We start from the raw sequence: 84,835 nt of genomic DNA, 5'->3' as shown, positions 1-84,835 counted from the left end.
GTTTCTGCCCTCTACCTTGTTACGCGCTGGGAAGCGCTCCGACCGTCCGGCCGGGAGGCACCGTTTTTCCTGGCGGGTAGGTGGGCGGCTGTTTCTGCCCTCTACCTTGTTACGCGCTGGGAAGCGCTCCGACCGTCCGGCCGGGAGGCACCGTTTTTCCTGGCGGGTAGGTGGGCGGCTGTTTCTGCCCTCTACCTTGTTACGCGCTGGGAAGCGCTCCGACCGTCCGGCCGGGAGGCACCGTTTTTCCTGGCGGGTAGGTGGGCGGCTGTTTCTGCCCTCTACCTTGTTACGCGCTGGGAAGCGCTCCGACCGTCCGGCGGGGAAAGCGGTACAGAAATGCGGAGAGGGTACCGGGGGAATCTCCCGGTACCCTCTCCGCGAGGACTTTCGGACCGTCAGCCTTCCTTGCCGTCCCGCGCAGCACGATAGGTGATTATTTCTCGCACTGAATCCGCCCGTTCGGACAGATCCCGGAGCTCTGCCAGGGCAGCGTCGCGGGTACGGATGATGGCGCGGCGGGAACCGTAGGCGCCCCCGTGGCGCTTCTGTGCCACGTTGGAAAGGATGCCTGTTCGTCCCAGGTCATCGGCCTTACTTCCTTCGCCGAGTATGTCCGCGAGGACAGGGAAGTCCCTGCCGTCACCGAACGCCAGTCCCCAGACAACTTCACTGTTGGTGGCAAGGTGCGTCGTTACGGCTACGAACTCCATACGGGAAATGGCCTTGATCTGCTGCGCCCCGGGCGTGGCGTCAATGTCATCGGGATTTTTGTCGATGCGGTATCCGTTGCGTCGGGCGGCATCCCGCACGGCGGTGTACTGGATACTGTCACGCGTGGCAATGAAGCTCCCGCCTTGCCTTGTGACGTAGAGCCACGAATCAGGCTCCCGCGTGGCCACGGAGTAGGTGACAGGCTCAAACTCGCGGATGATCTTCCCTAGAAGTTGGGCGAACAGCAATACGGCATCCTGCGTGACATCGTCGCGCACATCAGCCGTGCCGTACTTTCCGCCCGCAACGGTCGCGTTTCCATCCATCCGCTTGCGCGAGTAGATCGAGTCAACAACGCGGCAGAACTTGCCCGCCTTGGTTTGAATCGCACGCCAGTCGTCCGCCGTTACTCTCGCCATGTCCTCCGGCTGGACTCTCGCACTCGGGAGATCCGACGGTGTGTCCGAAGAAAAAGCGCCATTGGCCACGAGGTCTCTCCTTTGCTTTGGGAACTCCCGGGGGACACTTTCCCGCTCCCGGTGTCGATATCTAATTCTCTACCCATGCACGCCCGAACGCAACCCCCAATCGTCCGCTAAATCGTGATTCTTTGGAGAGCTAAATCACGATTCCTTGGACGACGGATCAATAACGGAAGCGACACCCGGAACTGCAGATTTGATAGCTAGGAACCAGAAACCGAAAAGAGAAGGAAGGGGAGGAGGACGGCTGGAAATTAAAAGGAAAGAGGAAATAGAAAACATGCAAGCCTGCCCGTATGGCAAACAATAAATTGCGGGATCAGGTAGACCACAGGCTCCACGCGAATGCAGTCGAGCGGCAACGACCCAACCCCCCATCGACTATCAGCTCGTAGCCTCGCTATTAAGTCGCGGAGTGCTTGGGTGGGCGTCACACCTCCCCTGACCTGCACCAGCGGCGCTTCGCTCGCCCACCCGTGTTTACAGGCCCGCCGGTGGGGGGTCCAGTGGGAGGTCCGGTGGGCTGTAGGGATCGCTGTAGGGATCGGATCTACATGGCCACTCGCCGGGCTACTTGGCCACTGCATGGCCAGAACCCGACCTACTTGGCCAATCCGCTGGTCAGGGCCTTGCTGTGCATCGCGCTGGCACCGCCAGCGCTGGCCAACACCGACGGTCGCCGGCGCACCGGCGCTGGCCAACCACCGTGTCCTGCCAGCTCGGAGTGGCCATCTCCAACCGATTCCTACAATCGCTGTAGGGGTCGGCTCAAGATGAACAGCGGCCACCGAAAATGAGCACTGCCTGAGCAGTGGTGGTCGGCTGTACTTGGGTAGGGCAGCTCTCTGGGTATCGCCGCAGCTGGCGGACGGGCTGGTCGAGCTGTCGTGCGGCCGGCTTGCAGCCTATGGGTTTGCTGCGCAGCGGCTTGCCGTTCATCCAGAAAGCCGTACCGACCAGGACGGTGTGGTGAATGCGGCGCCGAGGGCTGATGATAGTGCGCGGGAGCATGCGTTCCGGTTTGGAGCGAGGGGTGGACAGGCGGGTTAGGTCGGGCGGCTGCGCTGCTGAATCCGTGGCCGGAAGCGTTGTGGTCAGGCGGACTGAGTACTGGGTGGGGCGGACTGAGCGAGTTTCTGGAAGGCGTTCTGGGTGTCGGATGTGGGTCGTTCGCCGATTTCGGCCAGAGCGGTGATGAGGTGGTGGTAGGTGGCTGCGGCGGCGTGGTGCTGGCCGAGGCGGGTCTGGGCGTGGGCAAGGTCGAGGTGGAGCTGTTCGTTGTAGGGGTCGAGGCGGCGCAGAGTTTCGAGGAGTTGAAGGCGCTGGGGGCTGTCGTCCTGGATGGTGCTGGTGGTGCTGGCGAGTGCGTCGGCGACGCTGCGGCGTAGATGTTCGCGGTGGGTTTCGGCCCAGGCGTCGGTGAGGTCGTCGGTCAGGTGGCCGGTGTAAAGGGTGGTGAGCGGGAGGAGGGCGGCGAGCTGGTCGGTGGTGCTGGTTGCCTGTCGGTGGGCGTCGAGGGCCGCCTGGGCTTGCCAGAGGTCGACGGTGAGCAGGTCGTGCCGCAGCTGCCAGCGGCCGTCCTGCTGGGTGAGGACGTCCATGCCGCTGGCCGCGGCGACGATGCGGCGCAGCTGGCTGATTGCGGCGTAGAACCTGTTCTCTCGTTGACGTTGGGGTTTGCCGTCGTCGGGCCAGAGGGCGTCGATGATCGCCGTGCGGCTGGTGCCGTCGGGATGGGCGGCGAGGTAGGCGAGGATGGCCCGGCCTTTGGTGCCGATGCCGTCCACTGTCTGGTAGTCGCCGTCCGGTTCCGGCCGGTGCAGCAGCTGTAGTCGGCCGAGCAGGGTGAGTAGTAGCGGTGTGGTTGCCCGCGGTGGACGTTGCGGTTCTACCGGAGGATCGGCCGGCGGTGGCACCGCGCTGGTGGCTTCGCCCAGGGTCGGGGTGCTGCTGGTGTCCGGTGGCAGCCAGCCGGTGGCTGGCGGCTTGTCGGGTCCTGGCTGGTCAGCGGGTGGTGTCGCTGCGGGGCTGGGGGTGGGGCTAGCGGGGGGCGGCGCGGAGGTAGGGCGTGGGGGCGGGGGCCCCTGGGTAGGGTTTGCCTGCCGGTACGCCTCCTGGTTGCTGGCGGGGGCGTCGGCGTCGGCGAGCAGGTCGAGGAGGCCTGCGGTATCGGCGGCGGGCAGGGTGAACAGCCTGCTGCCGACCAGGGCAGCGGCGATGTCGGGGCTGGCGGCGCCGACCACCCCGTCGGGACGTATCCGGGCGGTGGCCCCGGGCCGCCACTGCCCGTAAAGGATCCCGAGCACATTGAAAGGGCTGCCGTTGTCGAGCACGGCTTGCAACCTGCGAGCGGAGGTCTGGTCGGGGGCGGCGATGAGGACCAGGGCGGAGCGGCCGGTGTCCTCACCGGCCGTGGCCAGGCGCGCCCGGGTGAGTACGTCGGCTTCCGCCCGGTTCAACAACGTGGACAGGTCCGCGACGATGTGCAGCCGCTGCGGTGGGTCGGCGGCAGCCTCCTCGCCGAGGAGCCGCCGTGCGTCCGTCACCGGAATGAGGATCTCCACGGGGGCCGTGTCGGGCTGGTGGCGGTCGGCGAGCAGAGCGAGGAGCAGGGCGCGGATCGCATCGTCGGCACCGGGGCCGATCAGGCCCAGGCCGTGGGCGGCAGCCAGGTCGAGGGCGAGGGGCTGACCGTCGGGGCTGGTTCCGACGTGCCGCCTGCCGGGCGGGGCGGCGTGGGTGGCGGCCGTGGCGGCGGCGTGGCGGCGACCGGTGACGTGCGGGTCGCCCGGAGGGCGCACGACGACCGAGTCGCCGACATCGTCGGACTGAGCGGTGGCGGCGTCGTAGGCGACGGCCAACTGGCGGATGACGGGGCCTTCGTCGAGGTCGTCGCGGACGCCGCTGCCGGGCACGTACTGCCGGCGGCGCCACAGCCGCGCGGAGAACACCGCGACCATCAGCAGAGCGACCGTGCCGACGCCGAGGTAGGCCCCGGAGGGCAGGTGGATTCCCGGCGGCTGTGCGGGAGCCGGAGCGGCCGGAGGTGTCGGCGGCGTGGCCGGTGAGGTCGGACGCACCCCTGTGGGTGTGGTCGGTCTGGCCGATGGGCGGCTGTCTGCTGACGGCGGGGTACTGGGGATGCCGGGCGGGCTGGTCGTGGGCGCCGGGCTGGCGGCCCGGCCTGGCTCGGGTGGGCTGGCGGTCGCGGGTGGGGGCGACGTGGTGGGGTGGGAGGGCGCTTGGCCGGTGGAAGGCGCGGTCAGGGTGGGCTGGGCGGGCAGGTGGAGCACCCAGCCGGGGCGGATCAGCGCGGGCTGGGTGAGCGCGCGTCCGTCGGCTTGGGTCACGCCGTGGTTGAGGGCCCAGATTTGCGGCCAGCGGGCACCGTCTCCCAGGGCGCGGTCGGCGATGCGCCACAGGCTGTCGTACACGCCGCCGTGCGGCAGTTGCACGACCACGGTCCCGGGCGCGGCGGCCGGCAGTGTCGTGCCGCCCGTGTCGAGCCTGGCGACGGTGATGAGCTGGGGGGCGGCGGGCGCGGTGGCGGTCGCTGGTGCGGCGGGGGGCCCGGCGGTCAGGGTGAGGGTGCTGCGGGAGTGCAGGGCGACGAGCAGCACGGTGCCCAGCAAGAAGGTGGCCAGCCCTCGCAGGCCGCCACTGGGCAGCAGAGGGCCGTGGCTGGGCCAGCGTGCTTCGCGCACAACGTCCGGTACCGCTGCGGCCACCGAGAGGGCGAACGCGGCCCACAGCGGCCACAGCAAGGTGGCGAGGATGTCCAGCAGGAGGCTGTCGTCCATCGGCCCGGTCAGCCGCGCCGAGATCTCCGACCAGGACGGCACATGATGGGGCAGGGGCCAGCCGATGAAATGCCACAGCCCCCAGGGCAGGCCGCCGACCAGCGCGATCAGCGCCACCAAGGCGACCAGGGCCCCCACCAGCCGACCCAGCATCTGCCCAGCGGTGGCAAGCCGGCGTCGGCGGGGACGGGCACTGGGCTCTCTCATGGGACCGCTTCCGTGGGCGGGGCGGGATGGGCGCTGCCGGTGGCGGTGACGGTGAGCGTGTCGAGCCCGAGGATGCCCAGCAGCTGGGTGTGATGGTCCGCTGTGACAGCGACCGTGATGGTGTTGTCCACGACGGTCGCGCTGCCGGTGGCGCCGGCCTGGGCGAGGTAGGCACGGGCGGCGGTGACCGCCTGATCAGGCAGGAGCCGGACCGTTCCGGTCTGGCGAAACAGGGTCAGGTCGAGTTGCTGGGCGCCTGTGCGGGCGGCTTCCTGCGCCACACCCATCGCGCTGATCTTGTCGGTGAGTGCGCCGCCGGCGTCGAGGATCAACCCGCCGAACATGATGAACGCGGCGAACAGCACCACGACAAACACCGTCACCGACCCCTCGTCGGTGGCGGTCCCCTCATCGGGTCTGTTCCGGGTGGCGCGCGTGTGTCTCATGGCGCTGCCTGTCCACGCAGGTCACCGAACTCGTCGACGGGTGAGGTGGAGGTGGCGTGCAGGGTGGCTGCGCCTGGGGTTCCGAGCAGTGCAAGGTCGTCGAGGTTGGCGGTGCAGGTCAGGGTCACCCGGACCAGAGCGCCTGGTGCGAGCCCGGCGGGATCGGTGGCGACGGTCAGCTGCTGGCAGGTCACCCCGGTGCCGGTCAGTGCACTCTGCGCGGTGGCACGGGCATCGGTGATGGCCTCGGCCGGGCTGGGGGCGATCGAGGCGGCGCGGGCGGCTTGGTGCGCGGCGTCGGCAAGCTGCAGCTTCGCGTCGCTGATCCGGTAGCACAAGACGAGGAACAGCAGCATCAGCACCAGAACCGGCATGATCAGGACCAGCTCGGTGGTGGCCGATCCGCGGTCACCATCACGGCTGGCCCCAGCGGGTGTTGTCTCGCCGGTCATGGTGCCTCGCCAGGGCGGTGCTCGACCGGGCCGGCTGCGGTGGCGTCCACCCCGATCTGAAGGCCAAACAGGACGCTCGCGGCGGTGCCGTGGACGTGGACGGTCGCCTGGTTGGCGCCGCGGGTGATGGTGATCTGGGGGTGGGTGAGGCTGCCCCGGCCGAGCTGGTCGAGGGTGGTGGTGGCTTCGGTCTGGCCGGCCGCGATGCTGCCGCCGTCGGCTCGGGCGGCGACCAGCGCGCGGGCGGCGGTGGCGTGCGCGACGTGGCGGGCGTGCGCCCAGACGGTGACCTGCGCGAGCAGCAGCACGATCGTGAACAGCAGCGGCAACACGAAAATCATCTCGACGGTCACCGCCCCGCTGTCCCTACGACCACCGGGCGATGCTGCGGCTAGGAGACGCGCGGACCGCCGCCTGAAGCGCCCCCGAGCGTGCCCGCACGGAAGACGCGGGTGCGGGCACACTTCGCCCACTGCAGCGGCCCGCCCCGCGGCTTCAGGGCGGTCGGAGGCAGCTCGCAGCCGCGCTCGGCTACAGGCTGGGAGGGCGGGGGGCGACATCGTCGAGATGACTATTTGAACGAGACACTTTTGGCCGCGTCCAAAATTTTCGGGCCGAAAATGCCGATCACGGTGAGGGTGAGCGCGGCGAAGAACGCGATCCAGAGGACGTTCTGCGTGGTGTCACCCCGGTCCCGTGCTGCGTCTGCGGGAGGTCTCGTTACCCAGATGACATAGCGAGCCCACCAGGCATGAAGAAAGGTGAACATGACGGTCCCTCCGCGATAATGAAGTTAAAGGGAGTGGGTTATCTGGGTCAGGGACGGATAGAAAATGAACAGGATGAACCCGGCTGCGATCAGCACGCCGGGGATGCTCATACGTTCGGTTGCGGCGTTCGCGTCGGCTTCGGCGTCCTGGGCCTGACGGGACCGCAGCGCGGCGGCCTTGGCATCGAGGGACTGGCGGACACGAGCGCCCTCGGTGCCGGCCAGGCCGACCGCGTCGGCGAGTTCGACGAGTTCGGAGATCTGCAGCTCCGCGCCGAGACGACCCAGCGCCACCCAGGGGCTTACGCGGGTTTCGCGGGCGGTCCGCAGTGTCCGGCGGATCGTGACGAACGGCCAGCCGGTGCCGATCTCGGCCGCGTCCGTCAGCGCGGTTTCCACCCCTGCGCCGCCGGCGAGCAGAACCTGGATCAGAGACAGGTAGGCGGACAGCGCATGGCGGAAGGCCCGGCGCTGCCGGTCGGCGTTGCTTTTCACGGTGAGGTCGGGCAGCAGAAACCCGAGGACCGCAAGGAGGAGCGCGAGCGTGACGGGGAGCGCCCACGGGAACGGCCGGCCCGCTCCTGCGAAGGCCAGTCCGATCATCGAGGGGAGAAACAGGCCTGCCAGCCCGGCCGTTGCCTTCTCGGCCAGGTAGGCATCGGTGGAGCGACCGAGTGCCACAAGGTCGTGGCGCAGGGCCGCGGTCGGCAGGCCCGCGGCGTGCAGCAAGCCGGTGAACGGGCGGCCTGCCCGCACCGCCCAGCCGTCCGGGTCGGCCGGCAGGACCGCCGGGGCGGCGGGTCGGGCCGGGGCGGGGTCGAGCCGGGCGAACACCTCCTCCAGCGAGGAGCGAGGCGGAACCAGCCACACGGCCAGGGCCCATAGGCCCACGCCGACTCCGGCGGCCAGCAGCATGAGCAGCACCGTCACGGCTTCACCCGTTCCGCCGCCGCGGGCGCCGGTGTTGCGGGTTCGTCGCCTACCAGGAACCGGGCCGGGGTGTTGATGTGGGACATCCGCTTGAGCCAGACGAATCCGGCGATGAAGATCGCGCCTACGCAGAGCAGGACCAGCTGGCCGGTAGCGCTGCTGTAGGGGGCCAAAAAGGCACGGTCGAACACGACAAGGCCGCCGGCGAACACCATCGAGGTGACGACGACGACCCGCATCGTCGTGCGCGTCCGGGCTCGTCCGACCTCGATGCGGCCGAGCATGTCGACCTGCGCGCGGGCTGTGGCCGCGAGCTGGCCGAGCAGCGCGGACAGCTGCCGGGCTTGATGTTCGCTGGCCAGGATCAGCGCGCCCAATACCAGGTCGGCCAGCGGGTCGTTCAGGTCGTCGGCAAGGCCGCGCAGGGCCGGAGCGAGACGCTCGCGGCGTTCGACGCGGGCGGCCAGCGCGGCGACGTCGACGCGGATCGCGGTCGGGGCGGCAGGCGCGGTCGCAAGGATCGCCTGTTCCAGACCGGCCGCAGCGGCGAGGGTGTCCCGTAGCTGTTCGGCCCACACGGCGATGCTTTGGGTGCGGGCGACGTGGCGGGCCTGCGCCCGGTCCGGTCCCAGCATGCGGGGCAGACCATAGACGGCCAAGGCGGTCAGCAGCCCGCCGACGATCCACCCGGTCACCATCCCGGCGACGATGCCGGCGACGATCGAGGCGGCGGCCCAGCGGCCGAACCGCGGATCCGTCCGCCACGGCAGGGGCAACGTCCGGACAGAGCGTGGGCGGACGTCGTCGTTGGCCACGCCCCGCCAGCCGTAGAAGATCAAGAAAAGGCCGGTGCCTATCCCAAGGCCGAACAGGCCGAACAGGCCGGTCATGCCCACCACCCCTGCGACAGCACGTCCGGGTCGAAGCCCACATCGATCAGGTCGTCCAGCAGCTCCCCGGTCGGCGGAGCCGCCGGCAGGCCCCGCCGGTCCGGGCCCGGCCGGTACAGCTCGTTGGTCACGATCTGCGTGCCGTCCGCGTCCACGACCTCCCGCACGGACGACACCACCCGCCGGCCGCGTTCCCCGCGGGGTTCCGCGAGATGCACGACCACGTGGATCGCCGAGGCGATCAGCAGGTTCGTTGCCTCAACCGGCAGCCGTTCGGGGCCCTGTACCGCGTAGGACGCCAACCGCGTGAACACGCCACGGCTCGTCGAGCTGTGGATCGTCGTCATGGACCCGTCATTGCCCTGCGACATAGCGTTGAGCATCGGGATCACCTCGGGCCCGCGGACCTCGCCGACGATCACCCGGTCCGGGCTCATCCGCAGCGCCGCACGCACCAGATCGGAAGCGGAGATCGCCCCCTCGCCCTCGGTGTTCGGTTCCCGGACCTGCAGCGTGACGACGTCGGGATGGGCCTGCTCGTCTGCGTCCAGGCCCAGCTCGAACACGTCCTCCACGGTGATCAGCCGCTCGGACTGCGGGATCTGGTCGGCCAACGCCAACAGCATCGTCGTTTTCCCCATCGCGGTGCCGCCGGCCACCACCACGTTCTTGCGCGCCCGCACCAACGCGCCGAGCAACGCTTCCAACCCGTAGTCGAGGGTGCCGTTCTCCCGCAACGCGGCCAGGGTGACGTGGCGGAAACGGTGCCGGCGGATACTCACCGATGGCCGCGGGGTCACCGCCATGACCGCGAACACCCGGCTCTTGTCCGCCAGGTGGAAATTCACCATCGGCGCGCCACGGTCCCAGCGCCGCTCTTCCACTCCGGCGTGCGCGGCCAGATCCCGAATCAGCCCGACCAGCTCGGCATCCGACCCGGTGATCGGCGGCATCCGGTAACGGCTGCCGTCCTCCCGGCGGACAAAAACCCGGTCGCCGGTGATGTTGATGTTCTCAACGGTGCTGTCGGTGAGCAGCGGTTCCAGACCGCCAACCCCCAGGACCTCGGCCAGGACCTCGGCGACGATCCGCTGCTCGTCCTCGGGTGACAGCAGCAGGGCACCCCGGGCTAGCTCCGCGGTGGTGTGTGCCTCAGCGAGATCGACCAGCACCGCGCGGGCGAACTCCTCCCGCCCCAGGCCGCTCAGCGGCGCAGAGCCGGCATCCTCGTCCGCGCGCAGCTGGGCGGCAAGCGCGGCCCGCAGTCCCTCCCGCAGCCGGTCACGCAGCGCCTGCGCAGCCGACCCCGACGGGCGCCCGGGAAGATCGGCCGGGGCGGGACGCCCGCCGGTCCACGCCTCCCACGGACCGCCAGGCATGCCCGTACCGTCGGGTACTGCGGGCACGCGGGCAGGGTCGTTCCACGCTGGCAGGCTCACCTCACGCCCCCGTCCACATCGGCGGCCCCGCATCCGGCCACACCGGATCGGGCGGCAATGGTGGCAACGCCTGTCGCGCCGGTGGCGCGGCCTTCGCCGGCGCCGTGGTCGCCAGAGCACCGGCGATCCCGGCGACCGTCCGGCCAAGCTTCGTGCGCCCGATGCCGGCCCGGGTGCGACGACGACCCGCGAGCACGCCTGCGGCGTCAGTGTCATAGGGCACCGGGCCCAGCACCCGCGGGCCCAGCACCCGGGAGATCTCGCGGACCCGATGGCCCTGCGACCGGCCCGGCTCGGCGACCACCACCACGTACCAGGCAGGCAGCCCCCAGCCCTGCACCACCGGCATCCGTGCCGCCAGATGCGACAGCTCGTCGTTACGGGCCCGCATTATCAGCAGCAGCACGTCCGCGGACCCCAGCAGCGGACCCGCTGGCGACAGCGGATCGAGACGCCCACAGTCCACGATCAGCGGCCGGTCCTGCGCCTGCGCTGCGGCCCGCAACAGCGACCAGCCGCCGCTGCCGAGTTCGCCCACTACCTGACGGGCCTGCTCCGCTCCCGCTGGCGCGCACAACACCTGAAGGCCGCCGGGAAGCTCCTGAAAATGCTCGTCGAGCGCACGCGGCGACTGCTCTCCGCGGCGGCCGGCGGCAGCCAGCGAGACCAATCCCCGTCCCGGTGCCAAGGTGAACCGCGCTCCCACGTCCCCACCCGCGGGGTCGGCCTCCACCACCACCGGATCCCCGCCGTCCAGCGGCCAGCGATCCGCCAGCGCGAGACTCAACGTCGTCGCACCCGGCGACCCCTTCAACGACCCCACCACAATGATCACAGGGCGGTCACCGGCCGGTTCCGTTGACCGTGACCACGCTGATCTGCCCCGCCGGCGCCGCCGCCAGCGCACGCGCATCGTCCTCGGCAAGCGTCAGCGACACCACCGTCGTCTGATCGCTGCCCGACGCCGCGACCGCGACAACCGTCGCCGACCACGAGCGGACACCATCCTCAGGCGCCGTCCCCACCGCGCTGGCAGCCGGAGCCACCACCACGCTGACCCGCGAACCGGACGCCAGACCGGTGGGGAACTGGCCGGCCTTCAACGCCACCGCGGCGATCGCCTCCCCGGCCGGGGGAACCTGGGCGTTGCCCACCATCGCCCGGCTAAGCAACATGCCCGCCGGCAAGCTGTACGCAACCGGCCGACCCAGCACACTGCCCTTCGACCCGGCGGGAACCGTATCCACCCCGTCAGCGGAAATCCGCGCCTCCCGTAGGTCCGCCGCCACCAGCACATGACCCACTGCCACCGGACGGGCCAGCACCAGCACCGGCTTCCGGGCCTCCACCCGCGCACCCGCCAGCAGACCAGCAGCCGCGCAGCCGACCACCAGAACCACCCCCAGCAGCAGATACGGCAACCGTCGACGCCGCCGCGCACCACCGGTCAGCCGCGCCGCCGGCGTCCCACCAGCACGCCGCACAGCGCGGTCCCCTCCCCCGATACGAGTAGACGGAGCCGTCACCACCACGCCACCCTGTCGCCCGTTCCCCGGGATGAACGGCCCGTACAGCCGTAACCCGCCGCACTGGTCATGGTCCTCATCAGCCGCCGCCCGTCGTCAACGCCGGAACGTCGATCACCCGGCTCGCCGTGGCCGAGACCGTCGTCAGCCCCGCGAACGCCCCCGCCTGGCCAGCGCCCGACCACGACACGTCCCAGCGCACCGTCGCTGTCACTGCGAACGTCCCGCCCGAGGCGTCCAGCGAACGATGACGGTAGGTGTAACCGCAGTCCGGTGACGCGCTCTTCGGATCGCCCCCGGACGGGAACGGCGTGCCCGGCCCGGTGCAGGTCGTCGTCCCGCCGTCCCCCAAGGACCACACGACCTGCACGGGTTTGGCGAGGGCGGTCACTGACACCCCACCCGCTGCCGCCGTCGCCGCCACCTGAGTCCACCCTGCCGGATCCAGCCAAAGCCACGTTGGCAGACCGACCAGTTGGTCACGTGTGGGACTCATATCGATCCGAGGCCCGGAAAGCTGCAACTGGGCACGTGCCTGCGCTGCCAAGGCCGCTGGGTCCGGTGCAGCCACGGCTTCCGGAGCCGCGTCCGCAATCCACACCGGCGCCCGGTACAGGGCGTCCTGCTCTCCGTTCGACGTGCACCGGTAGATGTACCAGGAACCGGCCTGTTGCCCAGCCAGCGCCGCCGACTGCATCGACAGCGACGATGACCTGAACCGTGCTGGCCGCACTATCAACCCACCGTCTTCCTGTGGCCGATACATCACCGGCTGCGGCGAGTCCGCAGGTGGCTGGTAGTCGCTACGCACATACGAGCAGTCGGCGGTCTTAGTATGCGGATCGTCCAAGGACCTGTCGCCTGGAGGAGGAACAGAAGACGCCGCGCGCCCACCACCACCACCACCTGTCGTGCCAGTGGAGGAAGCAGGGCCAGGGTTCGGTGCCGGTGGCGCCTGGCCGTTCTCTCCGGCCAGAAGGTGACAGCCTGGATAAGGATGCTGGCCGCATTCTGTCGACCCGTACTCATCGGCAAAGGCGGGATCGGCGAGCATGCCCACCGCCACAGCGATCAGTAGAAGCAGGCATCCGCGCTTTAGCATGACCCCACCGCTGCCACGCCGAACTGGGTGACACGCCAGAGCCCATCGGTATGCTTCCGCACCTCGGCGATGATTCTGCGACTACCACCCGGTGTGTCCGTGAAAGGAGAGCCGTCAGCTTTGTGCCGCAACCAGTTTCTACTATCACTACAGTCCGACACCATCACGCTGGTCGGCGAGTTCGTCGGGCTTACCGAGGTTACCGTCGGATTGTTTACTGGCTCCCCTTGCGCCACGAGCCCGTTAGCATGATCGGCGTAAAGTCCTCCCGTCAGGACCTGCAACGCCTCACCCGAGGCGTAACGCGACAGATATGACGCCCGCCAATCCGCGGTGTGGCTTGCCTGTGCATCCGCCTTCCACATGCCGAGATACGCCGCCACCGCATCCTGGCGTGCGGCCTCCGCGACAGAGGCCGGCGTGGCTGACGCCGGGCTGCTTGGCCGTGTCGAGAAAGAGGTAACCGTGGCACCCGGTGTCGGGGCCGGCGACGAATCACCACTCGAACCGCAGGCGGCAAGGGCCATCACGACGGCGATCATCATGTAGAGGCTGGCCGCTCGCAGCCAGGCGATGCATCGCCGGCCAGGTATACGGACTTCGGTCTCCACCGCGCCCACCTCGGATCCGCTGGTGGATCGGTTGCCCAAACCACCGTCGGCACGCATCACCGCAGCCTGCAGACCTGCGGGCAGCGGCACGCGTGACGATCCCGCTGGCGGCGCGGTCCCACGAGAGGCCGGGGACGGCAATCGTCGCGCGGCGTGTGACCATCCGCCGCGGCAGACGATCAAAAGACCGGCGGCAGGCAACGATTTCCCGATCCAGCCGCGAGCCGTCCACCCTGCCGATTGATCCACCTGGCCTGTTACCCGTCCATGACCCCATGCCATATTCCGACCGCTACGTTGTAACCCCGTGACCCCATGTCACCGCAAGCGCGAGAAAAGTCATAGCGAAAAATGGACGAATGATCTATATACTACCCGGACCGAACAAGATTGACTACAAACGGTGACTGTAGCCGAATTTGGCCTTATGTCACCGCACGGCCTACCTGTCGCCGCGTAACCGCGCAGGCACAGGTAGACCTGCTTGGTTGTGGCAGTGTGAACCCTGCCTGTCCCAGCGTGGCACTCCGGTCTTCTCCCCCCGGCCGCATACGGAGAGTCTCAAGCTGGGGGTCGACTCAGCTCTCGTTGTGACGCCAGGATTACGCAACAGACGAAAAATTTTTCGGCCGCGTTGGTGCTCTGACGGTGCATGGGACCGGGCGGCGCCCTGCCTCGCGCTGAGGTGCGCGGCCGTGCTGCCATCTCCCGATGCCGGAACGCTGTCCCTCTGCCGAGGTGCGACGGCAGGGAGGGGACGAGGCAGCTCGCCGCGGCGAAACAGAGGTGCGCCATATGCAGGGGAGGCGGGGTACAGGCCCGGGTCGTCGACAGAGGAAGATCAACAGCGGACGGCAGTGCACGACGCGGACGCCCGACTTCTCAGAGCTTCATAGGCCGGTCGGGTCCATGTGACGCTCCCAGCCTGTGGGGGTGCGTTCCAGGATGATCCATGCTGCGTTGTCGACGGGGCCGTGCTGACGCCAGTCGGAGACGGTAAGGCCTAGCAGCCTGCCGGTGACGGCGAGAATCGTGCCCGCATGGCTGGCCACAACGACTGTCGAGCCGGCCGGCAGGCCGGTGATGTGGTCAGCGAGCGCGGCGAGCGCACGGTCGGCAACCTGGCCGGGGCGTTCCCCACCACCGCGGGCGATGTCGTCGCCGTCTTGCCACCGGGCGAATTCGTCAGGGAAACGCGCGGCAATGTCGGACCGGGTCCGTCCCTCCCAGGCCCCCAGGTCCGCTTCACGGAGCCGGGCATCGACCTGCAGCGGTACGCCGGTACGGGTGCTCAGCGCGTCGGCGGTGTCGCGAGCGCGGCGGAGATCCGAGGTGATGATGAGGGCCGGGCGGAGCCGCACCAGTCGTTCTGCGGCGTTCTGCGCCTGCGCACGGCCGGCAGGACTCAGCGGTCCGTCGCCGTGCCCCTGGAACACCCTGGCCACATTGGCGATGCTCTCGCCGTGGCGCCACAGGACCAGGCGCACGCTGTTCTGCGCGAGCAGTCGGCTGCCGGGACGGTGATCCTCGCCGGCGGCACCGTCTGCCGCCGGCATGATCGCGGGAGCCAACAACGCACGCCCGATTGCAGCGATCTGCTCCTGGGACGGTGCGACATACGCGTAGTTGCGGTCGCGCAGATAGGCAACAAAATCCGGGTCGGGCGGGATGGCGTGCTGCTGCAGGTAGTAGAGCGTCTCCGTGGTCCATAGCCACTGGCCGTCGGTCAGGTAACCAATGCCGGGGTGCCCGGGACGTGCAGGGTCCAGCGCGTCCTCGACAATACTGCGAGTTGCAAATACCACCGCCCCGCGTTCTAGATATGCGACCAGCCGATCGAGTTCGTCGGGGGTCATGGAGTGCCTCCCCCTGATAGCAGGGTGCCCGTCATCCACGCCGCCGAAGAGTCCGACGACCCTGGCACCGCCGATTATTCTCGACATCTGCCTTCTCCGATTCTCCGAACCCGCGAAACAGTCATACAAGATCCCGCGGCATCGAGCGCGGCACGGATGGTGCGCCGCCCGCCTGAGGTCGGTGCACACGGCCGCCACAAGATTGTGGATCTTTGGAAAGTCAGGTAAAGCCAACCGAGGCTGACCGCGAGGGCGCCGGCCTGGAATCAGCTGCGAGCACGTAAACGGCCCACCAAGCTAGCGATCAGCCGATCGTCACTTCCGGAAAACTGGGGTGGGGGTGTAGCTGGCAGCGAGCATGCGGCATCAGGCTCCTCCTATCGGCATGGTCAGCAGCGCCGCGACCAGGACAAGGTTGCAGCCCAGCGCGATCCCGACCATGCCCAGCGAAAGCTTGCTGGGTGGCAGAGAGGCGACGGCGCAGGCCAGCAGGGTCGTGGAGACGATCCAGACGCCGGCTGCGCTAGCGAGTCCGGTCATCGCTGGGACGCGATCGGCCGGGTCCCGGTTGCAGCGGTGATGAGCCGCTCGTACATGGCGTGGCTCGTGGTCTCGGCACCGATCGGAATGGCGTCGTCGGCGCGGTGGCCGCGACTGCCACTGCCCCCGGTGACGATCAGATCGAGGATGGCGGCGATGCGGCGCAACGCCTCCCGTGCAGGTCGCGGGTTGGATGGGTGATCGACCTCAAGGCCGACGAGGCCGGCGGCCTGCAGGGTGGCGATCTGGCTGGCGGTGAGCTGGACGTGGTGGCGGCGCCGGGGTCGCCCCAGGACCGGCGCTCCGCCCGCGGCGCGGATCACCGCCAGGACCTGCTCCACTGGTGGCTGGCGTTTCGGCTCGAAATATCTTCCTTCGGCGCCGAGCCATTGTGGGCTGTAGGCCTCGCGCAGGCTGGTGACGAGACCCACCTGGACCAGCGCGCAGGCGATGTGTGGCCGGCCCGGTATCTGGCGGGGGGCGAGCTGGGCCACCCGATGCCAGGTGAGCGTCGGATAGTCCGAGGCCAGGCAGGAGACCATCCGCTGTGCCCGCTGTTCCCGGTGCCGGCGGGCCTCGGCAAGCAGATCCAGCAGCGGCCGGTCGCCGCTGTTGATCAGATAGCCGCGTAGGTCGATGGTGCGTTCCTGATCGGCGACCAGCACAGCGCAGGGCACCGTGACCGCAGGTATCAGGGTGAGTTCGGCGGGGAGCGCTCTGTGGGCGACGTCGATGCCGTCGACGGTGAGCCGGTCGGCGAGGCCAACCACGGTCGCGCCGGCTCGCGCGGCCCTGCCCATCAGCGCTGACGGGAACGCTCCCATGCCTGACAACGACGACTCGACGTGCAGGTCAATCATCGGTTGTTACCGCCGTACCGATAATGGGCATGGTGCCGTGGCCGGCCCGGACGATCTGCTGGTAGGCCTCGGGGGCGGTCGTCTCCGCGCCGAGCACAGGGCCGCCGGCCCCGTGATGGCCACTACCCCCGGTGACGATCAGACCGAGGTGACGGGCGATCGCCCGCAGCTCCCGACGATCGTCCTGGCGATGTGTGGGGTGGTCGACCTCAAGGCCGGCCAGACCGTCGTCGTGCAGGGCCGCGATGTCGTCGGCGGTGAGAGTCAGCCGGCCGGGCCAGCGGGCATACGCAAGCACAGGCACCCCACCCGCCCCCCGGATCGCACTCAGGGCGTGGCGGGCGGAGGGGAGCCGCCGGCGCCGCAGCGGGTACTGGCCACCCAGCCACGCGGCACTGAACGCCTCGGCAAGATCACTCACCATGTCTGCGGCAACCAGTGCCCCGGCGACATCAGGGAGTCCAGGGCGGCGATGCCCGGCCTGGGTCGCCACGTCCTCCCAGGTCAGCGCGTGGCCCCCGTTTTGTAGATCACGCACGAGTTTGCGGACCTGGCGATCCTGCTCATCCCGGTTGTCGCCCAGCAGGCCGCGCAAGATCCGGTCGTTCGGATTGCACAGATAGGCCAGCAGCGACAGCGGGACACGCTGCACGCCGAGGTCGACAGTGCAGGAGACCGTCACCCCCGGCAGCAGCGTCAGGCCCTCGGGCAGCGCGGCCTCCGCCTCCGCACTACCGTCGACCGTGTCGTGATCGGTTATGGCGATCACATGCAGACCCGCCGCCACCGCCTCCGTGACCAGCTCGTCGGGAAACGCGGTTCCGCTGGAACGGCACGAATACACATGAAGATCAATACCGGTGGTGATGATCATGCCTTGCGTGCCACGGCGCCGTAAACGCTCACCTCGGCGTCCCCGTGGTCCGCCTCCGCGGCCTCGTCGCCCTGGCCAGAGTCCGATGTCGTGGTCTTTGTCGCCGGGCCGGGGCGCCAGCGGTGGACGGAGACGATGCCGGGGTCGACCAGTTCGAGGCCGTCGAAGAAACGGGCGATCTGCTCGTGGCTGCGGGTGTGCACGGGCACGCCCTGCTGGCGGTACACCCGCGCCGCCGTCTCCACCGCGGGGTTGACGTCCGCGGTGATGTGGCTGAGCAGTAGATAGCTGCCGGCCGGCAGCGGGTCCAGCAGCCGGCGCACCAGCCCGTACGGATCATCGCTGTCGGGCAGGAAGTGCAGGACCGCGACCAGGGACAGCGCGACCGGGCGGGACAGGTCCAAGGTGTCCCGTAGCTCGGGGGCGTCGAGGATCGCCTCGACGTCGCGCAGGTCGGCATCCAGGTAGGCGGTACGCCCTGCCGGGCTGCTGGTGAGCAGCGCACGGGCGTAGGTCAGGACAAGCGGATCGTTGTCCGCGTAGACCACACGGGCGTCCGGGGCGAGGCCCTGGACGGTTTCGTGCAGGTTCGGTGAAGTGGGAAACCCCGTGCCCACATCCAAAAACTGGCGGATACCCGCCTCGGCCGCCAGATAGCGTGCCGCCCGGGTCATAAAAGCCCGGTTCGCTCGGGCCGCGATCCATATCTGGGGAAACGCGGCGATCGCGGCCTCGGCGGCTTTCTGGTCGGCCGGGAAGTTGTCCTTCCCGCCAAGGAAATAGTCGTACATCCGTGCAGGGTGCGGTTTGTCGGTTCGGAGGTCTACCGGATCTCGCTGTTGGGCCCTCTGCCACTGTAGAGCCGACCCCGGCTGATGCGAGCGGAGAGTCCCGTCTCGGCTGTGCGTGATCTGATCGTTGTCTCGGTTACTCGTTGTGAGATTGTCGCTGTCCATGGTCTTTCTCGGAGGTGAGGGTCGGCGGGTAGCGAAAAAAGGTGAAGCGCCGACGCCGACGGATGTCAGGAGCACACGGACGGCGCGGTGCACAGGACGACCGGTTCGCCGACGTGCCCGGTATCCGCGCGTCGGGGTCCTACGGTGGTGCCCGCTACCGGCGACGTGGGGCACGCATGTCAGTCGGTGGCGGGGATCGTGGCGGTCCATCCCTGCTGGGAGAGGTGGATGCTGCCGTCGGGGTTGACGCGGGCACGGGCACCGATCCACGGTGGCGCGCCGCGGCTTAGCAGGTCGTCGCGGGCGTCGTCGAGGAGGTCCCACAGCCGGCGTGGCCCCTCCTGATGGACGGTGGGTGCGTCCGTGCCGGTGGCTTCGGCGCGTGCCCAAGATCCGTCCGGATGGGTGAGCAGGACGGTGTGTCGTCGGTTCGGGCTGCGGCGGTACTGGCGGCGTACTCCGGGCACGGTGAGCGTGAGCATCGTGGCGGTCTCCCACGCTGTGCTGATGTTCACGATCGGATAGCGGCCGGTTGATACCTCGCCCTGCCAATCGGCGGACAGATCAACCCCGGCGGGTAGCGGTGGGTAGTCGAAACCGCTGCGTGCGGACATGAACGCCGCCGCGCCCCACACGATTTGGCCGACTACGCCGTCGGCTCTTCGCATGGCTGTGAGGATTAGGTGGGTGTCGCTGATCGTGGTGACCAGCCGTCCGCCCAGGCGCAGCGCGACCAGCCAGCTCACCGGAATTGAGGGCACCGAGAGCAGGGAGATTATCCGGTCGTAGCTGCCGGGGAGCGGGCCGGTCGCGCTCACCGGGAGAACCGTCGGGTGAAGGTCGAGTGCGTCCAGGCGCTTCGCCGCGACCGCGACCAGGTAGCGATCGGTGTCCACCGTGGTCACTCGCTGCGCCCCGTAGCGTCGGGCGAGCAGTGCCGCACCGTAGCCGGAGCCGGTGCCCACGCTGAGGATGTCCTGGCCCTGGTTCAGACGGGCGTGCTGGTACATCGCCAGCACGAGGCTGGGCAAAATGGCCGATGAGGTCGGCCGGCCCTGGGGGCGGGTCTGTTTGGTGGCCTGATCGGCATGCAGGGAGCCGACGCGGGTAACCAGCGTCCGGTCGCTATAGGCATCGGCGACCAGGCCCTGACGCAGCACCCATCCGCCTTCGCTGCGCAGCCACCAGCGGGGGACGAGCTGATGCCGGGGCACCACAGAGATCACCGGATACCAGCGGGAGCCCGGATGGCTGATCGTGTCCGCCAGCGCACGGGCGTGGCCCCGCCACGGCGCGGTCATACACGGCCCCCGCTGGACGTCTTGGTTCGGGCCGCAGCCACCACGTCGGACCACCGCTGACCCGCCAGCAGCTCCCCGAGCGGAGTGTCACGGACGTTGCCGCTGGTGTCACCGCGGCCCCTCACACACGGTGTGGCCCGACCGTCCGCCAGCACGGTGGCCCGCCGTAGCCCACGCCTCCCACAGCCGCTGGACACACCGCGACCGTGACCGACGCCATGGCGTCGGTCACGGTCGATCTGGCTGACGCTGAGATTGTCCGGGAGCCGGCGAGCCGTGTCGTCATCACCCGCACCGAGACAGACCAGGCCCACGTGCAGCGTGATCCCCCGGCTCCACGCCTCAACGAGGTTCGTCAGGGTCTGTGCCCGCACACCCGCGCCACGGGAGGCCGGGCGGTGTGGGGCCGGGTGGCCGCAAATGCTGGTCGCGATCTGCACCACCTCCACGCCGGCCGCGAGCGAATGATCGACCAGATCGGGCAAGGCCGGGTTCGACGTGGGCTCCCCACCGACGAGCAGGAGCCGGCGCACGCCGAGCCCGGCCGCGTCGGTGATCTCTCGCCAGTCCTCGAACGTCATCCAGCCATCCATGTGAGTGCCTTCGAGCGAGACGTAGCACCGCCCACACGACCGCCGGCCGCGGCCGGCGACCTCCAAGCACGGGCTGTCGATCGTCGTGGCCCTGCGTCCCACGGTGTCAGTCATCGTCGCAGACACGACGGACTCCTTTTCCTCTCCTCCATAGCGGGGCCGTCCCACCTTCGGGGCCGTCACCGGCAGTGCGAGCACCGGCCGGCGCCGTAGGCAGGACGGCAGGGATCAGGCAGGAACCGCGGCCTCGTGGACCACACCGGCCAGGGCCGCGAGGGACGCACGGTCACGTGTCTCGATCAGCTCGGCTCGGACACGAAGCTGCTTGTCGCTGAGCAGCGCCATGGCCTCGGCATGCCGGTCGATCCACTCGCCGGTGACCTCACGGACGAGATCGGCGATCCTGTTCGCGTTCGTCTTGGCGTCGGCGATGTCCTTCGCCTGCGGAGCCTCGGGGAGAGAGAGGATCTCCCGTGTCCGCGCGCTCAACGCGGCCATTGAGTTGATCTTCGGTCGGACCGTTGTCGTGTACTCGGCGCAGAGGGAGACGAGCTTCGGGAGCTGTTCGGGGCTGAGGTCGAGCTCCTCCGCGTGGTGGAACTCGAACGCGAGAAGGTTGTCGACCGTCGCCACGCCGGTTGCAGCGGTAGCGAGCGTGTTCGGGTGCACCATCATTGTCTCCAAGAGGGATGAATAGCTGAATGGAACTGTCCTGCCCGCGGTCCTCACACGGCCCTTGAACCCGCGCCGAAAACAGGGACGGGCTCCCGCAGCGCCGGCAGGACAGAATGGGAGCCGCCTAGCCGGGGCTAGGCGGCTGTCTCGGACGCACCCCCGATGGGACGTCCAGAACGCTCGGGCCAGCACGTCCGGCCGCCAGCTCGGGGGGTGCCGGCGACCGGACAACTCCAGTCTGCCGCGCGATGCAGCAGAAAACATTCTCCGGGACACGGAGAAGTCTTTCCCCGGTCCGTAGGGCCGTGACCTGCGCGGACGCTGATCTGATCTGCGAAGTCTTGCGAGAGGATGCCGGATCTGGCCGTCGTCGAACGGACGGTGGGGAGACCAGTTAGATCCCGGTTCCCGCGGCCTTGTCGAAGGAGAAGGGGTCGGTCGCGGCGGCCGAAGGATGGGCGGTGAGAGACAGGGCGGCGTGATCGCTGAGCCCGTCGAGGCGGGGGGTGTGGACGTAGTCGCAGCTGGTCAGGTGGAGCCGGCGGGTGGTGAGGAAGGTGTGGTCGAAGCGGTAGCCGTTGCCGCCGCGGCCATACCAGCTGTGCCCCGGGGTGTCGGGGTGCAGGGCCCGGTAGGCGTCGGTGAGGCCGGCGTCGGTGAACGAGCGGTAGAAGTCGTACTCCCACGCTCCGAAGACCGGGTAGTGCGGGACGTGGCCGGGTTCGACGACGTTGAGGTCGCCGGTGACAACGACCGGCCCGTCGGCGGCGGCGAGGATGCCAGGCAGCGCGCGGGTGACGGCGTGTTGGAAGGCGCGTTTGTTCTGGTTGCGGCGTTCAGCTGGCCCGCGGGACGGGACGTAGAGGCCGATCAGGCGCAGTCGCTGGGCACCGATCTGGAGGTCGACGGCAGGTGCGCGGTGGGCTAGGACGTCGATGCCCGTGGGCACGGGTTCGAGGGGCGCCTGGCGGGAGGCGATGACCGTGCGGTAGTCGGGCCCGTCCGGTGTCGAGGTGTGGAGGTGGGGGTAGCCGTGCTGGGTGAGGGCGTCGAGCAGCGCGTGGCCGCCGGGCCCGTGGCCGACCTCGGTGAGCACCACAACATCGGCGTCGGGTTGCTGGCTGAGCCAAGCGGCCTGCCGGCGGGCCCGGTCGGGTCCGGCGTGCTGGGCGTTGAACGTGACCAGCCGCAGCTCGGCTGTGGAGGTGGCAGCGGCCGGTGTGGGCGGGTCCGGGAATAGGGACTGCTGCCGGTTCATACGGGTGGGGCTGTTTCGTCGAGGAAGACCTGGCCGGCGGCGTCGAGGTCCTGCTGGAGCTGGCCGAGGGCGGCGCGGACGACGCTTAGGTCGCCGGTGGACAGCGGCGCGTCGACGGCGGTGAGGTTCTCCCGGATCTGCTCGGGGGTGGTGAAGCCGACGAGGACGGCCGCGTTGTCGCTGCGCTGGAGGCTGTAGGCCAGGGCTACCCGGACCAGGTCGCGGGTCGACATGCCGAACCGTTCGCGCAGTGGCGTGAGGTGGCGCTCGACGAGTGCGAGCGCGTCGGGGGTGTACCAGCGTTTGCGCCGCCGGTGATCCCCGTCGGCGAAGTGGGGTGGTCGGCGCGGGTCGTATTTGCCGGTGAGCAATCCCTGTCCGAGCGGTTTGTTGATCAGAATGCTGGTGTGGTGGTCGGCGGCGAGGGCGAAGATGTCCGGCTGACCTGCCGGTGGGGGTGGGGTCAGCGGGTTGTGGCGCAGGGCGAGGTAGTCGGGGCGGATGCGGTGGAACAGGGTCTGGAATCGGGTGTGCTTGTCCGGCCGGTCGGCGTGGGGCTGGGTGTGCCGGTGGGGGGCGTAGCGGTGGGGGCCGCGCATGCCGACGCAGCGGATGAGGCCCTGGCGTTGGAAGTCGCGCATCTGGGCGATCGCGTCGTCGAGGTAGCGGTCGTCGGGTCCGAACTCGTTGTGGTGGAAGAAGTAGATGTCGAGCCGGTCGGTGCATAGGTTCGTCAGGCTGGTCTCCAGCTGGCGGCGTATCGCCGAGGGTAGGTAGGCGTGGTCGACGGTGCCGGTGAAGTAGCCGACCTTGGAGGAGAGCACGAGGCTGTTCCGGTCGACCTGGGTGACGAGGCGGCCGAGGAGGCGTTCGGAGTGGCCGTGGCCGTAGACGTCGGCGGTGTCGAACAAATTCGCGCCCAGCGTGTAGGCGGTTTCCAGCCCTTCGCGGGAGGCGGTGTCGTCGGCGGTGGACCAGCCCATCGGCAGGCTCAGGTTGTGGGCCGGGCCGCCGATGGCCCAGCAGCCGACACCGATCGGATGGACGGTCAGCCCGCCGGCCAGCCGCCGGGCGCCCAGAAGACTCGGTGCCGTCATCTCGTTCCCTTCGTGGTCTGCCGGCTGTCTTTGGGATCGGCCTGTGTGCGGGTGCTGCTGGCTGTGACGTTAGGGTCACCGGCATGACGACTCCGGACCCTGTCACTGTGCTGGACCTGGACGCGATCAGGGCGAAAGGGTGGGCCGACCGTAGCGATGTCCCCGACGCCGAGTTCGCGCGCGCCGAGGCGTTCTACGTGTCGATGCGTGCCCACGATGCACGACTGCACGCGGTACGCGCGAAGGCATCGGAGCTCATCGAGAACTGGACCGGGCATCAGCCGCGCGATGTCGGCTCGTTCGGGACCGGGCTGAACCTGGAAACCTCCGACCTGGACCTGGGTATCGGCTACCCGGTCGAGCGCCGCGGTGAGCTGATGGCCGCCCTTGAAGGCCAGGCGCGGTTCCTCGGCGAGCGTTACACCAGCTTCTCCTCCACCCGGCTGGTGTTCGCGTTCACCGTGGACGAGGTAGAGATCGACCTGAGCGCACTGACGGTCGACGACTTCGCGGTCGCCTGCCGGATGCTCGACCAGATCGACACCGCGATGAGCCACGACGAACGGGTCTGCCATACCTGGGTCAAGCACCTGCTGCGCCGGTCCGGCCGGCTTGATGACTATGCGGCGTGGAAGCTGGTCACCTACGCCCGGTTCTGCCCGGAGTTCCACTGGGTGCCGATCCCGGAGAAGACCGGCAGCTGAACCCCTGGCGGGTCCCTGCGGGTCAGCTGGCACAGGAGTCCGCCGCGTTGATCAATGTCCAGCCGCTGGCCGTAGACCATCGCCGGTGTTCGGTGACGAGCAGTGCGGCGTGCTCTTGGCCGAGATCCGGCAGCAGGTCATGCACCGCGGCGGTAAGAACGCCCCGGAGCAGAGTGAGACGGTTCTCGGCCCGCTGCCAGATCCGCGCATCCAGGACCGCCTCGTTCGCCGGATCATGGTGCAGCGGGTGGGTGCCGATCTCGGCAATCAGGTCGCCGAGCACGGCGTAGCTGGCGTCTTTGAGCACGCCGCGGGCTTCGCGGACCTGGCGGCGTGGGTCGCCGTCAAGAATCTTCTCCAACGATTTGAACGTGTAGTCGAGGGCGAAGTGGCGGTCGATCCAGCGCTGCGCCCAGCCGGCAGCGACCCCGATCCGCCAGTCGGCGTAGCGGGCTTCCACCCGGCCCATCGATGGCGTCACCGTCCCGGCAAGGCCTGCCTGCTGCACCCGGCGGGTGTAGGCGGCACCGATCAGGCATTCCATGCTGACCAGCAGGTAGGAGATCCCCCGGTAGAACGGCTGGCCGGTGCCCGTCGCCGTGACGAACTGCGCGTCGTGGACCCCGCGCACGACCTCGGCAGGTGATAGATCGGGTTGCGGGGCCAGGAGCAGGTCGGTGCGGCCCTGGAACGCATGGGTGGCCTTCAGCTCGTCCAGGGTCATCAGCGGGTCGAAGGTGATGTAGGTGAACCGAGTCGGCACGCCCAACGCGGACAGGGTTCGGACTGCAAGGAGATTCTGCTCGCCGGTGGTGTTCTTCGCGAACCGGTCCAGGATGCTGTCGACGCCGGACTCGACGCCGAACAGCATCCGCCGCAGGCCCCGGGCGACCAGCGTCCGCCACATTTCGGCCCGCTCGACGTGCCAGCCCTGGTCCCGGTCGGGATCGACGATCTGATCGACCCGGCAGCTGGACTCCCAGCCGAATTTCGCCTCGTGTAACAGGCCGGCCAGTCCCAACACCCTGTCTGTGGCGTCCGCGTCACGGCCGACGAACTCTTCGTCGACCAGGTACAGCGTCCGTGACACCTGCGGGTAGCGGTCGTAGACCGCCGCAAGCTCTCCGAGTAGCCACGGCAGCCGGCCCGTACCGGCCCCCGCCCAGCTGCCCTTGTGATCACGCGGGCAGAACGAGCAGTAGCTGGTACAGCCGCGGCTGGTCTCCAGCTGCGCGACACCGTGACGGTCCAGCGTTGCCGGCAGCAGATCAAGTTCGGGAACGACGTCGGCCGTCACGTCGTTGGTGACGGTCTTGGCGGTCCGCCGTCGCCCGACCGCCAGCCCACCCCCGCGGGGTGCTCCCACATATCCCAGGCCGGGAACCTCGTCGAGGGTGCGGTCGCCGTGCCAGTGCGCCAGCAGCGCGCTGATCGTGGACTCCCCTCCCGCTCTGGCGACCAGCAGCTGGGGAAACCGGTCCAGCAGGATCCGCTCGACCCGCGCGGTCAGGCTGCCGCCGACGACGACCAGCGGCGGATCATTCTGGGCGTAGACCGATTCCAGCAGCTGGACCAGCAGGTCGTACTGGCCGAACGTCGCCGACACCCCGAGTACGTCCGGCCGGTCAGCCTCGATGCGGGCGGCCAGCCCGTCGAGGCTGAGCCCGAGCTGCATGTCAGCCAGCGACACCGTGCCCAGCAGCGTCTCGCGGGCCGCGCGCGCCACCGTGCTGATCCCCAGCGGAAACCGCGGCAGCGGGAACGTCTCCGGGTGATATAGCGCTGCCAGCAGCACGCCCGGCCGCGAAAGCCGCTCCACGCCCGGCTCGTCCACGTCGGCGAGCGACAGCCAGGACGCCGGCTTGTCCAGCATCACCGTGTCCCGTGCCCAAGCTGGCCAGATCCGTGTGCGGTGCGGCCGGCCGGACAGGTCTGCCACCACCCACCGGCCCGCACTGCGCTCGACGAAGAGCAGACGGCGATCGAGCGCTCCCGCGACCCGCACCCGCCTCACTTCACCGGCGCAATGCCGCTCCACCCAGCTGCGAAGCGCGCGTGGATCGAGCAGCAGCTCACTGTGATCGGGTGGGCCCGCAGTCGGACGGGCGCCGGCGAGGCGCACAGCGGTGACCAGGCGGGCGAAGGGCTCAGGGGGATGCTCCACGGCGATGCCTTCCGGACGGACGGTGCTCCACCGCCGTACGGATGGCCCCGGATGGGACCGGCCTCGACGGTGTGCGTGTAGCACCTGTCACTGTCCGCGACATCAACCAGGTTGGTCATTCCCTGCAACGCGAACAAGTAGTTCCCCACCTGGCAGGGCCGTCACCTGCGCAGACGGGGCCTACAGCGCCCAGAACTTCGGCCGCGGCGTCGACTTCGCGTCGAACGGTCGGACGTTCTTGACCACCGTGGCGAACACCTGGGCAGCCGATGGAGCAGGTTGGCGCCCGGTTCACCAGGTCCGCCTGCTGCCCACCTACGCGGCCGTCCGCGCCGCGCGACGTCACCTACTGGTGTCGGCAGGTGTCCACCCGGTGGCGGCGAAGTTCTGCCGCTTCCGATGCAGCTCGACACCGATCCGCGTGTAGGGGTAGGTGTTGTCGGGCAGCGCTCCCAGGGGGTACCAGGCTATGTGGGCGCATTTGTGCGGTTCGGCGTTGACCGGTTCGCCTTGCCAGTGATCTGGGCGGAAGAACAGGCCCAGTCTCGCGTCCCCGTGTTCGTTCCGGTAGTGGACGGTGGATGCGAGGGTGAGCGACGCCGGGGTCAGGTCGAGGCCGATCTCCTCGCGGGCTTCGCGGCATACCGCGCTGGCGACGTCCTCACCATCTTCGAGTTTGCCGGAGGTTCAGTAGGCAAGCAGGCTGTCGCCTTCTAGGCTGCGGGATCTCGATCAGGGGCACTCCCGGGTGTCACATACCTGCGTCAAGATCGCGCTGGAGCTCTGAGCCGTCCGGCGTCCTGATACCAACTTGCATCGGTGACACCCGCAACCGTTCGCCGCAACCAGCCTGTCCTGCTGCCTCCAGCAGGTCACCCGAGGTAACGAACAACGCGATTGGCGGTTCTGCTGCGGCACAGCGCCTCGGTCGGACCGGTAAGATCGCCTTAGGCGTCACCCGATCATCGATGGGCGGTCGTCCTCGATACCGGATGCCTGAGCACGAGCCGGATCAGCGGCCTCGGCCGCACCACAGCGGCTCACCGAGCATCTCGTCACGTCCGACACCTACGTCCACTTCAGACCGCCCCAAGGTCTTTGGTCTCCAGATGGTGCTCGGAACAGGTACCGCGACCGGACACGTCCGCGGCAGCGGAGCGCCGGCGCCCTCTCGTCCAGACAGCCCTTGCCCGCATGGTGGGGATCTCGTCTAGCACCCGACGGTGCCGATCCACGGAACCGGGGACGCGGGTGGCACAATAACGGCATGGGTCGAGAGGCTGGAGAGGAAGCCGCAGCACAGGACTTCTTTATTTCCTACGCCGACGCAGACAGAGGATGGGCCGAGTGGATCGCTTGGACTCTTGAGGAGGCAGGCTACAGGGTACTTATTCAGGCGTGGGACTTCACCCCTGGCAGCTCGTGGGAATCGCGGCTCAGTCAGGGCATCTCCCTCTCCAGGACGGTGCTCGTAATCCTCTCCGCCGCCTACACCGACTCGGTGTTCAGTGAGGGTGAATGGCAAGCTGCCTGGAGTAGCGACCCCGACGGTTCCAGGCGACGGATCCTCCCCGTTAAGGTCGATGACACTTATACTCCTCCGCCGGGCCTGCTGAGCAGTCTCGTTTATCTTAACCTAGCAGGACTCAGCGAGTCCGCAGCGAGAGATCGACTGCTTTCCGGACTCTCAGCGGCCCTTTCCGGAAGATCGAAAGCGAAGATGGCGCCAGAGTTTCCACAGCCTCATTCCCTGCCGCCATCGGACAGGAGGAAGCCTGCTGCTGAACCTGACTTTCCGGTAGGGCGTGAAGCGCCGTTCGGAGAACGCCAGACGAGTCGGCTGGAGGATGTCTTCCAGCCGGTTGGCGTACCTTCGGTAACCTTCGTCGCACCCAAGGAGTACATCCCGTTTCGCCTGGCTCTACGACAGCGCGGCCTTTGCGTGGTAGTTGAGGGACCTTCCGGAATCGGAAAAACGACGCTGCTAGACTGGGCGGTGAGCCAAGACTCCGCGCGCCTCGGGCCGGTCGTGACCTACACCGCCCGCAAGCCGGATGACGTCGGGCTTATCAAGCGACTTCCACTCGACGGGCACATCGGAATCATCGTGATAGACGACTTCCACCGCCTGCCGGACGATACTCAGCGTCTACTGGTTGACTATCTGAAGCGACTCGCGGATGATCCAAATTCTTCCGGCAAGCTCGTCATTATCGGCATCCCTGAAACGGCGGCATCCCTGGTCAGTGCAAGTTTCGACGTCGCAAACCGCATCCGAGTATTCCGTCTTGGCCCGGCGAGTCGCAAGCAGATCGGCGAGCTGATAGCTAAAGGCGAGGGCGCGCTCAATATCTCGTTCAAGAATAAGAAACAAATCATTCGGACCTCGGCCGGTAGCTTAATAACTGCTCAGTCGCTGTGTTCACATCTAGCGGCACTCGCAGGCGTCGAGGAGACGATGCCCGAGCAGACTGTCGTGCAGACGGACCTGCACGCCGTGCGGGCGCAGGTCGCTGATGAGTTGAGAATAAAGTACAGAGCGGCCGTGTACGAGTTTGCGGCGATGGATGCACCCAACGAAGCGACCTGCGTCGACCTGCTCCTCGAAATAGGTCGTACTGACGACGGAGTCGTGGCTCTCGACAACGCGCGCACGCAGTCATTGTCTCTCATGATGGCCTTGAAAAGAATCGGTCCTACTGCCGGTCAAGATCCGCCTGAGAGCCTACTGGCGCGGCACTTCTTCTATGACGCCCGCAGTAATCGGGTCATGGCAGACGATCCACAACTCCTCTTCTATCTACGCCAGCTGAGACGGGACACGCTCATGTCAGAGGTAGGTAAACGACTGCCGACGCCCCGCGATCACGCGTTCGTCTGCTACAGCCACGCAGACACGGGTTGGCAGGAGCGCCTCCTAATGCACCTCGACCCCCTGGAACGTATGGGTGTTATAGACGTCTGGTCGGACAAACGTATCGAGATAGGCGCCAACTGGGAAGATGAGATTACTTATGCGCTGGACCGCGCCCGCTTCGCGATACTGCTGATCAGCGCCGACTTTCTAGCCTCCGACTTCATTCGCCGTGTGGAGCTACCCGCTCTGCTCACCGCCGCTGAGGGTGGTGGCTGCCGAGTCGTTCCCATCCTGGTACGCGCAAGCGCATTCAGTCAAACACCGGAACTGTCCCGCTTCCAGCACGCAAATCCGGGAGGTAAGACCTTGGCCTCACTCTCGGAGGAGGAAGCCGAACAGGTACTCGCTAACGTCGCGAGATGGCTGATCTCGTTCATCAATAAAGGCAGCACGTAAAAACTCGCTCCAAGCTGTGCCGAGCTACATCAGACAGCTACGGAACTGGGCCTGCTACGGCATGGAAATGCCCTCTTTCCTCCCAGCCGTGAGTCGAAAATGTGCAGCCAGCTCGGATTTGAGCAACGGCCGCAGCTGTGTACTCAACCGTATTTGATGGTAGGTAATCAGGGTCGACCCAGAGTAGGTTAGCGCATTTGTGGGGCTCCTGGTTTTCCGGTTCACCCTCCCAACGGTCGACGGAGAAGAAAAAACCGATCCGCCCTTGACCTTGCGGGTTGCGGTGATGTACGACGTGCACACACTGAAGATCATCCGGATGGAGTGTAATTCCGACCTCCTCCGCGGCCTCTCGCACCGCACCGTCGACAACAGACTCACCCTCTTCGAGATGGCCGCTGGGTGGGCAGAGTTGGCCGTCGGCGTATCCGGTGTTGGCGCGTTCCATGAGGAGGATCTTGCTGTCTTTTCGGAGCAGGACATAGACGTCAACGATGCTGCGGTAACGTTCCGGCACAGGTCTCCTCGCAACATTTGGTTGGGTCGAGAAGGGGGTTCGTCAGCAGGGGCCGATGAGGTGCGGGTCTGTGCGTGACCTGAGACGGACGACGTTCCTCTGATCACGTCCTTGGTCGTGCGCTTGGCTCAGTTCCAGAGACAGCTCGACGATGAGTCTGCGCAAGGTCGCTGCGGAGGCGCGTTCCTCGGCCAGCTCGGCTCTGGATGCTGCGAGTTTCTGCGTGAGGTCGGCATTCTCGTCGGCGAGGTCCTGCATGGTGCTGGGTGCGGAGTTCTGGACCTTGACCAGGGTATGGAAGACCTCGACCAGGTGGGAGTGGTCGGCGTAGACGACGTCGCGGCGTAGGCCGGATTCGACGATCAGTTCGGTGATGGTGAGTTTGCCGGAGCGAGAGCGCACCGGGGTTCCGGCAAGCAGACGCGCGGTCGCTGCCTCGATGGCAGATCTTTCCGCCAGCAGATTCCGGGGTTGTCGGGTCATCAGTGGCCTGCCTGGTCTGCCCGATCGGGGGAGGATGAGACGTGCCGGTCGATGGTGGCTCTCGCGGTTTGGGCCTGTGCGTGGGCGCGGTCGCGGAGTGGCTGCGGTGTCAGGGGGTCGCCGATGGCGGCGCCCAAGAGGCCGAGCCGGGCGCGAAGCTGGTCGATGCTGCGGTCGGTGTAGGCGAGGTTGGAGCAGGTTGAACGGCAGTGGGACTCCTGGGGCCCATCGGGGGTGATCCCCTGCCCGGCGAGGATGCGGCGGCATTCGGCGGTCTCGGCGCGGTAGACGCAGGTCAGGCCGTCGCCGTGGTGGACGTCGGGGTCCGAGTTGGTGAGGAGCCGGCGGGCGTTGCGAGTCTGGTTGACGACCCGGCCGTGAAACCTCGCGACGCGGGCGCGGTATTCGGTGGCGGCGGGTCCGCTGACGTGTTCGCCGTTGGCGAGGCGCCGGGCGTCGGTCTGCATCTGTTCCATGACCATTTCCAGGCGTTCGATGGCGAGGTCGTCGAGCCAGGAGATGTCCGCAGCGCCCGCGTAGTTCAGGGTGACCTTGGTGTGGACGTGTCCGTATTGCAGGGCGGCTGCGATGAGGCCGCGGGGGCGGCGGACGATGGTGTGGGCGAGTGTGCGTCGGAAGCGGGTGGCGTGGAGGTGCTTGGTCGGGTCGGGTGGGATCGGTGGGGTGCCGCCCGGGTGGGTGAAGGTCGTGTTGACCCAGGTGACGAGGTCTTCCAGGTCCTGGTTGATGGCGGCGGTGGAGCGGGCGTGGGTGGTGTTGGCCCGGCTGGTGTGGGCGGCGATCGGGCTGGCGGGGAACAGGAACGGGAAGTTGGCGAGGGTCTCCAGCAGCTGCACGGCGGTGTGGACCGGGGCGACGACGACCCAGGGCCGGTCGGGTTCGGCCTGCCCGGGGGTCAGGGGGCTGCGGTCGTAGCCCTTGCCGCGCCGGCCGTGCACCAGCAGCTCACCGGTGCGGGGGTCGCTGCCGGAGCAGCCGTGGGGCAGGGTGAGGACCTCACCGGGGCGCATGCCCGATAGATAGCAGATGACGGTGAAGGCGGAGGCGTAGAGCAGCCGCACCAGGGTGGGCAGTTCGCGGATGCTGATCGGTCCGGGCCGCCAGGGGACGCCGTCGATCCGTGCGGTGATGCCACCGACGGTGGTGTCGGCGGCGATCGGGAGGCCCGCGTTTTCCAGCAGCGCCCGCTGCCGCGGGGGCAGCCCGGCGCGTTTGTCCGGGGGAACCCCGACCAGGCGCAGAACGTGAGCTCCATTGACGGCGGTGCCCCGGGCGGGGTCGTGCCGTCCGGGCAGCGGGCTTCCGCGTCTGCGGGCGTGGTGAAGGAACAGATCCAGGCGGTCGGGGATGCCCAGCCCGTCGTAGATCTGCTGGGAGGGGTGGGTGCCCGCGTCGAGGTCGTGGAACTCGTGCCAGGCGTCGCGGATGTCCGGGCCAAGCATTTCGACCATGCGTAGCGCCCAGGCGAGCAGAGCGTCCATCGTCGCGGGGGCGATCCGGGGGGTGGCGTTCTCCCTGCCGGCGGGTGGGAGGCGGACCAGGTCCTTGGCCGCGAGTCCGTCCCACGGGCAGACTTCGAGCTGGCATGCGGCCGGAAGACGGTCGCGGTAGAGCCAGAGGGTGCGGACGGCCGCGAGGAGATCCGCTTGGCGGGCGGGGCTGCGGCCCAGCCCGAGGATGTGGGACCGGTAGGCGTCCAGGTCGGCAGCGGTGACCTCGCTCAGGCCGCCGATGGCGTGCTCGTCGAGCCAGGTGGCGAAGACCAGCACGTCGACAAACCAGTAGCTGAGCGTGGCAACGCTAGGCCGCTTACCGGGCCGCTGCCCGGTCGGCGACGCCGGGTAGGGCTGTTCCAGCGCCGCGTGGAAGAACGATTTGAACGGCCGGACCAGCCGCGCCGGGTAGCGCCGCCAGTCCAGCGCGGTGACGGTGACGTGCGCGTCGGGATGCGCCGGGCTCAGCTGCCAGATCATGTCACCGAAGCGGGACAGCAGCGTGTCGTCGGTGCCGGGGCGCAGCGGCCGGCTTGCCAGCACGGTCGTGTCGTCGTCCGGCCAGCCGGCGGCATCCTCGGTATGCGCCTGCGCCGCGGTGGTCATCGTAGGTCCCAGCGGCCGTCGAGCAGGTCGTCCACGAGCTGCTGCTGGCGGGCAGTCACCGCGGCGCGCGCTTGGTCGCGTTCGGCCGCAGTGTAGTGGTTCAGGATCTCCTCCAGCTGGTCGAGACGTCGACGCAGGTGCGCCTCCCAGACAGCCAGGGTGAGGTTCGGCCGCAGCCCGCGCAGCCGCTCGGCGGCCAGCATCTGCACGCCGAGCTGATGCGGCAGCGCGCGGGCGTTCGAGCAGTCCAAACAGTCCAGGAACGACACCGGGCACGGCTGCCCCGCTGCGGCGTGCGGGCCGTTGCGATGGTCGGTGCAGGAGGCAAGAGCGGTGTCCTGCACCCCGGAGATCAGGCGGCGAAGGGTGTCCGGCTCCATCCCGGCCGTAGCCGCCGCGGCGGCCGGATCGCGGCGGGCATGGTCCAGGAAGGCCACGGTGAGCACCGGCATGCCCTGGGCTGCCCGCGCGCTGTCGACCTGCTCGCGCAGCGCGGCACCGACCACCATGCGGCTGTCGTCCTGGACCGTGCGGCTGCGCCGCAGATAGTGGTCGTTCATGGTCTGCCGGGTATGGGCGATCGGCTGCCGGCGGCGTTCGATCACAGTCTGGCGCAGGCGTCCGACATGCACCGCCGGCTTCGTATCCGGACCCGCCTCGGCGGCGGCCGGGAAGCCGCGGCGCCGGGCCCACCACAGCAGGTCCGTGGCGTTGACCCCTTCGGTCCAGCGGGAGCCGAGCGGGCCGGGCCGGGGCACGAAGGTGCTGAATGCCAGGGTGTGGCCGCCGTGCCGGCGGGAGAGCTCGGTCAGTTCCACCAGCAGCTGGTAGACCCGCAGCGGAGAGCGGAACAGTCGTGTCTCCTCACCGGCTGCCTCCAGCACTGCGGGCACGCCGGCGGGCAGGTCCTCCAACGCGATGACCATGTGCTCCCGGTCAGGCCCGCGCCGCGGCTTGACCTCCTCGACCAGAGCAACACTGGTGTCGCCGTCGCCGCCGTCCGGCCGGTGGTGTGCCGCCGGCCACGCGGCGACCGTGCCGAAGTTCTCCCCGGTCAACGCGACCAGCAGCAGGCAGAACGCGACCGCCTCATCGCTGGACAGGCACAGCCGCCTGCCGAGGCCGGTCATGCCACCGGCCTTCTGGACAGCCCGGGAATGCACGCCCGAGCCGACCCGAGGAAAATCACCGGTGCGATCGAAGACATCCAACAACACCCCCAGCCCGGCCTCCGGGCTATCGGAGGGCAGGCCACCGGCGCGGAAACGATCGAGCAGCCGGCGGCCGGCCCGGATGCGGTCCCGGGCCAGCCGCACATCCTGCCGCACCACGGTCATGATCTGCTGCCATTCCGTGTCGCCGTAGCCGACAACTGGGCTCACCGGCGCCGCTGGCGCGAGCCGCGCGGACACCAGCGCGCTCCGCGTGGGCTCCGGCAGCTCCGGATCGTCCCGCAGCAGCACCCGCAGCCGCTTGAGATACTCCCGCTCGCTGGGCTGACCACGGTAGCGCAGGAGAAACCCGGTGAGGTGCGCGGGCCGCAGATTGGCCGGGCCGCGCGGGGGCGGCGACGCCGTGGCGAGCGACGCGGCGAAGCCTCGCAGGATGTCGAAGTGTCCCACGGCGGTGCTCATCCGTTTCGTCGCCGACCGCGGACCGGCCCGGCGGACGAACACCCGGACCAGCCAGAGCTGCACGTCTCGCTCGACGGGCAGACCGGCGAAATCGAACGTCCGCTCCCGCTGGCCGGACTCCTCAACGAACCGCACCCGCAGGCCGCCCCCGTCCGCCGCCAGCCGCTGCGGTGGCCGCCAACCCGCCGCCGGCTGCGTCGCACGCCGGCCACCCACGCCGGCGGTCACCCGGCGCCCGCCGGGCTGGTCAGGTCCATCCCCGTGAGCACACGGCCGCTGTCGACGGCCACCGCGCGCAGCAGCACCTCGACGGCGGTCTGCTCCTCGCCGTCCAGCAGAGCCATCAGATAGTCGACGTCCAGACGGGTGAACGGTTCCAGATAATGGTCGCGGGTCGTCGACGGATCGGCATGCCCAAGAAGGCCGGCGAGCTGATACCAGATATCGCCGAATTGGGCCCGGTAGTCCTTCAGCTCCTCGGCAGTGAAACCCGCCAATCGGTTGTCCCATACCATCGACAGGATAGAGAACCATTTCAGTGCGAAGCTGTGCCGGCACATATGCGGCGTGCACCACAACGGCACATGCCCCACCCGGCCCGCAGCCGTCCACGCCCCTGCAACACGGCGGTTTGCGGCGGTGAAGGTGTCCTCCCAGCCGTGCGCATGTTTCGGCAGCCCATCGCGTCCCAGCCACACAGCCAGCGGTTCCAGACCATCATCCGTCCGGCGGAACAGACCGCGGCGCTCATGCGGGCTCAGCACGTCCACCGACATACGGACCGGCCCATCCACACCCTCCAGCGTGAGGATGCGGGAGCGGGCGTTGTAGCCGGTGACGATCCGCCGGACGGTCAGCTGTTCGTAGCGGCCGGCGTGCTGCGCCCAGCGGACCCTCTCGCCCCGTGAGCCTTCCTGAGGGTCCACGTAACCGCGCACCGCCGTCAGCACCCGACGCGGTATCCGGTAGACCCGCCCGTGCCGGCCACCCTTCGCACACGCCGCCGCCAGCCACGCCCGAGGAAAACGATCCTCGCCCTCGCCGGGAAGCTCCACGTCGAGGATGCTCGCCCACTCGGTCAGCCGCAGCCCCGTCCCATACAGCCCGTCGACGAACGCGGCATCCCGATCCTCATACGGGCCGCACCAATTCGACCGACGGACGCCGTCGAAGCCGTAGCCACGCAGGCCGATGTCCCGCCACTGCTCGAACGCCGACCGCAACAGCCACTTCACCTGCCGCCGTGTCGCCCCGGCCGGACGCAGCGGGTCCCGAGACCCACGCCGGCCATCGACATCGTCACCTGGCCGGCCGGCACGCGCCCACCGGCCGGAGGGAACCGGGTTGGCCACGCCGTAGCGCACCGCCGCCCACGAGTAGAAGCAGTTCAGCGCCGCCCGGTCCGCGTCGAAACTCGCCGGCGCGACCCGGCCGTCGTTCGCCCGGTCGGTCACCCGCCAGTCCTTGAACCCCTCCACATCGCCCGCAGTCGCCGCGTCCCATTGCCGCCCGAACACCTCCAGGAAATTCAGCCAGACCACCAGCGAGTAGGCGTACCGCCGCCATGTCGACGGCTGCGCCGCGGCCATCGGACCGGTGCGGAAGAACAGGTTAAGCCGGGCATCGGCCATCCCGGACGTTTTCATGATAAGCGGCGTGCCATGCCGCGCGCCGTTACGCGCCGCCCGCTCGTGTATATCACCCAGCCCGCCGATCCCGTCAACCTCAGCCTGAGGAAGCTTGGCTGTAAGGTCATAGAATTCAACTATCCAGGACGCGCTGTTCTCCATCACGATCTCCCGGAGGCTCTCGAACCGACAACAAAGCGAAGCCTAGAGAACCTCCGGAACGTTGTACTGGCCGTCCGCGACTATTTGGACCTGACGGGCCACTGTCAGACACGCCCGCCACGTGCGACTCCGCACCCCTTCTGCTCCGTAGCTGACAGTACGTTGCTGACCACTGTTCACGACGGGGAGCGACGGGAGACCGGTGGGTGCGGGTTCGGCGAGTGGTCGGGTGCGGTGCCCGGCGGGAGACATACACGGTCGTCGGCGATGACGGCCACGTGGTCGAGCCGGTGGATGACTTCCTGGCGATGTGCACGGACCGGGAGTACTCCCCGAACACGATCCGGGCCCGCGCGCACGATCTGGTGCTGTGGCTGCGGTTTCTTGCGGCTGTCCACGTCGAACTGTCGGCCGCGTCCGCGGAGCACGTTGACCAGTTCGCCGGCTGGCTGCGGCGGCCGGTCGATGCGGGCAGATTGGTGGCCGCAGATTCGGTGTTCCCGGTCCGGGAGGCGACGACGGTCAACCGGGCGCTCGACAGCGTCTACATGTTCTACGAGTTTCTGGCCCGGCGCGGCGTCGAGGTCGCCGCCCAGTTGGTAGTGGTGCGCCGCCGGGTCGGGGGTGAGGATCGCAGCTTCCTGGCCGGTATCGCTCCGAGCACCTCGGCGGTTCGCCCGACGAAGCTGAAGACGGTCAAACGTCGTCCGGCGACGTTGACCGACGGACAGGTGCAGACTGTTCTGGACGGCTGCGTGCGGCTGCGCGACCGGTTCCTGATGGCGCTGATGTTCGAGACCGGCTGTCGGATAGGACAGGCGCTGGGCCTGCGCCACGAGGACATCGACACTGATCGGCGGTCGATCGTCCTGCTGCCGCGAGAGGACAACGTGAACCGGGCGCGGGGGAAGAACCGGGAGCCCAAAGAGATCCCGGTCCGCCGTTCCCTGTGCGATCTCTACGTGGACTACCTGTTCGCCGAGTACGGCGAGCTGGAGTCGGACTACGTGTTCGTGAACCTGTGGGACGGACCGGTCGGGGCGCCGATGACCTACTGGGGTGTGATGAGCCTGGTCAAACGGCTCCGCTGCCGCACCGGGGTCGACTTCCACCCGCACCTATTCCGCCACACCCACGCCACGGCGCTGCTGCGCGCCGGGGTCCGACTGGAGATGGTTGCCGAACTACTTACCCACCGCTCGGCGCGGACCACCGCCGACACCTACGTGCACGTAGACGCTGACGACATGGCCGACGAGCTCGTCCGAGTCGGCTTCTGGGACACCACGGAGACAGCCCGATGAGCCCGCCTGCGGCAGTCCTCGCCCTCCGGGAACCCGCGGACCCTCGGGTGGCGGCGATCCTGGCGGTGCTGCGGCCGGAGTTCCAGGTCCACCGGTTCATGCCGCCGGCCGGTCACTTCCTGACCCCGAAGGTCTGCGTGATCGAAGGATGTCCGGGCGGGACGCACGCGCACGGTCTGTGTCCCCTGCACTGCCACGCCTGGGAAACAGCCGGCCGCCCGGATCTGACGGTCTGGGTCGCTGACCCGGCCAACGTGGACGTCGGCTGGGCCGGGCCAGTTCGTCCCTGCCCCGTCGCGGGCTGTCCGCACTCGCAGGGCGGATGGGGGCTGTGCGACGAACACCGCCGCCACAGCACACCGACGATCACCGCAGGGGTCACCACCGTCGACTATGTAGCTGGCAACCCGCCGGTCATCCCGCGGCCGACGGCCGAACCATGTGGCTACCCCGGCTGCGGCTTCCCGACGAGCCAGGACGGCCTGTGTGACGGCCACCGTTACCGGTGGACCAGGCTGGGCCGGCCACCGCTGGCCGAGCTGCCGGCCGCGGTCGAGGCACTGCGCTACCCCGGCTACACCCTGCGCGGCCTGCCTCCCCTGGCCAGGTTGGAGTTCCAGTACCTGCTCCAAGTCCGCACCGACACCCGCCGCAGCCACATTCCCCTCGGCGACTGGAACCAGGCGGTCCGGCTGGTCACCGCTGCCGGCGTCATCTCGGTCCGTGACCGGGACCTGGCTTACTGGCAGGGCCAGATCCGACGGGGCTGCGTCGCCCGCGGTCTGTTCCGCATGCTCCTCGACGCCCTCGACGACCTGCACAACCCTGGCCGTGAATGGGACAGGGACGTCTGGAGGCCCGACCGGCTCGGCTTCGACCTGGAAGCCCGCCGAGGCGTGCCGCCGCTGCACTTCGACCGGATCTCGCAGCCGTGGCTGCGGGAGCTGGTCAAACGCTACTTCCGGCTGCGCCTGGCCACGGTAGAGCTGCGTAGCGTCGCCGGGCAGCTGTCGTCGTTCCACTGGCTCTCCCGGTTTCTTGCCGACTGCCGGGCCGACCGGCAGCACGACCCAGCCGTACTCGACAGGCCCACGCTGGAGCAGTATGTCGGCTGGCTGGTCGACGCCCGCGACCAGCGGCCGGGGAAGTTCCACGGCCGCACCCTCGCCGCGCGCACCCGCAAGCTGCACCTGTCCAAGCTGAAGGGCTTCCTGGAGGCGTGGCGGCGCTACGGCTGGACGCCCCGGCTCCCCGACGACGCTCACATCTACGTCGACGACCTGCCGCGCGTCGCCGGGCTGAACGCGAATTTCATCGACGAGTACCTCATGGCGCAGATCGAAGCCGAGGAGAACCTGGCCCTGCTCGATCCCGAAACCCGCACGATGGTCCTCATCTGCCGCGACGAAGGACTGCGCATCGGCGAGGCGCTCACTCTGAAGACTGACTGCCTGCGGAAGCTGCCGTCCGGCCGGTGGGCGCTGGTGCACTACAAGAGCAAGGACAAGAGCTACCGGGCGATCCCCGCCTCCGCCACGGTCGTCGACGCCGTCCACGGCCAGGTCCAACGGGTCCACGCTCGGTTCGGGGACCGGTGCGGGTGGCTGTTTCCCGGGATCAACCAGAACCCCGACGGGTTCTACTTCGTCTCCTACACCACCCTGACGAAGCGGTTTGACGCCTGGCTGGACTGCATCCAGCTCGCCGACGCCCACGGCCGGCGTGCCACCGTAAACTGGCACCAGTTCCGCCACACCCTCGGCACCCGGATGGCGAACGCCGGCGTGTCTGGCCGTACTATCCGCGAGGTCCTCGGCCACACCTCCTGGTCCATGCAGGAGCACTACTCCCGCATCGCCGACGACACCCTGCGCCGCGAGTACGAGGAGAAATACGAGGTCCGCTTCAACCGGAAAGGCGAGGCCGTCCGCATTCGACCGGACGCCGATCTGGGTGGAGTGGAGTGGCTCGCCGAACAGATTGGCCGCCGGCTCCACGCCGTCGCCGGCGGTTGGTGCGGTCGGCACCTCGCCCGTGCCTGCCCGAAGAACGCTGCCGACGGCTGCTACACCTGCCCCGACTTCCAGGCCACCCCCGACCTGCTCCCCATCCACGAAGACACCCTCGCCCGCACCCGCCAGCTCCAAGCCGACGCCGAGAGAACCGGCCGGACCCGCGTCGCCGAGAAGAACGCCCGCCTCGCCGACGCCGTCTCCCACCTCATCACCCGCATCCGCACCGAGGAGAACCACCACGCAGACAGGCGCACCGGCCCCGCCCTCGTCCTGGACACCGCGGCCGATGCTTGCTGACAACAGCCACCATCTCGCCGCCGCAGCCCAGCAACGCAGCCTCGCCTGCACCGCCCGCGTCCACGCCATCCTCGACGACCTCGAACACACCGCCGACCCTGTCAGCGTCGCGGCCGTCGCCGCCAAAGCCAATGTCTCCCGCACCTTCCTCTACGACCCAGCTCAGCAGGCTCTCCTCGCCCGGCTCCGCGGAATCGCGGCCGGCCGTGACCAGAGCAGCACGCGGTCTGCACGGCCCGCCGGACATCGCATTTCCGCCGAATCACACGAGCACGTCGTCCGTGCCCTCCGCAACCGGATCAGCCGCCTCACCACCGAGAACGCCCGGCTCAACCACGAACTCGCGACCGCGCTCGGCCAACTTCGCGACCTACGTCGCACCCGTGGCCCTCAGCGGTCCCAACCATCCACCGAGAACGGCGCGCCACTCTGACACTGCGCGATACCCGCCGCCGGATAGGACACTGTGTTTTCTGGAAGCGTATCCGGATCCGCCCACACCAGGCCGCCGCACTTGTCCGGCTCCAGGTTTGTCGGCTCACCCTCCCACCTCTCGGCCTCGAAGAAGAAACCGATCCTCGCGTCACCAGAGCCGCCACGATGGTGCATGACGTGCAGGAACCTTAGCGCCGCCGGCTCCACTACAATACCGATCTCCTCCTTCGCCTCCCGGATTACGCCGTCGATGACCGACTCACCTCGTTCCAGGTGTCCGCTCGGCAGATTAAAACACCCGTCACCAAAACCGGTATTCAGTCGTTTCGCCAGCAAGACCTTGCCTTCCCGTCGAAGGACGAGATGAACATCGACGATGCTGCCGTACCGTTCCTTCATGTTGGTGAACCTCCAAATTTCAACCATGGGGCGGCGCGTAGGGGGAAGCTGGTAAGCGAACTCGCTCCATCAGTCGGCAGCAATAGGATACCGAGCATTGACCGAGGCCACGAGCGCCTAAGGTCGGGTAGATCGAGATGCACTGAGGCCGGCAACGATCAGACTGCCGCACGAGCCATCGGCTGGCTGCCAGTCCGCTGTCTGCGCAGGGGCGCGTCGCTGCAGGTCGGCAAGCCTTTCATGTTGATCAACAGATTTTTCGCCGACGCCCGATAGCTTGTGCGTGCAGGTCGGGTCTACCATAGCGACATGGATCCCGCCAAACCAGCCGAACCGATCGGCGGAAGCTTTCGAAGCTTGTTCCCTGGCTTCTATCAGTTGTCGACCGTTGAGCAGGCAGAAATACTCCAATCTGGACTCGTTGTACTTGATACTAATGTCCTCTTGGATCTTTATCGATACACCAAAGAAGCCCGCGGGGAGCTTCTTGGTCTATTGGAGCTGTTCGGGGATCGTCTGTGGATTCCTTATCAAGTTGCATTAGAATTTCATCAAAATCGGATGCCTGTCATCGGTGAGAGAATGAGGGAGCCGGAGGGGTACATCGCAAGGCTGGCCAAGACGCACGAGGGGGCAGTCTCGTGCGTTGGCGAATTCGGACGCCGATTCGGCGTGGATAGCGAAGATGTAGAACGTCTACTGGCGACGTTAGGTCAGGCTTATTCATCGATCGACGCTCACTTTCGAACCATTCAAAGTGAATACGATCTCAGATTGCCGGAAGCTACGTCTGGCGACCCGGTGCTTGACGTACTAGAGAGACTTTTCGATGGACACATAGGGCTCCGGCCATCGGCAGATAGTATAGCTGCTGCCGTTCAGGAGGCGGCGCGACGCGCCAAGTCGAGAATTCCCCCGGGGTACAAGGACTTTGACGGCGGGAAAGATGGCGAACGAGCATCTGGAGACTACCTCCTATGGAAAGAGATCCTTGACGAGGCAAAAAAGCGAAAGCTGCCTGTAATCCTGGTTACGAACGACGTTAAGGAAGACTGGATAACTCGCCATCAGGGATTTACCATCGGCCCGCGATCTGAGCTTAAAGAAGAGATGTCGGACGTCGCGGGCGTCAAGTTTCATATAATGAACAGTCGGACACTTCTCCGCCAGGGGCGCGATTTTCTACAGGTTCATGTCAGTGATTCAACGCTTCTTGAGGCCGAAGAGTCTGAGCGCCAATACAAAAGCAGGCTGGCTGAGGCAGAAATGCGTGCATCGGACGCACGCAAGATGGCAGAGCAAGCACAGATGGAGGCGGCAGTACGTAGACGGGAGGCTGAAGACGCCATCAGTCGACACGCGGCCGCTTCCGCGCAGCTGGAATCTCTAAGATTGAGACAGAAAGGTATACTCCGACTTGTCGGAAGAGGCTCAGAAACGGGCGGTGTCGCCGAGGATGAGCTGAGGCTGACGAGAGAAATCGGGCAAATTGAGCAAATGATCGAGGCGCTCCGCGCCGAGATTGCGGTCAGCCAAACGAGGGCGGATGCCGCTCGGATGGCGAGCAGGGAAGCCGAGCAAGCGGAGGCCAGAACACAAGAAGATTACTACTCGGCTAAGGCTATTCTTGAGCAACGGCGCTCCGGTTAGCTTTAATGTATGTATGGACTGCCTGTTGATCCAGGCTGGGACTTTGCAGGCCGATCAGCACTCGTTACGGGAATTCTGGCCTGATATGAAGGTACCGAGGCGCCAGCGATGCGTGCCTGACAGTGCCAGCAAAACATCGTCGCAGGTCGCGTTCTATCGAGAGACGGATCGGTCCAGCTAGCGGCAAAGCCGGTATTGATACGCTTCGCAAGCAAGATCCTTCCCTCACGACGCAGGATGAGATGAACATCCACGATGCTGCCGTATCGTTCCTTCACGTGAACGGACCTCCGAGCATCAACTGAGAAAATTGTCTCGCCGGGGCAGTCGATCGGGTGGTCAGTTGACCTTCAACAGCGGTTACATACCCTGCACGAATTGTCTCTTGCTGCCAGGGCTCGACCGTGCAGGCAAAATCAGCGCCCGTCACGGCGATGCCGATCGGAAACGAAAGTGCCGAGCAGGTCCTCCTTCGAGGCGCCGAGGGACTGCGCGAGCATCTCCAACAGAAAGACGCTCATATTTACAAGCCCGCTGACTAGTGGCGTCACGTCCCGATCTTCACGCAAGATTCGATCAATGGTTCCACTCAACTCCGGTCCCGACCCATAAGTAAGCCATGTTCCTACGACCGCTGCGGCTTGGTCGTCGCTATGGAGCATCCCCGGCTCCGTACGAGGTTCACCTTCTTGCGTTCGATCTGTACGCAACACGGAGATCGGATCTTGTTTACTCAGAGCGTCTTCGACGACATCGATCATCGAGATTGTTGGAAAGGATTGAAATGCGAATTGGCCACTTTCTTCGCGCGGCACTTCGCGCTGTATCTGAAAGACCGCTGGATGTCCTTCTGCGACCCCGACCCGGCCGATTCCTTCCCGTAGTCGCGGGATTGCCGTTCCGCAGTACTCCAACAGGAGCGCGAGGACCTCGTTCTCGATCTTGCGATACCCGGACATCGCTTCCTCTATTAGGGGAAGGAGAAAAATCTTGTCCGGCCAACCATCCAGAAGCTTGCGCGCGTGTTTGCTCCAGTTGAATTTCGCGAGGAGAAGATCGGACCGGCTTAGATAGAGTTGGAGCGATCGCGAGCCGTCGGCATTCGCGGCGACAACGAGACCGCCCAGCGGCGGACCGCAATGCTGTGCGTAATCGCGTAGATTGTATAGAAAACGATAGCCCACGTTCGAATCAAAGACCCCATTGGTCGCCGCCTTGTACCGGCGGAACTCGTCGCTCGCCTCGCCGAAGCGCTGGGAAATCGAGTCGCGATTTGCCTCCAGGTATAGGCGGGTTGCGGTTAGCCAGTTCGTGACCAGGCTCATAAAGCCTACTGAAATCACCCGCTTATCTACAGTGCGAAATGTTCCCCCGACTCGCTCGATATTCGCATACATGCGGTGCATAGAGGTCAGCTGATTCCAGTTGCGGTGGAGTAGCTGGTAAGTATGGCGCTCGGTAACTGCTCGATAAGTGGCGATTGATTCGAGATAGGCATCGAACTCCTGCCTTGTAATATCGACGAGCGGATGGACGTCGAACCCGCGCTGTCCATCCGCCTGCTGCCAGGTTCCTAGAACAAACATGTAATCGCCCTACTATCTCGGCTACCTCGGCGCAACACTGCGAGGGCAGGGAAATCTATCGCCCCGGTCTACGCTGAACTAATGTTTCATTTAGATGCCGCCTACTGCGGATGGCCTCGAAACCAAATTTGATCAGCTTCTTCGGCGGATTCTTCCTAAACCCTTCCGGGGCTGCCGCTACAATTCTCCTGCACAAGGCGAGAGATAGAACTGAACGGACTGGCATCACCTCGAACCGGCGACCTCCTCCAGGACCGCACCGGCGATCTTCGCTGCTATGTCAAGCACCGTGTCGGTCGCCGTGCTGAATCCAGCGAGATCAGGCAGGATCCCGCTGTATTCTTTGACGTCATCAATAGTTGTACCGTGCAAGACTGGGATCAGCGTCTCCTTGTGTAGGAGAGCTCCAAGCTCGCGCTCGGTCCAGAAGCGTCCGGCCAGATAGGCAGGCGTGAGAAGGGCTACGCCTGCACGCGCCTTACGAAGACCGTCATCCATTTGCCGTGACAGGCTCTTGCCTGGACGAATTCGCACCTCGTCGAACCAGACGGCGAGCCCGAACCCTCGGAGTCGCGTGCAGAGTTCGTTTGCTACATCATAGCCGTCAATATGTGCATAGCTAAGAAAGATGTCGTACTCGCGGCCGTCAACTGGTATCGCGCTGTGGAGTCGATCGACCAGTTTCTGTTCCTGTGGCGTATAGCGGACCTGCGGCTGGCCCTGCGCCGCGAGACGACGATTGATATCGTCGATCACCTTCTTGTTGTGCGCAACCGCGCGACGATTTTGCTGATCAACAGTGCGGTTGTAGTCACTAACAACTTTGCGGTTGTGGGCTTCAACCTTGCGGTTATAAGCATCGACTTCTCGTTGAGCTTGGGCCTCGACCCGTTTCAGGTCACGCCTCAGCTGCTGCTCGGCTTGCCGCTGCGCGGCACGAAGCGCCCGGTTGAGATCACTCGCGCTCGCCACTATGCCTCCTCTGCCCGACACGACCTATTTGAGTCGATCTTCGTCGAGGGTACTGGCCACCCCCGACAGGGCCGAGCAACTCGACCGTCGGGCGTGGCGACGAGAAGATCCGATCCCGACCGAGACTGCCCGCACTCATGTGCCTGGCAGTGTCAGCGACACATCGCAGCAGGTCACGGTATGTGTAAGGACGGACAGGTCTAGATAGCGGCGAATCCGGTGCCGGCCCGTAGCGCGAGCAGGACGGCGTCGTCTCGGATGAGCAGGAGCATGACGTCGATGACACTGGTATACGCCATGGCGCGCAGTCTCCCAGGGAGGCAGGTCAGCGGGTGGTTGGGTCGAGGCCGAGGGCGGTCAGCTGCTCGGCTATCCAGCCGACCCGCTGGCCGGTGGACATGTTCGGCGGGATGTCGTAGATCCGCTGCCCCACGGTGGCGCAGATGCTGCGCACGACCCGATCGGCGGCGGGCTGGATATCGAGGACCTTCGACCGGTAGGGGTCACCTGCCTGCTGTTGGTCGAAGCGGTCGCAGCAGTAGAACACCGCGTCGTAGACGTGCGCCCAGGCCCGGCAGAAGGTCTCCATCGCGTGCAACACGGGGGCATGTGGACCCTCGGGGCCGCCGGGCAGGACGAGCCAGGCGTAGGCGAGGACGTTCGCGATTGTCTTATCGCAGATGATCATCGTGTGTTGGCGGGCGACGCGGAGCTGGCTGGACAGCTGGGCGGCGAACAGGTCGACCTCGGTCTCCAGGTCGAACTCACCGCGGCCGTGCACGACGATCTCCTCGATGAACGGGCTGTTGCGTGCCGGTTCGGGGACGCAGGCGACGTGTACGCCGCGTTCCCGGTAGTGGGCGGCGAGGGCGTGGGTCAGCGTGGTCTTGCCGGAGGCGTGGGTGCCTTCGACCGCGACGACCAGGCAGGTGCGCAGCATCAGCGGGTTCCTTCCACGCCCAGCAGCTGGTCGCCGCGATCGGCGGGGACGGTACGCGAAGGCGGCAGGCGCCGGGTCCGGTCGGACGTGCCGTCTGTGCCGCTCATGGGATGCGCGGCGGCAGGTAGGTGAGCTGGTCCCAGGCCGCGGCATCGACGATGGCATCGAGGTGGAGGGCATCCCACTGGTAGTGGTCTGCGTTTCGTGCGGCGATCAGTGCGATTGCCAGTGCATACGTGACGTGCTGCCGAAGGATCTGTGGGGTTGTCGGGTCAGTCCCGGCCGGAGGGAATTCGGCGGGCAGCGTGTGGAGGTCGTAGCCGGCGCAGATGTCCGCCAGCGTGGCCGGCCCTGGCTGGCTGCTCGTGTCGTGAAGGCGAGCCACACCGCGTTCCAAGGGCTGGCCGTGCCAGGCGTCGCGCACGGCGGCGATCCCGCGCGTGGCCTGGCCGGTGCCTACGGCGGTCAGGGCCGCGAGTTGGTCGCCGAGGCGGTGGCCGGCGAGGATCGCAGCCTGACGTCGAGCCTGGACAAGTAGCGCGTCGACAGACGCTACGACGGCAGGCGTCTCCGCGGGCTCCTCGGCGGCGAGGGCGTGGAAGCCGAACCGCACCGTCGTGTCGGTCACGGTCAGCGAGCGTGCCCGTGGCAGCGGAAGGTACACGGCCGCGGCGGCGGCAGGCGAGCTGTCGGTTGCGGTGACCGAGAAGGCGGCGAGCAGGGAGGTCCGGTCGGCGAACGGGCGCCGTGCGCCGCCGAACGGGGTGTCGGCCCAGTTCAGGTTGCTCGCCTTACGCATGCGCAATCCGCAACGAACGGCGCGGCGACAAGGGCCGTCCGGCGCGGCCGACTGTGTGAATCGACTGGCCCAAATATTTGGCGTAGTGGTTGCGTTTGAACCGGTACCGCGCCCAGATCTGGCTGATCGGCTCGTCGAGCAGGCTGCCCAACGGTTCCAGCAGGTCGGGGGCGTCGTAGACCGGCCAGGCACTCGCCAGCCCCCGCGGACTGACCACGATCATGTGGCCTTCGGTGTCCGCCGTCCAGGCCGTCAGCCGCAGCGCCGGCCGCCAGTCGTGCGCCGTGCGCAGACCAGCCAGGCGATCGAATGCCGCCGTGGCCTCCTCGATGGTGAGGAACTCGTGGTCGGCGAGATCGAGCGCGTTGCCCTTGCGCAGCGGCATGATCAGCTTGAGTTTCCCGGCGTCGAGCACGTCGGCGATCTGAAGGGTGAAGGGCAGCGCCGTCAGCGTCGAGCGGTAGACGACCGCCGACAGCGACAGTGGCAGCCCCGCGGCCTGGAACGCCCGCACCCCTTCCATGACCTTGTCGTAGTCGCCACGGACCCGGTTCGTCGTGGCCCGCGGCCCCTCTAGGCCGACGTTGACGAACGCGACCTTGCCGGCCAGGTCACGTGCGTGCTGGAGCCCACGCGTCGCGTTGGTCGGCAGGCCGATCACTGTGCCGGCGAACATGTTGACGACGTCGACGATGTCCCGGCGTAGCAGTGGCTCGCCGCCGGAGAGGAACACCCGCGGTACTCCAGCCAGGTTGTCGCGCATCCGCTCCAGCGCGGCCAGCGTCGGATCGGGCTCCTGCGAGGTCTCGGAGCAGAACGAGCAGTCGAAGTTGCACCGCTTCGTCACCTGAAGGATCACCGACAGTGGACCGGTCGCCGCGGAGGCGACCGTCTCCAGGTCCAAGGACGCCGCGAGGTCGAAGTGGTGCCCGTCGGTGAAGACCACAGGTTCAGCAGCGCGAGTAAGACCCTCGTCGCTGGCGGGCCGCGCGGCGGGATTGACCGCAGGTACAGGTGGGGAGGATGCGATCATCAGGTCCTTCTCGACGTAGGCGCGAGCGGCGACCAGGCCAGCTGACCGCCACCCTTCGTGACGGCGAACTGCGGCGCCGACGCTGAACGCCTCCAGCGTCCCAAGCGATCCACACCGCAGTCATTCCCCGCAGGGCGAACATCTGATTCGCGTGTCGGCATGGTGTCTGACCTGCCAGGATGTAATCCGTCGAGTTGACATTTTCGTCTCGCCGGCGATGATCCGTTCGTGTCCTCGTGGGAGCTTGTAGCGCTCCTGTGCGCGGCGCCCCGCGCCGGGGCTGCCGGGGTGTGTTGGCCTGGTCAGGCTGACGCGTCAAGGAGGGCACGCTCGTCGCTGGTCTCCTGGTCGCAGCCATACGAGGCGATCGGCGACCGTGATGTGATGGTTCCGCTCGCGGAGACGTGCGTGGACAGCACCCGGACGTCCACGGATCATGATGGTCGAGCGCGGGCCGACATTCGATGGCTGGCGGGCAGAGCCAGGACCGCGCGGCTCAAGGAGTGGGATGACCCGAGATCTCGAAAAGGCCGTGACGTTCCGCAGTCCTGACGGGCTGCTGCTGGCAGGGAGCCTGCTGAGGCCGTCGGACCGCCCCTTGGGGGTCGCGGTCCTGGTGCACGGCGGAGGTGTGACGAGAGAGGAAGGGGGCTTCTTCACCCGACTCGCGCACGGCCTGGCAGAGGCTGGAATCGCGTCGCTCCGGTTCGACTTCCGAGCGCACGGCGAGAGCCAGGGACGGATGGAGGACCTTACGATCGCCGGGATCCTCGGTGACATCCTGGCCGCTGCCTCGCATGCCGCAGGAGCGATCGGTACGGACACGGTGGTTCTGGTAGGCGCCAGTTTCGGCGGCGGGATAAGCGCGCTGTTCGCCGCCCGCCATCCCGAGCAGGTCCGCAGCCTGGTGCTTTTCAATCCACTCCTGGACTACAAGAACAGGTTCATCGACCAGAAGCCCTACTGGCACGACGACCAGATCGACGAGGACGCGGGACGGCATCTGACGGACGACGGATACCTGGAGCACTCGCCGACCTTCCTGCTCGGCCGCCCGCTGCTCAACGAGGTCTTCTACCTGCGACCGGACCGCGAACTCGGTGCTGTGACCGCTCCGACGCTGATCGTGCATGGTACGAAGGACACCTTCGTCCCCGTGGACAGCTCGCGGGCCGCCGTCGACCGGTTCGGAGGTGAGGTCCGCCTGGTGGCGGTGGACGGGGCGCAGCACGGCATCGCGGTCCACGACGACCCCGCCTACGCCGACCCCCAGACCCAGATCTGGCAGGCATCGGTCATCCGTACCGTGGCGGACTGGGCCGGTGCGCAGCTGCGAGCGGAAGACTGGCCGTCACCGTAGCGTTTTTCAGATCGCGCACCGAAGGCCGCGCGACCCACGGCGTGAGCGCGTGCACCGTGCGGCTCACTTCGGTCCAGGTGCGCAGGGAACCCCTGATCCGAGCGATGCCGAGGACCTTGGGTTCGGGGGCGACCGCGCCATCTGGATCAACGGTGCCGCTATGCCCGTCGACGGCGCCCAAGGCCGCCCAGTGCCCGAGGCTACTGACCGGCGGGTCCTCTCGTCGGGCGTGCGGATCGTCTATGTCTGGGGGCGGGGGCCCGCTGTGTCTTTGAGGAGGAGAGCCGCGCGGCGGCGTAGCGGCTCTGCCAGCGCGAGGTTCTCGCCGTGTGTGGTGCTGTCCAGGATTTCGCTGATCACGGCGAGTTCGGCGTAATGGCCGGCTGGGGTGTCGAGGATGTGGGCGAGTTCGTGGCGGACGCGGGCGGCGGTGGCGGGTACGAGCAGGCTGTAGCCGTGGAGTGTCGCGGCGTCGTAGCCGGCCGGGGCGCTGCCCCAGCCTTCCCAATCGAGCAGATGAAGGTCAGGGCCGACCAGGTTCGCGAAGTGAAGATCGCCGTGGGCCGTCGTCCATGGGGCGGTCACCTCACTGCCGAATGCCTGCGCGCCCAGGTGGCGGAGCATGACCCTGGAGAGATAGCTCCGATGGATCGTCAGACGGTCCGTCGGGACGGCAGCGATGGCGTCGAGCGCCTCGCGTAGGGCAGCCCACCAGGACGCGGGAAGATCCGCCGCTGTCGTCAGGATCGCGGAAGGGGCGAGGACGCGACCGGATACGAGATCGTATAGCTCGGCGCGGTAGGCCCACCGGCCGGCGGTCCAGTCGTGACAGCCGACGAGTTGCGGGCGGGGCAGGGAGCGGGGGAGCTGCCGCTGCGCTTCGACCGCTCCGTCCCAGAAGGTCGTGACGATCTCGTCGGCCGGTGAGCTGGCAAGGCGAAGCCAGCAGGCGCCATGCTCGGCGGACACGGGTCGTCCGAGGGTTCTGCCTTGCCAGCCCCAGTGGTCGACGGCGTCGGGTGCGGGCCCGACGTCGAGGGCGATGCATGCCTTTGTGTGGGCGGCTCGCATCCGATGGACGACGGCTGGCTGGTCAGGTTCTGGCCACATCGTCCGCTGCCGCTGCCTGCGGTTCGACCGGGCGGACAGGTGATCCGAGGATGCCGTCAGCGGCGGCTTGCGCGAGGACGGCCTGGGCTGGGCCGGACAGTCCAAAACGGTTCCAGTGGAAGATCACATGGTGGGCGAGGACGTCGCGGATGCCGCGCCTCAGCGAGCCGTCGTGGACGGCGCTGGCCAGCTGGCTGCCGGCGGTCGTGAAGGCGGTGAACCACGGCCGGGCGAACGTCAGTGGCTTGTCCTCGGCCAAAAGATCCGATTCCGCTCCTGTGTCGAGGGTGAGGAGGCGGCGCACGTTCCTCGTCGTGCCGGCTATCCGGTCGGAGTCTTGGCCGGTGTCGAGGGGACGCATCTGGGTCACGCGGTGCCAGATATCGCCCTGCTCATGCCAGTCCTGGCCGGCGGCGCGCATCAGGGCACTGCACAGCAGTAGGGACAGCTCGCGTCGGCCGATCAGCTTCATCGCCGACGTGGCCGCATCGTAGCGGTGCAGGTAGTCGAGGACGACGCTGCTGTCGGCGTGGAAGAGCTGGTGGGCGATGTCCATCGCGGCGGTGCCGCCGAACACCGCAGTCTCGGGCTCGTAGATGCCCGGCCACCATCGCGTGACCAGGTTCTTCGCAGTCATGTCGTCGAGGACGCGCCGGACGAGCGCCTGGGTGTCCGCTGACCTCGTGGTTTGGAACCGCAGGCGCCAGAAGGGCGTCTTGCGGATGAACCACCAGGAGTCGATGGTTCCCTCGGCCTCTGCGTCGCGAACTGGTGGGCGGACCTGCGAGGCCATCGCGGTCTCGGCGGTCGCCCGGTCGGGGAACGCGACGTGCACCTGGTACCAGCCGGACAGCGCGGTCTGGGCCGCGAGCGCGGCCTGACCTGCGGCCTGGTAGAGCTCGACGGCGTCAGCGAGGTGGGCGGCCGGCAGGCCGATGCGGGCTGCGGCGGTGGTGATCGGCGTGCCAGCGAGGACGGCCAGCACCGCTGTCTCAGCGTCACGTGCCGCGACATTCCGGCTCTCGGGCGGGGTGCCAATCAGGCGATCAGGAGGCATGTGTCCCATCCGGATGACGGAAATCCGTTGAGGTCGACGGTGTGCAGGGCGAGGGCGACGCCGGCGTCACCATCGAGGAGGCCCTCGTCCTCGCCGCTGCCGGCGCGGACGTGCCGGATGAGGGCATCGGTCAGCCGAGGAAGGAAGGCGCTGATCGGGTGGCCAGCTGTGCCGGTGGTCGCGTCGGCCGCGGCGCGGCGCGCGGTCAGGATCAGTCCCGCCCAGCCGTGGCAGAGGCCGGCGTCAACGACGCGGCCGGGCCGGACAGCTTCGGCCAGGCAGCTGGCGAGGGCGTGTTCGGCGGCCAGCGTGCGGGGCTGATCGCCGGTGGCGATCGCGGCGAGCTGCTGTGCCCGCGCGATCCCGGGCGTTCCGTAGCACCAGGACGCGGTGCGCCGGGTCGGTACCAGCTGGCGTATCTGCCCCGCCCGCCTCTCACCGTCAGTGATCCACTGCGGCCACCATGGCCCGGTGTGGCCCGGTCCAGGGTCCTGCCGCCAGGCGTCGAACCAGGAACAGATCTGTTCGATGGCGTCTCGGTGGCCGTCCACGACGATTCCGCGGCGGGCAGCGAGGGCGAGCACAGCCAGCGGGCCGGCGATGCCGTGGGCCATGCCGAGGTTGCCATGGCCGCCGGCGAAGTCGGCCGAGCGCTGGCGGGTGGGGGACAGATCGGTCCACCAGCCCGGGAACTGGTCGCCGTGACGGCGGATCGGCTTGGTGAGGCGAACGAGGTAGCGGAGGACCTGGCGGAGGTCGTCGCCGTCAGGATCGACCTGGAGGTGGTAGGCGCCGAGCCCGGTCAGGCCATAGAGAAGGTCGAACTCGGTGAACGCGGGCGGGTCGCCGCGGGCGAGGCGCCGGTGGGCACGGTCGAGTCGGTCCCGCGTGAGGTGGCGGACCGTGGCGTGCAGGGTGGTGAGGGCACGCTGGTAACGCTCTGACCTCGCGGCGGCGGTGTGGACGGCGAAGGCGACGGCCGGAGCACCGACATACAGGCTGGCATCTGGCCCGGCGTTGATCGGGGTGCGGGTGGCGGCGGCCAGCCAGGCGTGGACGGTGCTCCAATCGCCGCGCCCGGCGCGGGCGCGTTCGATGTGCAGCAGTGCGGTGCCGGGCGCGCCCCGGGCCAGGGACTGGGAGAGCTCCGCGGCGCTGGGGCCGACCGTGGTGGGGACGGTCAGCCGGGCCGCGACAGCATCAGCGAGGTCGGCGCGGGCGTCGACGCTCATGCCCGGCTCCGGGCGGCCCAGGCGAGGGCCGTGGCGCGGGCAAGCCGACGGCATTCCTGTTCGGCGGCCTCATCGAGTCCGTTCACCCGGATGTGGTGCATGTGGAGCAGCGAGTGAAGGATCGTGCTGGGGTCCGGCCCGCCTCCGGTGCGCAGCCGGTCTCGGTAGTGGGATAGTGCCTCGCGTCGGCGTGCCCACGAGTCGACGATCTGTGATCCACCGGGGATGGTGCGGAGCTGTGCGAAGTCCTTATGTGGATCAGCGAGCCGCAGAGTCTCGTCCCGGACCGACCGGTCCAGAGTGGGACCGGTCCGGGTCGTCACACTGCGGCCCAACCAGCGCATCGCCTCGTCGAGCTCCCCGGTGAAGGAGATCGCCAGGTCGACGAGACTGGCCACGGTCACAGGGACGGCGGCCTGACCGGGCCTGGTGGATCCGATGGGGTGCAGGAGCTGGGCGAGCGCGGCGGAAGAGTCGGCGGTGAACACGGTCTCGGCCGCTACCATAGTCGGTCCGGTGCCATAACGACCGGTCTCGGGAAGGTAGGCGTCCCACTGGACGCGGGCGACGAGCCCGTCCTCTCGCAGATGCGCCGCCCAGGCGGCGACTCGTCGCGCCACGTGCGCGAAGTCGCCGGGCTCGGTCAGCCGGAAGCGGAGCCTCAGGTGCGGGTCGGGATCGCGATAGCGGAGGAACCACATCGCGGGCGGCGTGTCCCAGGCGTCGAACAGCGCGGGCAGGTAGGCGGTGAGGATCGTCGTGGCGCGGTCCGGGTGGCCATACAGCTTGACGTAGGCCCAGCCGGAGCCGCCGGGGAGGTAGCCGTGGCTCCGTAAGATCACGGCGGGTCGGCGGGTCGGCGACGGCTCGGGACGAGAGGGTTTCTGGGTGGCGGCGAACGCCGCGGTGATCTCGTGGGCGTGGCCGTCGAACCAGCCGCATGCGGTGGAGTCGGGCGCCTCGTGCAGGGTAACCTGCCCCCATCGGTCCAGGTCGGCGCGTAGCAGCTGGAGATGGGCCTTCTCCGTGAGGTCCAGACGTAGCCGCTGATCGGCCGCGCCCAGGTCAACGGCATCAGGAAGCCGGTAACGCGCCCGGCAACGGGCCATGCTGTCCTCCCACACTTCCCAGGAGGCAGAGGCCGGTGCGACGTCGGCGGTGGTCAGCCGCCAGCACGCCGAAGAGAGCACGGTCCGGCCATATCGGACGCGGGGCAGGAACGGCATCGTCGCGGCGACTCCCCAGGAGAACGGGATGAGCACGGCCGATCCGGCCCGCGGAAGCTCGCACAGGAACCGGGCCAACGGATGCGCGACGTTGGTGAGCTCCACCGCGTTAAACACCGCCGGTTCGATCCTGCGCCCGTCGCGTCGGGAGATCAGGAAGAGGCGGCGGGCGTCGGCGCTGATCGCCAGATCGTCCAGCGGCATCGTGTCGTTCTCGCTCCGGTGCTCACCCAGAGAGATCACGTGCGGCAGGACAACGCCGGCTCTGCTCACGTTCTCGGTGCGTAGCCGCAGCGGCGGGCAGGAGACCTGCGCCCGGACAGCTCCGGCGTCTTGCGTGGGCAGCCCTGCGTAGGCCGTGGCTACGCGGCGGCGGTCCGCCGGGTCGAGCAGATCGAGGAATCGGCCCGTCAGGGTCCCCGCGGCCAGGGACAGCCCATTGACGACGAGGTCATAGCTGCCGCGTTCCAATGCCGCGGTGGTCGGGGCATGCAGGTGGAAGCACAGTTCGAGGTGCGCGGGCAAGGCGGCCTTCTGATCATCGGCGGTGGGCTCGCGGAGCTCGTCGAGCAAGCGGTCGTCAAGCTCGATCTCCCGAACGCCGTCGAGGGCGGCACGCTGAGCGAGCGCGAGAAGCCGATCGTCTCGCGGGGCCAACCGTGGCGGGGGACGGTCGATGGTGGAGCCTCGGTAGCCGGCGGGGAACCCGAGGCCGATATCCGGGTCGACCAGGTCTCGCAGCGGAACCACGGCGCCCGGCCCGTATCGATCGAGGAAACGGCCGTGGTAGTCGCGCCATGCTGGTGGGCCGAATGGAAACGGAGTGAGGCGCATGATCGCGCTCAGCGCCTTCTCTGCTTCCCTCGCCACGTGAACGGGCAGCATGAGATCGCAGTCGAGGCGCAGGTCGAGAGCGGTGGTCGCTGTCTCTCCAGTCGCCAGCCTGGTCATCTTTCGGTGTGCGGCGCGTCGGAGAGGCGGCTGTTCCTGGGCGGCGGCGCGGTTGTGCTCGGTGAGCACCTCGTGGATGGCGATCAGCGTGGTGAGGGTGCCGGCGATGGCCGGGATCGAGGTGGCATCGGCCTCGGACAGTGCGGCGGCGACGTGGCTGAGCGGATCGGTGGCCGTCATTGGAGGGCGTAGGCCAGTCAACAGAACGCGACGTGCCACCAGCTCACCGAGAAGCCCATCGACCATTGACGCCGCTACCCCGGGATAGGCGTTCGCGATCTCCTGGGCCAGCACCGAGGCCCGGACCGGAACCCGCGCGGCGTCTAGGACTCTCGCCACCGCAGGCGTGTACCGCAGGGAGACCTCTGCCGGCCCGTCCGCTCCGTCGGCGCCCGGCTGCTGACAGGGGATGATCAGTCTGCCGCCCCGGACCAGGTGGGTCGGATCGACCATGACCGGTAGGCGACGCACCAGCTCGGGGCACCGCTCCAGGCTGGCGACGACGTCCGCGAGCCAGGCCGCGTCCACTCTGGCCACGACTCGGTGCTCCGCACCCCAGCGCACGGTGAGGCGCTGGTCGAAACGGACTGGGGCGACTCCGGCGAACAGGCCGAAGGGGGTCGCCCGATGCCGACTCCGCAGCAGATAGCGGATCAGCGTGGCCGTCACCCGCCGCACCGGCCGAGGCTCGTGTACCCGCCCGTCGAGGACCGTTTGGACACGGCCGGCGAACAGCGCGCTGGCAGCCTCGACTGCCTGGGCAATCGACTCCTGGGACCACACCTGCTTGATCCAGTCCCGCCAGCGTTCCACGTCCGCTGCCGAGTCGCCCGTGAGATCCGGCCAGGTCATCGACTCCGACTCGGCGGTGTGGGACGCGGCGCGGACGAGGGCCGTGTCGACCATCCGATACACCGGAGACGCCTCCTCCTCGTGATCTCCTGTCGTGCTGGAACCCGCGGCTCGCGGGTTCCAGCACGTGGCCGAGCCGGTCGGCTAGGCGACGCAGGTGCTGTTGGAGCACGCGCTCTGGCAGGTGCTCGTGCAGTTGTCGCTGGTGCTGTTCAGGAGATCGGGAATGATCGCGCCCTGCGTGGCGATCTCCACGTCCAGGTCGAAGTCGGCGGGCGCCGGGGTGAGGGTCGTTTCCATGGTGGTTTCCCTTCCGAAGGACAATGGCGGATAGAGAGGGCGGTGCTGGACAGGTGCGAGTCCCTGCTGGTGCGCGGAGGGACTCCGGTCACGGCCAGGAGATCGTGATCCGACGGTGCCGCTTGTCGATCAGACGACCGGCGGGAAGCTCCTCGGCGGGTGTGCCGAGGGGATGGGCCTCGATGCGGGCTTGGTCCTGGCGATAGTCGCGGTCCCAGAGGCGGATCTGTTCGGCCAGCCGGTCCGCGAGGGCATCAGCGTTCGGGCCATGGCCGTAGACCCCGAACTCGAATAGGGTCCGTTCCTCGCTGGTTGGTCGCACCGTGCGGTAGGCGAAGCTGTCGTCGTCGGCCAGCGTCGCCACGCCCAGCGGGGAGACGGACGCGACCAGACCGCGCTCCCGGGCCTGCGGCTTCGCCGTCAGCAGGACGAAGCCGTCCAGGACAGTGGCCAGCCACAGATCGAGGTTGTCGAACGGCTCGAAGCCACCGACCGTCACGCCCGACCAGCGTTCCACCCGAGGCTGATGCAACGCTCGGGCCAGCGCGGGAGCGTTCACCTGCTGCCCCTCGTCGAGGCGCAGGCCGACCTCCTCGCCCTCGGCGCCGTGCAGCAGTACCAGACTCGTGCGGTTCTCCCCGACACCCTGCATCGGGACGAAGCCACACAGCTGGTAGTCCCGGGCGACGAGGCGGTCGCCGTCGAGGTCGAACGCGATGCTCCTGGTCAGACCCCGCATCCGTAGCGGGACGACGATCCGGCCACCAGGGGCCAGCTGGTCGACCCACGCCGGCGGGATGTCCCAGGCGCCGGCCGTGACGATGATCCGATCGAAGGGCGCGTACTGCGGCGCACCGAACTCGCCGTCCGCCCGCAGGAGAATGACCTCGTCATATCCGGCGGCCGGCAGTAGCTGGCGAGCCCGGTCCAGGACGTCGGGATCGATGTCGATCGAGACGACCTCGCCGTCCTTGCCGACCAGCTCGGCGAGCAGCGCCGCGTTGTAACCGCTGCTCCCGATCTCCAGGACCCGCATGCCCGGCCGCACCCCGGCCTGCTCCAGCATCATCGCCTGGACCCGCGCGGCGGACACCGAGCTGATGCTGACCCCGTGCTCGTCCTTCTTCGTCACATAGTGATGCTCGGCGGCGTACGCCTTCTCCAACGGGACTTCCGGGACGAACAGGTGCCGCGGCACCGCCCGCACCGCCCGCTCGACCTCGGGTGTCACGATCGCCTTCAGCTCGCGCAGTTCCCGCACGAGCTGCTCACTCAACCGGGCGACATCCTCCGGCCGAACATCGTCCTGATCAGGGATGGCGTCGGCTGCTGGGGTAGGCACCAAGCTCCTCCTTCACATGCTGGGCACTTCATGATCGTCCACGGACAGGAGTGAACGCCTCGCAACAATGCCCCACTCGAAGGAGCAACACATTCCCCGCGATGGGAAGATTTCGTTCGGGCCTCAAGAGGACCACTGACCTGCGGAGATAGCGATCGGCACCTGCTCCGGTTCGGCCTGTCGGACAGGTAGAAGGGTCGAAATCTTCACCCGCCAAGTTATCCGCGGGGCCCCAGATCGGTCCTCATCGGAGGAGCCGGCGTCGATCCGGCTCGTCCTTCATCGGTCGCGCCCCGCAGCCTCGGCGGTGCGCGTCTGGCACATGGTGCCGACCCGGATCAGGTCTCCGGCCAGATCCATGCAACTAACCAACAAGCCGGCCACGCGGTTGCCGCGTCGTCATCGCTCCGTCAGCCGCCACGTCCCACCGACGATGCGGCCGGTCCCGTGGTGTGGGCTAGGGCGATGGCGTCGATGCGTCGCGCGAGATCGAAATCGGCCTCAGTGATCCGGTGCCCGGCGTCGTGGGTGGTGATCCCGAAGCGGATGGTGTCCCAACGCAAGTCAATGTCCGCATGGTGGCCGATCAGCCGCTCGACGTCGGCGACGTGCACGATCAGAGCGACTCCGCCGTGATAGCGGATGCGGAAAGTCTTGGTGATCTCCTGGCCGGCCAGGGCCCAGCCGGGTAGCTCGCGTAGCCGGGCCTCGATCTCGTCGTCGGCCAGGGGCACGGGCGCATCCGCCACGTCACGTCTCCTTCAGAGGACGAAGATCTCGTCGAGGTCGCGGCCGGCGGCCGTACCTTTCCAGGGCTGTGCGGCTTCCCGCAGGCCGGAGAGCTCACGGAGAATTCGCACAGACCCAGTTTCCACCGCCAGGTCCGCCGCGAGCCGCCCGGCCTCGACCGCGCGCCCGACGTCGCCGCTCTGAACACATGCGACGGCCTGCCGGGCGAGGTAGACGCCGCGGTCTCGTCGGGCATGGGCAGGCGTCGTGACAAGGACCTGCTGCCACAGGCCAGCAGCGGCCTTGGCTAGTCCCAGACGTCCGTAGCAGGTGGCGCGTTGAACCTCCACGTAGCCCGGAGTTCGACGGCAGGCATTGCCCCATGGCAAGCCATCGTCACAACTCTCGACGAGCGGAGCCGCTTGGTCCAGGACAGAGTCGACGGTCTCACGATCTCCGACGAGCGACGCGCCGTGGGCCTGCTGCTGGAGCGCCATCACCCGCATCTTCGGGCTGAGCCGGCCGGCATCGGCCAGGACCGCGCCGCAAAGGTCGAGCGCGCCGAAGCCGTCAGCAAGATCCGTGCGGACCGACGCGTGGTTGAGCAGTGAGTAGGCGACGAGCTGGTGGTCCTGAGAGCGTTGTGCGGCCTCCAGGGCAACACCGCGCCAGACGGACGAACTGGGAAGGTCGCCGGCGTCCTGATGAAGCCAGCCCACCAGCGAGGCGTAAGCCGCGCTGGCACGCAGGAGAGCCAGCCGGGTCTCCCCACGGGCTGTCGCCACCAGGTTGCTGATGAGCGTGTGCTGGGCAGTGACGGTACTGATCAGCTCGCGAGGACCGAGCATCATGTCCGCTCGGTAGTGACCCTCCAACTGCTCGCTGAAGTAGCCGACGAGTGCCGGGTCGACGTGCCGGGAGGTGGTCCTCTCGAACGCGAGCGCGGTGGCCGTCGAAGCAACGAAATTCCGTCGGTCGATGTCGTGCATGACTGTTCCCATAGCGTCCGCCAGCCTGACGGCCTGTGCAGCTGGTAGGCCAGACACGGCGATCCGTTCGCCACTACGGGGCCGGCCTGCCCCATCCGGGAGAACAGGGGCCGCTGGTGATCGACATTCCGGGCTCGCCGCACGGCGCCTACGTGCGGCGTTGATGAGGAATAGATCAGCTGGGGGTAGCTGTTCGCGGTCGTCGAGATCGATGAGGTTGTGGATGCTGGTGTTGTAGACCTCGGCGAGCAGGGCGAGGAGCTGGGGTGTGGGCCTTCTGCGGTTGTTCGGCTGGGGCCAGTTTTCGATTTCGGACAGTTTCGGGCCACTCATGGGCGCGGTGCCATCCGGGTCGAGGCCGGCGCGGGCGGCGTGGGCGTTGATGTGGTCTGCGGCCTGCGCCTGGGTCCAGCCGTGGGCGTGGCGGTGGGCGGCGCGAGGACGGAAGTGGTAGCGGCGGGCGAACTCGACGGCGATCTCGTCGTGGCTCATCCCGGCGGCGCGCATCCGCGTCCGCAGCTCGTCCTGGTCGGCCCGCAGACTCGCCCTGCTCATGCCACATCTCCTCCGAGCCCGTTCGCGGATCGGCATCGGCCGGCCCCGTCGAAGCGGGCACGTCACTCCGGTCGTCGGTGGTGCTGCCCGCGTCGAGGCTGATGGACCATGATGATGGCCCGATGGGGTGGAGTGTGTCATTCCCCGCAAGCCGAGAGTTTTCTTCGCACGCCACACCTGGTTTGACCTGCGGGAATGGTGTTTGACCGGGCCATCTGTTCGTCGTTGGAGGGTGCATCTCTTCGTATCGTGAGACCGTACCGGAACGGAGAATCGCGGCGGCGGCGCGGGTGTCCTCCTGTCTTCGGTCAGGTCGCCTGGCCCCACCGCGATCACCTGAGTTGGCCCCACTCCGGACCCGGGTGAGGATAGATCAACTGACCGAAGCGGGGCCGACTGGCCTGCCGAAACTCACCCGACGATCGAGTTCTAGCTGGGCGTCGGGCGGGAGCCGTGGAAGGTCGCGTCCGGGTCATCTGGGTGTGGCCAGGTTATGGTGATGCGGGCGTGGGGCCGGTCGAGGGTTCGGCCCGGTGGCAGGTCGCGGTCTGGGGTTCCGGCGGGGTGGGCGGTGACGAGGGGGTCGGGGCCGTGTCGGTGGTCGCGGTCCCAGATGCGGATCTGGTGGGCGAGATCGTCGGCGAGGGTGGTGGCGTCGGGGCCGAAGGCGTGGACGCGGAACTCGTACAGCGCTTCGGCGATCTTGGGGCAGGTGAAGTAGGCGAGGGTGGCGCCGTTGACGACCGCGTCGCCGGGAGGGCGGTGGCCTTCGGGTGCGAGGGATTCCGTGGCCGCGTCCTTCGCGACGTCGATGCCGCAGTAGCCGTCGAACATGGTGGCGAGCCAGAGCTTGAGCGTGTCGAACGGAACCCTGGGCCCGAGCCGTACGCCGGTCCAGATGTCGACGCGGGGGCTGTCGAGGATGCGGTCGAACAGCTCGGGTTCCGCCGGGTAGTTGCCGTCGAACCGGAGGCCGATGTCGTCGCCGCGCAGCGCGAGGCGCCGCATCGGGTGCGCGCCGGCGCCCTGCATGCGGACGAAGCCGCACATCTGCGTCTCGCGGCTGACGAGGTGGTTGCCGTGCCGCTCGAACGCGACGCCGCGGCCGAGGCCGCGTAGCCGCAGCGGGACGATGAGCCGGCCGCCGTCGACGAGCTGGTCGGCCCAGGCCGGTGGGAGGTCCACGGCCTGCGCGGTGACGATGATCGCGTCGAACGGGGCGTGTTCGGCCGCGCCGTACCAGCCGTCGCGGGTCAGGACCCGGACCTGGTCGTAGCCCGCCGCGGTGAGCAGGCGGGTGGCTCTGTCGGTGATGTCCGGGTCGATGTCGACGGTGGTCACCTCACCGGTCGGGCCGACGAGTTCCGCGAGTAGGGCCGCGTTGTAGCCACCCGAGCCCAGTTCCAGGCAGCGCATCCCGGCTGCCAGACGTGCCTGTTCGATCATCGTCGCCTGCAACCAGGGCGCGGACACCGAACTGACCGCCGTCCCGTCGGAGTCGAACTTCGTGCGCACGACATCGTCGGCGTACGCCGCCTTCACCGACGCCTCGGGCGCGAACAGGTGCCGTGGCACGGTCCGGAACGCCGCCTCGACGTCTGCCGTCCTGATCCAGCCGCCCGAGATCAGGCCGTCGACCAGCCGCGTACGCAGCACCTCCGGGTGCTCCTGGTCGGGTATTTCTACTGTCTGCTCCTGAACCACATCCACAGGGCAACATCCCTACTACAGATCGTGATCGCGACTGGACGCTGTCACTCTGCCTGATCGCAGCGGTGCGCACATTCCCCAGACGACGAACATTCCGTTCGCGTCCCAGGATGGCTCTGACCTGGGACGACGATCCGGAGCGGGCCCACTTCTTCGTGGGCTGCACCCCTTGTTGTGTGGGTCGCGACGCGACCGCCGGCAACGTCGCCCGTCCGAACGGCAGCATGTGATCTTCCGTACGGGCCGCTATCTGCATCGGATTCCGCGCGCTGAAGTGCGGCGATGTTGGGCTGGAGCGGAGATCGGGAGTGGTAGCGTCCGCCGGTGCGGGATCGTGATCGCCGCAACCTCCTCGTCGCCTACACCATCAGCGCGGCGGGCAGCGGTGTCGGGTCGGGGTCGCTGCCGATCGTCGCGATCCTCGTCCTGCATGCCTCCGCGTTCGAGGTGTCGATGCTGTCCGGCCTGGCCGGGCTCACCGCCGCGGCTGTTCTGCTCCCGCTGGGGGCCGGCATCGAACACCGACGCAAACGACCCGTCATGATCGCGGCGGATCTGGTGCGGTTCATCGCGCTCGCGAGCGTGCCGGTGGCTGCCGCGCTGCATCTGCTCACCTTCGGGCACCTGGTCGCGGTCGGTGCCCTCTCCTCGATCGCATCGACCGCCTTCGCCGCCGCCAGCGGGGCGCACCTGAAAGCGATGACGGACACGGACGGGTGTCTGGCGACGAACAGCTGGTTCGAGACCGTCGACTGGACCTCGGGTGCGGCCGGCCCGCCGGTCGGCGGGCTGCTGATCGGCGGCTTCGGGGCTACGGCAACGATGGCGCTCGATGCCGCGTCCTACCTCGGCTCCGCCGCCGGTGTGCGGCGCATCCGCGCACCCGAACCGCCGCCACCCGCCCGCGGCGCCGACGCCGGCATCCGCCAGGGATGGCGCTACCTTCTCGCCCACCCCGGGCTGCGACGCCTGTTCCTCAACGCGATGCTGTTCGGTGGGCCCGTGGTCATGACCGGCCCGCTGCTCGCGGTCCTCATCCTCGACGGACTTCGGCTGCCCGCGTATGCCTACGGGCTGTCCCTGGGCCTGCCTTGCCTCGCCGGGATCGTCGGCGCCCGGCTCGCGCCCGCTCTCGCGCGCCGGTTCGGGCAGCGGCGCGTGCTGCTCGTCGCCGGCGCGGCGCGCGCTCCCTGGCTGCTGCTGTACCCGCTCGCACCCCATGGCCCGACCGGTCTGGTCATCATCGTGGTGGCGGACACGGCGATGCTGATCTGCGCGGGGGTGTTCAACCCGATATTCGCGACCTACCGGATGGAGGTCACCGCCGACGCCTACATGGCCCGCGTACGCACCGCCTGGGGAATCAGCGCCAAGACCGTGCAGCCGCTGTTCATCCTCGCCGGTGGCGGGCTCGCCGCGCTCGCCGGCGTCAGGACCGCGCTGCTCGTCGCGGGGCTCGCCTGCACGGCCAGCATCACGCTGCTGCCGTACCGGGCGCTGACCAGGCAGACCGCAGCCGTCGGCGCGATCCACCCGGACGCACGGCAGGGCCACCGCGGCCAGAGGCCGCCTACCCCGTGGGCACGGTCCTAGCCGGGGCCGGCGGATGCACTGCCGCTGCGGCGCGGTGAGCGTCTACTTGATGCGTGCGTGGACGGCGCCGGACTTTCCTGGGCCGCTGCGCTGAACCTCGAACAGGTCGGTGGCGACCATCAGGTCCTTGAGGCGCGAGTAGCCGTAGGTCTTGAGCACGACCACGGGATGCTTGCGGATGGCCGACCCCACGGCCGCCAGATGGGTCCATCCGTCAGGGCCGGAATTCGCCGTGACCGCCTCACGCAGGCGGCGCATCAGGACGGTGTCCGCCCGCAGGGCCGCGGTCGTCGCCCGGCTCGGCGGCGCTGTCGAGGCTGTCTTGGCGTTCTTGCTTTTCTTCGGCGGGGCGACGGCAGCGGCCGGAGCCGGCGTCGACATCGACGTCGCGGAATCACCCGCCGCCGCGAGCGGGGCCCGCGTCGGCGTGGTGGCACGGGCGGGGACGAGCACCTGGTCGGGCGTCGCGGCCGGCGTGGGCGGCGCTGCCACGGCGAGGGACTCGACGAAGACGAACAGGTCGCAGGCGGCGGGCAGGCCCGGATTCGTCTTCTTCTCCTCGCCGTACCCGTGGACGGTCAGGCCGGCCTCACGGATCCGTTCGGCCAGCCGAGTGAAGTCGCTGTCCGACGAGACCAGGGCGAACCTGTCGACCGCCCCGGAGTGCAGCAAGTCCATCGCGTCGATCGCCAACGCCAGGTCCGCCGCGTTCTTCCCCTTGACCGCGGCGAACACCTGCACAGGTCGGATGGACAGATCCAGCAGGGCCTTCTTCCAGCTCGTCAGCATCGTCCAGTCGCCATAGGCACGCTTCACCTGCGCTTTCCCATGGCGGGCAACGTCGGCGAGCACCAGTCCCACGGACCACGACGGTGCGTTCTCCGCGTCGATGAGCACCGCGATCCGGGCCGCTGCGGCGCTGGTGACCACGCTGACTCCTCCCGGTCCGGCGCCCGCGCCACCTGACGCTCACTACGCAAAGGATGGCACACGTGCCGCACCGTCTGCCTTCATCGCGCAGGCTGACGTGGGAAGCATCCGGGAGTCCAGGGTGTACGGCTACCGCTGGTATCCCCAGGCGGCAGCCGAGCGGCTTCTCGGGTGCTGCATCGCGGGCGTGGTCGGCGCACCGGCGTGGATCAGGTGAGCGGTGCTCGCTGAACCTCTCCGGCTTGCGACAGCGAGCTCTGGCACGGGGTTGGAGGATCAGCGAGTCCGAGGTGTGCGCGGAGGGCGTCGGTGGCCAGTCGGCGAGGTGAGATCTCGTTCTTCTGCTCGTTGGGCATCTCGGCGAAGGTCTGCGTGCCGCTGGCAGGTACGAAGACGGTGTCGTAGCTGAAGCCGTTGCTGCCACGAGGTTCGGTGGTCAGGGTGCCGTGCACGGCGCCGGTCACGACGTGGACGCCGGTGGCGTCGGCGTAGCCGAGCGCGGTCGTCACGGTGGCGCGGCGGTTGGTGAGACCTGTTGCCATCGCGAGGAGGCCGTGGACGCCGACGGTGTCGAGGAAGCAGGCGATGAGCGCGCCGGGCAGCCCGTTCCAGGCCGCCAGGGCCAGGCCGGAGTCGTCAACGAGCACGGGGCGTCGCAGTTGCGCATAGGCGTCGGCGGCCTTTCGTTCCGCGACGGCCGCGACATCCAGGGACTGGATCTCGACGAGGTCCATCGTGGTCGTGGTGACCTCGATACCCAGCAGGCGGGTGAACTCGCGGGCCTTACCGTCGTTACTAGTGACGAGCGTGACGTCGTCTGTCATGCATTCCTCTCACGGATATCGTTGCAGCGTCGCAGTGGTCTTCTGCCGCGGATTCGGCCGGCGTGATGGCGTCACAGCGGCGAGCCGCTGGTGTGGCACGCGTTCGCTGTGGACGCGAGCGGGACACATTTCTGTCGGGTGCGCACCGTCCGATCGCCTTCGCGCCGTGTCCAACATCCGGCCAGAGTCTCGGGTGTCCACTTCCGCCGTACGCCACCGCCCCAACCAAAGCGATCACCGCTACCACGCGTTAGGTTATCGATCCATTGCGCGGAGCGAAAATGCCCGTATGTGATCGCACGAGGTCATGTGGTTGCTGATGGTGCGAACCAGAGGTCGCGCAGTGCAGCAAGGTTTACCGTCGCCGCTGTCGTGCCGCGCCGGTAGGCCAGATGATCTGGACGGTGCGATGGTTTGCGTGGGCGTGCGCGACCGTGGTCGCTGTGCCGCCCCGGTCGACCGGAGCCTGGCCGTCCCAGACCGCCATGAGCAGATCAACGTCGTCGACGAGTGCGTTGTTCGCGGCCTCGTACGCCGCCCGATCCGAGACCTCGTGGGGCAGGACCCGCACGGTGGCGGCCCGACGGACAAGGTCGTCGAACAGGTCGGCGTGTTCGGGTTTGACCTTCCTCGCGCGGTAGTCAGCAGCTGGGATGATGACATCGAGTGTGCCGCCGAGGTCCAGGACGACGTCGGCGAAGATGCTGTCGGAGCCGGCGGCGATGCAGCTGACGCCGGTCAGGTCTGGCGCGTACGGCGTGAGCGCCTCCACGAGGGCGGCCCGTACGAGGACAACGGTCGCGGGGGTGAGGTCCATGTGGCCGGCGATGCCGATGCGGGTCACGTCGTGGAGCTCCTCACGCCTCGTCTGTCCGGGCCGCGGTTCGTTCGGTGTGAAGTATGGGTGTGATCCTCGCGCACAGGTCGGCGATGGGACGAGCGGACGTTCGGGATTCGGCGTGCCGGTAGAACTCGCCTAGTTTGATCCGCACGCGGCTGGAACGTGTCTGCTCGACCGTCGTCACGGCGGCGTGGCCCAGCCGCGCCGCCTCGTCGAATTCGCCCTGCACGAGTCTGATCTCGGCATACCCAAGTTGATCGAGGGCTGTGCTGCGGACGCTGCCGACGTCCCGAGCCTCGACGGCCTGGTTCAGCCAGGCGGCTGCCTCGTCGGCATACTTGGGCGCCTGGTGCGCGATGTCGAGAAGACGGCCTCCGGTGACGCCCGCCAGCTCCGCCGGGTCGAAGTAGGAGATCCAGTACGGCTCGACGGCCGCGTCGACGTCACTGAAGGTGTCCTCCGCCCGGCTCGTCGTGCGCCGGAATGCGGAGAGCCGGCCTTGCCGGGCGTATGCCCATGCCTCGCGCGTGAACAGCATCGCGCGCACCGCCGGGGTCGCCCGAGCGCCGGCGACGTCCTGTGCGAGGCGGACGAGTTCCAGTCCTTCGGTCGTCCGGTCGAGATAGAACTGCTGCCGTGCCATGCCGGCGAGGATGTTCGCGCAGAACACGGGATCGCCCGCCGCCTTGGCTGACCGAAGAGCGAGCAGGTAGTAGCGCTGCGCAATCCCGCCGTGCCCCGAGTCCCAGGACATCGTCGCGGCGGTCTCAGCGAGATCAGCCATCACGCTCTGCAGCCGCCGGGTCAGGTCCTGCGGATGTGAGAAGTCGCGAAGCTCATCCGCGATCTCGGCGAGCTGACCCACGACCGCCTTACGCCGAAGACCTCCGCCGAACTGGTTGTCCCACGCCCGGAAGGTCCGCGCGGCCAGCTCGATCTCCTCGACTTCCTCCATGCCGACGCCGGCAGTGCGACGCTGACTCGCGAGCGGCTCGGTGGTGTTCAACCAGCGTTCCACGCCTTCGAGAAGCGCAGCGCCGACGACCACGTCCGCCATGACGCGCACCGCCTCACGGCGATCAAGCGCGAGATCATTCCTGGTGATCTTGTCTACCACTTCCGTTGTTGGTGCCGCTTCCCATGCCGTGATGCCTGTCGTCTGAACGGGCAGGTTGCCGACAGGTGTCGAGCGCAGCTCCAGCAGCGACGGCGTTCCCCCAACGACCGCGGGCTCAACCATGACGCCGGCAGCGGTTTCGCCGCTCTGGTGCGTCATCTGCGCCGCCGGCCCGGTGGGCTGCGTCCGCGCCGCTCTCGGCATCTTGTCGAGGAGGAGGATATCGGCGGGGCTGAGGTGTTCTCGATCGTCGAGATCGAGCAGGGCGTGGATGCTGGTGTCATAGACCTCGGCAAGCAGGGCGAGGATCTGGGGGGTGGGCCTTCTGCGGTTGTTCGGTAGCGGCCAGTTCTCGATCTCCGACAGCTTCGGGCCGGTCATGGGCGCGGTGCCGTCGGGGTCGAGGCCGGCGTGGGCGGCGTAGGCGTTGAGACGGTTCGCGGCCTGTTCCTGGGTCCAGCCGCGAGCGTGGCGGTGGGCGGCGCGGGGACGGTAGCGGTAGCGGCGGGCTAACTCGACAGCGATTTCGTCGTGGGACATGCCCGCAGCGCGCATCCGGGTCCGCAGCTCGTCGCGCTCCGCATGCTTGCTGGGATTAGGCACGCCACCTCCCTGCGGCCCCGGATCTGCCCCCGGATACCGATCCATTGCCTCCGGACAGCCCGCCGTCCATGTTCACCGTAACCGCCCCGCCACCCATCGGAACAGAGCCGGGTCTCGGGCGCTGCGTCACGCGGGGCCAGCGTCATTCGAGGGTTGGCCGGTTCCAGTGGCACGAGCTCTGGCAACCGCCTTGATGAGAGCGGCGGCGAGGGCGTCGGCTTCGTCGAGGGTGAGGGCCTCGTTGTCAGGGTCGTCGTCCCCGATCCCGAGCGAGATCAAGGGATCGTAGGTGATCGTGGAGGTCACGTACTGTTCGATCGCGACCTGGAGGGTGGTGCCCTCGCGTATTCCGGGGATTTCCGGCAGGCCGACCAGAGCGAATGCGGAGACGTGATAGTCGCCGGGGCCAGCGACGTCGACGTGGAGGTGGCCGGCAGGCTGGTCGCACCACGGTGGGCAGGCGGTGCCCGCCGGGGCGTTCATGGTGTGGCCTCCTGTTCTCGCATGACTGGATGGTGCGCGGGGCTGGTGGGTGCGGTGGACGGTGTCCAGGTGTCAAGATTGCGTAGTCCGTCGAGGACGCGTTGTAGCAGCGCGTGGTCGTAACTGTCCGGATTCAGCGTGGCCTCGGCGGTGGGGGACGCCGGGATACGGCGTGGCAGCTGCTCGGCCGGGCTGTGGAGGAGGTGCGGGGTGGCCGGAGTCTCGTGGGACAGCGCGGCCCAGACGATCTTGCCCCTGGTTCGGTATCCGTCCGGGCTGCGGACGCGGACCGGGTAGTAGCCGAGGGCTCGGGCGACGGTGGCGACAATGTGCAGCCCTCGGCCGCCGTCGGTGTCGGTGTCGGTGGTCCGGCAGGTCGGGCGGCCGGGGCCGCCGTCCCACACCTCGACGATCAGGTCGCGGTGGCTGTAGGTCAGGCGCATCGCAACCCGGGACGCCGCCTCGTCGGCCCCGTGCACGCCAGAAGGGCGGCTGCTGGCCACGAGCGCATTAGTGATCAGTTCCGACAGCACAAGGGTGACAGTGTCGGTCACCGTGTCGAGGCCCCAGCGGTGCAGCTGCGCGGTGGCGTCGCGACGGGCGGCGCTGGCGGTGCGCGGTGTGGCTGGATAGTGCCGAACGTGCTGCGGCAGTCGGCCGGCAGGTGGATCGGGTGCTGTGGACGAGGCAGGGGCGAGTGCGGTGATCATAGGTTCTCCTGGCACACGGTTCTGGGGGAAGCGGAGTGACTAGCGTCGGGTTGTGATCGGCGAGCAGGACGGCGTCGCACGGCCATCTGCGCCCCCCGCTGGCGCAGAGGCGACCTGGGCGGCGGACGTAGGTGTTGAGCAGTTCGATCGCGGCGCATCGAAGCTGATCGAAGGCGCGGTCCAGCGGGCCGGGATCCTCGCTATGCGGGGGTTCGTCCGCTTGCCGCCTGGTAGTGATCACGGCGGTGTCGGTGTCTGTCGACGGAGGGGGCCTTCGAAGTCCGCGGTCACCGGGTCGGGCCTGGAGGAAGGTCGCGGTGTGGGCTGTGGCTGGCTTCCCGGTGGTCGGTACGGTGTCGTGACCATGGACGGGCGCCTTCCGTGTGCGGTCCGGGAACGCTGCGATCAGCAGCGGGCGGTCGTCGTGGCCGCGTCGGCGTCGTCGTGGCCTGCAGGGGTGGTGGCGAGCGCGGCGAGGGTCGCGTTCAGCGCGGCCCCGGCGCCGCGGCGGCGCAGTTCCGCGGTGAGGACCTTGAGGCCATCCAGCGCAGGGCGCGGACGGGCCGCGAGACGGCTGGTGTCCGCGTCGAGGGGTAGCACGGCGGGCAGCGTCAGCGCGCTGAGGACCGTGTCGTACAGGCTGGCTGCCCAGATCGTCAACACGGTGTTCAGCCAGCTGCGCCAGTCGGCGCCCTGGGCGGCCAGCCGGCCGGCGAGCCACGCCTCGATGCCGTCGACGAGGTCCGTCCGTACCGTCGGTGGGCTGTCGAGGGTCAGCAGGTGTAGGTGGCTGAGCAGTGTTCCGGTGTCGGTGGGTTCTCCGCCCGGTCCGAGGTCGGGTGACGTCAGCACCGGCCGCGGTGTGGAGTCCGGGTACAGCACGTGGCGGGGGGTGAGGTTCCCGAACGCGAGTCCGGCGTGGGCGAGGAGCAGTGGGTCGAGCTGGGCGGCCAGCCGTTCCAGCCGCAGCGACAGGCTTCCCAGGAGCGCGCGCAGCTCGCCGGCCGCGGCAGGCTGTGCGGGGTCTGGGTGGATGTGCTCCGTCGGGCGGGCCAGTGCCTGGTCGACGATCTGAGGGTGCGTCCGGATGCCGGTTGGCGCGGCGACCTGCCGCAGCTGCTCCGCCGGAGCATGATGCACCTCGCCGAGCTCGTCGAGGAGGCCCGTCAGCAGCCCGGTGAGGTCCGCGGGGTGCTCGTCCAGCCGGCTGGCCAGGCTCGGGCCGGACAACCAGGCGGTGAACAGGACCCCGTTCGCCGTGGCGGTCGGGGCAGCGACCCGCAGCCTGCTGTAGGTGGCCAGGGCGGTGAGCTGGTCGGCTTCCTGGACCGTCGCGTCCACTCCGGCACCATCAGCGGCCAGCAGAGCGGCACAATCACCGTCGTCGCCGAGGACCACTCCCCAATGCACCGCGCCGGCCAGACGCGCCGTCGCGCACAGCATCTGTCCGTCGACCCGCACCTGTCGCAGGAGCGCGCCGCCGGCGGTGACCATCGGGCGGAAGGTCGTCTCGGCGTCCGGCCACAGGGCCGCGGTCGCGTCAGCGATCCGGGCATCGGCGTGCCGCAGCAGCCGGCGGACGTCGGCCGCCGGCCAGCAGGTCGGGCAGCCGGACGGAGGGCTCATCGGATACGCCCGACGCCGGCGTAAACCGGCAGTCGAGTCTCGGTCGTCGTCGCCCGGCGCCGCCGGTCGTCGTCCCAGCCGGGCAGCAGGACCACGCCGGGCTCGATCAGGTCCGTGCCGTCGAAGAACCGCACGACCTCCTCACGGCTGCGCAGCTGGAACGGCGCGGTGGTGCGCCGGTACACCTCGGCCGCGTCCGCGACGTCGCGGTCCTGTCCGTCCCCGGTCGCGTGGGTGAGGACCAGATAGCTGCCCGCCGGCAGCGCGTCGCGCAGGGCGGCGACCAGGCGTTGCGGATGAGTGTTGTCGGGGAAGAAGTGCAGGATCGCCACCAGCAGGAGCCCGACCGGCTGGGACAGATCCAGCAGGCCCGTGATCTCCGGGTGGGCCAGGATCTCCTCGGGGCGGGTCAGATCAGCGTCCACCGCCAGCGCGTTCGGATTGGACGCGAGCAGGATCTGGCTGTGCGCGACCGCGACCGGGTCGTGGTCCACGTAGGCGACGCGCGCCTCCGGCGCTACGCGTTGGGCGACCTCGTGGACGTTGCCCATCGTCGGCATGCCGGAACCGATGTCGAGGAACTGACGAAGGCCGACCTCGCCGGTGAGAAAGCCGACCGCCTCGCCGAGGAACAGGCGGTTGACCCGGGTAGTGTCCCGGATCTGTGGCCACGTCTCGACCACCCGTGCCGCAGCTTCCCGATCGGCGCGGAAGTTGTGCGCTCCGCCGAGGAAGTAGTCGTAGACCCGGGCCACGCTCGGGTGCTCGGGCTCCATCAGGACCGCCCCCGTGAGGGCTGTCCGGCCCCGACGAGTGCGCCCCTCGGTGATCGGCGTGGCCGTCCCAGTCTGTCGTCCGGTCCGCGTCTGGCGCCGACGGGGCGGTGACATGACGTCGCGCAGTCGATCCTCATCATGGAAACGGCCCTCACTGACGGTAGGCACAGGGGAACCGTTACACCATCGCCCTGACGGTGACGGCCAGTCATTCCCGCCGCGACGAAGAATCTGTTCGTCCGACAGGACCCCTGCTGACCAGGAGAAACACTCGCGGAGGCGGCCGTTACTTCGAGCCGGCACCACCGCCGAGGATGCGAGACGTGATCGTCCGGCCGCCGGAATCGGGTCGGCGATTCGACCGCCGACACACACCGAGCCGCATGCAGTCCCCGCCGAACGCCTGAGCGCCCCGACGGCGTGGCCGCAGCCGACGAACTCAGCGGCAAACACCGTCAGGATCGACCGGGCCATCGAACGAGGCGAGGGACGACAGCAGCCCCGTAGTGTTCCTGAGGAACGCGACGGTTCGCGCAAGCGTGAAATGCTCGGGAACGACCCGCTCGCCGTCAACCCCCAGCAGATCGCGGGCCAGGTACCAGCCCCGCATGTCCTCGCCGCTGAACTCCGCCGCCTGGGGTCGGGTGGCGTGCCGACGCAGCGTCTCCTCGAAGGACACGTCGAGATAGAACACGAAGCTGCGCCCCCGATGAGCCCGGAGCAGACCGCTGATCATCTTGGAGTGAGATGACGCGGCGAGGATGCCTTCCAGCAGGACGTGATAGCCGTGATCAAGGCAGAAGCGGACAGTCTGTTCGATCAGACCCGGCGCCACCCCGCCGGGCCGGTCCCGCTCGCGCAGCAGGACGCGGCGCAGATAGTCCTGCTCCACCCACGCCACACCGCGGCCGGCCTGTGCCCGCAGCGACCGGGCGACCGAGCTCTTCCCCGATCCCGAGTTGCCCCTGATCACGACCAGTGTGGTGGCGGCCGAGCCGACCATCGAATTGTCCTGCACGCGGCCATGCTGCCAGCGAAAGGTGACGGCGCCGGCCGCTGCCCGGAAGCCCCCGCGCGAGTCGAGCACGATCTTCCTGCTGGTTACTCAAGGCTGCCGGCTCCGGTACGCCGCGACAGCCGCCTAGCTCGCGAGTACACCGCGCAACGCCCGGACCACCATCTCGGCTGTACCTGCGGAGGACGTGACTGTACGGCTACCGTTAAGACGGACTGATTGCTGATGCGGGTTCTCCCCTGGGAATGCCCGCTGCCGGCGAGGGGGAATCTTGGATGTCCAGGCCCAAGGCGAGCCTGCGCGCCGAACAGGACGACCTGCGCAGTCGGATGCGGGATCGTGGGAGAACGCATCAGGAGATCGCCGTGGAGTTCGCTCGTCGCTACCGGTATCGCCCCCGGGCGGCGCATCGGCATGCGTTCGGCTGGACGTTGACACAGGCCGCCGACCGGATCAACGCCTACGCCGCCGAACACGGACTCGACCCCGCGGGCAAGGCGCCGATGTCCGAGCCGAAGCTCAGCGAGCTGGAGAACTTTCCGAGGTCGCGTGTGCGTCGGCTCATGCCCCAGACCCTGGCCCTGCTCGCCGGTGTCTACGGGACCGAGGTCCACGCCCTGCTCGACCTCGACGACCATGACCATCTCAGTCCCTCGGATCGGCTTCTCCTGGCCAGCATGGGCGCCTCCCTACGGGCACCCTCCACGCCGGCTCCGCCGCAGCCGGCTCTGGCCGGACCGCTGAACCCGGCCCCGCCCGCAGCCGACCGATCGCCGGACCGGCCGGCCCACACACCGGCTCTCGATCCCGTGACATGGCCTGTCCAGGCGGCGGGTCCGCAGGAGTCCGTCGAGGAGCGTCTGCGCCACGTCCGTGACCAGCCCCGATCCGTGGACCTGGTGACCATCGCGCTCCTGCGCCAACGGGTCGAGGACCTCGATGCCCGCTACGACCGCACGCCGCCGACAGAACTGCTGCCCGAGGCGGGCCAGATGCTCACCCTCGCAAGCTTTCTGCGCTCCCAGTCTCCGACCATGCGGCTGCACCGGGAGCTGCTGACCGCGGAGGCCGAAGCGGCGATCCTCATGGGTCAGCTCATCTGGGACGCCTCCCAACGACGCGACCACCACCAGGCCCACACCTATCTGGGCCGGGCCGCCGCCGCAGGCCGCGAGCTGCGCAATCCGATCCTGGAGGGATTCGCGCTGTTGCGGTCCACGATCGTCGCCTTGTACGGCGAGCGGGACCCACAATCTGCGCTCGATCTCGCTGGCCGCTGCATGACGGTGACCGCGGGCTCCAGCGATGCGCTCACCGGCCTGGCCACGCTGCACGCCGCCGAGGCATATGCCATGCAACGCAGCACCACCGGATGCGAAGAACTCCTCGGCCAAGCCGAACACCTTCTGGGCAGCGCCACCACCGCGGACGAGGCGAGCTACCTGTACTCACCCAGCCACATCCCGCGCATAGCCGGATCCTGCTACCTGGCCCTCGGCCAGCCGAAAAAGGCCGAGGATCTCCTGACACGCGCCTACTCCCACTCGCGCAACCCGGCCAAAGCTGACGCGATCGTCCTGGGGAACCTCGCGCTCGCCCACATCCGCCAACGGAAACCCGACGAGGCCGCGCACGCCTTCCATCAGGCCCTCGACGTGGTCACCCGCACCTGGGGCGGCGGCGGCATCACGATGGCGTTCACGATCAGCCGCGAACTGAGGCCCTGGCGCCACATGCCGGCCGTCGCCGACGCCTGCGACCGTCTCCTCGACGTCATGGCCTCCCCAGCCCACACAGCCTCATGAACCGCGACGTCCGCGACGCCAAACAGCGCGTCCGCGACCGGATCTGGACCCTGCTGGCACGCGAACACGCCGCGCCACCCGACGTCCACGGCTACATCCCCGCGTTTACCGGCGCCGACGAAGCCGCCGCACGACTCGCCGCCCTACCAGCCTGGGCATCGGCGCGGATCGTCAAAGCCGTTCCCGACCGGGCCCAACAACCCGTCCGCGCCCACGCCCTGCGCGACGGCAAGACCCTCTACATGGCCGTCCCCAGACTGGCCGAACAGCTGCCCTTCTACCGTCTCGACCCCGCCACGCTGCCCCTGCCTCCCGAACAGACCGCCGACCGGCACGTCGCCGCCGCCGTCGCCCACCCGGTCGGCGTGAACGACATGCACCCCGTCGACCTCGTCGTCTGTGGCAGTGTCGCGGTCAACCCACACGGCGTTCGGCTGGGGAAAGGCGCAGGCTACTCCGACCTCGAATTCGCGCTTCTCCAGGAAGCCGGACTCATCCGACCCACCACCACCATCGTCACGACCGTCCACGACCTTCAGGTCGTCGACGACGATCTTCCAGAAACCCGCCACGACTTCAGCGTCGACCTCATCGTCACCCCCACCCGCACCATCACCTGCGGGCCACCTCGCCGCCCCGAGGGCCTCTACTGGCAGGACCTCGACGGCGCCACCATCAGCGCAATCCCCGTCCTGGCCACACTGCGAGCGGACCGGCCGCGGCTCCGGAGGATTCCTACGGCATCCGAGGACGATCAATCTCCTGGCCGCGCCGACGGACGCCTGCCGTCTGCGCGCGCTGGGCCTACCCACCATCAGCGACACCGTCCTCGTCCGGCCCGACCATGAACATCCCTATCTAGACGTTCACCGACCACCCACCCCTGCCCACCACGTCCTGGACCCCTCGGTGCGGCTCGTGGTCCTGCCTATCCAGCTGTCACCGGCGAGTTCGCAGCACCAGCCAGGCTGGCATCACCGCATGCTGACCGGCCTTCCCGGTCGCCCGGTGTTTGTTCGACCGGTCGACAACGGCACCGGTGGCCTGCGCCGCTGGGGACCCGTCGACGTATTGGAAACCGCGAGCCGTTCGGCCGCCGCGGTCCTGACCGACGTGACAGCCGATCTTGGACCACCCGTGCTGATCGTGGCCGTCGACACCGCGTTCGCTGGCCTGGCCCCACCTGTCCGAGGATCTTCGGGGACGTCTGGTGACACTCCTGCGGTCTCTCGCTGTACAGCATCGCCCGGACGAGAAGGAACGTTTCCGCTGGGAGTTCGCAGGGTGTCGCGCCACCTGCAGGGAGGCTGACGGTGGGGGGCGATCTCCGACCACAGGGCGTCCTGCCTGACCGGTGCTCACCGGTCCACAAGGTCCGGGATGCTGACGCCTACCCACCGCGCCCGCTGGTACACCCGACCACCGACGCCGGACGACTCCACGCCGTTGTCGCCCACCTCGCAGCCCTGACCGATACCCAAGCCGTCGTCCAGGCCCTCGGCCCGCCGGTAATCGATCCCCTTGTCATCCCCGCGCAGGCACGCTTGTCCCTTTCGGTGCCGCACCGGCCCGTCACGAGCAGTGGGCGGCCATGCTCGCGGCAGGCGAGATCGTGGATGCATCCTCGCTCGCGGCCTGGGCGCTGCTGTGCGTGAAGCCCGCTCGGCGGAGTGGAGCTCCTTCCGGTCTCGCGGCGCTCAAGGTGACCGGGTAGCTGCTGACTACCGCCAGCATGTCTTCCGCCGGCGCATCGCGCGGGAGCGCCCTGCCCGAGTCGACCTGCATCTGTCCGTTCGACCGCCGTTTTCTGGTACATAGGGGAAACTGGTGCTCGGCGTCAGGGGGTAGGAGGCTCATGGACGAAGCGATCATCACGCGGCTTCGGCGGGCGGCGTCCGAGGGTCCCGGCGCGAGGGACCGGGTGTGCGATGAGGTTGCGGCCGAGCTGATCGCCGCCAGCATCCAACCGCAGTTCATGATCGCCACGGTGGATCTCGGGGCGGACCCGGAGTTGATTTGCGCGGATCGTTACTGGCGGTTGCGGTTTCTACGCGCTCCGACCATCGAAACCGCGGCGTCCTGCGCCCGCTGGCTGGCCGATCACACCGACGACCAGGCCCGCGCCCGGATCGCGGAGATCTGGGCGTTGGGATATGCGTTCATCACCCGGGACAACGTCGAGTCGCGTGAGGACATCACCCTAGCCACCGGCCGTATCGTCGAAACATACAGAGGCGCGCCGGACATCTGCTATTTCGCGATGCTTTATCATGCCGGGAAGCTGCGGGCTGACTTCTGGTATGACGAGCTTCACCTGTTCCTGGATCGGTCGTTGCTGGCCATCGCCGCCGGCGAGCATCGGGAGCAGCCGCTGTTCACCGCGCTACGCGCGTTCGCCAGCCTCGGTCGAGGCGACACGGCCGAGGGGCGAACCCTGCTGGGTACCGCCTGGGTGGCGCCGGGCCGGTCTCGCGCTGTGGTCGATGTGTGCGTGCATGCCCTGGATATCGCCTCGCCTTCGCCCGGCCAGGTCCGCGAACTGCTGGAGCACGCCACCGCCGCCGCCTACGAATTCCCTGATCATGGAATGATCTATCGGCTTGCCCGCGCGCAGCGTCTGTGTGGCCATCTCGACGAGGCGCTGGCCAGCATCACGCGGGCGCTGGTGCTGCTGCCTGCTCTTGGCAGCCGAATCAGCCATGAGCATTTCCAGGAACGGTATATCGGTGAGCGAGAAAAGATCCAGGATCTGATGAATGGGCTCGCTGCGGCCGTTCCCGTGCAGCCGGAGGACCGCCCTGGCGTGGCCGCCGTGGCGGGCGGCGGGCTGTACCGCGGGGTCCTGGCGATCTGGGTGGTGTCCACCCTGGTGATGGTGGTCGTGGTCGTAGGAGTCACGCTCACCGTTGGTGATGACTGGTCGATGGGTGCGCGGCTGGGGGCGGAGGGGGTGCTTCTGGTGGGGCTTCTGCTCGTCGTCGGCTGTGCACATCTGATGTTCCGCAGGGTTGTCCACCGGGCTAAGGCGGCGCTGCGGCCGGCGGACCAGCGCCCATCGGACCTGTCCTGATGGCCCCGGGACGGGTGGTGCTGGTGTCGGCGCGGGCGGTGAGACACGTCGCCCACAGACCACCGTTCCTGCAGATGCCGCGGGTCGTTCGGAGTGGAGGGTGCGGTGCGTGACTTCTGGGGGCGGCATCTGTGGCCGGCAGGTGAGAGGCGTTGGCATTGGCATCTGCTGCCACCGCCCGAGGCGGCCACGCGGCTGGTGGATGCCTACGAGCTCGGCGTATGTCCCGAGGTCGACGCGGTCCCGGCCGGGTGGATGCATCTGACGCTGCTCAGCGTTGGCCCGATCGGCGCTGCCTCGCCCACGGAGATGGTCGCTGCTGTCGCCGAGCGGTGCGCCGGCCTGGCACCGGTCCGGCTGACGTTGGGTCCGGCCTACGTCGCGCGCAGCGGGGTGCTGCTGCGGGTCGCGCCGGAGGCGCCTGTCGTCGCGCTGTATCAGGCGATCGTGGGGGCGCTCGGGATGGTGGAGTCCGCGTCGTTTCGCCCACATGTCTCTCTCGGCTATGGCACGCGCGACCAGGCCGACGACAGCGCTCTGCAGGCGTGGCTGGATGCCCGACACCCACCCCCGGTGGAGATCACCGTCAGCGGTGTCAGCCTGGTCGATCAGGTTCAGGATCTTCAGGCACGCCAGTACCGGTGGACACCCCAGGCCCATGTCGACTTCACCGGCCCTGCCGCGGGCACGCCGACAGCCGGTCGGGGCAGCGCACCGTGACCTCGGGTTCTTCACCGCCGTCGGAGGTCGAGCGTGCCTGGCGGCGGGCGGAGGCCCTCCTCGCCGGCCTGGCCCCGGTGGCCTGGCGGGCGCAGGCCGAGCGGCTGCTTGTCAGCGTGTTCCTCGCGCAGGCCCGTGAACTGGGCATGGCCGCGGACGAGGTGCCGCTTGCGGCCACGGGCTACCGGCTGGGCTCCCCGGAGCGTGTCACCGCCTATCTCGCCATGATCTCGCCGGGGCCCGCGTTGCAGTCCCAGCTGTATGCCGACAGGCAACGCTGCGGTGAGAAGGATCTGCTGTGGGTCGAGGACGTCGACGGCAGGCGACCTGACAATCCGCCGCTCCTCGATCAGCACCGCACGGTACAGCGGATGGCGAAACGGGCCGTCGACGCCGAACGGCTGCGAGGCCTCGGTGGACTTTGCCTGGGAGATCGGGTACTTGCCCGGTCGGACTGGAACCACCCGGAGCCGCCCACTCCCGCACGAATCACAGACGTGCAATGGAGCCCACCACACACCGCCGGTATCGACCGGGACACGGAGCTGGTGGACCACTTCTATCTCGAAGCTGTGAAGGTTCCCCGCGGTACAGCACCAAGATCGCCGATCGGTGGGCCCGGGGAGCTTCTGCTGCCACCCAACGACCCGCGCCCCGTTCTCGCCCGGACACTGGCCTGGCAGTGCGCCGCAGCAGACCTGCACACGGTGTTCCGGACGTACCCGCACGCTCCGGAGGTTCTCGGGGAACTGACCGGCCGCGCGGCGGACTACACGGGCCGCTGGCCTGCTATCGCCGCGAAGGTCCGACAGGTCGCCGAGCGGGCGGCAGCCACCCCGCACGCCGCCGACACCCTCTGCCTCGACGCGGCTATCGCGTTTGTCCTGCAGTCGGAGCACGAACGGCCGTAAGCAACGCGGGCCCGGTGCTGCTGGTGGAACCAGCCTGGTAGCCAGCCAGGCCGCCCTCGGCAGGCGAGAGAAAGATCCGAGTGCCGGGAAGACGGTGGTGCAGGTCGCGTGGGACGGCGGACACCGGGCCGAGTAACGCGCCGACTGGCACGCCGAAGTGGCGGGTAAGGGGCTGGGGCTCGTATGGCAGATGGCAGGGCTTAGCGGCCGGGCTGCACGGCGACGGGCACGTCGCAGGTGCACACCTGGCGGTCGCCGTTGCGGCGGGTCTGCACACGACAGGCCAGGGCGGTGAGCAGCGCCATGCGCCAGACCGCCTCGTCGGACAGCGGGCTACCGGAGGCGCCGTCGGCGGTGACCGTGACGCGCACAGCGGTAGGCGTGGAGGTGAGCTGCACGTGGAGGGACTGGCTGTCGCGGTGGGCGGCGAGCAGTTCGGCGGCGACCTGCACCACCGCTTGGCGTACCGCCGCTGGTTCTCCCCACAGGGTCAGGACCCGGGTGATCTCCCGGCGTGCCACGGCCAGGCTGACCGTGCCGATCCTGCCGCTGGTGGCGGCCACCTGCGTGTCGTACGGCGGGTGTTCGGTCGCCGGCAGCGCGCGGTCACCGGTGTGGGCCGCGCTGGACGGTCGGGCGTGGCATTGCCTGGCCCAGCGGGGACGGCCACCGGTGGTCGGTGCTGGATAGTGAGGGGACGGGCGCATCACGCGGCCCTCGCGGTGTCCGCGGGTGGGTGGGCCTGGCGGGCGAGGGTGGCCAGTGCGCGGAAGGTGTAGCCGCGCACGGTGGCCGGTGTGCAGTGCATCGCGGTCGCGGCGGCGTGCTGGCCGAGGTCGAGATAGTGGCGTAGCAGGACGGCCTGACGTTCGCGGGGCGGCAGTTCACCGATCGCCGTGACGATGCCGGCGGGCAGCAGGCCGCTCAGCGCCGTCTCCTCCGCGCTGGCGGACACCGCCGTTGACGAGGGCCGATGCGAGGCGGCGACAGCCCGCCGCCGCACAGCGCTGCAGGCCAGGTTCGCCACGGCCCGGAACAGGTACGCCCGCCCGGTACGCGGATCGACCTGGTCCCACCGTGCCCATACCCGCAGGTAGGCGTCCTGGACCACGTCCTCGCCATCCTCGCGAGAACCGTCGCCGAGATAGCGGCACGCCACCCCGACCAGCTGCTGGTAGTGCTCCAGGTACAGCGCGGTCAGGGACGCGCGCGTGTCCGTCTCGTTGGCGCCCGTGGGGATGGGCGGCGACGACACCTGTTCCTCGGTCATGATCTCTCCGTCCGGCATGGCACCCGGCACGCTCCCGAGTACCCCGCGTACGGGCCCACCATGACCCACACCCCACCCAAAGTGCAAGTGCAAAATGCAAATCCATATGATCGCATGTTGGAGGGGGTCGTCCCGCCGCGATCGTTGCTGTGTGCGGGGGCCACAAAGTGGGATTGCAGATCATGCCGGCTGGTCGGCGGGGTGGAGGTGGCAGACTGGGCGGGGACTTGGGAGAGGAGCGCGTCATGTCCAGCGGCGCCGGCCCTACCGCGCTACGCCGTCAGCTCGGCGGCCGGCTACGCGAGCTACGCGCCGCCGCCGGTCTGACCGCGCAGGCCACCGCCGAGCGCATCGACGTGTCCCTGTCGACCATCAGCCGCATCGAAACCGCCGACACCCGACCGAAAGGCCCTGTGCTCGCCGCGCTGCTGGCGCTCTACCAGGTGGACGACGATGTGCGGCGGGAGCTGACCGAGCTGCACCGCGCGTCGGGGAAGCCGGGCTGGTGGCATCCCTACCGCGGTGACCTTCCGCCCTGGTTCCATCGCCTGCTCGACCTTGAGGACACCGCCCGGGAGATCGCGACCTACGAACCCCAGCTCGTTCCCGGTCTGCTGCAGACCGAGGCGTACGCGTCCGCTGTCCTGGCCGCGGACCCGGACACCACTCCCGAGAGCGTCAACCGCCGGGCCGAGGCTCGCCTACGCCGCCAGAAGCTTCTCGACGGACCGAACCCACCCCGACTGTGGGTGATCCTCGAAGAGTCCGTGCTGCTGCGCCCGGCAGGCAACCCGACTGTCATGGCCGAGCAGTTCCGCCACCTGCTCGCCGTCGCCGCCCGCCCCCGCGTCAACCTGCAGGTCGTGCCCCTGTCCGCCGGCGTCCACCCAGCCCTCGGCGCCGGCTTCACCATGCTCACCTTCAATGTGGACCAGCCACCGCTGGTCTACGTCGAGGAAACCGAAGGCGCGAACTACCTCGAACGCCCACCCATCGTCCGCCGCTTCGCCAGCCGCCTCGACCACCTCCGCGCAGTAGCCCTGTCCCCACAGGCCTCACACGACCGGATCCACCAACTCGGCAGGGAAAACCCATGACCACAAAAACCTTCCGTAAAAGCACCGCGAGCGGGCCCGACGGCGGAAACTGCGTCGAAGTCTTCCCCGGCGCAGACGTCGTCGAGGTCCGCGACAGCAAAGACCGCGACGGACCCGTCGCCGCCTTCACCCCCACCGCCTGGGCGGCACTGTGCACCGCTCTGCTCGCCGGCGACCCCACAGACACCATCCGCCCTCTTGCCGACGGCGGAGCCCAGATACGCCAAGGACCGACAGCTCTCACCTTCACCCGCAGCGAATGGGACGCCTTCCTCACCGGCGTCGGCAACGGCGAATTCGACCAGCTACAGGAAAGCCGACACACAAGCCCCCACCTGGCACCAGCCACACGCTAGAACGACAAGATAGAAGAAGCCGCCCAGCTCGGGGGGTGCCGGGCGGCCCGCACGCCACATTATCATCAGATGGCCATACGGCCGCCGCGAATCGTGCGTTATTCCGGACCCAGTGGGCATCGGCGCTCCTGGCACGACGCAGCGGGAGATTGACGGCCAAGGGCGCTGTGCGTGTCGGCCCGCAGTTGCCCGACCAGGGAGCGCGCCGAGGTTGCGCCTACATGTAGTCGTTTGCGCAGCATCTCGGCGAAGATCGGCCGCTGGTGCTGCTGCCAGTGCAACACATCCTCGGCGCGTGCACGATGCAGCACATCCTGCTCCCGCCACCAAGCCATCGTGACGGCGCGTCGCCTCGGACGGTGAAGCTGTCTTTTCGGTCGGCCTGCGGGCCGATGGCGTGACTGTCGTGTCGGCACAGGTCATGCCAGATGGATGCTGCTCGAAGGAGCGTCGGTGCGGTGCCGGAACGGCGAGTGGAGGTGCGCGTCGGCGTTGCCGACGAGGGCGGTGGACGCGACGTCGACGACGCCGAAGTTCCCTGCAGAAGCAGCCTGTCGCCCGCTGTTCGCGGTTCTGGCAGAACCTAGGCAGAGGGTCGGTCCAGCCAGCCGCGCCTACCGGAGAGTCACCGGATCAGGGAGTCGTCCTCACCAGCGAGGGACGCAGTGGCGTCGTGTTCCGCCCGGCGGCGCAGCGTGATCACACCGTCCGTCAGTGCTTCCTTCCGCGCCGGTGCGCTGTTCCTACTCGGAAACCAGGGGCGGCTCACGGAGTCAGCTACCCGCCTGCATGAGACGCGAGCCAGTGGCTGATCGCCTTCCAGAACTCGACCGGCTGCTCCTCGTGTGCATAGTGTCCGGCCCCCGTGATGGTGTCGGCTGTGGCTGTGAGGGCGTGGACTGCGGTGTCGGGATCGAGTCCTATGATCGACCCCATGCTGGGCGAAGCGCCAACGGCGGCTGGATGTGTGGCAACGCGCCATACCTGGCTTCGTGGCACCTCAATGCCAGACTACGTGGCCCTTAGCCACGATGGGTTGGTGCTGCTCATCGAGGCTAAGACGTGGCGCCCGCCTCACCTCGGCCGGAACGAGTCGGGCATGTCCTTGATCGCCGAAGGACTCCGTCTGATCTTCGAGACGGAGCGGATGGCGGACGCTTTCCGCCTTCTATGGCAGTCCCACGATGCGGCCAAAGGCCACCCGGCGTTTAGCCTGAGTCACGAGCTGGCTCACTACCTGCTCCACGATAAGTCAGGTCGCGATCACACCGAGCCCGTCGCTCCTGCGCGTGCCGTCACGCCGTGGCTTCGCTCCTGCGTCGAACCTTCATCTGTCGAGACCCCGCCCACCGAGCTAGCCACCGACCCCAGCCGGGCGCTGCACCCGCTGATTGCCGCCCCGGCCTACGCGCGCGATCTGGCCCAGAGACCGGACATCTGGCCGCCCGACCTCGCGCCGGTGTTCTCCCAGACGAGCGACATTGCGGCGCCCGGGATCCGGCGCGAGCCGACGTGGCTTTCGCGCGCCGTGCTGGCACGGCTCGACTACCTCGCCGGACGGCTCCGGGGGCATAGCCGTGCCGGTGCCCGACATTGGCGCCAGATACTCCTTTCCTACTTCTCCCGGGCCTTCGCCCGCATCAGCCGGGCAGCCCGCGTCCTGGCGTCAGCTCCGCACCGGCCGTGTGATCTGTTGCCGCTCCGCGGCGCCTACACGCCTACTGCACCGCCGACTCTCGCCGTCTGACGAGCAGCGGGCGCTGGACCGGCACGACCTTCGCGACGCTCGTAGATCCCTTCCCGCCGAGCATCACGGGGAGTCCGGTCGCTCCCCTGGAGTGCGGGTACGCGATGTTCCCCTGGGCCGTCCTTGTGGCCTCACCCGTCGTCGTCTGGTGCGCGGCGTGCCTTGCGTTGTTCATCGTCGCCGTCCTGGCCCAGCGCTGGGCAAAGTTGCCGAACGCTGACGTGGTGCGCCTGCTCAATGCCACGGCCATGAAGTCGCCAGCGGGAGCGCCGACTGCCCTTATCCGCCGCCGGCCCGGTTCGCCGCGCCCCTAACGGCGGCATGATGGCTCACGACCAGCGGTCGTCATCCACGTCTGGGGCGAACGCCGCCTCAGTCTCCGCGCGGGTGTCGATTTCGACCTCCAGCATCGTGGCCGTGGCGTGGAGGCAGTGTGCGGCTCCGGTCATCGCCTCGTGGAAGCGGCGCAGGTGCCAAGCGTCCACCGGAGCTGCGCAGGCTCGGCTACGGCTAGGACGGTTGTGGCGCTCGGCTGTGAAGGGTCGTGTGGGTATCGCTGCGCAACTGCGCTACCAGTCCTCGTGCTGTCCCGTCCCCACCACAGTCACGATCTCCCTCTCCCTACCCACCCAGGTTACAAGATGATAACCATCACCTGACTCACCTCATCTTGACGGGTAGGGCGAGCGTCGTGGCGGAACACGCCGCCTGGTTTCAGGTGGCCCGCGTCGCAGCAGCCGTCAAGGCTGCGTCGAGGAGCGCCGTGTCGCTCGGTCGTGAAGGGTGGCGTGGGTGTCGTCGCGGACCCGCGCGACCAGTTCCCGGGCCGTCCCGGTTCCGACATGGAGACGTTTACGGAGCGTCTCGGCGGAAATAGGTCGTTGGTGGGTCTGCCAGTGCAAGACGTCCTCGGCTCGCGCCCGGTGCAGCAAATCCTGGTCTCGGGCTTCTCTCGTCCGGGTTTCAGGCCTGCCGGGTCGAGAGAGCGAAGGGGCGGGTTGATCCTGCTCGGCTGGGTCAGACGGGGTGAAGGATGCCGGCGAGCCGGGCCGAGAAGCATCCATGTCCGTGGTCTGCATGGCCTGGAGGAGGTCGGGTGCCACTTCGCCCCAGCCGATCAAGAGCAGCGGGCCGACCGCGTCAAACGCGGCACGCCCGTAGTGACCGGCAATCAACGGCTCGGCGATGTTCAGAGACAGGGTGACGAGGCTGGCGAACAGCAGCAGGCGTCGCGCCGCGCGCAGCACTTCCGCCGGCCCGTCGTGTACTGAAAGGTATCTGGTGCCCAGCAGCAGCGCGACCACGGACAGGTCCACCGCAGGCGCGACCAACGGTGCCACCCAGATCGGAACCCCCAGCCGCACCCCGAGCGCGAAGCTGTTCCCGAAGCCGAACAGAAACGTCAACGCGACCACCACACCGACGATCACGGTCACGAGACGGGCCGAAGCATCCAACCCCACTCGAAATTCGGGACATATGTTCGATTCGCTAGATGATGTAGAAGTCGGCGCGGTCATCGGGCATCGTCCCTGGTCAGGGCCCGGGTAGCGACCGGCCGGACAGTGATTTCGGGGCCAGAAACCATGATCGAACGGTTCGGATGCTGGTACACATGGTCCACCCGAAGGCGGGTTCAGGACCTGCATAATTGGCATTTCCTACCTACTCGCTCGCACTGCGATGATCGTTGTGGGTGGACTGTGGGTGAGAAGGGCGCATTACACGCCGCGGAACCGCCCTGACCACCGTCTCCGCGACCGCCTGCCCGGTAGACCGCAACAGGTGCGCGTACAGCCGCGCGGTGATCGACGGGTTCGAGTGGCCGAGCCGTTTCGAGATCAGCGCCAGGTCGACGCCCTCCCGGATCTGGATGGACGCGTTGCTGTGCCGCAGCCCGTGCAGCCGCTGCCGGGGCAGCAGGTCGTCGCCGAGCTCAACCCCCGCGGCGAGGTCGAACGGCAGCGGGCCGGCGAGGTGCAGCACGGCGCCGGCCCCGCGGCGGCGTGTGCAGCCCAGGACCGTCACCTCCCCGCAGGGTTCCCGGTCCCGGTACACCGTCCACGCGCCCTCCGGTGGGCGATGGCGCCGACCGACAGTCAGCGTTGTCGCCCCGCGATCGGCCGGACGCACCAACGCGGTGCACAGCCCGACTCTCCGGGCAATCACCTGCATGTGCTGGGACACGTAGGCCGGAGACAGGTACCGGCCATCCGCACGCGCGAAGATCAGCCCGGTGAGGTGAACGGGTTCTCCGCGGCGGCGAGGGATACTCGGCGGTCCCGGATCTGTGCACGTTCAACGTCGATATCCGGCTCACCCCCGCCTTCGATGACAAGGCCGCGCTGGACCTGCTGCGGACCCAGGCGGCACAGGTGGACGCCGCCTGGCCAGG

General features: G+C 68.3%; 73 protein-coding genes and 2 pseudogenes. 16 read left to right on the top strand and 59 right to left on the bottom strand.

Annotated features, from left to right (window positions below; all coding sequences use genetic code 11):
• Window positions 1-398 precede the first annotated feature (398 nt).
• The 23 genes from ND747_RS05640 to ND747_RS05530 all read right to left on the bottom strand — a co-directional run bounded on the left by ND747_RS05640 (window position 399) and on the right by ND747_RS05530 (window position 23,378).
• Window positions 399-1,202 carry a hypothetical protein gene (locus tag ND747_RS05640; RefSeq protein WP_251732386.1) on the bottom strand — a complete coding sequence of 268 codons (804 nt, stop codon included), beginning with the start codon at window positions 1,200-1,202 and terminating at the stop codon, window positions 399-401.
• A gap of 1,088 nt (window positions 1,203-2,290) precedes the next feature.
• Complete coding sequence (locus ND747_RS05635) at window positions 2,291-5,203, bottom strand: BTAD domain-containing putative transcriptional regulator (RefSeq protein ID WP_251732385.1); 2,913 nt, start codon at window positions 5,201-5,203, stop codon at window positions 2,291-2,293.
• Window positions 5,200-5,586 (bottom strand): pilus assembly protein TadG-related protein, encoded by a 387-nt coding sequence (locus ND747_RS05630; protein ID WP_251732384.1) that lies wholly within the window; start codon window positions 5,584-5,586, stop codon window positions 5,200-5,202. The genes ND747_RS05635 and ND747_RS05630 overlap by 4 nt, the downstream gene beginning before the upstream one ends.
• A gap of 59 nt (window positions 5,587-5,645) precedes the next feature.
• Window positions 5,646-6,101: a TadE/TadG family type IV pilus assembly protein gene (locus ND747_RS05625; protein ID WP_251732383.1), complete on the bottom strand. Its 456-nt coding sequence runs from the start codon at window positions 6,099-6,101 to the stop codon at window positions 5,646-5,648.
• Window positions 6,098-6,454, bottom strand: coding sequence for a TadE/TadG family type IV pilus assembly protein (locus ND747_RS29700; RefSeq protein ID WP_251732382.1), 357 nt, complete (start codon window positions 6,452-6,454; stop codon window positions 6,098-6,100). The genes ND747_RS05625 and ND747_RS29700 overlap by 4 nt, the downstream gene beginning before the upstream one ends.
• A gap of 218 nt (window positions 6,455-6,672) precedes the next feature.
• On the bottom strand, window positions 6,673-6,870 hold the full coding sequence (locus tag ND747_RS05615; protein WP_251732381.1) for a hypothetical protein: 198 nt from the start codon (window positions 6,868-6,870) through the stop codon (window positions 6,673-6,675).
• 24 nt (window positions 6,871-6,894) lie between these two features.
• Entirely contained in the window at window positions 6,895-7,800 is a 906-nt protein-coding gene (locus ND747_RS05610) for a type II secretion system F family protein (protein WP_251732380.1), read from the bottom strand.
• Window positions 7,797-8,690, bottom strand: a complete 894-nt coding sequence (locus ND747_RS05605) for a type II secretion system F family protein (RefSeq protein ID WP_251732379.1) — start codon at window positions 8,688-8,690, stop codon at window positions 7,797-7,799. Before ND747_RS05605 ends, ND747_RS05610 begins: the two co-directional genes overlap by 4 nt.
• Window positions 8,687-10,069: a CpaF family protein gene (locus tag ND747_RS05600; protein WP_251732378.1), complete on the bottom strand. Its 1,383-nt coding sequence runs from the start codon at window positions 10,067-10,069 to the stop codon at window positions 8,687-8,689. The genes ND747_RS05605 and ND747_RS05600 overlap by 4 nt, the downstream gene beginning before the upstream one ends.
• Window positions 10,070-10,130: 61 nt before the next feature.
• The gene (locus ND747_RS05595) at window positions 10,131-10,952 is read right to left on the bottom strand and encodes a hypothetical protein (RefSeq protein WP_251732424.1); all 822 of its coding nucleotides are present in this window, start codon (window positions 10,950-10,952) and stop codon (window positions 10,131-10,133) included.
• Between the two features lie 19 nt (window positions 10,953-10,971).
• Window positions 10,972-11,613, bottom strand: a complete 642-nt coding sequence (locus ND747_RS05590; RefSeq protein WP_251732377.1) for an SAF domain-containing protein — start codon at window positions 11,611-11,613, stop codon at window positions 10,972-10,974.
• A gap of 121 nt (window positions 11,614-11,734) precedes the next feature.
• Window positions 11,735-12,079: a hypothetical protein gene (locus ND747_RS05585; RefSeq protein ID WP_251732376.1), complete on the bottom strand. Its 345-nt coding sequence runs from the start codon at window positions 12,077-12,079 to the stop codon at window positions 11,735-11,737.
• 671 nt (window positions 12,080-12,750) lie between these two features.
• Window positions 12,751-13,458, bottom strand: coding sequence for a hypothetical protein (locus ND747_RS05580; RefSeq protein ID WP_251732375.1), 708 nt, complete (start codon window positions 13,456-13,458; stop codon window positions 12,751-12,753).
• A gap of 800 nt (window positions 13,459-14,258) precedes the next feature.
• Window positions 14,259-15,224 (bottom strand): histidine phosphatase family protein, encoded by a 966-nt coding sequence (locus ND747_RS05575; RefSeq protein WP_251732374.1) that lies wholly within the window; start codon window positions 15,222-15,224, stop codon window positions 14,259-14,261.
• 366 nt (window positions 15,225-15,590) lie between these two features.
• Complete coding sequence (locus tag ND747_RS05570; RefSeq protein ID WP_251732373.1) at window positions 15,591-15,764, bottom strand: hypothetical protein; 174 nt, start codon at window positions 15,762-15,764, stop codon at window positions 15,591-15,593.
• Window positions 15,761-16,624, bottom strand: a complete 864-nt coding sequence (locus ND747_RS05565; protein WP_251732372.1) for a PHP domain-containing protein — start codon at window positions 16,622-16,624, stop codon at window positions 15,761-15,763. Before ND747_RS05565 ends, ND747_RS05570 begins: the two co-directional genes overlap by 4 nt.
• Window positions 16,617-17,498 carry a PHP domain-containing protein gene (locus tag ND747_RS05560; RefSeq protein WP_251732371.1) on the bottom strand — a complete coding sequence of 294 codons (882 nt, stop codon included), beginning with the start codon at window positions 17,496-17,498 and terminating at the stop codon, window positions 16,617-16,619. The genes ND747_RS05565 and ND747_RS05560 overlap by 8 nt, the downstream gene beginning before the upstream one ends.
• A complete protein-coding gene (locus ND747_RS05555) occupies window positions 17,495-18,289 on the bottom strand; it encodes an SAM-dependent methyltransferase (protein WP_374216150.1) in 795 nt (264 codons plus the stop codon). The genes ND747_RS05560 and ND747_RS05555 overlap by 4 nt, the downstream gene beginning before the upstream one ends.
• 344 nt (window positions 18,290-18,633) lie before the next feature.
• On the bottom strand, window positions 18,634-19,755 hold the full coding sequence (locus ND747_RS05550; RefSeq protein WP_251732370.1) for a methyltransferase domain-containing protein: 1,122 nt from the start codon (window positions 19,753-19,755) through the stop codon (window positions 18,634-18,636).
• A complete protein-coding gene (locus ND747_RS05545) occupies window positions 19,752-20,336 on the bottom strand; it encodes a hypothetical protein (RefSeq protein WP_251732369.1) in 585 nt (194 codons plus the stop codon). Before ND747_RS05545 ends, ND747_RS05550 begins: the two co-directional genes overlap by 4 nt.
• A 240-nt stretch (window positions 20,337-20,576) precedes the next feature.
• Complete coding sequence (locus ND747_RS05540) at window positions 20,577-21,020, bottom strand: hypothetical protein (protein ID WP_251732368.1); 444 nt, start codon at window positions 21,018-21,020, stop codon at window positions 20,577-20,579.
• A gap of 397 nt (window positions 21,021-21,417) precedes the next feature.
• Window positions 21,418-22,281 carry an endonuclease/exonuclease/phosphatase family protein gene (locus ND747_RS05535; RefSeq protein ID WP_251732367.1) on the bottom strand — a complete coding sequence of 288 codons (864 nt, stop codon included), beginning with the start codon at window positions 22,279-22,281 and terminating at the stop codon, window positions 21,418-21,420.
• Window positions 22,278-23,378 (bottom strand): aldo/keto reductase, encoded by a 1,101-nt coding sequence (locus ND747_RS05530; protein ID WP_251732366.1) that lies wholly within the window; start codon window positions 23,376-23,378, stop codon window positions 22,278-22,280. The genes ND747_RS05535 and ND747_RS05530 overlap by 4 nt, the downstream gene beginning before the upstream one ends.
• 83 nt (window positions 23,379-23,461) lie before the next feature.
• On the opposite strand from ND747_RS05530, the gene ND747_RS05525 reads away from it, so the two are divergent.
• Complete coding sequence (locus ND747_RS05525; RefSeq protein WP_251732365.1) at window positions 23,462-24,082, top strand: hypothetical protein; 621 nt, start codon at window positions 23,462-23,464, stop codon at window positions 24,080-24,082.
• Between the two features lie 22 nt (window positions 24,083-24,104).
• Here the strand turns inward: ND747_RS05525 and ND747_RS05520 are convergent, their stop codons facing one another.
• Both ND747_RS05520 and ND747_RS05515 read right to left on the bottom strand, forming a co-directional pair.
• Entirely contained in the window at window positions 24,105-25,955 is a 1,851-nt protein-coding gene (locus ND747_RS05520; RefSeq protein ID WP_285900053.1) for a radical SAM protein, read from the bottom strand.
• Window positions 25,956-26,588: 633 nt separating this feature from the next.
• Window positions 26,589-26,915, bottom strand: a pseudogene (locus tag ND747_RS05515) (NUDIX domain-containing protein); the annotation flags it as partial.
• A gap of 598 nt (window positions 26,916-27,513) precedes the next feature.
• On the opposite strand from ND747_RS05515, the gene ND747_RS05510 reads away from it, so the two are divergent.
• The gene (locus tag ND747_RS05510; RefSeq protein WP_251732363.1) at window positions 27,514-29,559 is read left to right on the top strand and encodes a TIR domain-containing protein; all 2,046 of its coding nucleotides are present in this window, start codon (window positions 27,514-27,516) and stop codon (window positions 29,557-29,559) included.
• A gap of 37 nt (window positions 29,560-29,596) precedes the next feature.
• On the opposite strand, the gene ND747_RS05505 is transcribed toward ND747_RS05510, so the two are convergent.
• Genes ND747_RS05505 through ND747_RS05485 form a run of 5 tightly spaced genes read right to left on the bottom strand, consistent with a single transcriptional unit; the run spans window position 29,597 to window position 35,944 of the window.
• Window positions 29,597-30,076 (bottom strand): NUDIX domain-containing protein, encoded by a 480-nt coding sequence (locus ND747_RS05505; RefSeq protein ID WP_251732362.1) that lies wholly within the window; start codon window positions 30,074-30,076, stop codon window positions 29,597-29,599.
• A 42-nt stretch (window positions 30,077-30,118) separates the two neighbouring features.
• Window positions 30,119-30,559 (bottom strand): hypothetical protein, encoded by a 441-nt coding sequence (locus tag ND747_RS05500; protein ID WP_251732361.1) that lies wholly within the window; start codon window positions 30,557-30,559, stop codon window positions 30,119-30,121.
• Window positions 30,559-32,679 carry an integrase gene (locus ND747_RS05495; RefSeq protein ID WP_251732360.1) on the bottom strand — a complete coding sequence of 707 codons (2,121 nt, stop codon included), beginning with the start codon at window positions 32,677-32,679 and terminating at the stop codon, window positions 30,559-30,561. Before ND747_RS05495 ends, ND747_RS05500 begins: the two co-directional genes overlap by 1 nt.
• Window positions 32,676-34,529, bottom strand: a complete 1,854-nt coding sequence (locus tag ND747_RS05490; protein ID WP_251732359.1) for a hypothetical protein — start codon at window positions 34,527-34,529, stop codon at window positions 32,676-32,678. Before ND747_RS05490 ends, ND747_RS05495 begins: the two co-directional genes overlap by 4 nt.
• An 8-nt stretch (window positions 34,530-34,537) precedes the next feature.
• On the bottom strand, window positions 34,538-35,944 hold the full coding sequence (locus tag ND747_RS05485) for an integrase (protein WP_251732358.1): 1,407 nt from the start codon (window positions 35,942-35,944) through the stop codon (window positions 34,538-34,540).
• 365 nt (window positions 35,945-36,309) lie between these two features.
• Here ND747_RS05485 and ND747_RS05480 point away from each other — a divergent pair, with 365 nt between their 5' ends.
• Genes ND747_RS05480 through ND747_RS05470 form a run of 3 tightly spaced genes read left to right on the top strand, consistent with a single transcriptional unit; the run spans window position 36,310 to window position 40,152 of the window.
• Window positions 36,310-37,407 carry a tyrosine-type recombinase/integrase gene (locus ND747_RS05480; RefSeq protein ID WP_251732357.1) on the top strand — a complete coding sequence of 366 codons (1,098 nt, stop codon included), beginning with the start codon at window positions 36,310-36,312 and terminating at the stop codon, window positions 37,405-37,407.
• Window positions 37,404-39,719, top strand: coding sequence for a site-specific integrase (locus ND747_RS05475; protein WP_251732355.1), 2,316 nt, complete (start codon window positions 37,404-37,406; stop codon window positions 39,717-39,719). Before ND747_RS05480 ends, ND747_RS05475 begins: the two co-directional genes overlap by 4 nt.
• Window positions 39,709-40,152, top strand: a complete 444-nt coding sequence (locus tag ND747_RS05470; RefSeq protein WP_251732353.1) for a hypothetical protein — start codon at window positions 39,709-39,711, stop codon at window positions 40,150-40,152. The genes ND747_RS05475 and ND747_RS05470 overlap by 11 nt, the downstream gene beginning before the upstream one ends.
• Here the strand turns inward: ND747_RS05470 and ND747_RS05465 are convergent.
• Window positions 40,110-40,553 carry an NUDIX domain-containing protein gene (locus ND747_RS05465; RefSeq protein WP_251732351.1) on the bottom strand — a complete coding sequence of 148 codons (444 nt, stop codon included), beginning with the start codon at window positions 40,551-40,553 and terminating at the stop codon, window positions 40,110-40,112. The two genes, ND747_RS05470 and ND747_RS05465, sit on opposite strands and share 43 nt — an antisense overlap.
• A 309-nt stretch (window positions 40,554-40,862) precedes the next feature.
• Between ND747_RS05465 and ND747_RS05460 the strand changes: the two genes are divergently transcribed.
• The gene (locus ND747_RS05460) at window positions 40,863-42,203 is read left to right on the top strand and encodes a PIN domain-containing protein (RefSeq protein ID WP_251732349.1); all 1,341 of its coding nucleotides are present in this window, start codon (window positions 40,863-40,865) and stop codon (window positions 42,201-42,203) included.
• A gap of 416 nt (window positions 42,204-42,619) precedes the next feature.
• Here the strand turns inward: ND747_RS05460 and ND747_RS05455 are convergent, their stop codons facing one another.
• From ND747_RS05455 to ND747_RS05435, 5 genes are all read right to left on the bottom strand, one after another.
• The gene (locus ND747_RS05455) at window positions 42,620-43,789 is read right to left on the bottom strand and encodes a hypothetical protein (protein WP_251732347.1); all 1,170 of its coding nucleotides are present in this window, start codon (window positions 43,787-43,789) and stop codon (window positions 42,620-42,622) included.
• A 225-nt stretch (window positions 43,790-44,014) separates the two neighbouring features.
• Entirely contained in the window at window positions 44,015-44,761 is a 747-nt protein-coding gene (locus ND747_RS29695) for a TIR domain-containing protein (protein WP_251732345.1), read from the bottom strand.
• Window positions 44,762-45,086: 325 nt separating this feature from the next.
• Window positions 45,087-45,701 (bottom strand): AAA family ATPase, encoded by a 615-nt coding sequence (locus ND747_RS05445; protein WP_251732343.1) that lies wholly within the window; start codon window positions 45,699-45,701, stop codon window positions 45,087-45,089.
• 103 nt (window positions 45,702-45,804) lie between these two features.
• On the bottom strand, window positions 45,805-46,500 hold the full coding sequence (locus ND747_RS05440) for a hypothetical protein (RefSeq protein WP_251732341.1): 696 nt from the start codon (window positions 46,498-46,500) through the stop codon (window positions 45,805-45,807).
• Window positions 46,493-47,533, bottom strand: coding sequence for a radical SAM protein (locus tag ND747_RS05435; RefSeq protein ID WP_251732339.1), 1,041 nt, complete (start codon window positions 47,531-47,533; stop codon window positions 46,493-46,495). The genes ND747_RS05440 and ND747_RS05435 overlap by 8 nt, the downstream gene beginning before the upstream one ends.
• Window positions 47,534-48,041: 508 nt before the next feature.
• On the opposite strand from ND747_RS05435, the gene ND747_RS05430 reads away from it, so the two are divergent.
• Window positions 48,042-48,893 (top strand): S9 family peptidase, encoded by an 852-nt coding sequence (locus ND747_RS05430; RefSeq protein ID WP_251732338.1) that lies wholly within the window; start codon window positions 48,042-48,044, stop codon window positions 48,891-48,893.
• Window positions 48,894-49,133: 240 nt separating this feature from the next.
• On the opposite strand, the gene ND747_RS05425 is transcribed toward ND747_RS05430, so the two are convergent.
• From ND747_RS05425 to fxlM (ND747_RS05385), 9 genes are all read right to left on the bottom strand, one after another.
• Complete coding sequence (locus ND747_RS05425; protein WP_251732336.1) at window positions 49,134-49,862, bottom strand: hypothetical protein; 729 nt, start codon at window positions 49,860-49,862, stop codon at window positions 49,134-49,136.
• A 124-nt stretch (window positions 49,863-49,986) separates the two neighbouring features.
• Window positions 49,987-50,988, bottom strand: a complete 1,002-nt coding sequence (locus ND747_RS05420; protein ID WP_251732335.1) for a thiopeptide-type bacteriocin biosynthesis protein — start codon at window positions 50,986-50,988, stop codon at window positions 49,987-49,989.
• 53 nt (window positions 50,989-51,041) lie between these two features.
• On the bottom strand, window positions 51,042-52,292 hold the full coding sequence (locus ND747_RS05415; RefSeq protein ID WP_251732333.1) for a lanthionine synthetase C family protein: 1,251 nt from the start codon (window positions 52,290-52,292) through the stop codon (window positions 51,042-51,044).
• On the bottom strand, window positions 52,289-55,375 hold the full coding sequence (locus ND747_RS05410; RefSeq protein ID WP_251732331.1) for a lantibiotic dehydratase: 3,087 nt from the start codon (window positions 55,373-55,375) through the stop codon (window positions 52,289-52,291). Before ND747_RS05410 ends, ND747_RS05415 begins: the two co-directional genes overlap by 4 nt.
• Before the next feature lie 90 nt (window positions 55,376-55,465).
• Complete coding sequence (locus tag ND747_RS05405) at window positions 55,466-55,621, bottom strand: FxLD family lanthipeptide (RefSeq protein ID WP_095212685.1); 156 nt, start codon at window positions 55,619-55,621, stop codon at window positions 55,466-55,468.
• Between the two features lie 88 nt (window positions 55,622-55,709).
• Window positions 55,710-56,966: a methyltransferase, FxLD system gene (gene fxlM / locus ND747_RS05400; RefSeq protein WP_374216149.1), complete on the bottom strand. Its 1,257-nt coding sequence runs from the start codon at window positions 56,964-56,966 to the stop codon at window positions 55,710-55,712.
• Window positions 56,967-57,373: 407 nt separating this feature from the next.
• On the bottom strand, window positions 57,374-57,712 hold the full coding sequence (locus tag ND747_RS05395; protein ID WP_251732327.1) for a 4a-hydroxytetrahydrobiopterin dehydratase: 339 nt from the start codon (window positions 57,710-57,712) through the stop codon (window positions 57,374-57,376).
• Between the two features lie 12 nt (window positions 57,713-57,724).
• Window positions 57,725-59,236, bottom strand: a complete 1,512-nt coding sequence (locus ND747_RS05390; protein ID WP_251732325.1) for a helix-turn-helix transcriptional regulator — start codon at window positions 59,234-59,236, stop codon at window positions 57,725-57,727.
• A 429-nt stretch (window positions 59,237-59,665) separates the two neighbouring features.
• Entirely contained in the window at window positions 59,666-60,946 is a 1,281-nt protein-coding gene (gene fxlM, locus ND747_RS05385) for a methyltransferase, FxLD system (RefSeq protein WP_251732323.1), read from the bottom strand.
• A gap of 324 nt (window positions 60,947-61,270) precedes the next feature.
• On the opposite strand from fxlM (ND747_RS05385), the gene ND747_RS05380 reads away from it, so the two are divergent.
• Window positions 61,271-62,539 (top strand): MFS transporter, encoded by a 1,269-nt coding sequence (locus ND747_RS05380; protein ID WP_251732322.1) that lies wholly within the window; start codon window positions 61,271-61,273, stop codon window positions 62,537-62,539.
• Window positions 62,540-62,581: 42 nt separating this feature from the next.
• On the opposite strand, the gene ND747_RS29690 is transcribed toward ND747_RS05380, so the two are convergent.
• The 9 genes from ND747_RS29690 to ND747_RS05335 form a co-directional block, all read right to left on the bottom strand.
• Complete coding sequence (locus ND747_RS29690) at window positions 62,582-63,469, bottom strand: NYN domain-containing protein (protein ID WP_251732320.1); 888 nt, start codon at window positions 63,467-63,469, stop codon at window positions 62,582-62,584.
• Window positions 63,470-63,678: 209 nt separating this feature from the next.
• Window positions 63,679-64,293, bottom strand: coding sequence for a non-canonical purine NTP pyrophosphatase (locus ND747_RS05370; RefSeq protein ID WP_251732319.1), 615 nt, complete (start codon window positions 64,291-64,293; stop codon window positions 63,679-63,681).
• A gap of 355 nt (window positions 64,294-64,648) precedes the next feature.
• On the bottom strand, window positions 64,649-65,137 hold the full coding sequence (locus tag ND747_RS05365; protein WP_251732317.1) for a hypothetical protein: 489 nt from the start codon (window positions 65,135-65,137) through the stop codon (window positions 64,649-64,651).
• A gap of 13 nt (window positions 65,138-65,150) precedes the next feature.
• Window positions 65,151-66,806, bottom strand: coding sequence for a helix-turn-helix transcriptional regulator (locus ND747_RS05360; RefSeq protein WP_285900044.1), 1,656 nt, complete (start codon window positions 66,804-66,806; stop codon window positions 65,151-65,153).
• 174 nt (window positions 66,807-66,980) lie between these two features.
• Window positions 66,981-67,337, bottom strand: a complete 357-nt coding sequence (locus ND747_RS05355; RefSeq protein WP_251732314.1) for a hypothetical protein — start codon at window positions 67,335-67,337, stop codon at window positions 66,981-66,983.
• Complete coding sequence (locus ND747_RS05350) at window positions 67,334-68,047, bottom strand: ATP-binding protein (RefSeq protein ID WP_251732312.1); 714 nt, start codon at window positions 68,045-68,047, stop codon at window positions 67,334-67,336. The genes ND747_RS05355 and ND747_RS05350 overlap by 4 nt, the downstream gene beginning before the upstream one ends.
• A 405-nt stretch (window positions 68,048-68,452) precedes the next feature.
• Window positions 68,453-69,673 carry a hypothetical protein gene (locus ND747_RS05345; RefSeq protein ID WP_251732310.1) on the bottom strand — a complete coding sequence of 407 codons (1,221 nt, stop codon included), beginning with the start codon at window positions 69,671-69,673 and terminating at the stop codon, window positions 68,453-68,455.
• The gene (locus ND747_RS05340) at window positions 69,670-70,449 is read right to left on the bottom strand and encodes an SAM-dependent methyltransferase (protein WP_251732308.1); all 780 of its coding nucleotides are present in this window, start codon (window positions 70,447-70,449) and stop codon (window positions 69,670-69,672) included. The genes ND747_RS05345 and ND747_RS05340 overlap by 4 nt, the downstream gene beginning before the upstream one ends.
• A 439-nt stretch (window positions 70,450-70,888) precedes the next feature.
• Window positions 70,889-71,452 (bottom strand): kinase, encoded by a 564-nt coding sequence (locus ND747_RS05335; protein ID WP_285900043.1) that lies wholly within the window; start codon window positions 71,450-71,452, stop codon window positions 70,889-70,891.
• A gap of 287 nt (window positions 71,453-71,739) precedes the next feature.
• Between ND747_RS05335 and ND747_RS05330 the strand changes: the two genes are divergently transcribed.
• The 5 genes and pseudogenes from ND747_RS05330 (at window position 71,740) to ND747_RS05310 (ending at window position 77,970) form a co-directional block, all read left to right on the top strand.
• Window positions 71,740-73,269: a hypothetical protein gene (locus tag ND747_RS05330; protein ID WP_251732289.1), complete on the top strand. Its 1,530-nt coding sequence runs from the start codon at window positions 71,740-71,742 to the stop codon at window positions 73,267-73,269.
• Window positions 73,266-73,973 (top strand): annotated as a pseudogene (locus ND747_RS05325) (5-formyltetrahydrofolate cyclo-ligase); the annotation flags it as partial. The gene ND747_RS05330 and the pseudogene ND747_RS05325, both read left to right, overlap by 4 nt.
• A gap of 1,151 nt (window positions 73,974-75,124) precedes the next feature.
• A complete protein-coding gene (locus ND747_RS05320; protein ID WP_251732286.1) occupies window positions 75,125-76,339 on the top strand; it encodes a hypothetical protein in 1,215 nt (404 codons plus the stop codon).
• Window positions 76,340-76,444: 105 nt separating this feature from the next.
• Entirely contained in the window at window positions 76,445-77,059 is a 615-nt protein-coding gene (locus ND747_RS05315) for a 2'-5' RNA ligase family protein (RefSeq protein WP_251732284.1), read from the top strand.
• On the top strand, window positions 77,056-77,970 hold the full coding sequence (locus tag ND747_RS05310) for a hypothetical protein (RefSeq protein ID WP_251732282.1): 915 nt from the start codon (window positions 77,056-77,058) through the stop codon (window positions 77,968-77,970). Before ND747_RS05315 ends, ND747_RS05310 begins: the two co-directional genes overlap by 4 nt.
• 200 nt (window positions 77,971-78,170) lie before the next feature.
• Here ND747_RS05310 and ND747_RS05305 read toward each other — a convergent pair whose 3' ends face one another.
• Together ND747_RS05305 and ND747_RS05300 are read right to left on the bottom strand one after the other, a co-directional pair.
• A complete protein-coding gene (locus ND747_RS05305) occupies window positions 78,171-78,677 on the bottom strand; it encodes a hypothetical protein (RefSeq protein WP_251732281.1) in 507 nt (168 codons plus the stop codon).
• Window positions 78,677-79,240, bottom strand: a complete 564-nt coding sequence (locus tag ND747_RS05300) for an RNA polymerase sigma factor (protein ID WP_251732279.1) — start codon at window positions 79,238-79,240, stop codon at window positions 78,677-78,679. Before ND747_RS05300 ends, ND747_RS05305 begins: the two co-directional genes overlap by 1 nt.
• Window positions 79,241-79,485: 245 nt before the next feature.
• On the opposite strand from ND747_RS05300, the gene ND747_RS05295 reads away from it, so the two are divergent.
• The 3 genes from ND747_RS05295 (at window position 79,486) to ND747_RS05280 (ending at window position 82,440) form a co-directional block, all read left to right on the top strand.
• Window positions 79,486-80,337 carry a helix-turn-helix transcriptional regulator gene (locus ND747_RS05295; RefSeq protein ID WP_251732278.1) on the top strand — a complete coding sequence of 284 codons (852 nt, stop codon included), beginning with the start codon at window positions 79,486-79,488 and terminating at the stop codon, window positions 80,335-80,337.
• On the top strand, window positions 80,334-80,693 hold the full coding sequence (locus tag ND747_RS05290; RefSeq protein ID WP_251732276.1) for a DUF397 domain-containing protein: 360 nt from the start codon (window positions 80,334-80,336) through the stop codon (window positions 80,691-80,693). The genes ND747_RS05295 and ND747_RS05290 overlap by 4 nt, the downstream gene beginning before the upstream one ends.
• Window positions 80,694-81,792: 1,099 nt before the next feature.
• Window positions 81,793-82,440 (top strand): hypothetical protein, encoded by a 648-nt coding sequence (locus tag ND747_RS05280; protein ID WP_251732274.1) that lies wholly within the window; start codon window positions 81,793-81,795, stop codon window positions 82,438-82,440.
• A gap of 329 nt (window positions 82,441-82,769) precedes the next feature.
• On the opposite strand, the gene ND747_RS05275 is transcribed toward ND747_RS05280, so the two are convergent.
• The 3 genes from ND747_RS05275 to ND747_RS05265 all read right to left on the bottom strand — a co-directional run bounded on the left by ND747_RS05275 (window position 82,770) and on the right by ND747_RS05265 (window position 84,615).
• Window positions 82,770-82,925, bottom strand: coding sequence for a hypothetical protein (locus ND747_RS05275; RefSeq protein WP_251732273.1), 156 nt, complete (start codon window positions 82,923-82,925; stop codon window positions 82,770-82,772).
• Window positions 82,926-83,180: 255 nt separating this feature from the next.
• Window positions 83,181-83,960: a hypothetical protein gene (locus ND747_RS05270; protein ID WP_251732272.1), complete on the bottom strand. Its 780-nt coding sequence runs from the start codon at window positions 83,958-83,960 to the stop codon at window positions 83,181-83,183.
• Window positions 83,961-84,105: 145 nt separating this feature from the next.
• Window positions 84,106-84,615, bottom strand: a complete 510-nt coding sequence (locus tag ND747_RS05265) for a tyrosine-type recombinase/integrase (RefSeq protein ID WP_251732270.1) — start codon at window positions 84,613-84,615, stop codon at window positions 84,106-84,108.
• Window positions 84,616-84,835 lie beyond the last annotated feature (220 nt).

This window comes from Frankia sp. R82 (genome assembly GCF_023716925.1).
Lineage (GTDB): Bacteria > Actinomycetota > Actinomycetes > Frankiales > Frankiaceae > Frankia.
This window is presented reverse-complemented; position numbering and strand designations above follow the sequence as displayed.

Excerpts from the sequence above, each read along its gene's own strand:
- ND747_RS05510 (WP_251732363.1), top strand. The coding sequence starts at position 27,514 with ATGGGTCGAGAGGCTGGAGAGGAAGCCGCAGCACAGGACTTCTTTATT.
- ND747_RS05355 (WP_251732314.1), bottom strand. The coding sequence starts at position 67,337 with ATGAACGCCCCGGCGGGCACCGCCTGCCCACCGTGGTGCGACCAGCCT.
- ND747_RS05570 (WP_251732373.1), bottom strand. The coding sequence starts at position 15,764 with ATGACCGGACTCGCTAGCGCAGCCGGCGTCTGGATCGTCTCCACGACC.
- ND747_RS05475 (WP_251732355.1), top strand. The coding sequence starts at position 37,404 with ATGAGCCCGCCTGCGGCAGTCCTCGCCCTCCGGGAACCCGCGGACCCT.
- ND747_RS05290 (WP_251732276.1), top strand. The coding sequence starts at position 80,334 with ATGACCACAAAAACCTTCCGTAAAAGCACCGCGAGCGGGCCCGACGGC.
- ND747_RS05435 (WP_251732339.1), bottom strand. The coding sequence starts at position 47,533 with ATGATCGCATCCTCCCCACCTGTACCTGCGGTCAATCCCGCCGCGCGG.
- ND747_RS05525 (WP_251732365.1), top strand. The coding sequence starts at position 23,462 with ATGACGACTCCGGACCCTGTCACTGTGCTGGACCTGGACGCGATCAGG.
- ND747_RS05265 (WP_251732270.1), bottom strand. The coding sequence starts at position 84,615 with ATGCAGGTGATTGCCCGGAGAGTCGGGCTGTGCACCGCGTTGGTGCGT.
- ND747_RS05555 (WP_374216150.1), bottom strand. The coding sequence starts at position 18,289 with ATGTACGACTATTTCCTTGGCGGGAAGGACAACTTCCCGGCCGACCAG.
- ND747_RS05635 (WP_251732385.1), bottom strand. The coding sequence starts at position 5,203 with ATGAGAGAGCCCAGTGCCCGTCCCCGCCGACGCCGGCTTGCCACCGCT.
- ND747_RS05440 (WP_251732341.1), bottom strand. The coding sequence starts at position 46,500 with ATGCGTAAGGCGAGCAACCTGAACTGGGCCGACACCCCGTTCGGCGGC.
- ND747_RS05335 (WP_285900043.1), bottom strand. The coding sequence starts at position 71,452 with ATGGTCGGCTCGGCCGCCACCACACTGGTCGTGATCAGGGGCAACTCG.
- ND747_RS05330 (WP_251732289.1), top strand. The coding sequence starts at position 71,740 with ATGTCCAGGCCCAAGGCGAGCCTGCGCGCCGAACAGGACGACCTGCGC.
- ND747_RS05600 (WP_251732378.1), bottom strand. The coding sequence starts at position 10,069 with ATGCCTGGCGGTCCGTGGGAGGCGTGGACCGGCGGGCGTCCCGCCCCG.
- ND747_RS05485 (WP_251732358.1), bottom strand. The coding sequence starts at position 35,944 with ATGGCCGATGCCCGGCTTAACCTGTTCTTCCGCACCGGTCCGATGGCC.
- ND747_RS05615 (WP_251732381.1), bottom strand. The coding sequence starts at position 6,870 with ATGTTCACCTTTCTTCATGCCTGGTGGGCTCGCTATGTCATCTGGGTA.
- ND747_RS05295 (WP_251732278.1), top strand. The coding sequence starts at position 79,486 with ATGTCCAGCGGCGCCGGCCCTACCGCGCTACGCCGTCAGCTCGGCGGC.
- ND747_RS05605 (WP_251732379.1), bottom strand. The coding sequence starts at position 8,690 with ATGACCGGCCTGTTCGGCCTGTTCGGCCTTGGGATAGGCACCGGCCTT.
- ND747_RS05500 (WP_251732361.1), bottom strand. The coding sequence starts at position 30,559 with ATGACCCGACAACCCCGGAATCTGCTGGCGGAAAGATCTGCCATCGAG.
- ND747_RS05390 (WP_251732325.1), bottom strand. The coding sequence starts at position 59,236 with ATGAGCAGGGCGAGTCTGCGGGCCGACCAGGACGAGCTGCGGACGCGG.
- ND747_RS05370 (WP_251732319.1), bottom strand. The coding sequence starts at position 64,293 with ATGACAGACGACGTCACGCTCGTCACTAGTAACGACGGTAAGGCCCGC.
- ND747_RS05410 (WP_251732331.1), bottom strand. The coding sequence starts at position 55,375 with ATGGTCGACACGGCCCTCGTCCGCGCCGCGTCCCACACCGCCGAGTCG.
- ND747_RS05560 (WP_251732371.1), bottom strand. The coding sequence starts at position 17,498 with ATGATCATCACCACCGGTATTGATCTTCATGTGTATTCGTGCCGTTCC.
- ND747_RS05415 (WP_251732333.1), bottom strand. The coding sequence starts at position 52,292 with ATGAGCGTCGACGCCCGCGCCGACCTCGCTGATGCTGTCGCGGCCCGG.
- ND747_RS05520 (WP_285900053.1), bottom strand. The coding sequence starts at position 25,955 with ATGCTGGACAAGCCGGCGTCCTGGCTGTCGCTCGCCGACGTGGACGAG.
- ND747_RS05565 (WP_251732372.1), bottom strand. The coding sequence starts at position 16,624 with ATGATTGACCTGCACGTCGAGTCGTCGTTGTCAGGCATGGGAGCGTTC.
- ND747_RS05320 (WP_251732286.1), top strand. The coding sequence starts at position 75,125 with ATGGACGAAGCGATCATCACGCGGCTTCGGCGGGCGGCGTCCGAGGGT.
- ND747_RS05465 (WP_251732351.1), bottom strand. The coding sequence starts at position 40,553 with ATGAAGGAACGGTACGGCAGCATCGTCGATGTTCATCTCGTCCTTCGA.
- ND747_RS05545 (WP_251732369.1), bottom strand. The coding sequence starts at position 20,336 with ATGACGTTCGAGGACTGGCGAGAGATCACCGACGCGGCCGGGCTCGGC.
- ND747_RS05430 (WP_251732338.1), top strand. The coding sequence starts at position 48,042 with ATGACCCGAGATCTCGAAAAGGCCGTGACGTTCCGCAGTCCTGACGGG.
- ND747_RS05345 (WP_251732310.1), bottom strand. The coding sequence starts at position 69,673 with ATGAGCCCTCCGTCCGGCTGCCCGACCTGCTGGCCGGCGGCCGACGTC.
- ND747_RS05405 (WP_095212685.1), bottom strand. The coding sequence starts at position 55,621 with ATGGAAACGACCCTCACCCCGGCGCCCGCCGACTTCGACCTGGACGTG.
- ND747_RS05445 (WP_251732343.1), bottom strand. The coding sequence starts at position 45,701 with ATGCTGCGCACCTGCCTGGTCGTCGCGGTCGAAGGCACCCACGCCTCC.
- ND747_RS05495 (WP_251732360.1), bottom strand. The coding sequence starts at position 32,679 with ATGACCACCGCGGCGCAGGCGCATACCGAGGATGCCGCCGGCTGGCCG.
- ND747_RS05350 (WP_251732312.1), bottom strand. The coding sequence starts at position 68,047 with ATGATCACCGCACTCGCCCCTGCCTCGTCCACAGCACCCGATCCACCT.
- ND747_RS05625 (WP_251732383.1), bottom strand. The coding sequence starts at position 6,101 with ATGACCGGCGAGACAACACCCGCTGGGGCCAGCCGTGATGGTGACCGC.
- ND747_RS05540 (WP_251732368.1), bottom strand. The coding sequence starts at position 21,020 with ATGGTGCACCCGAACACGCTCGCTACCGCTGCAACCGGCGTGGCGACG.
- ND747_RS05360 (WP_285900044.1), bottom strand. The coding sequence starts at position 66,806 with ATGCGCGCTGCGGGCATGTCCCACGACGAAATCGCTGTCGAGTTAGCC.
- ND747_RS05305 (WP_251732281.1), bottom strand. The coding sequence starts at position 78,677 with ATGCGCCCGTCCCCTCACTATCCAGCACCGACCACCGGTGGCCGTCCC.
- ND747_RS05270 (WP_251732272.1), bottom strand. The coding sequence starts at position 83,960 with ATGACCGCGCCGACTTCTACATCATCTAGCGAATCGAACATATGTCCC.
- ND747_RS05340 (WP_251732308.1), bottom strand. The coding sequence starts at position 70,449 with ATGGAGCCCGAGCACCCGAGCGTGGCCCGGGTCTACGACTACTTCCTC.
- ND747_RS05300 (WP_251732279.1), bottom strand. The coding sequence starts at position 79,240 with ATGACCGAGGAACAGGTGTCGTCGCCGCCCATCCCCACGGGCGCCAAC.
- ND747_RS05455 (WP_251732347.1), bottom strand. The coding sequence starts at position 43,789 with ATGTTTGTTCTAGGAACCTGGCAGCAGGCGGATGGACAGCGCGGGTTC.
- ND747_RS05530 (WP_251732366.1), bottom strand. The coding sequence starts at position 23,378 with ATGACGGCACCGAGTCTTCTGGGCGCCCGGCGGCTGGCCGGCGGGCTG.
- ND747_RS05535 (WP_251732367.1), bottom strand. The coding sequence starts at position 22,281 with ATGAACCGGCAGCAGTCCCTATTCCCGGACCCGCCCACACCGGCCGCT.
- ND747_RS05575 (WP_251732374.1), bottom strand. The coding sequence starts at position 15,224 with ATGACCCCCGACGAACTCGATCGGCTGGTCGCATATCTAGAACGCGGG.
- ND747_RS05280 (WP_251732274.1), top strand. The coding sequence starts at position 81,793 with ATGTCCTTGATCGCCGAAGGACTCCGTCTGATCTTCGAGACGGAGCGG.
- ND747_RS05470 (WP_251732353.1), top strand. The coding sequence starts at position 39,709 with ATGCTTGCTGACAACAGCCACCATCTCGCCGCCGCAGCCCAGCAACGC.
- ND747_RS05550 (WP_251732370.1), bottom strand. The coding sequence starts at position 19,755 with ATGACCGCGCCGTGGCGGGGCCACGCCCGTGCGCTGGCGGACACGATC.
- ND747_RS05460 (WP_251732349.1), top strand. The coding sequence starts at position 40,863 with ATGGATCCCGCCAAACCAGCCGAACCGATCGGCGGAAGCTTTCGAAGC.